Below are 110346 nucleotides of genomic sequence, written 5' to 3' on the forward strand. Positions count from 1 at the left end.
CGCGTCGGCCACCTTCTGCAGCTCGCTCTCCGGCAGAAGCCGGAGACGATCCGGCGTCTCAAGACCCTCGAGGATCGTCGTGTCCGCTAGTGCCACCGGACCAGCCTCATGCCCGAATTGAGAAAAGGCGCGCAAATCCTTGCGCACGATGAGTTTTTTGGAATCGCCCCCGCACCCGACCGCCTATTCGACGTCGAGCGCTGCGGTGCCCGCGGCCCGGCCGTCCGGCCCGATCGCGATCTTCTGGATGCGCGCCTCGGCCCGCTTCAGCAGCGTCTCGCAGTGGCGTTTGAGCGCCTCGCCGCGCTCGTAGATCGCCACCGACTCGTCGAGGGGTACGTCGCCGCGCTCCAGCCGGCGCACGATCTCCTCAAGCTGCTCCATCGCCCGCTCGAAGGGTAGATCGTCCAGCGCCGCCGCCGACGCGTCGGGTGTATGATCGTTCATCCGGATTCCCTTTGGCGCGCGTTATGACGGGCGACGTGCGGTCGCACAAGCCCGAGTCGATTGCGTGCTACCGATCCCCCCGGCCGGCGCCGAGCCGGTCACGACAGGGTGATGTGGAACGGCGTTCCCTCGAAAGCCTCCGCGCCGCGCCCGATTCCGGCGATGGCCGCGCTCATCCGCCCTCCGCGTCCGAGCAGGCGGTCGGCGATCTCCACGAACAGGCGATTCGGCGTGGCGCTGGGCGCGAGCCGCCGCAGTTCCTGCGCGAGATCCGCCTCGTCGACGGACGGCCGCAGGGCACAGGCGACGGCGTAGGCCGCCGCGGTGGAGCGGCTGATCCCGGCGTAGCAGTGGATCACCATCGGCCTCTCGCGCGGCCATGCCGACACGAAGTCGAGCACGCTGCGCACATGCGCCTCACCCGGTGGCAGGTGACCCTCCAGCGGTGCGACGATGTCGCTGAAGCCGACCCGCAGGTGGTGCTCTGGGCGGATCGCGGCCGGGCGCTCCACCGTGCTGCCGAGGGTCGCCAGCGTCACCAGATGGCTCGCGCCGCAGGCGGCGACGGTCTCGGGCAGGCGCGAGAGGGGGCAGACGTAGAGGCTCGGCATGGTGGTCTCAGGCTCACGCCCTGCACTGGAGCGCCTCGAAGCGGGCGCGATAGCACGCTTCGGCCTCGGCCGTCGGCCATCCGGCGACCAGCCGCTCGATGTCGGAGCGAAGGAGGTCCGGCAGGGCGGGGGGGCGTCCGAAGATCTGATCGGCCTCGCTTTGCGAGAATCCGGCGAGCCGGGTCGCCTCGATCGCCGCGGCGATGCGGTCGGCGCGCTTGACCAGGCGCGACAGGGCCGGGGAGGGCGGCTCGAGCCCGAAGCGCTGGCGGATCGCCGCGAGCAGCCGCCGCTCGACGCTGCGATAGGCGTCGCCGATCGCGTTCTTCAGCGGCGAGATGATGTCGCCGATGACGTATTCTGGCGCGTCGTGCAGCAGCAATTCGAGCCGCTCCGGGCCCCCGAGCCGCGGATCGAGGGCGCCGCCGATCGCCTCGACCAGCAGCGAGTGCTGCGCCACGGAGAAGACGTGCGGCCCCGCCGTCTGCCCGTTCCAGCGGGCGACGCGGGCGAGACCGTGGGCGATGTCGCCGATCTCGATATCGAGGGGCGAGGGGTCGAGCAGGTCGAGCCGCCGCCCGGACAGCATCCGCTGCCAGGCCCGCACCGGCTTCTTGGAGGCGCCCACGGCCGCGCTCACGGATGGCGGCCCTCGCCCAGAGCGGCGCAGGCGGCGTGGCGATGGCAGCCGGTGAGGTGGTCGTTGACCATGCCGACCGCCTGCATGAAGGCGTGGACGATGGTCGGCCCGCAGAAGGTGAAGCCCTTCGCCTTCAGGGCCTTGCCCATTTTCCGCGAGACGTCGGTTTCGGTCGCGATCTCGGCGCGGGTGGCCGCATTGGTCTGGATCGGCCGGCCCTCGCAGAAGTCCCACAGGAAGGGCGCGAAGCCGGGGCCCGCCTCCTCGATGGCGAGCCACGCCCGCGCTCCGGCGATCGCACCGCGGATCTTGGCGCGGTTGCGGATGATGCCGGTGTCGCCCATCAGCCGCTCGACATCGGCCTCGGTGAAGCGGGCGATGCGCTCCGGCTCGAAGCCCTCGAAGGCACGACGAAACCCGTCGCGGCGGCGCAGGATGGTGATCCACGACAGGCCCGCCTGGAACCCGTCGAGGATCAGCTTCTCGTAGAGCGCGCGGGAATCGAATTCGGGCACGCCCCACTCGGTGTCGTGATAGGCGACGTAGAGCGGGTCGAGCCCCGGCCACCAGCAGCGCGGGCAGCCGTCGGGATGGGTGGCGATCAGTCCGCCGGACTCCGTGCTCATCCGGCGGCGGCCGTGTCGGAGGGGAAGGCGAAGCTGGCGAAGTCGGGCTTGCCCAGGCCCGCGACCGTGCCGCCCGCCCGCACCGGCTCACCCGCGGCGAGCGCGTCGCCGAGGCGGTCGAGGCGGATCGTGGCAAGCCCCCGCTCGCCCGCGGCGCTTCCCGTGACCCCGAGACTGCGGGCCCCGGCCGTCACCTCGGTGCCGGGCGCCGGCGCCGGGCCGTCGCGGTAGACGACGGGCAGGATGCGGGTGCGGGCGGTGCCGCGGTGCTGCATCCGCGAAACCACCTCCTGGCCGACATAACAGCCCTTCTTGAAGTCCACCCCGCCGAGCTGGTCCATCAGTGCCTCGTGCGGGAAGGCATCACTGAAGGCGAAGTCGCGTCCCCCCTCCGGCACGCCGAGGCCGATGCGGTGGGCGTGATACGCCTCCTCCGTTGCATCCGCCGAGAAGGCGCCCTCGGCGAAGTACAGCCGCTCGCCGAGGGCGGGCAGTCGCCCGTCGCGCACCCACACCGTTTCGGCGGCCGTCTCAGCCATGGTCCCGTCCTTCGCCCAGGCGGCAGCCACGCCGAGTGTCGGATCGGCGGCGACCGTCACCTTGGCCCGCAGGCGGTAGAGCCCGAGCCGCTTGACGAGATCGGCCGCGCGCTCGGCGGCGACGTCGAGGCGGAAGCCGTCCTGCGCGCGGGACACCAGAAAATCGAACTGGATCTTGCCCTGGGGCGTCAGCAGCGCGCCGAGCCGCGCCTCGCCCTCCGGCAGGGTCTCGACGTTGCAGGTGAGGATGCCCTGCAGGAAGGGGAGCGCGTCCGGCCCCGACACGGCGACCACGGCACGGTCCGGCAGCAGGGCGATCGGCATGGCGTCTCCTCGAAAGGGCGGAAGGGGCGGCGGCGTTGCGCGTGTGGGACGCCTGACATAAGCCGCGCCTATCCTCGTCTCAATCGCATGATGCGAACCGGGAGAGCCCGATGGAAGCGCCTTTCGACCTCGTCCTGTCCGGCGGCACGCTGGTGAACCACGACGGCGAGCATCGTGCCGACCTCGGCATCCGCGGCGGACGGGTGGCGGCGATCGGCGACCTCGCGGGGGCCGCGACGGCGGAGCGGCGCGACTGTCGCGGCCTGCACCTCCTGCCCGGCGTGATCGACAGCCAGGTGCATTTCCGCGAGCCCGGCCTCGACCACAAGGAGGATCTGGAGACCGGCTCGCGCGCCGCGGTGATGGGCGGCGTCACGGCGGTGTTCGAGATGCCCAACACCAACCCGCAGACGACGAGCGCCGCGGCCCTCGCCGACAAGGTCGCCCGCGCCCGTCACCGGATGCATTGCGACTTCGCCTTCTGGGTCGGCGGCACCCACGAGAATGCGGCCGAGGTGGCCGAACTGGAGCGGCTGCCCGGCGCGGCCGGGATCAAGGTGTTCATCGGATCCTCCACCGGCTCGCTCCTGGTCGAGGACGATGCCGGCGTGCGCGAGATCCTGAAACGCATCCGCCGCCGCGCCGCCTTCCACTCCGAGGACGAGCCGATGCTGCGCGCCCGGAAAGACCTGCGCGTGCCGGGCGATCCCGCCTCGCACCCGGTCTGGCGCTCGCCGGAGGCCGCGGTGAAGGCCACGCAGCGCCTGATCGCGATCGCGCGGGAGACCGGGGCCCGCATCCACATCCTGCACATCTCGACCAGGGAGGAGATGCCCCTCCTCGCGGAAGCGAAGGACGTGGCGAGCGTCGAGGTGACGCCGCACCACCTGACGCTCGACGGCGGGGAAGCCTATGCCCGGCTCGGGACGCTGGTGCAGATGAACCCGCCGGTGCGCGACGCCGGGCATCGCGACGGGATCTGGCGCGGGCTGTCCCAGGGCATCGTCGACGTGCTCGGCTCCGACCACGCGCCGCACACGCTGGAGGAAAAGGCCAAGCCCTATCCGGATTCCCCCTCGGGGATGACCGGCGTGCAGACCCTGGTGCCGATCATGCTCGACCACGTGAATGCCGGCCGGCTCTCGCTCGCCCGCTTCGTCGATCTGACCAGCGCCGGGCCGAAGCGGCTGTTCGGCATCGCCCGCAAGGGGCGGCTCGCCTTGGGCTACGACGCCGACGTAACGGTGGTGGACCTCAAGCGCCGCGAGACCATCCGCAACGAGTGGATCGCCTCGAAATGCGGCTGGACCCCCTATGACGGCGTCACCGTCACCGGCTGGCCGGTGGGCACCGTGGTGCGGGGCACGCCGGTGATGTGGCAGGGCGAGCTGGCCAACCCGTCGCGGGGCGAGGCGGTCCTGTTCGAGGAGGCGCTGCCGGCGGCGGGCTGAGCCCGCGCCGGGTTCGGGACGCGGCTCTCGCGTTCTTAACCCTCGCCTCGCCAGAGCGGCCGGATCTTGCCCCCGCTCGTCGCGAGCGGATCCCGCGCGCCCGTCTTCGTCAGTGCTGCAGCGTCGTGGTGAAGCCGCCGCCGCGGATGCGCTCGGGCAGGGTCTCGGCGTAGCGGGCGGTGGCGTCCTCGCCGTAGGTGGCGACCAGTTCCTGGAAGGCCGCGAACAGGGCGGCCTGGGCCATGCAGTCGCCGTCGATCCCGTCGAGGCAGCCTTCGGCGAAGGCCTCCGTCACGAGTCCGAGCGCGAGGCGCTTGCTCTCCGCATCGACGTCGAAGGCTGCGGTGTCGGAATCGTGAATCATGGCGAACGGCTTCGTTTCTCGGCCGGAACAGTGCCGGCAAGACATCGCCACGATACGGCAGCCTTAGCGGGCCGGGAAGCAGGGAATTGCGAAGAGGTTAATGCGAAGGCGCAATTGCGAAGGATTTTCGCAACGGCCCCGCAATGTGGCGATCCCGCCACAGGCGCTGTTCTACCCTCCGAACCGTCCGGCAATGGCGTGCGAGAGCCGCTCGCCCTCGGCGATGTAGCGGCGGGCAGCCTCGCCCGCGGCGGGGGTGCAGACCCGATAGGTCAGGCTGTAGCCGCGAAAGCCGCGGTTATAGGCGCCGGCGAGCCGGTCGCGGCGGGTCGGCGTCACCCCCTCGCTGTCGAGGATCGCCTTCATCCGCGCCGGCCATTCGACTGCGTCTGGCTCTGAGCAGAGGCTGCGCAGGAAGGCGAGCGCCCCGACGATCTCCGAGAGCCGCATCAGGTCGCGATCGTAGGGCGCGGGCGGCGGCTCGGCCGGGGGTGGCGGCTCCTTCTCCTTCTCGGGCGGCTTCGGGGCAGACTTGGTCGAGCCGGAGCGCTGCTGCGCGAACGCCTCCGCCGCAGGCGTGAGGGCGAGCAGGGCGGCGAGGATCAGGCGGACGAATCCCGTACTCATACCGAACCTTCTGCCGAACCTTCTGCCGAACCTTCCGGCACCGAGCCCACACGGGAAAACGCTTCGCGCAGGGTGTCGATCAGCCCCGGCGTGGTGGACAGGCCCGCGACCTCGTCGAGCGTGGCCCAGCGCACGTCGAGCGCCTCTGGGCCCGGCACCGGCTCGACCGCGCGCCAGAGCGCGGCGTGGGGATGGATCACGTAGTGGTGGCGGATGCGGCCGGCCTCGTCGCGCAGGATGATCTCGGTCGGGGTCAGGCTCGGACCGACGATCTCGGCGAGCGCGCCGACCTCCTCCTGCAACTCGCGCAGGGCGCCGGCGGCGAGGGACTCGCCGGCCTCGACGAGTCCGCCGGGCAAGGTCCAGACGCCGCGCATCGGCTCGTTGGCCCGGGCGGCCAGCAGGACGCGGCCGCCGCGGATCACCGCGATCGACACGCCGATCAGCGGGCGGGCCGGAAACAGCCGCCCGTCCTCCTGCTCCCGGCCACTCACGGAGCCGGTACCGCGACGAGGCGGCCATCGGCGAGGCCGACGAGGATCTTTCGGGCGACTCCGCCCGCATCGAGCACGGCGACGCCGTGGGCGGCCGGAGCGGGCAGCGGGATGCGGAGGCGCTCCTCCGGGCTGCCGCCCTTGAACGCGACCACGGCGAGGGCGCCGCGGCCCGCCACGGGCAGGGCGAGGTCCGGCGGACGACCGCTGCGGGGAACGGGGGCGGCGAGATCCGCCTCCTCGCCCGCGGCCGGGCCGGCGTAGCCGGGTCCCTCGCCCACGAGGCTCAAGGCACCGTCGGCGAAGCGCCAGAGCTGCAGCACGCCCTCGCCGTCGGGAGCGCGGATCGTGGCGATCTGCGGCTGGCCGGCTCCGATGAAATCGGCCAGGCCGGCGAGCGACAGCGGGGCGCCCTCCGGCGCCTTGCCAGCCTGCGGCGGCGTCTGCGCGGCGAGCGTCCAGGCCCCGTCCTTGCCCTTCGCCGCGAGCGCCAGGCCGGAGCCCGCCGCGCCCTGCGCGGTCACGGCGGCCACCGCCGGGCGGCCGTCGAGGCGGGTGATGCGCGGGGTGCGGCCGGCGAAGACCCGGTCGTCCCCCGGCGCGAGGGTGTGCGTCGTCACCGGCACCGCCTTCGGCTCGGCGGTGACGCCGAGCGGCTGGCGCTCGCGCAGGGTCAGCACCGCGCCCTGGCCCGGGGCGCCGCCGAGGGCGCGGGTCGGCCCGGTGAGATAGGCGCTCAAGGGTCCGTCGAGGGCGCGGCGCGAACCCGGCACGGCGCCGCGCGGCGTCTCGGCGGCGGAAAATCCCTCGATCGCCTCGGCACCGATCAGCGTGGTGCGCAGGCGGTCGCCGTCGAGGCTGAGCACGGCGCCGCCGCCCTCGCCCCAGACCACGACGACGGGCGGCGGCGCGATGTCGGTGCTCGCCTTCGGGTCGGCGCTCGCGGGCGCGCGCGCGATCGGCAGGAGGCCGGACGTCGCGACCGAGAGCGCGACGTCGCTGCCGGGGCCGCGCATCGCCTTGACGGCAAACGGCAACGTGACCGGCTCGACGCGCGGCCCGTCCTCGGCCGCGAGGACGGGAAGGGCGTGCAGCGCGACCAGGGCGGCGAGCACCGCCCGGCGGTCAAACATGCTGGCCGCCGTTGATGTGGAGCTCGGCGCCGTTCACGTAGGAGGAGGCTTCGGTGCAGAGGAAGTAGATCGCCTTGGCGACCTCGTCCGGCGTGCCGAGCCGGCGCTGCGGGATCTGCTGCACCAGCTTGTCGGTGCCGGGCGAGAGGATCGAGGTGTCGATCTCGCCCGGCGAGATCGCGTTGACCCGCACGCCGAGCGGCCCGAAATCCGCGGCCATCTCCCGGGTGAGGCCGGCGAGCGCGGCCTTCGAGGTGCCGTAGGCCGCGCCCGCGAAGGGGTGGACCCGCGAGCCGGCGATCGAGGTGACGTTGACGATCGATCCGCGCGCACGGGTCAGCTCGTCGCACAGACCCCGCGCCAACAGGATCGGCGCGAAGAAGTTGACCTGGAAGACGCGGGCCCAATCCTCGTATTCCGTGCTCAGCGCGCCGAGGCGCTCGCCCTCCGGCCCTTTCGGCGAGATCCCGGCATTGTTGACGAGCGCGTGCAGCAGGCCACCCTCGGCGGCCAGCCGCTCGGCCACCTCGCGCACGCCGCGCACGGTGTCGGCCGCGTCCGCCAGATCGACCTGGAGGTGGTCTTCGGGGCCCATCTCCCAGGGGCAATTTTCGGGGAAGGCGTGGCGCGAGCAGGTGATGACGCGCCACCCCGCGGCGGAGAAGCGCTTGACGGTGGCGTGCCCGATGCCGCGGCTCGCGCCGGTGAGCAGCATCACCCGTCGACGGTCGTTGGATGAGGCCAAGGCCGGGGTCCCTCGCTGCCCGCGATGCGCACCGCGGTGAGCGGGCCTGAGCGGGTCTTCGCCTCAAGGGATAAGACGCGCTCCGCCGGAAATCCAGGGCGGCGCTGCATTGCGAAATGCGCCGGAGGAGCGGCAATCCGCCTGAGCCCGGGAAAGGGTCGCGAAACCGCGCACGCCGCGCGCCCGCCAGTGGTCCCCGACCGGCGGCCCCGCCCGCTTTCCGCGCTTGTTCTGTCTCGACCTTCGTGCAACCCCGGGGCAGGGGTCCCGTGTTCAAGAGAGCGAACAGGAAGCCGGACCGAGGGATGCGACGCGCGTGAGCGAGGCGGAAGCGAGATCGACCATCCTCGTCGTGGAGGACGACGCCGTGACCCGGCACGCCGCGGTCGAACTGATCGCCGAAGCGGGATACGCCGTGCGCGAAGCCCGCAACGGCAACGAGGCGATCCGCATGCTCGACGCGAGTGAGGAGGCGGGCGAGACGGTCTGCGTGGTCGTGACCGACATCGACATGCCGCTCGGCATCGACGGCATCAAGCTCGCGGCCTGCATCGACCGGCGCTGGCCGGGGATCGGCATCGTCATCACCTCCGGCAAGGTGCGGCCTGCGCCCGGCGACGTGCCGGCCGACGCCCTGTTCATCCGCAAGCCCTACACCGAGGAAGGCCTTGTCTCGGCGATCCGTTCGGTGATGCCGTGAAGGGCCCCGGCCGGCTCCGGTCGGGGCGCCGATATCGGGGAGACCGATATCAGGGGTAGAGCCGCGCCCGGTCCCAGCCGTCGCCCGCGCGGGTGAAGCGGACGCGGTCGTGCAGGCGGTAGGCGCCGTTCTGCCAGAATTCCAGCTGCACCGGGGCGATGCGGAAGCCGAGCCAGTGCTCGGGGCGCGGCACTGGGCCGTTCTCGTATTTCTCCGACAGGGCGGCGACCTCCGCCATCAGGGTCGGACGATCGATGAGGGGGCGCGATTGTTGGCTGGCGATGGCGCCGATGCGGCTGTCGCGATGGCGGCTCTCGAAATAGGCATCGGCCTCCTCGCGGGTCACGCGGGAGACGGGACCGCGGGCGCGGATCTGCCGGCCGAGGGACTTCCAGTACAGCACCGTCGCCGCCTGCGGGTTGGCCAGCAACTGCTCGCCCTTGGCCGATTCGGCGTTGGTGTAGAAGACGAGCCCGCGCGGATCGAAACCCTTCAGCAGCACCACCCGCACGTCGGGCAGGCCGTCCGGGCCGGCGGTGGCGAGGGCCATGGCGTTGGCGTCGCAAGGCTCGGAGGCCTCCGCCTCCGCCATCCAGTCGGCGAACAGCGCCCAGGGGTCTGACGACAACGTGAAATCCTGCGGGTGGACCGCGGGCCCGCTGGCATCACCCTCTCTTAACCGATCGATGGCCATTTTCATCCCTGTGGCAGCCGGGTCGGGGGGCACCGACGTCGGGCAGCACACCCGTCGGAACCCCGTTCTGTCTCGAGTTCAGGTGTAATGCGTCTGCGTCCGTGTAAAGACCTCGGTGAAGCCCTCGCCCGAGCGCTCCCCGCCGTCGGGGCGCCCGGTCCGACGCGCGGGCCCGCGATCCGGCACGGCCTCGCGGGGCGGATCGCGGGCCTTCTGACGCTCGGCCTCGCCGCCTTCTCCTGCGGTGCCTGCAGCGGTCCGATCCTGTCCTTCAAGGCGGAGGAGGCGCCGGCCGCGCCCGAACCGCTCGTCACCGGCAGCATCCCGAAGCGGCCCGCGAGCTTCGGACGCGACCTCGACGGCGAGGATTGGCGCCGGGCCCACGCTGCCCTCTCCGTCGCCCTCGATCCCCAGGGCAACGGGCGCCCGGTGAAGTGGGAGAACCCGGAGACCGCCATGCGCGGCGCGATCAATCCGACCGGACTGCCCTACGTGGCCGGCGACGAGATCTGCCGCGACTTCCTCGCCACCGTGGTGGGCGGCGCCAGCAGCCGCTTCGTGCGCGGCACCGGCTGCAAACTCTCCGGCGGCGAGTGGGAGCTGAAGCGGCTGCGCGGCTCCGGCGAGGCCAAATCCTGACGCGGCCGGATCCCGGCAAGGCCGAACAGGCTTGCGCGAAACGGCCGGTCGCGGATCGGTGAAGCGGGCTTTCGAGGGTGTTGCAGAACCGCAACGCCCTTCCCACGTTGAAGCCACGCGGCAGAGGCCGTATCCCTGCACGGTTGCGATCCCCACAAAAGAACCCCGATGCGAAACCCCTACGACGTTCTGGGTGTGCCCAAGGGCGCGGGCGAGGCCGAGATCAAGAAGGCCTTCCGCAAGCTCGCCAAGGCCTATCACCCCGACAGCAACAAGGATCCGAAGGCCGCCGAGCGCTTCGCGGAGGCGAACACCGCCTACGAGATCCTCGGCGACAAGGAGAAGCGCGCGCAGTTCGACCGCGGCGAGATCGACGCCGAGGGCAAGCCGCGGGCGACCGGCTTCGAGGGCTTTTCTGGCTTCGGCGGCGGCCGCGGCGGCGGCTTCGACTTCGAGGGCTTCACCCAGCGCCGCGGCGCGGGCGGAGGCGGCGGAGCGGGGCCCGGCGGCATCGGCGAGGACTTCATCAGCCACATCTTCGGCGAGGCGTTCCGCGCCGGCGGCGCCGGGCCCGGCGGGTTCTCCCGCGGCGGACCGGCCCGCGGCGAGGATGTCGCGGCCGAGCTCAGCGTCACGCTCGAGCAGGTCGCAGGCGAGGAGAAGATGCGAATCGGCCTGCCGGGCGGGCGCGACGTCGACGTGATGATCCCCAAGGGCGTCGTCGACGGGCAGACGATCCGCCTGCGCGGCCTCGGCGGCTCGGGCGGCCCCCGCGGCGAGCCGGGCGACGCGCTCCTGACCATCCGCGTCCTGCCCCACCCGCTGTTCAAGGTGGACGGAGCGGACCTGCGCGCCACCGTCGACCTGCCGCTGGAGGATGCGGTGCTCGGCGGCTCGTTGCGCGTGCCGACGCTCACCGGCGCGGTCGAGATGAAGGTGCCGGCGATGACGAGTTCCGGCCGCACCTTCCGCCTGCGCGGAAAGGGGCTGCCGAAGAAGGATGGCAGCCGCGGCGATCTCTTCGCCACCACCGCCATCACCCTGCCGGCCGGCGACGATGCGGCGCTCACCGAATATGCCCGCCGTCGCCGCGAGGCGAAGGCCGGGACCGCCTAAGGCAAGCTCCGCCGGTCGGGCGCGGCGCGCGCCCATGGAAGGGGCCGTATCCGAGGCATCGGATGGCGCCTCAGCCCGGGGCTCCGCGTGCCGCCACCGGTACTCGGGGCCGAAACCGGACGAGCGAGCTCGCCGGGAGGCGATCCCGGTTGGCGGGAGGCTTCCCCCTCCGGCCACCCTCCGCTAAGGAAGCCCCCGGCGCAGGGCCGTCCCTCGAGAGGCGCCCGCGCGGCCGAAGCGAAGGTGACGCATGTCGGAACAGAAGCCGGGCGGGCTGCTCGCGGGCAAGCGCGGGCTGGTGCTGGGAGTGGCCAACAACCGCTCGATCGCCTGGGGCATCGCCCGCAGCGCCGCCGCCCACGGGGCGGAGCTGGCCTTCACCTATCAGGGCGAGGCGCTCAAGAAGCGCGTCGAGCCCCTGGCGCGCGAATTGAACGCGCGCGTGGTCGGCCATTGCGATGTCACCGACCCGGCCTCGATCGATTCCGCCTTCGCGGCCACCGCCGAGGTCTTTCCCGAGGGAATCGACTTCGTCGTCCACTGCATCGCCTTCTCCGACAAGGACGAGCTGACGGGCCGCTACCTCGAGACCTCGGAGGCGAACTTCACGAAGTCGCTGCTGATCTCCTGCTACTCGTTCACGGCCGTGGCGCAGCGGGCGGAGAAGATCATGCGCGAGGGCGGCTCGATGCTGACCCTGACGTATTACGGCGCCGAGAAGTGGATGCCCCACTACAACGTGATGGGCGTCGCCAAGGCCGCGCTGGAGGCCTCCGTGCGCTACCTCGCCGCCGATCTCGGCCCGAAGCAGATCCGCGTCAACGCGATCTCGGCCGGCCCGATCAAGACCCTGGCGGCCTCCGGCATCGGCGACTTCCGCTACATCCTCAAGTGGAACGAGTACAACGCGCCGATGCGGCGGACCGTGACCATCGAGGAGGTCGGCGAGACCGCCGCCTACCTGTTCTCGGACATGTCCCGCGGCATGACCGGCGAGATCCTCCACGTCGATGCCGGCTACCACGTCGTCGGCATGAAGAACCCCGACGCGCCGGACATCACCCGCGAGCGGGACTAGAGCGCGTTCCGACGAAGCGGTCACCGGTTCGTCGAACGAAGGCGCGTTGCGCCGCGGATCTAGAGACGCCGACCTGATGCAATCAGGTCGGATCCGGCTCTCGGGGTCAGCCCTCCTCCCCGAGCCGGCGGCGCCAATCCTCCACGGCGCCGCTCGCGAGCCGGCGGGCGGCGAGCATGCGCCAGGATTGGGTGAGAGACGCGAGTCCGGCGATCTCCCGCAGCGCCACCGCGTCGAGGCGGTCGACGTAGAGGTGGTGCAGGAGCCGCGACAGCGGCCAGTCCGGATGCGGCCGCCCGACCAGCTCCAGCGCGTCGCCGGCCGAGACGATCCCTTCCTCGATCACCCGGTAGTACCATCCGGTGCGCCCGCTCGCCTGCACCCGGCGCGCCATGTCGGGCACGGCAAAGTGCAGGTTCAGCTTGAAGCAGGGCTGGCGCGCCTGCGAGACCTGGAGCAGGGCGCTGCCCGCCCGCCACAGGTCGCCGACGCAGACGTCGCGCTCCGTCAGGCCCACCGTCGAGAAGTTCTCGCCGAAGGCCCCGGGCCGCTCCAGCAGGTCGGGCAAGCCGGGCAGGTCGGCGCGCCACGCGGCGGCATGGTCGAGGGCGTAGTGGTGGACGGCTTTTTCCGGACCGCCATGGACGCGGCGGTCGGCCTGCGCGTCGCCCGCGAGACCGAGCGGGCCCACCGCGACCGGTCCCCGCACGGCGGTCTTGGCGATGGCGCTCGCCGCGGTCCCGAGCGGCGCGACGCGCCCGGTCAGAACGGCCCCGATCACGATTCGCATCGCTCAATCGTCCCCATCGGAAAAATCGCCGGCGAGCCGAAGACCTTCGATCCAGGTCGCCCCCTCGCGCTTCAGCACGACCCGCGGACGCACCCCTCCGTGCTCGGACACCGCTGCGGCGAGGTTCTGGGAATGCGTCACGAGCCAGACCTGCGTGCGTCTGGACGCCCGCACGATCATCCGCGCCAGCGGCTCCGTCAGGTCGGGGTGGAGGCTGGCCTCGGGCTCGTTGAGCGCGAGGAAGGGCGACAACCGGTAGGCGAGCAGCGCGCCCGCGAGGGCGAGGTAGCGCAGCGTCCCGTCGGAGAGTTCGGACGGGTCGAAGGTCCGCTTCGGATATTCGGGAAAGATGACGCCGAAGCGCGCCTCGCGGTCCGGCGGCGGCACCACGAGGCGGGCGCCGGAAAAGGCGTCGGCGAAGGCCGCGTCGAGCTCGGCGGTGTCTTCGCGGATATGCGCCAGCGTCGCGAACACGGCGGCGAGGTCGGACCCGTCGGAGGCCAGCGTCGGCGTCGTCACCGCCAGGCAGGGGCGGCGCAGGGGCGAGCCCGCATCGGTGCGCACGTCGTGGTAGAAGCGCCACGCGCCGAGCGCCTGCCGCACGATCTGCAACTCGGGAAAGCGCACGGCGTCCTGCAGCGCGGCGAGCGCCGTCTCGGTCGGCAGCAGGTCGGCGCCGAAAGGTCGCCGGCGGCCCTCCTCGTCGCGCACGAAGCCCGCCGGCCCGTCGCGGTCGAGCACGGTCACCGGCCGCGCGCCGGTCTGCACGGTGAGCCGCTCGGTCTTCACCTGCGGCTCCAGGGCGAAGGCCGCGGCCGTCATCAGCGGCGGGATGCCGACTTCGACGGCGTAGGTGTAGACGTGGCCCGTGACGTCGTCGGACAGCTCGGCGGACAGCCGCACCCGCGCGGGCTCGCCTTTGCGGCGGAGCCCGGCCCAGAGCACCGATTCCATTCCGCCCTCGGCGGCGAGCGCCCGCGTCAACTGGCCGGAGGCGGCCGCCTGGAGCAGGGAGAGGGCGCGGTAGAGGTTGGTCTTGCCGGTGCCGTTGCCGCCGACGAAGACCGAGAGCGGCCCGACCGGAAAGCGGATGCTCCTCAGCGACCGGTACCCGGCCGCCTCGATCTCGCGAACCGTCGGCATCGGCGACCTCACGCGTTGAAGGGGAACAATCTAGACCGTTGGCATGATTCGGGAACGAACGTGCGGCCCTGATCGCTCTCGTCCATCTTTTTCCCATGACGAGAAGAGGTTAGCATTCGAGAAGAGCCGTTGCCGATCGCCGGGGATGCCACATGACGGAAGGAGAGCGCTTTGTCGGATCACTTCCGCGCAAGGCCGACTTCCACGACGGGAACAAGCGTCGGTCCTACGAGCTGACGCGACGGATCGCGGCGCGCCTGATCGACGATCCCGAACTCGTCGCCAGCGGCAGGTCCTACCTGGACCGCTTCGTCCGCCCTGATCCGGCCCAGGCCCACGCCTACTCCCTATGGAACGCGCTTCTGGATCAGGACATCAGCCAGATCGTGCGCCAGATGCTGGAGGATTCGCCGAAGGGCGAACTGCTCCGGGATACGCAGCCCGTCTTCACGGTCATCTCCTCGCAAGGAGGCAAAATGGCCGAGGTCGTCGGACTTCAGAACCGACCCACTGCCAGTCCGGAACGCCGTGAATGATGCGGCGGGACAGGCTCGACCACATCCTGCGTGCTGCGGCAGGCGTCACGGGCCACGATACCTTCGTTCTTGTCGGCTCATCGGTGGTCGTCGTTCGATGCCGGAATATCCCCGGCGACATGTTGATGACGCGCGAGGCGGACGTTTACGTCCCCGACACGAGCGAGACCGAAGCGCTATCGGATATGATCGACGCCAATATCGGCCAGGGATCCGCCTTCCATCGCCAGTACGGATACTACGCAGACGGGGTTTCGCCCGGCACATCGGTGATGCCGAGCGACTGGATGGATCGCGTTCAGCACTATCGAGGCACCGGATGCCCCGGCGTGACCGCGATCGTGCCCGACATCGAGGATGTGGCCTTGGCTAAGGTCGTAGCCTGGAGAGAGAAGGATCAGAACTGGATCCTATCCGGCGTCAGGTCCCGGCTGTTCTCCCTCGAACGGATGGCATCTCGCATCGATCGAATGCCCAGCGCTGCCCCCGAACCGGCCGAGATGATGCGGCGGCTCCGCTCGGTCGCGGCGACGTGCGGGATGGCTTCGACCCTTCCCGGCCCCCTGGCCTCGGATGTCGAGTCGGAGAAAGGAATCAATCCGGCACCTTGATCCCCTCGAGCGCCATGCGCGGCTCCGGGAAGCGCGGATCCATCGCCTCCAGGGTGTCGGCGATGGTGCGGGCGACCATGACGTTGCGGGCCCATTTGCGGTTGGCCGGCACCACGTGCCAGGGGGCGTAGGGTGTCGAGCAACGGGCGAGCGCGTCGTTGAACACGGTCTGGTAGGCGTCCCAGCTCTTGCGCTCCACCAAGTCGGCCGGATCGAACTTCCAGTGTTTCGCCGGGTCGGCGAGGCGCGCTTCGAGGCGCTCCTTCTGCTCGTCCTTCGAGATGTGGAGGAAGAACTTGAGGATCACCGTGCCCGAGAGCGTCAGCAGCCGCTCGAAATCGTTGATGAGCCCGTAGCGCTCGCGCCACGTCTCCTCCGGCACGAGCCCCTTCACCCGCACCACCAGCACATCCTCGTAATGGCTGCGGTTGAACACGCCGATCAGGCCGCGGCCGGGCGTGCGCAGGTGGTAGCGCCAGAGGAAGTCCTGATCGAGTTCCTGCGCGCTCGGCACCTTGAACGACCAGACCCGGCACCCCTGTGGGTTCACCCCCTCCAGCACGTTGCGGATGGTGCCGTCCTTGCCGCCGGTGTCGATGGCCTGGAACACCACGAGCAGAGCGTGACGGTGCTCGGCGTAGAGCTTTTCCTGCAGGGCCTTGATGCGCGCGCGCTCGGCCTCGAGGGCGGCTTTGGCCTCGGCCTTGTCGAGGCCGCCCGTGGCGTCGGGATCGATCGCCGCCAGATCGACGCTCTGGCCGGGTTCGACGGTGACGATGCCGGGCGCGGCCGGCGGCAGGACCGGGTGGAGGTGCGGCGACAGGCTCGGTGCCGTGCCGCTGCCCGCGATCGCGGCCCGGGCCCAGCCGGCGAAGGAGGGCGGATGGTCGCGCCAGCCCGCCTGCGACTTCGTTTCCGCGGCTTTGTCGGCCGCTTTGTCACTTGCGGAGCCGCTGCCGTCCTTGCCGTTCTTGCGCGCCATGCCGAAGATTACCCGCTCACGAGCCGTTCGCGAGGCCGCCGGTGCGGGCCCGCAGGAAGGGAAAAGCTTGGAGCCCCAACAGATGCGCCGCCTTCGCCGTTCCCGATCCGGCGCGTCGGGGTTTGCGACGAGTTGCGCCGGCCGCGGTGGAGCGGCGGCATGAGCGATGGCATGAGCGGAGTGCCGACGATCTGGTTCGTGCGCCACGGCCAGACCGACTGGAACGCGGAAGGGCGCCTCCAGGGCCACCGCGACACCGATCTCAACTCCAGCGGGCTCGCCCACGCGGCGGAGGCGGCCGAGCGGCTGCGCCGCGTCGCCGGAGCGGAACTGCCGACGGCCGACTACGTGGCGAGCCCGCTCACCCGCGCCCGGAAGACGATGGAGATCCTGCGCGCCGGCATCGGTCTGCCGTCGGCCGGCTACCGGGCCGATGCGCGGCTGAAGGAGATCGGGTTCGGCGCCTGGGAGGGTCAGACCTGGGCCGAGATCCGGCGGCGCGATCCATCCGGGGCGGCGGCGCGCGACCGCGACCGCTGGGGCTATCAGCCGCGCGGCGACGGCGCGGAAAGCTACGCCATGGTCGAGGCGCGTGTGGAGGAGGTGGTGGCCGAGCTACGCCGGCCGACCGTGATGGTCGCCCATGGCGGGGTCGCCCGGGTGCTGCTGGTCATCCTCGGCCATCTCGACATCTACGCCGCCCCGCGGATCGGCATCCGCCAGGGCAGCATCCTCGTCATCGAGCCCAAGGGCTGGCGCTGGGCGTGAGCGCCCTTCGGGACGGGCGCACGCCGTGAAAGCCGCCCCACGCGGGCGGCGTCCGCTCCGTCGCGCCGGACGTGCTCGCGTTGGGCCGGTCAGGCCCGCGCGGCACGCCCGCGGGTCAGCAGGCGCACGGCCGTGACCGGGAGGAGCAGCGTCTTGACCGTCGCGGTCACGGCAAGGACGGCGACGACGGGCAGGATTGCGAGACAGATTCCGCTCACGCGCATCGGACACTCCCTGAAGCTTCTGACTCGGCGGCGCCGGGCCACCCGGTTGAGGACAGTCCGCCACCCAATCGCGGCAAGACCAAGGTAAACGGCGCACATTCACGCATTTCTGCGCTCCGCGCCGGGCTTTCGTCTCGGCTCTCCCAGGGCGGCCTGCCGGACAGCATAGCCGGCATGGACGCCCGAACCTTGCTCCGCGTCAACGGTTTCGCCGGGCGCCCGGCCCGCTTCGGCGTGCGGCGGCCGCCGCCGGGCGCGGGGATGAGCGTCCTCGAAGGCGCTCATCAGGCGGGCGGCATCGACCTTGGTGTAGATCTGCGTGGTCGAGAGCGAGGCATGGCCGAGCAGTTCCTGGATCGCCCGCAACTCCCCCTGGCGGGCCAGAAGATGCGTCGCGAAGGAATGGCGCAGGGCGTGCGGAGTCGCGCTCTCGGGCAGGCCGAGGGCGCCGCGCAGGGCGGCCACCGCGTATTGCACCACCCGCGGCGAGAGCGGCCCGCCCTTCACGCCGACGAAGAGCGGCCCCTGCGGATCGAGGGGGTGGGGGCAGAGCGACAGGTAGGCCGCCACCGCCTCGGCCACCGCCGGCAGCACCGGCACGGCGCGGACCTTGCCGCCCTTGCCGGTGACGCGGACCTCGTCGATGCCGGGAACCGGCGCGTCGCGGGCGGCGAGCCCCAGCGCCTCGGAGATGCGCAGGCCCGAACCGTAGAGAAGCGCGATCACCGCCGCGTCGCGGGCGAGCACCCAAGGGTCGCGGGCATCGTCGGGGCGGGTCTCGGGCGCGGTCATCGCCCGGGCGGCGGTCACCGGCAGCGGGCGCGGCAGGCGCCGCTCGACCTTGGGCGAGCGCACCGCGCCGAGCGCCGCCACGCTGCCATGCCCCTCCCGTTCGAGGAAGCGGGCGAAGGAGCGCAGACCCGCCAGCATCCGCATCAGGGAGCGCCCGCCGACGCCCTCCGCCCGGCGCGCAGCCATGAAAGCGCGCAGGTCGCGGGGCTTGAGGGCGATCAGACCGGGAATGGTCGGCGTGCCGGCACGGGCGGCACGGTAGATCAGGAATTGGCGCAGATCCCGCTCGTAGGCCTCGACGGTATTGGCGGCCAAGCGCCGCTCCTGTGCCAGCGCCTCGCGCCAGCCTCGCATCGCCGCACGCAGGGCGGCGTCGCCCGGCGGCAGCAGAGCGTCGGCATCGACGGCATCGGGGGACGCGGCTGGCATCATCGCGGCCAGCAAAGATCCCTTAAGGTTGACGAAGGGTTAAGCCGAGGGGCTCTTTCCACCCGGCCGCCCTCGCGCCAGATGAGCGCCCGTTCGCTCAAGTTCGCTCAAGGGCAACTTCGTTCAAGGGAGAGAGGGCCGATGGCCAAGCCCGTCCACACCATGATCCGCGTCCGCGACGAGGCGCGCTCACGCGACTACTACGCCCGCGCCTTCGGCCTGGAACCGGCCGACCGCTTCGACTTCCCGGACTTCACGCTGCTCTACCTGCGCGACCCGTCCTCGCCGTTCGAGCTCGAACTGACGGTCAACAAGGACCGCACAGCGCCCTACGATCTCGGCGACGGCTACGGTCACCTCGCCTTCGTGGTGGAGGATGCGGCGGCCGAGCACGCCCGCTTCGAGCGCGAGGGGCTTCCGGTCACCCCCGTCAAGACGCTCAAGCACGGCGACACGGCGCTCGCGACCTTCTTCTTCGCCACCGATCCGGACGGCTACAAGATCGAGGTGATCCAGAAGGGCGGCCGCTTCGCCTGATCCTCTGGAGTCCTACGGGGCCTTCTCCAGCCGTTCGAAGGCCGACAGCGCCTTCTCGCACGCGCCCGGAGAGGGTGCCGGCAGGCTCGTCTCCAGACGCATCGCGTCGTCCAGGGCGAGCGCGTAACGCTCCTCGGTGAGCGCCCGGCCGACCGCCGCCAGCATACGCTCGCGGCCGGCCCGCAGCACACGCTCGATCCGGTCGCGCGCCGCACCGCAGGCTAGCGCCCGGCCGAGAACCTTGCCCTGGCGCTCACCCTCGGCCTGAGGGATGACCAGCGGCCGGGCGGGACCTGCGTCGGGCGTCGTCTGCGCGCGGGCCGCACCGGCGACGAGGCCTGCGAGCATGAGCGCCGGGATCAGGGCCGGGATCGGTACGCCGGTGCGGCCGGTCGCTGAACCCATGGAATCGTATCCTTCCCGTCTCGCGTGGGCGCGGCGTGCCGCGTGCGTTCCCTCACGCTCAGGCGAGCGAATCTCGGCCACGGTCAAGCCGGAAACGACAGGGGGCGGCAATGAGTCCTTCCGGCAATGCGGCGACGGCGGATGAGCCCGTGATCGGGCAGGACGGCGTCAGAGACGGCGTCAGGGGCGTCCGCACGCGCAGCCCCGCGCGCATCCCCCTGAGCCTCAAGCTCGCCTACTCGGCCTTCATGGCGGTGCTGCTCCCGGTCTATCTCACCCAGTACGGGCCCACGAACTTCCTGTATTTCTGCGACATCGCCCTGATCCTGACCCTCGTCGGCATCTGGGCCGAGAGCGCGCTGCTCGTCTCGGTCTGCGCCGTCGGTCTCCTCGCACCGCAGACGCTCTGGGTCGTCGATTTCGCGGCCGAGGCGGCGGGTACCCCGCTGACCGGCATGACCGCCTACATGTTCAACCGCGAGACCTCGCCGTTCCTTCGGGGGCTGTCGCTGTTCCACGGCTGGCTGCCGTTCCTGCTCGTCTTCCTCGTCTGGCGGCTCGGCTACGACCGCCGCGCCTGGACCGCGTGGTCGGCGCTGGCCGTGGTCGTCCTGTTCGTCTGCTTCTTCCTGATGCCGCCGCCGCGGCCCGATCCCGGGCTGACGCCGGTCAACATCAACTACGTCTGGGGCATGAGCGACCACGCCGCCCAGACGATGATGCCGGCCTGGGCATGGTTCGCGGGCCTCGTCGCCGGCATCCCGCTGCTGATCTGCTGGCCGACCCACCGGCTCCTGATCCGGCTGATGCCCAAAGTCCCCGTCACGTCCCCCGCGGCTTCGCACGGCGGGTCGGCGCCTCGCTGAGCGGATCCTCCGGCCAGGGATGGCGCGGGTACCGCCCCCGCATCTCCGAGCGCACGGCACTCCACGAGCCGCGCCAAAAACCCGGCAGGTCGCGGGTGATCTGGATCGGGCGGTGGGCCGGCGAGAGCAGGTGGAGCACCAGCGGCACGCGTCCGCCGCCGAGGGTGGGGTGACGGTCGAGCCCGAACAGCTCCTGCACCCGCACCGCGAGCACGGGTTCGGGGCCTGATTCGTAGTCGATCGGGATGCGCGAGCCCGTCGGCACCTCGATATGGCTCGGCGCTTCCGCCTCCAGGCGGGCGCGCAGGGTCCAGGGCAGCAGGCCCTGCAGCGCCTGGCCGAGATCGTCAGCGGTGATCGCGCCGAGCGAGGCGCGCCCGAGGATGGCTGGGGCGAGCCACTCCTCGACACCGGCGGCCAGAGCCTCGTCGGACAGGTCCGGCCATTCCCCGCCCTCGGCCTCGTGGAGGAAGCGGATGCGGGCCCGCCACTGCGCCAATGCGGGTGTCCAGGGCAGGCGGTCGAGGCCGAGCCCGGCCACGCCGCGGGCCAGCACCCGCGCCGCCTCCGCGTCGGCGGGGACGGGCATCGTGCGCTCGTCCAGGGTGACGGCCCCGAGCCGGCGCCCCTCGCGGGCGCGCAGCGCGCGGGCTTGCCCGTCGAAGCCGACGCTGCGCACGGTTTCGATCCGGTCGCGGAACAGGGCGTCGATGGACTCGGAGGAAATCGCGGCGGCCGAGAGGATGCGGGCGGAAGCCGCGGCGCCGGTGAGGTCGGCGACGACGAGGAAGGCCTCGCGGGCGAGCGGGCTCGCGGGATCGACGAGGCCGGCGCGGCCATTGGCCATCAGGAAGGCGCCCTCCCGGCCGCGTGCCCGCGCCACGCGGTCGGGATAGGCCAGCGCCAGTAGGGCACCGGGCTCGGCCAGACCCGGATCGGGCTCGGCCGCATCACCCGCGGCCCGGGCCGCCTGCCGCGCCCAGCCTTCGGCGAGGCGGCGCATATCGGTGGCCCGTCCGCCCCGGTCGCGGCGGAAGCGGTCGAGGCGCTCGGCGAGATCCACCGCATCGCCGCCGAGGCCGCGCTCGACCAGCACGGCGGCGAGATCGGCCGCAGCCCGCGCCTGCCCGGATTCCGCGGCGCGGGCGACCATCCGGGCGAGCCGGGGCGGCAGCGGCAGGCTGCGCAGGGTGTTGCCGGTCGCCGTGAGGCGCCCGTCCGGGTCGAGGGCGCCGAGATCCGTCAGCATCGCCCGCGCCTCGGCCAGCGCCGGAGCCGGCGGCGGATCGAGGAAGGGCAGGGCGGTCGGATCGGTGACGCCCCAGGCGGCGCAGTCGAGGGTGAGGCCGGCCAGGTCGGCGGAGAGGATCTCGGGGCGGGCGAAGGGTTCGAGCGCAGCGGTCGCCGCCTCGGGCCAGAGCCGCCAGCACACGCCCGGTTCGGTGCGGCCGGCGCGGCCGCGGCGCTGATCGACCGAGGCGCGCGAGGCCCGCGCCGTGACGAGGCGGGTCATGCCGTTGCCGGGCTCGTAGAGCGGTACGCGGGCGAGCCCGGAATCGACGACGATGCGCACGCCCTGGATCGTCAGCGAGGTCTCGGCGATGGAGGTGGCGAGCACCACCTTGCGCCGTCCCGGCAGTGCGGGCGCCACTGCCCGGTCCTGCTCGCCCTGGGTCAGCGCGCCGTAGAGGGGGGCGAGGTCGGCGTCGTCCGGCAGGCGGCCCTCCAGCCGCTCGGCGGTGCGGCGGATCTCCGCCTGACCGGGCAGGAAGGCGAGCACCGAACCGGGGTCCGCTCGCAGCGCCCGCAGGATCCCGGCGGCCATGGCGTCCTCGATCCGCTCGCTTCCGTCGCGGTCGAGATGGCGCGTCTCGACCGGGTAGGCGCGCCCTTCGGATTCCACGACCGGCGCAGTCCCGAGGAGCCCCGCGACGCGGGCGCCGTCGAGGGTCGCCGACATGGCCAGGATCCGCAGGTCCTCCCGCAGCGCCCCCTGCGCGTCGAGGGCGAAGGCCAGTCCGAGATCCGCGTCGAGCGAGCGCTCGTGGAACTCGTCGAACAGCACCGCACCGATGCCGGCGAGTTCCGGATCATCGAGGATCATGCGGGTGAACACGCCCTCGGTGACGACCTCGATCCGGGTGCGGGCCGAGATCTTGGAACCGAGCCGCACCCGCAAACCGACCGTGTCGCCGACCCGCTCGCCGAGGGTGGCCGCCATGCGCTCGGCCGCGCCGCGGGCCGCGAGGCGGCGGGGTTCGAGGAGGATGATTCTCCTCCCGCCGAGCCAGGGCTCGTCGAGGAGCGCGAGCGGCACGCGCGTGGTCTTGCCGGCGCCGGGTGGCGCCACGAGCACAGCGGAGCTGCGCTCGGACAGGGCCCCGCGCAGGGCGGGGAGGGCGGTTTCGATCGGAAGCGCGGAGGCGGGCGGCGACATGGCCCGGGAGGTGCCGCGGTTCGCGCGCGGGCGCAACCGTCCCGCTACGGCCGATTGATCAAAGTAATCCAACACGAAAATTTGTTAACATAGCTTGATCTCTACTCGGAACGGAGGGGTGAACGACGAATTGTGCGCTCGGCGTGCGTTCCATGCACGCGACGGAGAAAGACGACGATGCGTATTGCCCTGACACTCGCAGCCGGTGTGCTGCTCGGCAGCTTCGGCCTGGGAATCGGGGCCGCGTCGGCCGCCCCCGCGATGCCGGCTCCCGGCGTGATCGCCGGCGACACGGTCGAGACCGTGCGCGACCATGGCCGGCACCACCGGCGCTGGCACCGCTCCCATCGCAGTGTCCTCGGCCACCACCACTCGACCAAGGCGCAGCGCCACCGCCGCCGCATGAACACCTATCGCCACGGCAACCCGAACGCCCGCAACCCGGAGCGGCCCGGCTACCAGCAGCAGCTCGGCAACACCACGGGCGGCCCGCGCTACTGAGGCCCTCGCCCTCCGGAGGCGACGTCTGTTGGAAGAGGCCCGTCCGGCGCGACGCCGGGCGGGCCTCGGCCGTTCTCGCGGCGCCGTCGCCGCCGCCGCTTGCGAGGGCTGGGGAGAGCGCCCACTTGTCCACGGACTTCACGGGCGGCCGACGATGCCCGTCCGGCGCGGGACTGCTAGCCTCCGCTCCATGCCCAGACCCCAGCGTCCCCAACCCCTCGAACGGCGTGCCCAGGCGGCGGATACGGTGACCTCCTCGCCCCTCGACATCCCCGGCGCCACGCCGATGATGGCGCAGTACATCGAGATCAAGGCCGCCAATCCGGACTGCCTGCTCTTCTACCGGATGGGGGACTTCTACGAGCTGTTCTTCGAGGATGCGGAGATCGCCTCCCGGGCGCTGGGCATCGTCCTGACCAAGCGGGGCAAGCACGGCGGCGCCGACATCCCGATGTGCGGCGTGCCCCTGGAGCGGGCCGACGATTACCTCCACCGGCTGATCGCGCTCGGCCACCGCGTCGCTGTCTGCCAGCAGACCGAGGACGCGGCCGAGGCCAAGAAGCGGGGCCCGAAATCGGTGGTGCGGCGCGAGGTGATTCGCCTCGTCACGCCGGGGACGCTGACCGAGGACCGCCTGCTCGACCCGACCCGGGCCAACCTGCTGCTCGCCATCGGGCGGCGGAGGGTCTCCGACACCCGCGAAGCCTACGGGCTCGCCGCCCTCGACATCTCGACCGGGCGCTTCTCCCTGAGCGAGGTGGACGGCCCGGAACTCGCCGCGGCCATCGCCCGGCACGAGCCGCGGGAAATCGTGCTCTCGGAGGTGATCCACGCCGACCCGGCGCTGGCCAAGCTGTGGCGCGAGACCAGCGCGGCGGTGGTGCCGCTGGCCCAGGGCGAGCTGGAGCCGGCCTCGGCCGAGCGGCGCCTGCGCGAGCAGTTCGGCGTCAAGACCCTCGACGGGTTCGGCCATTTCTCCCGGGCGGAGATCGCCGCGGCCGGGGCGGCTTTGCTCTATCTCGAACGCACCCAGCTCGGCACCCGCGTGCCGCTCTCCGCCCCGAGCCGGGAGGCCACGGGGGCGACGCTCGCCATCGACGCGGCCACCCGCGCCAATCTCGAACTCACCCGCACTCTCTCGGGCGAGCGCAAGGGGAGCCTGCTCGACGCGATCGACCGCACGGTCTCGGCGGGCGGCGCCCGGCTGCTGGCCGAGCACCTCGCCGGCCCGCTCACCGACCTGGGAAAGATCGCGAGGCGGCACGATGCCGTCGCGTTCCTGGCCGAGGACGGGGCGCTGCGCGCGCATCTGCGCGACGCCCTGCGCGCCGCCCCCGACATCGCCCGCGCGCTCTCCCGCGTCGGCCTGAACCGCGCCGGCCCGCGCGATCTCGCCGCCCTGCGCGACGGGCTCGACGCCGCCGCGACCCTCAGCGCGCGCCTGGCGCGGGAGGATCTGCCGGACGGCCTCACGCGTCTCGCCCGCCGCCTCGACCGGGCCGACCGGGCTCTCGCGGACGAACTGGCCCGGGCGCTCGCCGACGACCTGCCGCTCAACCGCCGCGACGGCAATTTCGTGCGCGCGGGCTACCACGCCGAGATCGACGAGGCCCGGCTGCTCGGCCAGGACTCGCGAAAGGTCATCGCCGCGCTCCAGGCGCGCTACGCCGAGGCCACCGGCTGCCGGACGCTCCGGATCAAGCACAACAACGTGCTCGGCTACTACATCGAGGTGCCGCAGGCGGTGGGCGAGGCCTGCCTCAAGGGCCTGATGCAGGACTTCGTGCATCGCCAGACCATGGTCGACGCGATGCGCTTCACCAGCGTCGAACTCGGCGAACTCGAATCGAAGATCGCGGGGGCCTCCGACCGGGTTCTGGCGCTCGAATCCGAGGTGTTCGACCGCCTCGCGGCCCTGGTGGGTGAACGGGCCGACACGATCGCCGACATCGCCGAGGCGCTGTCCGGCCTCGACGTGGCGGCGAGCCACGCCGAATTGGCGGTCGAGCAAGCCTGGACCCGGCCGGTCATCGACGACAGCCTCGCCTTCGAGATCGCGGGCGGGCGCCATCCCGTGGTGGAGGCGGCGCTGACCCGAGCGGGCGAAGCCTTCATCGCCAACGATTGCGATCTCTCAGGGGGTGAGGCCGGGCGCATCCGCCTCGTCACCGGCCCGAACATGGGCGGCAAGTCGACCTTCCTGCGCCAGAACGCGCTGATCGCCGTGCTGGCGCAGATGGGCGCCTTCGTGCCGGCCGCCTCCGCCCGGCTCGGCGTGGTCGATCGCCTGTTCTCCCGCGTCGGCGCGGCCGACGACCTCGCCCGGGGGCACTCGACCTTCATGGTCGAGATGGTCGAGACGGCCGCGATTTTGAATCAGGCGACGCGCCGCTCGCTGGTGGTGCTCGACGAGATCGGCCGCGGCACCGCGACCTTCGACGGGCTCTCCATCGCCTGGGCCTGCCTGGAGCACCTGCACGAGAAGAACGGCTGCCGGGCGCTGTTCGCGACCCACTTCCACGAATTGACGGCGCTGAGCCAGCGCCTGCCGCGCCTCGACAACGCGACGCTGAAGGTCGCCGAGGACCGCGGCGAGGTGGTGTTCCTGCACGAGGTGGTGCCGGGGGTGGCCGAGCGCTCCTACGGCCTTCAGGTCGCCCGCCTCGCCGGCCTGCCGCCGAGCGTGGTGGCGCGCGCCGGCGCGATCCTCAAAGGTCTCGAAAACTCCGAGCGTGAGCGCCCTGCCCGCCGCAAGATCGAGGACCTGCCGCTCTTCGCGAGCCTCTCCTCGGCACCGCCGCCCCCGACGGAGCCGGTGAAGCCCGAGCCGGACGACCGGCTCGGGCGGCTGATCGACAGCCTCGATCCCGACGCGCTGACCCCGCGCGAGGCGCTCGACGCGCTCTACCGGCTGAAGAAGGAGCGGGCGGCGGGGTGACGCCGGGTCGGACCGGCGGCGCGGTTCGAGGCCGCGGGATGGGGCGGATCACGGGGCGGGGACGATCTGCTATAGAGCGTCGCTGATGACAGCCGGCCCGCTCCGGCCCGACAGGTGGCTGCCCCGCGGATCCGGATGGTCTCGCGGGGCAAGGACACCGGGCCGTTCAGAAACAGATCGATGCTCCGTCTCCTCCTCGCCCTCCTCCTGACATTGGCCGCCCCCGGCCTGGCCGCCGCGCAGGGAGCCATGACGACGGCCAAGGCCAAGGATCTCGTGCGGGCGAGCCTCGTCGCCGAGAGCGAGGCGCTGGTGCCCGGCGGCACGGTGACGCTCGGCCTGCGCATGGCGATGAAGCCGGGCTGGCACGTCTACTGGCGCAATCCCGGCGATTCCGGCCTGCCGCCCGAGATGGCATGGCGTCTCCCCGCCGGATTCTCGGTCGGCCCGGTGCAGTGGCCGGCCCCGGAGCGGATCCCGGTCCAGACCCTGATGAATTTCGGCTACGAGGGCACCGTCACGCTGCTGGTGCCGCTCACGGTGCCCGAGAGCGCCAGGGTCGGCGAGACCGTGCGGCTCGCGGGCACGCTGTCCTACCTCGTCTGCGAGGAGATCTGCATTCCGGGCTCGGCGGAGCTGAGCCTCGACCTGCCGGTAGCGGGATCGGCGGAGCCGGCCTCGGGGCAGGCCGCCCTGTTCGCCCGCGCCCGCGCTGCCCTGCCCGAGACCGCCCCCGGCCCGGTCCGCACCACCCGCGAGGGCGACCGCCTTGTGCTGCGTCTCGACCGTCCGGACCTGGCGGAGGTGAGCGGAGCCGCCTTCTTCCCCTACGCGGAGGGGGCTCTCGACAACGCCGCGCCGCAGGATCTTACCGTCGATGCCGCCGGACTGCGCCTCACCCTCACGCCGGGCGATGCGGGGCAGCCGGCCGAGGCGCTCGCCGGCGTGCTCACCCTCACCGAGGCCGGCGCGCGCAGGGCCTATGCGCTGGGGCCGGAGCCCACGCCCGCGCCGTCGGCGGCCGCTGTCGTCGCCACCGCGCCCGAGGCGGCTCCCGCCCCGTCGGGCGAGGAGACCCTGACGCTGTGGAGCGCGGCCGGGCTGGCGCTGCTGGGCGGCCTCATCCTCAACCTGATGCCCTGCGTGTTTCCCGTTCTCTCGATCAAGGTGTTGAGCCTCGTGCGGCAGGCCGGTGAATCCGCCACCCGTGTGAGGCTGCACGGGCTGGCCTACACCGCGGGCGTGCTCGCGAGCTTCCTCGGGCTCGCGGGTCTCCTGATCGCGCTCAAGGCGGGGGGCGCCGGCATCGGCTGGGGCTTCCAGCTCCAGTCCCCCGTCGTCGTGGCGCTGCTGGCCTACGGGTTGTTCGCCATGGGTCTCAGCCTGTCGGGCGTGGTGCATCTCGGCGGCGGGATCGTCGGGCTCGGCGACGGGCTGACCCGGCGGGCAGGCTATCAGGGCTCGTTCTTCACCGGCGTGCTGGCGACCCTGGTCGCCACCCCCTGCACGGCGCCGTTCATGGGCGCGGCGGTGGGCTTCGCCCTGACGCAGTCGACACCCGCCGCGCTCGCCGTCTTCGCCAGCCTCGGCCTCGGGCTCGCGCTGCCGTTCCTGGGACTCACCCTGTTCCCGCGGGCGCTGCGGCTGCTGCCGCGGCCGGGTGCCTGGATGGACGTGCTGAAGGGCGCGCTCGCCTTCCCCGTCTACGCCACGGTGGCGTGGCTCGTCTGGGTGCTGGCCCAGCAGGTCGGGCCGGACGGGCTGCTCGCGGGGCTGACCGGCCTCGTGCTGGTGGCGCTCGCCGCCTGGGCCTGGGAGCGCGCCCGCCATGCGGGGCGGCTCGGCACGAGCCTCAGCCGGGCCGCGGCCGTGGTCGCGCTCGCCGCCTCCCTCGGTCTCGTCGTCGTCCTCGACGGCGACCGCGCCGCCGCCCGCGGCACGGCCCTGGCGCAGGGCGAGGAGGCATTCACGCAGGCCCGCCTCGACGCCCTGAGGGCGGAGGGTCGCACGGTGTTCGTGGACATGACGGCGGCGTGGTGCATCACCTGCCAGGTCAACGAGCGCACGGTGCTCGCCCGCGACGGCGTGCAGGCGGCGTTCCGGGCGGGACAGGTGGCCTATCTCAAGGGTGACTGGACCAACCAGAACCCGGAGATCACCCGCCTGTTGGAGCATCACGGCCGCAGCGGCGTGCCGCTCTACCTCGTCTATCGCGGGACGCGCGAGGCGCAGGTGCTGCCGCAGATCCTGACGGAAGGGATCGTGCTCGCGGCGATCGGTCAGAAGGACGTCGCGGCGGCCCGATAGGGCTCGATCCGGTTCAGCGCATTCCCTCTCCCCGCATGCGGGGAGAGGGCTTCGGTGATCTTGTGGCGGCCGAAGCAAGCCGGCCGGCGAGGGTGAGGGGGCCTGAGCCGCAAGGGTCCCCTTAAGAGACCCCTTCGAATGCGCCCCTCACCACCACCGAGGACTGCCTCAGCCGGCGAGCTTGGCCGCGATGCCGGCCACGTGGCGGCCCTGGAAGCGAGCGCCGTCGAGCTCGACCTGGGAGGGCTGGCGCGAGCCGTCGCCGTCGGCGATCGTGGTGGCGCCGTAGGGCGAATTGCCCTTCACCTGCTCGACGCCGTTCTGGCCCGCGAAGCTGTAGGGCAGGCCCACCACCACCATGCCGTGGTGGAACATCACCGTGTGGAAGCTCGTCAGCGTGGTCTCCTGGCCGCCGTGCTGCGAGGCGGTCGAGGTGAAGGCCGAGCCGACCTTGCCGACGAGCGCGCCCTTCGCCCACAGGCCGCCAGTCTGGTCGATGAACTGCTTCATCTGCGAGGCCATGTTGCCGTAGCGGGTGGGCGTGCCGAAGATGATGGCGTCGTACTCGGCCAGTTCCTCGACGGTGGCGATCGGCGCCTCCTGATCGAGCTTGTAGTGGAACTGCCGGGCCACCTCCTCCGGCACCAGCTCCGGCACGCGCTTGACCGCGACCTCGGCCCCGGCCTCGCGGGCGCCCTCGGCCACGGCCCGGGCCATCTGCTCCACATGGCCCCAGGACGAGTAGTAGAGCACCAGAACCTTCGCCATCGTCATCTCTCCTGTTCGCGGGCCCGGCGCCTCGTCCGGGATGGGCTCTCGGCCCTGGACGGAAGCGAGGCGTTCGGTTCGAGCCCGAGCGTCGAATGCGCCACCCATATGAAGGTTCGCCCTGTTTGCAGAAATGCCCCGTCGTGCAAGACCATCCTTGCAAGTCTGCAAGGAGGAGGGTGGAGTGCCGGTGGCGTGGGACGAATTCCGCCTCGTGCGGGCCATCGCCGAGCGGGGAGCGCTGGCACCGGCCGCGGCCCATCTCGGCATCAATCCCTCCACGGCCTTCCGCCGCCTCGCCGCCATCGAGGCGGAGCTCGGCGCACGCCTGTTCGAGCGCCACCGCTCCGGCTACGTGGCGACGCCGGCAGGCGAGGCGATGGCGGCCTCCGCCGCGCGGATGGAGGAGGAGGTCGCCCGCTTCGACCGGGAGGTCGCCGATCGGGCGCAGACGCCCTCGGGCCTTCTGCGCGTCACCGCCGCCGGGACCCTGGTGACCGACCTCCTGATGCCGATGCTCGGTCGCTTCCGGGCACGCTACCGACAAGTCCAGATCGAGCTCATCACCTCCGAGGAGGCGCTGAACCTGTCCCGCCGCGACGCGGACGTGGCCCTGCGCGCCACCCGGGACCCGCCGCCCAACCTCGTCGGGCGCCGGCTCGCCACCATCGCCTGGGCGGTCTACGGCCCGGCCCAGGCGATGGTGGACGGCGCCGAGGCCGACTGGGTCAGCCCCAGCGAGGCGGTAGCCGGCGGCCTCTTCGCCCGCTTCGTCGCCGCCCGCGCCGGGCCGGAACGGGTGGCCCTGCGCCTCAACACCGTGCAGGGCCTGTGCGAGGCGATCTGCGAGGGCATCGGCATCGGGCCGCTGCCCTGCTATCGCGGCGACCGGCTCGCGCAGCTGCGCCGCCTCTCGGGGCCGGAGCCGGCGTTGGCCGGCACGCTCTGGCTCCTGACCCATCCGGACCTGCGCCACGCGGCGCGGGTGCGCGCCTTCATGGATCATGTCGCCGCCGAGGTCGCGCCCCTGCGCCCTGCCCTGGAGGGGCGTCCGAGCCACGGATCCGTACCGTGAACCAGATTGCGCAACGGCCGGTCCCGCCTGTATAAGAGGCAATCCCCTCATTCATCGCGACATGGGATCCTTCGGGCCTGACCGGGCCGGAGGCCGCGGGAGAGCCTTTCCGGACTCCTGCGCCTTTCCCCGCCGCGAACCACGAAAAACCGCCTGGAGCTTTGTCCGATGTCCCAAGGTCCGCTGATGCCGAAGGCGACCGCCGTGTGGCTCGTCGAGAACACCTCGCTCGCCTTCGAGCAGATCGCCGACTTCTGCAAGCTGCACCCGCTCGAGGTGAAGGGCATCGCCGACGGCGAGGTCGCGGCGGGCATCAAGGGCCTCGATCCGATCACCACCGGCCAGCTCACCCGCGACGAGATCGAGAAGGCGCAGAAGTCGCCGCATTACCGGCTCAAGGTCGCGGTCTCGAAGGTGAAGCTGCCCGAGGTCAAGCGCACCACCAAGGGCCCGCGCTACACGCCCCTGTCGCGCCGCCAGGACCGGCCGAACGCGATCCTCTGGCTGATCCGCAACCATCCCGAGCTGAAGGACGCACAGATCATCCGCCTCGTCGGCACCACCAAGGCGACGATCCAGCAGATCCGCGAGCGGACCCACTGGAACTCCGCCTCGCTCCAGCCGATGGACCCGGTGACGCTCGGCCTGTGCTCGCAGATCGACCTCGACTTCGAGGTGCAGCGCGCCGCCAAGGACCGCCCCGCCGTGCTGCCGACGGATGGTGGCGCCAAGCTCCTGCCGACCGAGATCTCGACCGCCCCGGCCGCCGAGGAGCGGGAGGAGGAGCGCGACGAGGAGGATCTCAACGCCGACGCGGTCTTCGCCAAGCTCAAGGGTATGAGCCGCATCGACGAGGACGACGACGAGGAGTGATCTCCTCGGCGCCGCGGCCCCGCCCGCGGGCGGCCGACCCAAAGAAAGAAACTGCTCGCCCGCACGCACCAAATGAGAAATAATGCTGGTCGGCCGCTCCCGCGGAGCGGCGGCAGCGCGAGGACGTGGTATGATCCACGGTGGCGTGACCGAGAGCGGCTCTCCCCCGAGCGGCTCGAGTCCCGGCGGCCTGGCGGAGGGCGGCATGACCGGTCCCGCCTTGTCCGACGAACCTGCGGCCGCGCTCGCGGAGCGGACGCCCCCCCAGCTGTCCGGCGAGCCGGTGACGCTCGCCGAATCCCTGATCAGCGAAGCCGGCTGGGGGCCGGAGAATTTCTGCACCGACGGTCCGAACCCGCCCTACCTGCGCATCGGCGGCAAGCTGCGGGTGACGCTCACGGAGTTCGAGCCCTGCTTCGCCTCGTTCCGCCGCGACCGCGGCCCGTTCCGCTCCAAGGTCGCGATCGTCGATCACCTCGCCAAGTACGACGCGATCATGGTCGATCCCCTGGCATTCGAGGAATGCTTCGGCCCCGGTGAGGGAACCGAGACGGTGTTCCCGTTCGGCGCGTGGCTGGAGATCCGCCGCGTCGGCTTCGGCGGCCTCGACCTGTGGGGCAAGCGCCAGGGCGCCGTGACGCTCCCGCTCGACGCCCTGGCGGTGGCCTCGGCGATCTGGTTGCGGCGGAAGGATCGATCCGGAGAGCCGTCGACGGCCTCAACCATGAGCGGCTGATCCAATCCGCGCGTTTTCTGCTATCCTCGACAGGGTGAGGAGAGCGGCATGAACGTTTCCGTGGGCGATCGCTGGGAAGGATTCATCGAGCAGGTCGTGCGCGAGGGGCGTTATGCGTCCGCGGGTGACGTCGTGCGCGAGGGGCTGCGGCTGGTCGAGGAACGGGAAGCGCGCCTCGGCGCTCTTCGGGAAACGCTTGCTGCGTCCCTTGCAGCGGGAGGAGAGGTCAGCGAGAGCGAGATCGATGCCGCGCTCGCGGCTCGGAGCGCGCAGCTCGAAGCCGAGGGCTTCTGATCTCGACTGTCCGAGCGTGAGACGACCCGTCTTCCTGGCCGCCGCCAGAGCCGACCTCCTGCAGATTCTCGAGGATGTGACCCGCGCCAGCGGAAGCCTTGCGACGGGGCAGAGCTTCGTTCGCCAATTGCGGGCGCAGTGCCACCGTCTCGCAGGTCTTCCCGGTACCTTGGGCCGAGCCCGGCCGGACCTGCAGCCCGACATTCGCAGCAGCCCGTACCGGGGTTACATCATCTTCTTCCGCTATCTCGGCGATCGGTTCGAGATCGTGAACATCCTTCATTCCCGGCGGGACATCGACGATGTTTTCGCGGCCGACGAGACGCCGTAGCGTCCTGGCTCACGCCGAGGCCAGCGGCTTCGACACGTCCTCCAGCGACTTGCCCTCGGCCGCAGTCCCCCAGACCGCGCCGACGACGGCCGCCACCGCCATCAGCGCCGCGCCGATGAGGTAGCCGACCAGCACGAGGTCGCGCGAGCCGGTCTCGACCAGGGTGCCGAACAGGAGCGGGCCGGAGACGCCGCCGATGCCGGTGCCGATGGCGTAGAAGGCGGCGATGGCCAGCGCCCGGATCTCGAGCGGGAAGGTCTCGGCCACGGTGAGGTAGGCGGAGCTCGCGGCCGCCGAGGCGAAGAAGAACACGCCCATCCACGCCGCGGTCTGGCCCACGGGGCCGAGCAGGTCGGCGCGGAAGACGAGGCCGACGACGGCGAGCAGCACCGCCGAGATGCCGTAGGTGGCCCCGATCATCGGGCGCCGTCCCACCGTGTCGAACAGCCGCCCCAGCACCAGCGGGCCGAGGAAGGAGCCGAGCGCGAAGGGCAGCAGGTACCAGCCGACATCGCCGCCGGGCACGTCGTAGAAGCGCTCCAGCACCAGCGCGTAGGTGAAGAACAGCGCGTTGTAGAAGAAGGCCTGGGCGATCATCAGCGCCAGCCCGACCATGGTCTGGCGGCGGCTCGTGACGAACATCGCCTGCGCCACCTCGGACAGGGGCGTGTGGCTGCGGACCTTGAGCCTGAGGTGCCGCGACTCGTCCGGCGGGGGCAGGGTGATGCCCTCGTCCGTGAAGCGCTTCTCGATGCCCGACACCACCCGGTCGGCCTCCGCCGCGTAGCCGTGGGTGACGAGCCAGCGCGGGCTTTCGGGGATCCAGGTGCGCAGCAGCAGGATCACGAGGCCGATGCCGCCGCCGACGAAGAAGGCGATGCGCCAGCCCCAGGCCGGGTCGATCCATTCCGGGCGCAGGAGCGCGATCGACAGGAAGGAGCCGAGCGCCGCCCCGATCCAGAACGAGCCGTTGATGACGAGGTCGGTCCAGCCGCGCACGCGCGCCGGGATCAGCTCCTGAATGGTCGAGTTGATCGCGGTGTACTCGCCGCCGATGCCCGCCCCCGTGAGGAAGCGAAACAGGCAGAAGCTGTAGATGTCCCACGACAGGCCGGTGGCCGCGGTCGCCATGAGGTAGAGGGCCAGCGTGATGAAGAACAGCTTCTTGCGGCCGATGCGGTCGGTGAGCCAGCCGAAGCCGACGGCACCGACGACGGCGCCGATCAGGTAGGAACTCGCGGCGAGGCCGACATCGAACTCGGTGAAGGACATCGGCTCCTTGCGCAGCGCCCCGACGAGAGCGCCCGCCAGCGTCACTTCGAGTCCGTCGAGCACCCAGGTGATGCCGAGCGCGACGATGACGAGGGTGTGGAAGCGGCCGAAGGGCAGACGGTCGAGGCGGGCGGAGATGTCGGTGTCGATGACGGTGCCGGCCGCGACGCGCTCGGGCGCCGTGGCCCCGGCCTGACCTTCCGCTCGGCTCGTCATGGACCCTCCGTTTACCCTGACTCGGCAAAAGTGTTCGCAACCCGGCCCGCCAGGGGCACGCGACGGCGTTCGGAAACGCTTCAGGTTGTGGAATGGCCCCATTCGCCGGGCTGCCCGCCATGACTTTTTTCGCGCATCGTTCCGCCAGAACCCTGCTTCCTCCGATCGCCGCCGGACTGGCCTCCATGGGGGCCGTCATCGCACTCTCGACGCTGGCCAGCGCCGGCGGGGCCGAGCGCTGGGCCCTGCGCCCCAAGGCGCCGCCTGCTCCGGCCATGTCCGAGCCCGGCCCGATCGTGGCCGCGCCCGCCCTGCGCGGCTCGAGGGCCATTCCGGTCTCGGATCTGCCCGGCGAGCGGCGCACGGTGCGCATCGTCTATCAGGGCTACCTGCCGGCCGAGTCCCGCTAGCCCCTGTCGTCCGGACCGTGCTCTTCTCGAAGGCCGGCGGGCACCGTTCGGAACGAGGCTCTACAGCCTCGGGTCGAGCGCCTCGCCGAGGCCGTCGCCGAGCCGGTTCAAGGCCACCAGGGTGACGACGAGGAAGCCCGCCGGTGCGGCGAGCATCCAGGGCGCGGATTCGATCGCCCGCGACCCTTCCGCGATCAGCACGCCCCAGGAGGTCGCCGGCTCCTGCACGCCGAGGCCGAGGAAGGACAGGAAGCTCTCCAGCAGGATCACCCGCGGCACCAGCAGCGTCGCCGCCGCGATGATCGGCCCGAGCGTGTTGGGCACGATGTGGCGGGCGATGACCGACTCCGTCGAGAGCCCCAGGGCGTAGGCGGCACGGACGAAGTCGCGGCTTTTCAGGGAGAGCGTCTGGGTGCGGACGATGCGGGCCATGTCGAGCCACTCAACCGCCGCCACCGCCACCAGCACCAGCCACAGGCCGGCGCGGAAGAACACCAGCAGCATGATGACGAAGAACACGAAGGGCAGGGCGTAGAGGATGTCGAGGAGGCGCATCATCAGCGCATCGACCCGGCCCCCGGCCATGCCGGAGACCGCGCCGTAGGCGACGCCGATGAGGAGCGCGGCGAGCGCCGCGGTCAGCCCGATCAGCAGGGAGACCTGCCCCGCCGCGAGGCAGCGGGAGAGGAGGTCGCGCCCGAGCGCGTCGGTGCCGAGGAGGAAGACCCGTTTCCGGATCGGCACTTCGGCGACGAGCCGGCGGCCGTCCGCGGAGCGTTCCCGCACGGCCGCCTCGCCGAACAGGCCGGAGCGGGGCAGCAGGCGGAAGGCGCGCAGGTCGATGGGTTTCTGCGCCGTCAGCGTCAGGCGCACCCGGTCGCCGTACTGAACCACCTCCTCCAGCGAGACCCGCATCCGGAAGGCGAGGCGCTGCAGCGCCGGCCGCACCTCGTCGGGCCGCGGATGGGCGGCGAGGCCCGGGGCGACCCGGACGACGTCCGGGTAGATCCGCTCCGGCGGATGGCCGGTGAGCGACGGGCCGATCAGGCAGGCCAGCGCGATCAGCACGAGGCTCGCGAGGGCCGCGAGCGCCGGCCGGTCGCGGGCGAGGCGGCGGCGGGCGAGACCGGCCAGCGCCGCGCTCATGCCGACGGCCTCAGGCGCGGATCGAGGGCGGCGGCGATCACGTCGGCGATCAGGTTGAAGACGATCACCATCACGGCCACCAGCACCACCGTGCCCATCACCAGGGTGTAGTCGCGGTTGAGCGCCCCCTCGACGAAGTAGCGGCCGATGCCGGGCAGGCCGAAGATGGTCTCGACCACCACCGAACCGGTCATCAGCCCCGCCGCCAGCGGCCCCAGCGTCGCGACCACGGGGAGCAGCCCCCCGCGCAGCGCATGCCGGGCGATGCGCGCCCGCGACAGCCCCATGGCGCGCTGGGTGCGGATATGCGGCTGGATCAGCACCTCGCCGAGCGAGGCGCGGGTGAGCCGGGCGATGCCCGCCGCGTGGGGCAGGGCCAGCGTGAGGACCGGCAGGACGAGGTTCCTGGGATTCCCGTCGGCCCAACCGCCGACGGGGAGCCATGCGAGCCCGAGGCCGAAGACGATCTGGAACAGGGGGGCGGTGACGAAGTTCGGCACCGCCAGCCCGAGGGAGGCGGCGAGCCCCACCAGCCGGTCGGCGATGCCGCCGCGATCGCTCGCGGCGAGGCTGCCGAAAAGAAGGCCGAGGGCCAGCGCGAGCACGAGGGCGAGGCTGCCGAGCGTCGCCGAGACCGGCAGACCGCGGGCGAACAGGTCGGTGACGGTCAGGTCGCGGAATGTGAAGGAGGGACCGAGATCGCCCCGCAGCAGGCTCAGGAGGTAATGCCCGAACTGCACGATCAACGGCTGATCGAGCCCGTAGACCCGGCGCAGGTTCTCCATCGCCGCCGGCGGCAGCGGCCGCTCGAGATCGAACGGGCCGCCCGGCGCCAGCCGGATCAGGAAGAAGCTGCCGGCGACGACGAGGAACAGCGTCGGCAGGCTCTGGGCGATCCGGCGGGCGATGAGGGCGATCACGGATCGAGCCGGAGATAGCGGGTGGGGGCGACGTTGCGGATGTTCGGGTGCATCCCATGCAGCCGCGGCGCGATCAGCGCCTTCGAGCGGTAGTGCAGCAGCGGCAGCCAGGGCAGTTCGTCGAGCACGATGGTTTCCGCGTCGAACAGCATCCGCGCGCGGGCCTGCACGTCGCGCGCCTGCGCCGCCGCGGCGAGCAGGCCGTCGAAGCGCGGGTTCGACCAGCGCCCGGCATTGAAGCCGTCATTGCCGGTGCGCAGCAGAAACAGGAAATTCTGCGGATCGGAATAGTCGGCGACCCAGGACATCCGGGCGAGGTCGAACGGGCCGCCGTCGCGCAGGTAGGCGAAGTGGGTCTTGGCGTCGGTGGAGACGAAGCGGGTCTCGACACCGATGCCGCGCCAGGCATCAGCCAGCGCGATCGCGGTGTTGCGGTTGTTGTCGGTGACGTTGAAGCGGTACTCGATCCGCAGCGGGTTGCCCGGCCCGTAGCCGGCCTGCGCCAGCAGCCGCAGCGCCTCCTCCTCGCGGTCGATCGGCCCGTCCTCGCGGCCCGGCAGCAGCGGCGGCGGCAGCGCGTTGTCGAGGCCCGGAGGGCAGAAGGAATAGGCCGAGGCCATGGTCTGCCCCCACACGATCTCGGCCAGGAACTCCCGGTCGACCGCGAGCGAGAGGGCCCGGCGCACCCGCGGGTCGTCGAAGGGCTTCTTGCGCAGGTTGAACGCGATGGCGAGCAGGCCGAGCCCCGGCCCGAGCTGCACCTGCGCGCCGAAGCGGTTCTTCAGCGAGGCGATCTGGTCGGCGGGCAGATCGGAGAGGGAGTCGATCTCGCCGGCCGCGTAGCGCCGCACCGCCGCGGCGAGATCCGGGGTCGGGATCACGTCGACCCGCTCGATCGGGATCGCGGCGGCGTCGCGATGATGCGGATTCTTCGTCAGGGTGATGCGGTCGTTCGGCACCCAGTCGACCAGGGCGTAGGGACCGTTCGAGACGAGGTTGCCGGGCCGTGCGAAGGCGTCGCCCCAGCGCTCCAGCGAGGGGCGATGAACCGGCAGCGAGGTCTGGTGGGTGAGGAGTTCGAGGAGGTAGGGCACCGGCTCGGCGAGCCCGATCTCCAGCGTGCGGGGGTCGGGGGCCGCCACCGCCAGCGTCTCCGGCGGCTGCCCGCCCGCGTTGACCGCCGCCGCGCCGCGGATCGGGAACAGCACCTCGGCGTATTTCGCCGCCGTCCTGGGATCGAGGATGCGGCGCAGGGAGAACAGAAAGTCGTCGGCGGTCACCGCATCGCCGTTCGACCAGCGCCCGTCCGGGCGGAGATGGAAGCGGTAGGTGAGGCGGTCGTCGGAGACGGTCCAGCGCTCGGCCATGCCGGGGATGATGGCGCCGCGGTTGTCGTAGGTCAGCAGGCCCTCGAACAGGTCGCGCAGGAGATGCGCCTCGGCGACCGTCGAGGTCTTGTGCGGATCGAGCGTCTCGGGATCGGCGTCGTTGCCGCGGCGGTAGACGGGGGCGGCCGCCCGCGCGGGACCGGGCAAGGCGAGCCCGGCGGCCAGAGCCGCGCCGCCGTGCAGGACGCTGCGCCTGAGGAGGCTCATCGCTTAACCGACGCTCCAGCGGTGGCGGGGCGCCGGGAGGGTCGCGGACGGGCCTTCAGCCTCCCGATGCATCCCCGTCTCTCTCAGGCCCCGGTATCCCCCTTCAGCCCCGCCGCCTCGATGCCGGCCAGCGCGCAGATCTCGTCGTTGTCGGACGTGTCGCCGGAGACGCCGACCGCGCCGAGCAGGCGGCCGGCGGAATCGCGGATCAGCACGCCGCCGGGCACCGGCACGAGCGCATCCGGACCGACGAGGTGGCTCACGGCGGCCACGAAATGCGGCTGCTCCTCGGCGCGCTTGGCGATGGCCCGCGAGCCGAGGCCGAGCGCCAGCGCGCCGTTGGCCTTGCCACGGGCCACTTCGGCACGGCGCAGGGAGGTGCCGTCCTCGGCGGCCAGGCATTTGAGGGCGCCGCGGGCGTCGTAGACCACCACCGCCAGGGGCTTCAGGTTGCGTTCGCGGGCGGTCTTGAGGGCGGTCGCCACGAGGGTCTGGGCGGCGGCGAGCGTCAGGTCGGTCATCCGGATGTCCTCGAAGGATCGTGTCCGCGAGGACATGCACCGGCGGAGGCGGTTTCGCCAAGCGGGGTATCAGGCGACCGTCACCTCGGTCCGCACCGAATTGGCGATGAAGCAGGTCTCGTGCGCCTCCTCATGCAGGGCGGCGAGCCGTTCCGCGTCGGGGGCCGCACCGGTCCACTCGACGCGCGGATGCAGCACCACCCGCGTCACCGCGTGCCGGCCGGGGGCGATTTCCTCCATGCTGCCCTCGGCGTGGTCGCGGTAGGCCCGCGCGACGAAGCCGGCGAGCCTGGCGACGTGGAGGAAGCTCAGCATGTGGCAGGAGGAGAGCGCCGCCACCAGCATCTCCTCGGGATCGACCGCCGCCGCCACCGCCCACTTGCCGACGACGTGGGGCGAGGCTGAGCCCGCGAGTTCGACGCCGCCGTCGAAGCGCAACGTGTGGCCGCGGCTGTAGCGTCCGGCGGCGAAATCCTCGCCCGCCGCGAGCGCCCAGCGGATATCGGCGGTGTAGCTCGCCATCGCCCCTCTCCCCCTCGTCGAGGCGGAGAGCCTAACCGCACGGCGGCACCCGGCAAGGGCAGCCGGCCCTGGCCGGCGGGCGAGGGCGGTCTAGTTCCGGCCTCCGATCCACAACAGCAGGATGACCCGCCGCCATGGCCGACAGCTCGGAGCGCCCTTACGTCCTGTGCCACATGACCACCTCGGTCGATGGGCGCATCAAGGTCCGGCGCTGGACCACCATCGACGCGGATTCGCACTACGAGGACGTCCACAGGCGGCTCAAGGGCGACGCCTGGATGTGCGGGCGCATCACCATGCAGGGCTACGCCGACAGCGCGAAGCCCCTGGCCAGCGCGCCGCCCGAGGAGCCGGTGTCGCGCGAGGATCACGTCGCCCGCACCGACGCGCCCGGTTTCGCGGTGGCGCTCGATGCCCGCGGCGCCCTGGATTGGGGCGCGCGCAACGAGATCGAGGGCGATCACGTCATCGTGCTCACCACCGGACAGGTGTCCGACGACCGCCTGCGCCGCCTGAAGGCGGGCGGCCAGTCCTACATCCTGGCCGGCGAGCGGGAGGTCGATTTCGCCCAGGCGCTGGCCAAGCTCAAGCGCCTGTTCGGGATCGAGCGGCTGCTGGTCGAGGGCGGCGGGCGCATCAACGGCTCGATGCTCAAGGCCGGGCTCGTGGACGAACTCAGCCTGCTGCTCGCCCCCGCCGTCGACGGCGTGATCGGCACGCCGGCCCTGTTCGACATCGAGGGCGGAGAGGAAGAGTCCATGGGCTCGCGCCGCCGCCTCACCCGCACCGCCTGCGAGCCGTTCGACGACGGCACCGTCTGGCTGCACTACCGGATCGAAGCGGCCGGCTGATCCCGCTGCGGGCGGTGGGCGGCGAGAAAGACGTCGTAGGCGCCTGTCACCGCCGCCCGGTCCTCGAAATGCGGGAAGGCGCCGGTGGGCAGCCGCAGGATCGTCCAGTTCGGGCGGCCCGCCACCTCGCCGACGTAGCGGTAATCGACGAAGTCGCCCCGCGCCCCGTGGACCATGAAGACGGGCAGGCGCAACGCCTCGTAGACCCGCGTGGTGTCGTCGGGGAACAGGTAGCCGGAGAGGAACGAGAACGGCGCGTGCTCGGCCCCCGGCTGATGCGCCGAGAGCTGGTCGTAGGCGAACAGGCCCTCGTCGATGTCGCGGCTGCCCCAGGTCTTCTCCAGGAAGAAGCGCATGCTCGGGCCGCTCACCAGCGCGTCGAAGAGCGGGCGGCCCCAGAGCGGGAAGGCGGCGAGCCCGCGCGCCAGCGGGTTGCCGCGGTTGGCGTCTTTCGGTCCGCGGCCCGACAGCCGGGCGTCGAAGCCGGTCGGGCTGATGAGGCCGAGGCTGGCGAACAGGTCCGGCCGCTCCAGCGCGGCGCCGGCGAGATAGGCGCAAGGCAGCGAGAGCGCGATGGCGTCGAGGCCTGCGCCGCCGTGGCGGCCGGCGATCTCGGCCGCCGCGTCGAGGATGGCGTCGGTCATCAGCCGGGGCGTGTAGATCCGGTCCGCCCGCTCGGAGAAGCCGAAGCCCGGCAGCTCCAGCGCGTAGACCGGGCGGCTGTTCCGGTAGTGCTCGTAGAGCGGCTTGACCTCGTAGGCGTTGGCCGCCGCGTTGATCGAGTGGATCAGCAGCAAGGGCCGTCCGCCCTGGGCATCCGAGGCGTAGAGGTTCACCCGTCCGGCGCGCGTGCGCAGGCTGCTCCGCCGGCCCGGCAGGGCCGGGGGCAGGGGGCCGGCCCGGTTCAGCCCGAGATGGCTCCAGGCGATCCAGGCGCCAGCCGCGGCCAGCGGCAGCAGCGCGAGGGCCTTGCCGCTCCGACGGGTTCCGGGATGGCTCGTGCCGCGCATGGTTCCTCCGTTCTGGCCTCGCGTCGGACAACGCGGAGCGGAGGCCGGCGTTGCCGGTGCCCTTCCGCCTGCCACCCACGGTTCACGCCGCTCCGGCTTCCCGTTAAGCCTGTGGCGCCGCGGAAGGGGAAAGGAAGCGGATGCAGGATCGGAAACCGGAGCGCCGCGTCCTCGCGGTCGCCGCCCTCCTGACGGGCCTCGGGATGGCGGCGCTGCCGACCACGGGGATGGCGATCCTGATGCCGTGGCTGATGCAGCAGGGCGCGATCCCGGCCAGCACGGCCGCGCTGATCCAGGCGGGCCACACCTACGGCCTCGTCCTGGGGGCGCTGCCGATGGCGGCGCTCGCCGCGCGCCTCGGGCCGCGCCGGGGCTTCCTCGCCGCCCTCCTCGCCCTTGCCGGGCTCGTTCCCGCCGCTTCCCTGCCGCTCGACCTCACTCGTGCAGCTCCCGGCCCTGTTCCTTGCGGAGGGCGCGAACTCCGCGGGAATCCGGTTCGGCCTCGCGGCGGGAGCGGCGCTGGTCGCGGCCCTGCTCTGCCGGTCCGGCGCGGCGACCGGGCGGCGCAGCGGACGCCTTTCCCAGGAGCCGGCCTGAACCCAGTGAATCAGGCACGCTGCGGCCTCAGGCCGCCGCCTCGATCTCGCCGCTCACCTCCAGCCACTCCTCCTCGGCCTTGGCCAAAGCCTCGGCCGCCTCGGCGCGCATGCGGGCGAGGTCGCCGGCCTTGGCCGCGTCCTTGAGGAAGGCGGTGCCGTCGGCGAGCGCCGCATCGATCTTCTCGATCGCGCCCGAGAGCTTGGCCATGCGCGCCTCGATGGCGTCGAGGCGCTTCTTGAGGGGGGCGAGCGCCGCGCGGCGCTCCACCGCCGATCGGCGGGCCTCGGCCTTCTGGCCGCCGGTGCCCTCGCTTGAAGTGTCCGCCCGCTCCGGACCGGCGAGCACGAGGCGGCGGTAATCGTCCATGTCGCCGTCGAAGGTCTTCACCGAGCCGTTGCCGACGATCCAGAGCCGGTCGGCGCAGGCCTCGATCAGGAAGCGGTCGTGGCTGACGAGGATCACCGCCCCCTCGTAGTCGTTGATCGCCTCGACCAGTGCCTGCCGGCTCTCAATGTCGAGGTGGTTGGTCGGCTCGTCGAGGATCAGCAGATGCGGGCCGTCGAAGGCGGCGAGCCCCATCAGCAGCCGCGCCTTCTCGCCGCCCGAGAGCTTTTCCACCGGCGTGTCCGCCTTCGAGGCGGGAAAGCCGAGGCGGGCGGCGGCCGAGCGCACCTTCGCCTCCGGCGCGTCGGGCATGCGGTCACGCACATGCGCCACCGCGCTCTCGGCGGGGCGCAGTTCGTCGAGCTGGTGCTGGGCGAAATAGGCGACCTCCATCTTGGAGGAGCGCTTCAGCTCGCCCGCCAAGGGGGGGAGCCGTCCGCCGATCAGCTTGCAGAAGGTCGACTTGCCGTTGCCATTGGCGCCGAGCAGCGCCACCCGGTCGTCGGGGGCGAGCGAGAGATTGAGCCCCGAGAGCACGATCCGCTCGCCGTAGCCGGCGCTCACCCGCTCCATGGCGACGATCGGCGGCGAGAGCGGCTTTTCCGGGCTCGGCAGGTGGATCACCGGCGCCTCGTCCTCGAGGAGGGCGGCGATCGGCTCCATCTTGGCGAGCCGCTTCATCCGCGACTGCGCCTGGCGCGCCTTGGTCGCCTTGGCCTTGAAGCGGTCGATGAAGCTCTGGAGATGGGCCCGCTCAACGTCCTGCTTGGCTTTCGCCTTGGCCTGGAGCACCCGCTTCTCGGAGAGCTGGCGCGAGAAGCTGGTGAAGCCGCCGCGGTAGATCGTCAGCTTGCCGCGGTCGAGGTGGAGGATGTGGTCCACGCTCGTGTCGAGCAGTTCCCGGTCGTGGCTGATGATGATCGCCGTGCGCGGGTACTTCTCGAGGTAGTCGTAGAGCCAGAGCGTGCCCTCGATGTCGAGGTAGTTGGTGGGCTCGTCGAGGAGCAGCAGGTCCGGCTCGGAGAACAGCACCGCGGCGAGCGCCACCCGCATGCGCCAGCCGCCGGAGAACGCGGAGCAGGGCCGCGCCTGCGCCGCCGCGTCGAAGCCCAGCCCGTGCAGGATCGCCGCCGCGCGGGCCGGGGCCGAGTGCGCCCCGATATCGACGAGCCGCGTCTCGATCTCGGCGCGGCGCAGGCCGTCGGCGTCCTCCGCCTCCCGCATCAGGCGGGTGCGCTCGAGGTCGGCGGCGAGCACGACCTCGTGCAGGGTCTCGGGGCCGGCGGGCGCTTCCTGGGCCACCGCGCCGATGCGCATGCCCTTCGGCAGCGAGACCGCGCCGGCATCGGTCGGCAATTCGCCGAGGATCGCCCGGAACAGGGTGGTCTTGCCCGCCCCGTTGCGGCCGACCAGACCGACGCGGGCCCGGTCGGGGATCGCGAAGGTCGCGGAATCGAGGATGACCCGCTCGCCGATGCGGTAGGTGAGATCGTTGACGCGCAGCATGAGCGGCGTTCTGGGGGCGGGCGCCGACAAGCGCAAGGGAGACAAGCGCAGGGGAGTCGATCGCAAGGGAGTCGATCGCGAGGGAGTCGATGCGCCAGCGCTCGGCGCGAACGTTTTGCCAGCTTGAGCGTTCGGCTCGCAGAACAACGATAGGATCCGCGGAGGAACCATGGCCAAACCGGACGCCCCGCAGCCGGACTTCAAGGCGCCGCGCCCGCCGGAGCTGCTCTCCCCCTGGCGGACGGACGCCCGCGCCGCGCTCCAGGAGGAAGCCCGCGCCTTTGCCCGCGACGTGATCCTTCCCCTCGCCGACGAGCTCGACCCGCGCAAAGGCGAGATGCCCCGCTCGCTGATCGACCAGATGGCCGCGAAGGGCTGGTTCGGCATCACCATTCCCGCCGAGTATGGCGGGATGGGGCTGGGCGTGTTCGAGTACTGCCTCGTCTCCGAGGAACTCGCCCGCGCCTGGCTCTCCACCGGCTCGATCCTCGCCCGCGGCCAGGGCCTCGGCACGCAGACGCTCGACGACGAACGCCGCCGGGCACTGCTCGCCAAGTCGGCCAAGGGCCAGTGGATCGGCTCGATCGCGCTGTCCGAGCCGACCGCCGGCTCGGATCTGGCCGGGGTGCAGACGCGGGCCGTGCGCGAGGGCGACGAATGGGTGCTGACCGGCACCAAGCGCTGGGCCGGCTTCGCGAAAGGCGCCGACTTCGTCGAAGTCCTGGCCCGCGTGCGCGATCCCGAGCCCGGCGAGCCGCGCTCGGCGGGGCTCGAGCCCTTTCTCGTCGTCAAGGAGCCCGGCACCTTTCCCCAGGGCATGACCGGCACGGTCATCGACAAGATCGGGTATCACGGCTTCCTCACCTTCGAGCTGACCCTCGACGGCGTGCGGGTGCCCGAGCGCGACCGGCTCACCGGCCTCTACGGCGACGAGGGGGCGGACGCGGATTCCGGCGGTTTCGCCGCGGTCCAGCGCGGCCTCAACATCGCCCGCGTCCACACCGCCGCCCGCGCGGTCGGCGTGGCGCGGGCGGCGGTGGAGGATTGCACCGCCTACCTCCAGGAGCGCGAGCAGTTCGGTCAGCCGATCGGCCAGTTCCAGGCCCTGCGCTTCGCGCTCGCCGACATGGCGGCGGAGGTGGCGCAGGCCCGCGCCTACTGGCAGCAGGTCGCCCACCTGCTCGACGAGGGCCTGCCCGCCGAGAGCGAATCGGCGGCGGTGAAGCTTCTGGCCACCGAGATGGCAGTGCGGGTGACGAACCAGGCGATGCAGCTCCACGGCGGCAACGGCTACACCACCGAGCGGCGGATCGAGCGCTACTGGCGCGACGCCCGCCTCACCACGATCTTCGAGGGCACCAGCGAGATCCAGCGCCGCATCATCAGCGACCGGATGCTGCCGCGAGGCTGAGTCCGCAAGGCTGAGACCGCGCGGGTGAGACGAGAAGCGAGACGAGGTGTGAGGATAGCGGGGGCCGCTTGCTATGAGGCGGTCCCCGGACCTCCTATATTTCGCGGACCATGTCCGCTGCCCCCGATGTCCGCGATCCACCGCGTGCCGCCGTCCGCCGCCTCGACCCGATCCTGGTCGATCGCATCGCCGCAGGCGAGGTGGTCGAGCGGCCGGCCTCCGCGGTCAAGGAGTTGGTGGAGAACGCCGTCGATGCCGGCGCCCGCAGCATCGAGGTGGCGATCGAGGGTGGCGGGCGGCGCCTGATCCGCGTCGTCGACGACGGGATCGGCATGGGGGCGGAGGATCTGGCGCTCGCCGTCGAGCGCCACGCCACCTCGAAGCTCCCCGACGGCGACCTCACCCGGATCGGCTCGCTCGGCTTTCGCGGCGAGGCCCTGCCCTCGATCGGCGCGGTCTCGCGGCTCGTCATCACCTCGCGCACCGCCGATGGCGAGGGGGTGAGCCTGACGATCGATTCCGGCCTCAAGGGCCCGGTGCGGCCGGCGCCCGCGACGCGGGGCACCCGGATCGAGGTGACCGAGCTCTTCGCCGCGACCCCGGCCCGGCTGAAATTCCTGAAATCCGACCGGGCCGAGACGGCGGCGGTCTCCGAGATCCTGCGTCGGCTCGCGGTGGCGCAGCCGCAGATCCGCTTCACGCTCCGCACCGAGAGCGGCAGCCCGATCGTGTTTCCCGCCGAGAGCGAGCCGGGCCCGGCCGCGCTGCTGCGCCGGCTCGGCGCGGTGCTGGGGCCGGACTTTCCCGGGAATTCCGTGCCCGTCGACATGGCCCGCGAGGGTTTCGCGCTCGCCGGCCATGTCGGCCTGCCGACCTTCCACCGCGGGGCGGCGAACCATATCCACTTCGTCGTCAACGGGCGCCCGGTGCGCGACCGGCTGCTGCTCGGCGCCGTCCGGGGCGCCTACGCCGATACGATGAGCTCCGACCGCCATCCGGTCCTGGCGCTCGCGCTCACCTGCGATCCCGCCCTCGTCGACGTGAACGTGCATCCGGCCAAGACCGAGCTGCGCTTCCGCGAGCCGGGGCTGGTGCGGGCGCTGATCGTCAGCGCGATCCACGAGGCCCTGCGCCGGGCCGGCGCGCGCTCCGCCAGCACGGGCACCCAGGCCGCCCTCGATGCCCTGCGCGCCGGCGGCGGGGGTTTCCAGCCGACGGGATCCGGCGGCGGGTTCGCCGTGCATACCGGCCTCTCCGCCGCGAGCCCGCTCATGCCCCGCCCGGCGAGCCGCCTGTTCTCCGGGCCCTCGGTGGCGGCGCCCGCGGGCTACCGCCCGGCCCCGCGCCCGGCGTCTCAAGCCGGACATCCGGGCTTCGCCGAGACGCCGCAGGCGCTGTTCTCCGCCGATCTCGCCCCGCCGGGCGCCGACCTTCGGCCCGAGCCGGAGACGCTCCCGGAGGCCGAGACCGCGCCCGAGACCTATCCGCTCGGTGCCGCCCGGGCGCAGATCCACGAGACCTACATCGTCGCCCAGACCCGCGACGGGATCGTGCTGGTCGATCAGCACGCCGCCCACGAGCGGCTGGTCTACGAGCGGCTGAAGCGGGAGCGGGCCGGCGGCGGCGTGCTCGCCCAGGGCCTGCTCATCCCCGATGTGATCGAGATGGCGCCCGAGGAGGCCGACCGCCTCGTCGAGGCCGCGCCCGATCTGGAGCGGCTGGGCCTCAGCCTGGAAGCGTTCGGCCCCGGCGCGGTGCTGGTGCGGTCCGTGCCGTCGGCGCTCGCGGGCGGCTCGGTGAAGGGTCTCGTGCTCGACGTGCTCGACGCGCTCGAAGCCAGCGGCGTCGAGGAGGGCGGCCCGGCCGGGGCGGGTGATCCCGACCCGGTGAGCCGCCGCCTCGACGCGATCCTCTCGCGGATGAGCTGCCACGGCTCGATCCGCGCCGGCCGGCGCCTCAAGCCCGAGGAAATGAACGCGCTCCTGCGCGAGATGGAGGCGACGCCGCTCTCCGGCTCGTGCAATCACGGCCGCCCGACCTTCGTGACCCTGGGTCTCGCCGATATCGAGCGGCTGTTCGGACGGCGGTGACGCCCGCCCGAGGCGGGTGCCACCGGACGATCAGGCCGGGATAGGAATCGTCACGGCGGCGGCGCTCGGCGGCGTCCTCGGACGCGGCATCACCGCCGCCGGGCAGGGCGGCGGATCGTCGTCGTCGTTGCGGCGCCCGGGGCGGGGGAACCGATACAGACTCGCGAGCCGGCGCGGCCGCCGGGCCGAGGCGCGACGGATCGGAGGGGGAGCGGGCGCCGGGGACGGCCCCCGGTCGAGCGTGCCGAGCGCGGCGAGGACCGCGTCGACCGGCACCGGTTCGGCCCTGCAGCCGGTCAGGCACCGCATCGCGGGCGCGTTCTCGAGGGCGCAGGCATCGGACGCCCAGGAGGCTAGGATCGCGCGCTTGTCCGCGCGCGAGAGGAGTGGGTGAGCCAGCACCTCGCGCGGGTGGCGGAACACGTCGCCGGGGGCGACGAGCGCCTGCCACGCCTCGAACGAGGCGGCGGGCGCGTCGGCCGGGTTCATCGGGCCGGAATCGGGACGGGATGGGGTGGAACGAGGGTCGATCATCGTCACGGGTCATCTCCCTGAAAGCACGGGACTTGCGTGCGAAAAGGAAGCTGTCCCCGAAGGCGCGGGGCCTCCGGGGATGTCGGCTCGTGTGCGGTCACGCGCGAAGGGTCAGGCGGCCTCGGACCGGTCCTCGACCTGCGTTGGCGCGTTCTGAGACGGCGCGTTGTCCTGCCCCGCGGTGGCCTGCGTGCCGCCGATGGCGATCCGGCGCGGCTTGAGCGCTTCCGGCATCTCGCGCTTCAGCTCCACCGTGAGCAGTCCGTTGTTCAGGCTGGCGCCCGTGACCCGCACGTGCTGGGCGAGGTTGAACGTCTGGCGGAACGTGCGCCCGGCGATGCCCCGGTGCAGGAACTGCCGCTCGCGCTCCTCGCCCTTTCTCTGCCCCGAGACGAGGAGCGTGGTGTCGTGCTGGGTCAGCTCGATCTCGTCCTGCGCGAACCCGGCGACCGCCATGGTGATGCGGTAGGCGTCCTCGGACACCTTCTCGATGTCGTAGGGCGGCCAGGCGGCCGAGGTCTCGGGTTGGTCGAGCAGGGAAAACAGCCGGTCGAAACCGACGGTGGAACGGTACAGGGGAGCGAAGTCGAAGGTTCTCATAACCACATCCTCCTCGGAGCAACGTGATGACAAGGGCCGCCGGACACCCTTGGTCCGGCGCCCAACCCGCGAGCCCGAAAGGGCCTCGCACGCGCGTAACGCGTTCGACCGGACCGAGTTCCGACCCATTGTCAATTTTCTTGGAATTTTTCCGAAGGGGCGCAATCCGCCGCGATGCTTTCGACTCGAGGCGACGCGACGCCGCCCTGCCGGGAGGGGCCCTTCGCGCGTCACGCACCGTCGGCCCTCCCCAGGCCCCGCAGCAGCGGCACGAAGGAGACCGGGCCGAGATCGGTGCTGTCGAACCGGTCGGCCCCGCGCCGGGTCAGCCGCACCAGCGTCTGCCCGCCCGGCGGACCGACCGGGATGACGAGGCGGCCTCCGTCCGCGAGCTGACCTTTCAGCGCCTCCGGAATGGCGCGACCAGCCGCGGAAACGAGGATCGCGTCGAAGGGCGCGGCCTCCGGCCAGCCCGCCTGTCCGTCGCCGACGCGCAGATCCACCGCGAGACCGAGCGCGGCGAGCCTGTCCCGGGCGGGCTCGGCCAGGGCGCGGTGGCGCTCGATCGCGAAGACCTGAGCCCCCATCTGCGCCAGCACCGCCGCTGCGTAGCCGCAGCCGGCCCCGACCTCCAGGACCCGGTCACCGGGCCGCAGGGCGAGCGCCTCGATCATCAGGGCGGCGACGAAGGGCTGCGAGATCGTCTGCCCGGCACCGATTGGCAACGGCCCGTCGCCGTAGGCGTCCGCCGCCAAGTGGGCCGGCACGAAGGTCTCCCGCGGGACGCGCCCCATCGCGTCGAGGACGGCGGGATCGGCGATGCCGCGGGCGATCAGTTGCCTTGCGACCATCCGGGCTCGGGCCTCGGCACGATCCGGCACCGCCTCACTCCGTGTCGGCGTCGCCCGTGCTGTCGCCGGCGGACGGCCCGTCGGCAGGGGGCGGGGCAGGGGGCGGAGCAGGGGGCAGGTTCGGCGGCGGCAGGCGGCCGGGGCTCGGCGGCGTCGGCAGGCCGGCCTCCTCGTCGGCCGGCGGGAGCGGCGCGGGTTTGGTCTCTGGCATCGATCCGTCGCAAGCTGCGGCGGCGCGGGTCGCGCCGCCTTCCCTGACTCAACGCCGGGATGACCGCTCGGTGGCACGGCGCGCCACGAGGAGAACCGTGCCGGAGAATCGTGCGCATGACCGCTTGCCCGAACCTGTTTGCCGTCCTGCCGGCGCGAGGGGATGAGGAAGTCTTCGAGACCCTGCTCGCCCGCCCCGGCCTGCGGGTCGAGCGCATCGTCTCGACGGGGCAGGCGAGCCCGCCGGGCTTCTGGTACGACCAGGACGAGGACGAGTGGGTCGCGGTCCTCCAGGGCGGCGCCGAACTCCGTTTCGACGACGAACCCGCGCCGCGTCGCCTGGCGGCGGGCGATCACCTGCTGATCCCGGCGCACCGCCGGCATCGCGTCGAGGGCACGCAGAATCCGACGATCTGGCTCGCGGTTCACCTCGCGCCGCGCTAGAGCCGGATCCGACCTGACTGGGTCGGGCCGGATCCGGCTCTAGACCCTTGTTTTGACGCGCATTCTCTCGACGGTCCGGCTTCCACTTCGTCGGAATGCGCTCTAACGCCTGTCCTCATGATCGCGTGCCGCATCGAACCGAAGGGACAGGTCGAGCCGGAGGGGGAGGGCGTCTGGCGCTCCACCGGATCCGATCCGCAATTCCGACTGACCCATCCCCGCGGCGGGCGGTTGTTCCGGCTCCGGCTCGCGGGGGGGTGGGTGCGCATCCGCGCCGATCTCGAGGGGCTCGGCGCAACGAAGCCGGTGCCGCTGCTCTACGTCGATGACGGCGCGGGCTTTCGCGAGGAGGAGGCGGTCCGGCTGGAAATGCGGGAAGGGGGAGGGATCGACGACCTCGTGCGCCTGCCGCGACGGGTGCGCGGCCTGCGCCTCGATCCGCTCGCGGCGAGCGGACGGTTCCGCCTCGCGCGGGCGACGCTGGAGCCCCTCGCCGGCCCGGCCGCCGCGCTCGCCGTCGCCCGCCGGCTCCTGTCGCGGCTGCCGGAGGAGGAGCGGGGGGGCGCAGCCCTGCTCGGGCGCCTCGCGCGCCTCGCCCTGAGCCGGTCGCCCGCCGCCCTCTGGCGCGACTTCTGGGAGAGCGCCCGGCCGCGCCCGGCCGCGGCCTCCTACGCCGCCTGGATCGAGCAGGTCGAGCGCCCGGCCCGGCCCACGCCGGAGGCGATGCGGGCGGCGATCGCGGGCTTCCGGCTCCGGCCCCGCATCTCCATCGTCATGCCGGTCTACAACACGCCCAAACCCTATCTCGCGGCGGCGCTCGCCAGTATTCGCGCCCAGGCCTATCCCGACTGGGAGCTGTGCCTCACCGACGACGCCTCGACCGCCCCCCACATCGCGCCGATGCTCGACGCGCTGGCGGCGGAGGAGCCGCGCGTGCGCCTGCACCGGCGGACGCAGAACGGCCGCATCGTCGGGGCGAGCAACGACGCCCTGGCGCTCGCGACCGGCGACTGGATCACCCTGATCGACCACGACGACGTGATTCCGCCCCACGCGCTGTTCGCCTTCGTCGCCGCCCTGAACGAGGATCCGCAGATCGATTTCCTCTACTCGGACGAGGACAAGATCACGGTCCAGGGCGAGCGCTACGAGCCGTTCTTCAAGCCGGACTGGTCGCCCGAGACGCTGGAGGCCTGCATGTACACGGCCCATCTGGCGCTCTACCGGCGGGACATCGTCGCCCGGATCGGCGGGTTCCGGCCGGAATGCGAGGGCGCGCAGGATTACGACTTCGTGCTGCGCTACACCGAGCACGTCTCACGCGTGCGCCACGTGCCCCAGGTGCTCTACCACTGGCGGGCGATCCCCGGCTCGACCGCCCAGGCGATGGACAACAAGGGCTACGTGGTCGCCGCCGCCGTGCGGGCGCTGGAGGACCGGGCGCGGCGCACGGGCGGGCTGGACTTCGTGCGCCCCACCGCCTTCGCCGGCAGCTTCCACCTGCGCCGGCCGCTCAAGGAGCGGCCCGTGGTCTCGATCGTGATCCCGACCGCCGGCCGCGACAGCGAGGTGAGGGGCCGCACCGTCGATCTGCTCGCCGCCTGCCTCGCCAGCATCCGCGAGCGGAGCAGCTACGAGACCATCGAGATCGTGGCGGTCGACAACGGCGACCTGCGGCCCGCGACCGAGGAAGCGCTGCAGCGCTTCGGCGCCCGCTCCGTGACCTGGGACCAGCCCGTCTTCAACGTCGCCGCCAAGATGAATCTCGGCGCCCGCGCGGCGACCGGCGCGGTACTCGTCTTCCTCAACGACGATATCGAGATCATCAGCCCCGACTGGATCGAGGCGATGCTGGCGCTCCTGCAGATCCCCGGCGTCGGCGCGGTCGGCCCCAAGCTCCTGTTCGAGACCGGCGAGTTGCAGCATGTCGGCGTCACCGTCATCGACGCGACCCCCGACCATCCCCGCCGCTCCTATCCGCGGGAGGATCCCGGCCACTTCTTCTCGACCGCGGGCAACCGCAACTACCTCGCGGTGACGGGCGCCTGCGTGATGGTGCGCCGGACGGATTTCGAGGCGGTCGGCGGCTTCGACGAGGGCTTCGCCGTCAACTACAACGACGTCGATCTCTGCCTGCGTCTGCGCGAGCGGGGCCTGCGCAGCGTCTACTGCGCCGAAATCGAGCTGTACCATTACGAGAGCCGCAACCGGGCCCGCACCGTCGCCGCCGACGAGCAGGCCCGCTTCCGCGCTCGATGGGCGAAGGCGATTCCGAAGGATCCCTATTACAGCGAATGGTTCGAGGCGCTGCCGCCGACCTTCGAGCTCGATCCGGCGCGGTTCTGAAGCCCCGCCCGTCCTCGCGAGGCGAAGCCGAAGCGCTCCAAGGCGCGACCCTTCCGGAAAGGTCGCGCCGAAGGGACCGCGACCAGGTTCTCACCGCGCGTTGATCATCTCCTTGATGCGCGCGGCCAGCACCTCCATGACGAAGGGCTTGGTGATGACCTGCATGCCGGGCTCGAGGTGGCCGTTGCCCACCGCCGCGTTCTCGGCGTAGCCGGTGATGAACAGCACCTTGAGATCCGGGCGCAGCGCGCGGCCCGCATCGGCGACCTGCCGCCCGTTCATGCCGCCCGGAAGCCCGACATCGGTCACGAGGAGATCGATGCGCACGTCCGATTGCAGAACCTTGAGGCCGGACGGGCCGTCGGCGGCCTCGATCGCGGTGTAGCCGAGATCCTCCAGCACCTCCGTCACCAGCATCCGCACCGTCGGCTCGTCGTCGACGATCAGCACCGTCTCGCCCTGCTCGGCGCGCGGCGCGGCGGCGAGGTCGGGAGCCGGATCCGGCTCCTCCGCCGCACCGTAATGGCGCGGCAGGTAGAGGCACATCGTCGTCCCCTGGCCGACCTCCGAGTAGATCCGCACCTGCCCGCCCGACTGGCGCACGAAGCCGTAGATCATCGACAGCCCGAGCCCCGTGCCCTGGCCGATCGGCTTCGTGGTGAAGAACGGGTCGAAGGCCTTGGCGATCACGTCCGGGCTCATGCCGGTGCCGGTATCGGTCACGCAGAGCGAGAGGTACTGGCCGGGATCGAGGTCGCGCTCCCGGGCGCCGCGGTCGTCGAGCCACTTGTTGGCGGTCTCGATGGTGATGCGCCCCCCATCCGGCATGGCGTCGCGGGCGTTGATGCAGAGGTTCAGCAGCGCGTTCTCGAGCTGGCTCGGATCGACCAGCACCGACCACAGCCCACCGGCGGCCACCACTTCGAGGGTGATGGCGGGGCCGATGGTGCGGCGGAGCAACTCCTCCATGCCCATCACCAGCCGGTTCACGTCGGTGGGCTTGGGGTCGAGGGTCTGGCGGCGGGAGAAGGCGAGCAGGCGGTGGGTGAGCGCCGCCGCCCGCTTGGCCGCCCCCTGCGCGGCGTTGACGTAGCGGTCGATCTCGGTGAGCCGCCCCTGCGCGAGGCGGGTCTGGAGCAGTTCGAGCGAGCCGGTGATGCCGGTGAGCAGGTTGTTGAAGTCGTGGGCGAGGCCGCCGGTGAGCTGGCCCACCGCCTCCATCTTCTGCGACTGGCGCAGGGCTTCCTCGGTGCGCATCAGCTCGGCGGTGCGCGTCGCGACCTGCTGCTCCAGGCTGGCGTTGAAGGCCTCCAGCTGCGCCTTGGCGCGCAGCTCGTCCTCGATGTTGCGCGCCTCGATCACCGTACCGATCGGCGCGCCGCGCTCGTCGCGGATCGGGCTCGCGGTGAAGGAGACGGGGTAGAACGAGCCGTCGCGGTGGACGAAGATCTCCTGGCCCTGCTCCTGGTTGTTCTCGGGGAACGCCTGATCGATCGGGCATTCGTGGAGCGGGTAGGGGCTGCCGTCGGGCCGGGTGTGGTGGACGACGTCGTGGAGCGCGCGGCCCTGCGTCTCCTCCAGGGTGTAGCCGGTCAGCCGCTCGGCGGCGCGGTTCATGTAGGCGCAGTGCTGGCGCTCATCCATCATGAAGATGGCCTGCGTGGCGTTGTCGAGCACCGCGTCGAGGCGTCGGGTGGTCTCGACGAGACGTTCCTCGGTCGCCTTTCGCGCGGTGATGTCGATGGCGCTGCCGACGCCGCGCACGCAGCGCCCCTCCGCATCGAACACGCCGCGCCCCTTGGCCGCGATCCAGCGGACCGTGCCGTCGGCGCGGCCGATCGCGCGGAACTCCTCGTCGTAGAGGGCGCGGGTTCCGGGATCGAGCGCCGCGGCGAAGGCGGCGGTCACCCGCGCCCTGTCGTCCGGATGGATGCCGTCGGCGAAGTCGTCGAGCGTCACGTCCGCCTCGGGCGGCAGCCCGAACATCGCCTTGATCCGCGGCGGCCAGAACAGGGTGCCGGCCTGCGGATCGAAGTCCCACAGCCCGATCTCGCCGCTCTCGACGGCGAGGCGCAGGCGCTCCTCGCTCTCGGCGAGCGCCAGCTCGGCGGAGCGGCGCTCCTCGATATCGACCACCGAGCCGATATAGCCGAGGAAGCTCCCGTCGGCGGCAAAGCGCGGGCTCGCGGTATCGATCGCCCAGCGATAGGCGCCGTCGCGGCGACGCAGACGGTATTCGAGGCTGAAGCCCTCGTGCCGGGCATTCGCCCTCAGGAAGGTCTCGCCCGACCCCCCGCGGTCGTCCGGATGCACGGCCTCGAGCCAGCCGAGGCCGAGCGCTTGCGGCTCGGTCTGGCCGGTGAACTCGTACCAGCGCCGGTTGAGGTACTGGCAGGCGCCGTCCGGATCGGTGACCCACATCATCACCGGCGCGTCGTCCGCCATGGTGCGGAAGCGCGCCTCGCTCTCGGCGAGCGCCGCGTTGCCGGTGATCCGCTCGGTGACGTCCGAACCGTCGACGAACACGCCGGTGATCGTGCCGCCGGCGTCGCGCATCGGCTGGTAGACGAAATCGAGGAAGCGCCGCTCGGGCACGCCGCCGGGCACCCGCAGCAGCGTCACCGGCGCCCCGTGCGCGGTGTGGGTGCGACCGGTGGTGAACACCTCGTCGAGCAACTCGAAGAAGCCCTGACCCGCGATCTCCGGCAGGGCCGCGCGCACCGGCTTGCCGAGAATGTCGCGGTGGGCGACGAGCCCGCGATAGGCGGCGTTGGCGAAGGCGAAGACGTGGTCGGGCCCGTCGAGCACCGCGACGAAGCTCGGCGTCTGTTCGAACAGCCGGGCGAAGCGCTCGCGCTCGGCCTGCATCTGCCGGCCGGAGCGCACCGCGGCGGTGGTCTCCGAGCAGGCGCAGAACATGCCCGCCACCGTACCGTCCTCGACCCGCACCGGCGTGTAGCCGAAGGCGAAGTGGGTCTCCTCCGGGTAGCCGTTGCGGTGCATCGTGAAGGAGATGTCGTCCATATGCGTGGCCTCGCCCGCATAGGCCCGCGACAGGATCGGCTCCACCTGGTCCCAGATGTCGTGCCAGACCTCGTCGAAGGGGCGGCCGAGCGCGTGCGGGTGCCGGGCGCCGCACATCGGCGCGTAGCCGTCGTTGTAGAGCGTGATGTGCGCCTCGCCCCAGACGATCAGCATCGGTTGCTGCGAGCCCAGCATCACGCCGACGAGGGTCTTGAGCGCGGCCGGCCACGCCTCCGCAGGCCCGAGCGGCGTCGCCGCCCAATCGATCCCGCGCATCAGCGCGCCGGACTCGCCGCCGCCGGCGAGGAAGGAGGGCGTCGTGGCCGCGCGGCCCGCCTGCGGAACGGCGGACGCCGTACGGACCGGGGGGAGGGCAGAGGGGAAGGACTGGGACAAGTGGGTCAGCGCGGAGGCAGGAGTGAGGGGAGCGAGCGCAAAGCGGAGCCGTGTGTTCGAAAGCGTTCAACGCGGTGACGGGCCAGCCGTGCCATTGCCGGCCGCGCTCTTGCTGCGCTCTTGCAGGATGCGATGCAGAAGAGTGGGGAGCAGGAGTCGGGGGACCGCGCCGGGATCGTCACGGATACGTGCCATGGCGCGAACCCGCGGGCTTGCCAAGACGTTCGCTCACGACGCTCGATCCGGGCCTCCGGTCGCGCGTCGCGCTCGGACCGGTTCGAGCCGGCGGATGCCTTGCGCAGGCGCGCCGGCCGCGCCAGCATCCCGCGTCCCGCGCGGCGGGCGTGTCCCGCGACCGGACGGGCTCCCCGCCCCCCGGTCCGATCCATGCAGGAGCCCTGTCCGTGGACGCGCTGCCCTCCTTCTACGACGACCTCGACGGTTTTCGCGCGGAGGGGTGGCGCTGCCTTGCCGAGGGCGTGGAGAACCGGCGCAGCCCCTTCCACACGCCGACGCTGGCGACCGTCGACGCGGTGGGCCGCCCGCGGCTGCGCACCGTGGTGCTGCGCGCCGCCGAGACCGAGGCGGGCGCCCTACGCTTCCACTGCGACCGGCGCTCGGACAAGGCGCGGGAGATCGCGCAGAGCGGACTGGCCGCCCTCCACGTCTACGACGGCAGGGCCAAGCTTCAGCTCCGCAGCGAGGGGCGGGCGCGCCTGCACGGCGACGACGCGGTGGCCGACGCCGCCTGGGCCGGCGCGCTGGCGATGAGCCGGGTCTGCTACGGCATCAAACCCGCCCCCGGCACCGCCCTCGCGGCCGGCGACGCCTACGCCCTGCCCGGCGAGGATCCGGAGGCCCGCCTCGGCCGCGAGAACTTTTGTGCGGTGGTACTGACGGTGGAGCGGATGGACCTGCTCTATCTCGACCGGCGCGGGCACCGGCGGGCCGTCTTTTTCCGCGAGGGAGAGAGCTGGCGGGGGACATGGGTGGCACCCTGAGGGTCGGACCGACGCCGCTTCGGATGCGCGAAAGGCTGCGCACGACTCTCATCTGTCTTCACCCCCGCGTCGGCGGTCTGACCGATCAAGCGATCCCGTGGCGGACGCTTATGGCGCCGATCGTCACTCCGCCGGGATGAAGCGCAAGGTGCCGGCCCGACGCGCGGGTTTGCCGGTGTCGTTGGGATGATTGACGCCGTCCGTGACGGGCACCTCGAGGAAGTCGAACGGGCTGATTCCGTCGAGGCAAGCCACATTCACGGCATAGAGACGGGTGTCGGATCGCCGCTGGTGATGGGTGTAGATTCCGCAATGCGCGCAGAAGAAGTGCTCCGCTGACGCGGTGTTGAAGCGGTAGCGGGTCAAGGCGTCCTCGCCTTGCAGGATCCTGATCCCGCCCATCTCGACCATGGCGACGACGGCGCCTCGCATGCGGCAGTACGAGCAGGTGCAGCGGCGGACGGTGTCGAAGCCGTCACTGAGCGACGCCTCGAAACGCACTGCGCCACAGTGACATTGGCCGGTCCGAACCTTCACGTCGCCCACGATTCCTGCCGCCACTGCGTTCGAGCCCGTGACGCCTGTCGGCATCGTCCGGGCGTCCGGTGCTGCACGAAGCCCCGTAAAGAAGCCCTTCGCCGAGCGTTACACCGGTGAGCGTTCGGTGATGAGCGACGTCGGCCTCACGGCATCCGTGCGTTGAGCTCACGGATGCGAGAACGCCCGTGGTCCGGGCCGTCGGAGCAGGCGCCCTTCGCCCCCTCGGTGTCCCTCACGGGGGTCCAAGCCGGCCGGGTTCGCGCCTCACCCCACCGCCTTCATCCGCGCGAAGCCGGCCTCCAGATCCGCCTTCAGATCCTCCGGATCCTCCAGCCCGATATGGAAGCGCAGCGCCGGGCCGCCCGGCTGCCAGCGGGTGGCGGTGCGGTAGACGGTCGGGTCGAAGGGGATGACGAGGCTCTCGAAGCCGCCCCAGGAAAAGCCCATCCCGAACAGTTCGAGCCCGTCGAGGAAGGCGGCCAGAGCCTCCTCGGAGACGGGTTTGAGGATCACGCCGAACAGGCCCGAGGCGCCCGAAAAATCACGCTTCCAGATCGCGTGGCCGGGATCGTCCGGCAGCCCCGGATGCAGCACCCGCAGCACCTCGGGGCGGGCCTGGAACCACTCGGCCATGGCCAGCCCGCGGGCGCCGTGCTCGCGCAGGCGCAGGCCCATGGTGCGCAGACCCCTCAGCCCTAAAAAAATGTCCTCGGGGCCGGCGCAGGGAGCGAAATGCTCGTAGGTGCGCTTGAGCGCCGGATAGTGCTTCGCATTGGCCGAGACGAGGCCGAGGAGCAGGTCGGAGCCGCCGCTGAGATACTTGGTGCCGGCCTCCACCGCGAGATCGACGCCGCGCTCGTGCGGCGGGAACAGCAGCGGCGTCGCCCAGGTGTTGTCCATCACCACCGTGCCGCCGCGGGCATGCATCGCCTCGGCGATCGCCGGCACGTCCTGCATCTCGAAGGTCTGCGACCCCGGCGCCTCCACGAGAACCGCCCGGGTATTCGGGCGCATCAGGGCGGCGATGCCGGCGCCGATGACGGGATCGTAGTACTCGACCTCGACGCCGTAGCGCGACAGCACGCCGTCGCAGAAGATGCGGGTCGGCCGATAGGCGGAATCGGTGACCAGCAGGTGGTCGCCCGCGCTGACGCAGGCCATCAGCGCCAGCGTCAGCGCCGAGAGACCGGAGGGCGTCAGCACCGTGCCGGCGGCGCCCGCGATCTCGCTCCACGCCTCGCACAGCGCGTCCATCGTCGGCGTGCCCGACGTGCCGTAATTGTAGCGCCCGCGCCGATGCTTGATGTCGTCGTAGGTCGGGTAGAGGACCGTCGAGCCGCGATAGATCGGCGTGTTGACGAATCCGTGCTGGGCGCCCGGGTCGCGCCCGGCGAGCACGAGGCGGGTGTCGGCGCCGAAGCGGCCGCGGTCGCGGGGAGGGGTCTTGGACATCGGCCTCGGAGGGAAGAGAGCGGGCGTTGCGGCCCTTTCAGCCCTCCGAAGCCGGAAGCGTCAAGGCGGTCTCCGGCCGCCTCACTCCGCCGGGTCGTCGGCCGCCGCCTCCTCGTAGGCCTGGATCCAGGCCGCGCGGTCCTGGGAGCCCTCCGGATAGGGGCACGCCTCGATGCCCTTTCCGTAGAGGCGGGCGTTGCGGCCCTGGATGAAGGGACTGTCGCTCGCCGTCGCCTGCTCGTTCATGGTGGGATCCTTTGCAAGGTCTCTAGGCCAGTTCTCTCGGCAAGGTCTCTCGACGAGGTCTCTCGACGAGGTCTCTTGGCGAGGTTTCTTGCCGTTGTCCTGAATAGGGCCGGTCCGTGGCGGGCCCGCCCGTCCGGTTCGTTAACGACAACGGGCGCATCCTGTTTCCGGGGCCAGTGTTCACGGTCCCGCGTCGCCCGCGTATCCGAGTTCCCCATCGTGAGCATCCTGCGCGTCATTGCCTTCGGCACGGTCATCGCCTTCGGCACGCTGTCGGTGGTCCTCGTGAGTGCGGACCGCATCGCGCATCAGGCGGTCGCCGCCGCGCCGGCGCCGACGATCGCGCGGGCCGCCCCGGTCCTGCCCGATCCCGTCACGACCGGCACGGTGACGCAGGGGCCGGCGGCGCCGGAATCCGGCAGGGAGCGGATGCTGACCGGCTTCGACACCGAACGCCTGAATGCGCTCATGCGCGGCGAGACGTTTCCGGCCCCCTCCCGCAAGCGCTGACCCCGCGTCCCGTCCGGGCTACAAGCGGCGCCCCGCCACGCCGCCGACCGAGACATCGTGGGCCTGATCTACGCGCTCGCCGCCTATCTGAGCTGGGGACTCGTCGTCCCCGTGCATTTCCGGCTCCTCGACGGCATCCCGCCGGGAACGATCCTGGCCCAGCGCATCGTCTGGTCGGCGCTGCTCGTCACGGGGCTGATCGCACTGCTGCGCAAGCGGCTCGCCAATCCGTTTCCCTTGAGGCCGCGCCATGCCGGGCTGCTCGTCTCGGCCGGGCTGATCGCGATCAACTGGATGCTCTACCTCGTGGCGGTGTCGAGCGGGCACATGCTCGACGCCAGCCTGGGCTATTTCATCAACCCCCTGGTCTCGGTGGCGCTCGGCGCCCTCGTCCTCGGCGAGCGCCTGCGCCCGGTTCAGATGATCGCGGTCGCCATCGTCGTGCTCGGCGTGGTGGTCGCGGTGGCGATGGCCGGGCGCCTGCCGCTGCTCTCGCTCGGCCTCGCGGTCACCTTCGCGCTCTACGGGCTCGTGCGCAAACTCGTCGCGGTCGACGGCACCGTCGGCTTCTGCGCCGAGACCTTCCTGCTGCTCCCCGCGGCGCTGGCCTATCTCGTCTTCGCCGCCCCGCCGGTGCCCGACGACGCCCGCACCTGGGGATTGCTGGCCTTGACCGGCGTGACCACGGCGCTGCCGCTGATCTGGTTCGCCGCCGCGGCGACGCGCCTGACGCTCGCGACCCTCGGGCTGATGCAGTACATCGCGCCCTCCTGCCTGATGGGGCTCAGCACCCTGGTCTACGGCGAGACCCTGACACCGGACCGGATCGTGCTGTTCGGGCTGATCTGGCTCGCGCTTGTTCTCTACGCTTACGATGCGATCCACCATGAGCGCAGGCGGCGCGCCGCACTCGCAGGGGAGAGGCGATGATCCGGGTCAACCGCATCACCGACATTTCCGGGATTCGCGTCGGCCACGCGGAAGACGAGCGGGTCGCGAGCGGCGTCACCGCCCTCGTCTTCGACACGCCCTGCACCTGCGCGGTGGACGTGCGCGGCGGCGGCCCCGGCACCCGCGAGACCGACCTGCTCGATCCGGCCGCCACCGTGCAGGCGGTCGACGCCCTCGTCCTGTCGGGCGGCTCGGCCTTCGGGCTCGACGCGGCGGCGGGCGTGGTTGCCTACCTCAGGGAGGCCGGGCGCGGCTTCGCGGTCGGCAACGTGAGGGTGCCAATCGTGCCCGGCGCCATCCTGTTCGACCTGCTCAACGGCGGCGACAAGGCATGGGGCCGCTACCCGCCCTACCGCGACCTCGGCTACGCGGCGGCGGAGAACGCCTGCGGCGGAGCCATTCCGCTTGGCTCCGTCGGAGCCGGGTTCGGAGCGCGCACCGCCAACCTCAAGGGCGGTCTCGGCTCGGCCTCGAGCACGGTGCCGGGGCTGTCGGCGCAGGTCGGCGCGCTGGTGGCGGTCAACGCCTTCGGCCGGGTGACGATGGGGCAGGGGCCGCATTTCTGGGCCGCCCCGTTCGAGCGCGACGGCGAGTTCGGCGGCCTCGGCCTGCCGGCGCCGTTGCCCAACGACGCCCTGTCGTGGCCGCGCGCGCCTCTGCCCGGCGCCAACACCACGCTGGCCGTCGTCGCCACCGACGCGGCGCTCACCAAGGCGCAGGCCAAGCGCCTCGCCATCGCCGCCCAGGACGGCCTCGCCCGGGCGATCCACCCGGCCCACACCCCGCTCGACGGCGACGTGGTGTTCGCCGTCGCCACCGGCGCGGTGCCGCTCGGGGATGAAGTGGCCGACCTCGCCCGCCTCGGCGCGGCCGCCGCCGAGACGCTGGCGCGGGCGGTCGCCATCGGCGTCCACGCCGCGACCCGGCTGCCCTGCCTCGACCTTCCGGCGTGGCAGGACCTGTACGGCAAAGAATGAACCTGTCGGTCATCGCGGGGCGGTGCCGAAGCGGTCCAGGGCGCGACATCTCCGGATCGGTCGCCCCGCTGGGTCGCTTCGCCTTCGCTCGCGAGGATCGGGGGCGTCCTACAGGTTGGTGTAGTTCGGCCCGCCCGGCCCCTCCGGGGTGACCCAGTTGATGTTCTGATTCGGGTCCTTGATGTCGCACGTCTTGCAGTGGACGCAGTTCTGCGCGTTGATCTGGAAGCGCACGCCGTCGCTGGCCGAGGCATCCTCGACCCACTCGTAGACGCCGGCCGGGCAGTAGCGGCTGGACGGACCGCCGTAGACGTCGTGCTCGGACGCCTTCTGCAGCCCCATATCCTTCACCTTGAGGTGGGGCGGCTGGTCCTCCTCGTGGTTGGTGTTCGAGAGGTAGACCGAGGAGAGTCGGTCGAAGGTGAGCTTGCCGTCCGGCTTCGGGTAGACGATCGGCGTCACCTCGGAGAGAGGCTTCAGGCAGGCGTAATCGGGCTTGCCGTGGCCCAGCGTCCCGAACAGCGAGGCGTTGGCGATCGCATTCATCCACATGTCGAGGCCGCCCAGACCGACGCCGACCAGCGTGCCGTATTTCGACCAGAGCGGCTTGACGTTGCGCACCGGCTTGAGGTCGCGCCCGATCGGGCTGTCGCGCCAGCCCTGCTCGTAAGCCGTGAGTTCATCGCCCTGACGGCCGGCGACGAGGGCGTCGAAGATCGCGTCCGCCGCCTGGATGCCTGACAGGATCGCGTTGTGCGAGCCCTTGATCCGCGGCACGTTCACGAAGCCGGCGGAATCGCCGACGAGGCAACCGCCGGGAAAGACGAGCTTGGGCACCGACTGCCAGCCGCCCTCCATGATGGCACGCGCGCCGTAGCCGATGCGCTTGGCGCCCTCGAACACGTCACGGATCATCGGGTGGGTCTTGAAGCGCTGGAACTCCTCGAACGGCGACAGGGTCGGGTTCTCGTAGTTCAGGTGCGTGACGAAGCCGACCGAGAGCAGGTTGTCGTCGAAGTGGTAGAGCCACGAGCCGCCGCCGGCCTTGTTCGGCAGCGGCCAGCCCATCGTGTGCTGCACCAGGCCCGGCTCGAATTTATTGGGGGCGAGCTGCCAGAGCTCCTTCACCCCGAGGCCGTACTTCTGGTGATCGCTGTTGCGGTTCAGCCCGAACCTCTCGATCAGCGTCTTGGTGAGCGAGCCGCGCGCGCCCTCGCCGAACACCGTGTACTTGGCCTTGAGCTCCATGCCGCGGGTGAAGTCGTCGCGCGGCTCGCCGGTGCGGGAGATGCCGAGATCGCCCGTCGCGATGCCGGTGACCGTGCCGCGCTCGTCGTAGAGCACTTCCGAGGCCGGGAAGCCGGGATAGATCTCGACGCCGAGCCCTTCCGCCCTGGCGCCGAGCCACTTGACGGTGTTCGAGAGCGAGCCGACGAAATTACCGTGGTTCGACAGTAGTTTGGGGAAGAACAGGTTCGGCATGCTGACGCCGCTGTTCTTGGTGAGGAACAGGAACTCGTCGCGCTCCACCGCCGTCTTGAGCGGGCGCTCGGGGTCGTCGCGCCAGTCCGGCAGCAGGGTGTCGAGGCCGATCGGATCGACCACGGCGCCGGAGAGGATGTGCGCGCCGACCTCGCCGCCCTTCTCCACCACGACGACCGAGATCTCCTCGCCCTTCTCCGCGGAGAGCTGCTTGAGGCGGATCGCGGCGGCGAGGCCGGCGGGTCCCGCGCCGACGATCACCACGTCGAAATCCATGCCTTCGCGTTCGGGCAACGCCATCCTCATTCCTCCTGCAACCGCTCGTTGGGCGCCGTCTTACGCCGATGCGGCCCTACCCATTGTCAAGATGTCTCTCAAGCCATTCCAAGGTAGGAAGGCAAGTCTGTTAGGGTAGCCGCGGGCCGGCGAAGGGTGCGCCGGTGCGACGATCCGCGAGGCGCCCTCCGACGTTGTCCACAGGGCGCTCCCACGCCACATGGAACCCATGACTGCCAACCGCGCGGATCCCGACGCCCGAGCCGACCTCGTCTCCTACCTCGACTTCCACGTCGAGGCGGGCGTCGACGCGGCCCTCGACGAGCACCCGCACGACCGCTTCGCCGAGGCCGAGGCGGCGCCGCGGGCGCCCGCGGCCCGCGTCGATCCGGCACCGGACCGCGAGCCCCCGCCGCGACGCGACACGCCCTCCGGCCAAGCCTCGCCCCTGGACTTCCGGCGCGAGTTGCCGAGCCGCGACCCGCCCCCGCGCGAGCCGGCCCGCACCTACGGCAACGCCGCCGGCGCCAAGCCCGGCGAGGCGGCGGACGACGCCCGGGCGCGGGCCGCGCAGGTGACGACGCTCGAGGAGCTGGAGGCGCTGCTGCGCGGCTTCGAGGGCTGCGGCCTGCGCTTCACCGCGAAAAACCTCGTCTTCGCCGACGGCAACCCGCAGGCACGGGTGATGTTCGTGGGCGAGGCGCCCGGCGCCGACGAGGACCGGATCGGCAAGCCGTTCATGGGCCGCTCCGGCCAGCTCCTCGACCGGATGATGGCGGCGATCGGACTCGATCGGTCGAGCGCCTACATCTCCAACGTCGTGCCCTGGCGCCCTCCGGGCAACCGCAACCCGACGCCGCAGGAGATCTCGATCTGCCGGCCGTTCGTCGAGCGCCAGATCGAACTCGCCAACCCGGACATCCTCGTCTGCCTCGGCGCACCCGCGACGCAGACGCTCACCGGCACGAAGGACGGCATCCTGAAAGCGCGCGGCCGCTTCTATCCCTACCGACTCGGGGACGGGCGCGAGATCAGGGCGCTCGCCACCCTCCACCCGGCCTACCTGCTGCGCCAGCCGGTGCAGAAGCGGCTCGCCTGGCGCGACTTCCGCATGCTGAAGAGCGCCCTCGACGGGAGCGCTCCGGGCCAGTAGGGCGGGACGAGGCAGAAGCGGAACCGTATCATCCGCCTCGCCATTCTAGAATCCAAGCCCGGCATCCCGATCAGGCCGGGCGAGTCGCGGGCGGCGGGAGAGTGTATGCGCTGGGACGATTTTCGCGCCTCTGAGAACGTCGAGGATCGGCGCGGCGAGGGTGGCGGCGGCGGCTTCCCCGGCGGCGGCATGGGCGGCCTGGGCATCGGCACCATCGTCGTCGTGCTGCTGATTTCCTGGGTCACCGGCATCAACCCGGCGATCCTGCTCGGCGGCGCCCAGCAGATGGCCGGCGGCGGCCAGCAGCGCGAGCAGCGGGTCGATCCCGAGACGCAGGCGCGCCGCCGCGAGGCGCCGACCGACCGTGCCGGCCAGTTCGCCTCGAAGATCCTCGGCAACACCGAGGACGTCTGGAAGGAGATCCTGCCGAACCAGACCGGGCGGCAATACACGCCGACCACGATGGTGCTCTACCAGGGCGGCACACGCTCGGGCTGCGGCATGGCGCAGGCGGCGATGGGGCCGTTCTACTGCCCGCTCGACAAGAAGGTCTATATCGACCTCGGCTTCTTCAAGGAGATGCAGACCAAGTTCGGCGTGAAGGGCGATTTCGCCTATGCCTACGTCATCGCCCACGAGGTCGGCCACCACGTGCAGGACGTGCTCGGCATCCTCGGCAAGGTGCAGAACCGTCAGCAGAACGCGAGCAGCAAGACGGAGGCGAACCAGCTCTCTGTGCGGGTCGAGCTGATGGCCGACTGCCTCGCCGGCGTCTGGGCCAAGAATTCCAACGACCGCTGGAATTCCCTCGACCAGAGCGACATCCAGGAGGCGCTCAACGCCGCCAGCGCCATCGGCGACGACAAGCTGCAGGAAAAGTCGCAAGGCTACGCCGTGCCGGATTCCTTCACCCACGGCTCCTCCGAGCAGCGGATGCGCTGGTTCATGACCGGCTACAAGAGCGGGCAGACCAAGTCCTGCGACACCTTCCGCGCCAGCCGCGGCTGATCCTTTCGGGATGTTTAGGGGAGGCTGACATGGCCGGGACCGCGCGCGAACTGATGCTCGCCGGACAGCTCTATCGCGGCGACGATCCGGAACTGGTCGAGCTGCGCAACGCCGCCAAGCGCCGGCTCCTGCGGCTCAACGCCATGGAGCCTGAGGATGCGGCCGGCCGAGAGGCGGTGATCCGCGAGCTTCTGGGCGCGGCCGGGCGCAACCCGACGATCTGTCCCGGCTTCGCCTGCGACTACGGCAGCAACATCTCGGTCGGCGACGACTTCTTCTGCAACTTCAACTGCGTCTTCCTCGACTGCGCCCCGATCACCATCGGCCACCGGGCGCAGATCGCCCCGGCCGTGCAGATCTACACCGCCGAGCACCCCCTCGACCGCGCCGCGCGGGCCGCCTTCTGGGAATCGGCCCGGCCGGTCGCCATCGGCGACGACGTGTGGATCGGCGGGGGCGCGATTCTCCTGCCGGGGATCACAGTCGGGGACGGGGCGGTGATCGGCGCGGGCGCCGTGGTGACCCGCGACGTGCCGCCGAACGCGGTGGTGGCGGGCAACCCGGCGCGGGTCGTGAAATGGACGAAGGAGTGAGCGGGCCGGCCGGGACGGCGGCGCGGGCTAATCCACCCGCACCCAGCCCTGCGGCATCAGCCGCTCCTGGGGCAGGAACTTGGCCTTGTAGTCCATCTTGCGGGAGCCATCGACCCAGTAGCCGAGATAGAGATACGGCAGGCCAAGCGCGCGGGCGCGCTGGATATGGTCGAGGATCATGTAGGTGCCGAGCGAGCGGTTGGCCTGCTCGGGGTCGTAGAACGAGTAGACCATCGACAGACCGTCGGCGAGCACGTCGGTGAGGCAGACGGCGACGGGCGCGCCGACGCCGCGGCCGTGGATCGCGCTGTCGGGGCCGCGCTCGCGGTAGACCACGAGATGGGTGTCGACGTGGCTGTCCTCGATCATCATCGCGTAGTCGAGCACGGTCATGTCGACCATGCCGCCGTCGCCGTGGCGGGCATCGAGGTAGCGGCGGAACAGGGCATATTGCTCGGAGGCCGGGCGGTTGGGCTCCGGCGTGCCGATCAGCCCGGCATTGCGCTGCAGGATGCGCCGCTGGCTGCCGGTGATGGCGAAATCCTCGACCACGACCCGCACCGAGACGCAGGCGCGGCAGGATTCGCAGGCCGGGCGGTAGGCGATGGTCTGCGAGCGACGGAAACCGCCCTGGGTCAGGATCTCGTTGAGGTCGCGGGCGCGGCGTCCGACGAGGTGGGTGAACACCTTCCGCTCCTCCTGGCCCGGCAGGTAGGGGCACGGGGAGGGGGCCGTGAGGTAGAATTGCGGAGTGTCGCGCGGATGACTCGTCACGCTGGGAAGGCTCGCCCTCGGGGCCGGCGGCATCGGACGCCGAGGCCACCGTCAATGTAGCGGGATCACGGCGGCGCTCAACCGGATTGATGAGCTGCGGCGGCGTCTTTCCGCCGCCATCCCCTCACCCGAAGGAGGGATCAGTCACGCACGACCGCGAGGCCGAGCAGCAGGTCGTGGCCGAGGCGCCGGTCGGAGCGGACGAGGCCGAACAGCACGTCGAGGCACCAGAGCAGGAAGGTCGAGATCGCCACGTAGAACAGCAGCGCATGAACCGCCGCCGTCAGGAAATCCACCGGGCGGCCGCTCTCGGGCGCCACCACCCGCAGGCCGAGCATGCGCATGCCGAGGGTGCTCTGCTTGGGGCCGCCGACGGTGATCGCGCTGTAGAGGATGCCGCTGATGCCGAGGATCGGGAACAGCATCCAGGCGAAGCCGAAGGTGAGGACGCCGAGGATCGCGATCGCGGTGGCGAGCACGGCCGTGAATACGAAGATGAAGGCGAGGTCGAGCAGATAGGCGACCGTTCGCCCGCCGAGACTGGCCCGCACATACGGCACAGGAAAGCCGCCGGGCCCCTGCATTCCCGCCGGGTTGGTGTAGCCGGGGTGATAACCGGGCTGGAAATCCGTCATGGCCGCCGCTTCCTCGACCGTTGCGTGCACGTTCGATCAAGTGGGGAGGCGGCGCGGCGATGCCAAGGAGGCGGGGCAAAAGGGGCCCTGGCAGGGTTGGCAAGGTTGGCAGGTGAGGGGAGGGGCGGGAGCGCGCCGCCCGCTCTCATCGGGCCCCGGGATCGGCGGCCTCGGCCTCCGGCGTCGCCAGATAGTAGCGCCTGAGCAGGTAGAGCGAGGCGCCGTTCACCGGTCCCTGCTCCGTCGTGAGCACCGTGAGATCGTCGCCCGCGCCGAATTGGCAGACGAGATAGCGGGGCCGGGTCGCCTCGGTCTTCGGCAGCGATCCGGTCCCGCCCACGAGGCGGTAATCGACGCGGACGCTGCCGCGGCTCGCGCCCGGGCCGACCCGCAGCAGACCGATCTCGGCTCCGGGCGGGGCCAGAGCCGGTACCGCCCGGCGGCAGAGCGTGGCCCGGCGCGCGTCGAGCGCGGTGTCGCAGCCGGATCCGGCGGCGAGCCAGAGGGCGAGGGCGCCCACCAACGCCGCGACACGGCCGCCGTCCGGAACCCGGGACACGGGCTCTCCAATTGCCGGCCGCTTCCGCTCAGGCCCCCGCGCGCAGGCGCTCGGCGACGCGGGGAGCATAGTAGGTCAGCACCCCGTCGGCGCCCGCGCGCTTGAAGGCGAGCAGGCTTTCGGTCATCGCGCGCTCGCCGTCGAGCCAGCCGTTGCGGGCCGCGGCCTCGATCATCGCGTACTCGCCCGAGACCTGGTAGGCGAAGGTCGGCACGCCGAACTCCGTCTTCACCCGGGTGATGATGTCGAGATAGGGGAGCCCCGGCTTGACCATCACGGAATCGGCGCCCTCGGCGAGGTCGAGGGCCACCTCGCGCAGGGCCTCGGAGGCGTTGCCGGGATCCATCTGGTAGGTGCGCTTGTCGCCCACCAGCGCCGCCTTGGTGCCGATGGCGTCGCGGAAGGGGCCGTAGAAGGCGCTGGCATACTTGGCGGCGTAGGCCATGATCTGGCAATCGCGGAATCCCGCCCGGTCGAGGCCGGTGCGGATCGCGCCGACGCGCCCGTCCATCATGTCGGAGGGAGCGATGATGTCGGTGCCGGCCTCGGCCTGGATCAGGCTCTGCTCGACCAGCACCGCCACGGTCTCGTCGTTGAGGATCGCGCCGTCCTCGATCAGGCCGTCATGGCCGTGGCTGGTATAGGGATCGAGCGCGACATCCGTCATCACGCCGATCTCGGGGACCGCCCGCTTCACCGCCCGCACCGCCCGGCAGACGAGGTTTTCGCGGTTGAGCGCCTCGGAGCCGGTCGGATCGCGCAGAGAAGGCTCGGTATAGGGGAAGAACGAGACCAGCGGGATACCGAGCTTCGCCGCGCGCTCGGCCTCGCGCACGACCTCGTCCACGCTCAGGCGCTCGACGCCGGGCATGGAGGCGATCGGCTCGCGCCGCCGCTCCCCCTCGATCACGAAGAGCGGCCAGATCAGGTCGTCGACGGTGAGGGTATGCTCGCGCACGAGGCGGCGCGACCACTCCGCCTTGCGGTTGCGGCGCGGACGCTGGGTGAGGCTCAGCGGCCCCGAGCCCGGCGCGGCTTCACGCGCGGTTTCGATGGCGAGCGGGCGCGGGGTGGCGTCTGACATGGCCCTCAGGACTCCGGTGCTCCAGCGCGCTCTCGAGCCGAAGGGTGCGCCGGCTCGGGTGGGGAAAGAGCGCATCACGACAAAGACGTCAGAGCCATGGTCGACGGCAAGTCGATCGGCGATGGCCCGAGGCGGAGCATTCCGGGCTCGCATCCCCGAAAAACCGGCCGGCGGCCGGAGGTTTCCCCGCAAGGAGGATGGGTGGGGAGAGCGCCGCGGAACGCGCGGCCATGGCGGATGCGCCTAGCACATCCGGATTCGGACCCGAAAGGCGCCGTTGCCGCAGGGCAGGTTCCCGCTTCGCCGCAGCTCTCCACGCCGTGCCGCCGAAGCGTCGCGCGAATCGGCGGCGCAAGTCGCCCCGGCGCTTCGGTCCGTCCGGCGGATCCCGGATCCTTGGCGTCTCACCGGGCCGCCCTCACGCGGCTTCCCCCTCGACGCGCGGCTCCGCCCGCCTCCGGATCGCGCCCGCCACGAGGTCTTCGATCACCTCCACGTCGCGCGGACGCGGTGCCGGACGGCCGAGCAGGTAGCCCTGAACCTCGCTGCAGCCCTCCGCGGTGACGAGGGCCAGATGGGCCTCGGTCTCGACGCCCTCGGCCACGGTGGTCACGCCGAGGCGCCGGCCGAGATCGGCGACGACTCCGACGATCGCCGCACAATCGGGACGGCTGGTCGCGTCGCGCACGAAGGAGCCGTCGATCTTGATCTTGTCGAACGGAAAGGCGCGCAGATGCGCCAGCGACGAGAAGCCGGTGCCGAAATCGTCGAGCGCGATGCGCACGCCCAGATCGCGGACCCGGCGCAGTTCGCCGAGGCAGTCGACATGGTCGTTGAGAAGCGCGCTCTCGGTCACCTCGAGTTCGAGGCGCTGCGGCGGCAGTCCGCTGGCGACCAGGGCGGCGAGCACGGCCTGGTGCAGGCGCCCGGTGCCGAGCTGACGCGGAGAGACGTTCACGGCGACCCGCGCCCCGTCCTCCCAGGTCATCGCATCCGTGCAGGCGCGGTGCAGCACCCAGGTGCCGAGTCCGTCGATCAGCCCGCTCTCCTCGGCGATCGGGATGAAGTCGCCGGGCGAGATCCACCCGCGCGCCGGGTGGTGCCAGCGGATCAGTCCCTCGCGCGCCGTCACCCGTCCGGTCGCGATATCGGTGATCGGCTGGTAGAACAGGAACAGGCCCTCCTTCTCCTCGAGCGCCTGCCGCAGCTTCGCCTCCAGACGCACGCGCTGCGTCATCCGCTGCTCCATCTCCGTCTGGAACACGCGGGAGGTATTCTTGCCGGCGGCTTTCGCGGCGTAGAGCGCGATGTCGGCGCGCGACAGCAGCGTCTCCGAATCGGTCCCGTGCAGGGGCGCCACGGCGATGCCGATGCTCGCACCGATCTGCAGGCGCCGCCCGTCCTCGATCTGGAAGGGCGTGACCAGAGCCTCCACCAGGGCCTCGGCCAGGGCCGTCGCGGTCCCCGTGTCGCCGCCCTGGATCAGGATCGGGAACTCGTCGCCGCCGAGGCGCGCGACGGTCACGTCCGGGCCGCGGCAATGCCCGAGCAGCCGCTCGGCGACCCGCTTCAGCAGAGCGTCGCCGACGAGATGGCCATTCGCGTCGTTGACGAGCTTGAAGCCGTCGAGGTCGATGAACAGCAGGCCAAGGCAGGATTGCGGCCGGTGGAGGACGGCCTCCAGATGCTCGCGGAAGGTCGTGCGGTTGGCGAGTGCCGTGAGCGTGTCGTAGTGGGCGAGTTGCTGGATCCGCGCCTCGGCGGCGACCTGCTGGGTGATCACCGACCACGTCAGCATCGGTCCGATATAGTCGCCGCTCGTGCCCGTCACCGCCGAAACCTGCAGGTCGAGCACTTCGGGTCCGAGCTTGATCCGGGCACGATGGGGCAGATTCCTCGGATCGGCGAGGAGCCGGCGCTGGTGCTCGGGATGGCGGTGGAAGATGTCGATCGACTGGCCGAGCAGGGCATCCGGCCTGACCGGCAGCAGGTTCTCGATCTGCGAGAGCGTGCGCTTCGAGGTCTCGTTCATGTAGGTGATCGCGAAGCTCGCCGGATCGACGGTCATCACCGCCACCGGCATGTCGTCGATCATGCGCAGGAGCTTGTACTCCTCGTTCTCCTTGGCCACCTCGGCGGTCGCGATCGCCCAGACCAGCAGGGCGCGCACGACCCGGCCCTGCGAGTCCGGCAGCGGGTGGATGTGCAGGTCGAGCCACTCGTCGCCGAAGCGGATGCGCGCCTTGTGGGGTAGGGCATCGGGGTTCGCGAGCAGCCCGCGCTGGTAGCCGGGCTGGCGGTGAAAGACATCGATGCAGGTTCCGACGATCTGTTCCGGGTCGAAATCCAGGGAATCGCGGATGGTGTGCAGGAGCTGGATCGAGCAGGCGTTCGCGTAGTCGATCGTGAAGGTCCTCAGGTCGCAGGTCATCGCGCCGATGGGGAGGGTCTCGATCATTCTCGCAAACGACAGCGGCTCGATGACGCCAAGATCGGCCGTCACCGGATCGAGATGGGGGCAGCTCATCGACGTTGCTCGGCCAGGAGATCGACGTTCATCAGGGGACGTTAGGCAAACAAATGTGAAAATTCGCCGAAGGCGGTCGGGCGGTGGGCGCCGCTGCTGCGCTCGCATGGGAGACCGCGGTGGGGCTGCCACGGGGCCGGACGCCGCGCGCCGCGTTGACGCTGCGGCCGGGAGTTCGTCTAAGAGGCCCGCGCCGCCGGGCAGCGGACGTCCGCGCGGGTGCGGCTATGGCGGAGAGGAGCGCGGCGGTGGAGCGCGGAATGTCGGGTGGGCCGGGAATCGTGCGTGAAGACGTGCGAGCGGAATTGGCCGCGCCCGAGATCGTTTTCGAGATCCGCGGCGAGGCCGGGCTGATCACCCTGACGCGGCCGCGGGCGCTCAATGCCCTGACCCTGCCGATGGTGGAGGCGATGCACCGCCAGCTCCGGGCCTGGGCCGCGGATGCGCGGATCAGCCGGGTCGTCGTGCGCGGCTCGGGCGGGCGCGCCTTCTGCGCGGGCGGCGACATCCGCCGGATCCACGCCCTGGGCCGGGCCGGGCGGCACGCCGACGTGATGGCGTTCTGGCGCGGGGAATACTGGCTCGACGCCACCGTGAAGACCTATCCGAAGCCCTACATCGCCCTGATCGAGGGCATCGTCATGGGCGGGGGGGTCGGCATCTCGCTGCACGGCGACGTGCGGGTGGCGGCCGAGAGCTACAGCTTCGCCATGCCCGAGACCGGCATCGGCTTCTTCCCCGATGTCGGCGCGACCTACGCCCTGCCGCGCCTGCCCGGCTGCACCGGGCGCTACCTCGCGCTGACGGGCGCCCGGATCGGCGCGGGCGACGCCCTCGCCGTGGGATTGGCGACCCACGCCGCGCGGGCGGCCGATTTCGAGACGATCATCGACCGGCTGGCGGCGGGCGGCGCGATCGCCGACGCCTTCGACGGCCTCGCAGCGCCGGGGACACAAACTGGGCCCCTCGTCGCGGAGCGGGCTCTGATCGATGCCTGCTTCTCCGCCGACACCGTCGCGGAGGTGCTCGCCCGCCTCGATGCCGCGGCCCGGGAGGGATCCGCCTTCGCGGGGACGAGCGCGGCGACGATCCGCTCCCGCTCGCCCACCAGCCTGACCATCGCCCAGGCGCTGATGCGCCGGGGCGGCGACCTCGGCTTTGCCGAGGCCATGCTCGCCGAGTACCGGCTGGCCGAGCGGGTGATGCGCGGGCAGGACTTCTACGAGGGCGTGCGGGCGGTGATCATCGACAAGGACAACCGGCCGGCCTGGCACCCCGTCTCCCTGGACGAGGTCGACGGTGCGGAGATTGAATCCGCCTTCGCTCCCCCCGACGATGCTGACCCCCGCTTCGACGGCAGTCAGGGTCCGTGCGGCGCAATGCCGGTTGCGGAAGCGAGCCCGGGAGACCGGTCGTGAGGGCGCTCACCAAGGTGGGCAGCACCCTCGACGGGCGCGGGCGCCCGAGCGCCGGGAACGGCGACCGGATCGAGGGCACGGCGCCGCGGGTGCAGACCCGCTGGGATGTGGTGCTGGTCTGGTTCATGCGCATCACCGCCCTGGTCTGGCTCGCCAAGGGCCTCGCCACCTGGGGCGAGATCCTCGACCTGATTCCGGGACGGACGCCGTTCGCCGACCTGCCGATGGGGCGGCAATCGGCGATCGTCTATTTCTCGGTGATCGACTTCGTGGCGGCGGTCGGCCTGTGGCTGACGAGCGCCTGGGGCGGGGTGGTCTGGCTGCTCGCCGCGACCTCGGCGCTCACCCTGGCGCTGCTGACGCCGCAGCTCCTGCCGATGTCGGTGCCGCTGATCGCAGTGCAGGCAAGCATTGTCGCCGTTTACTTCGTGTTATCCTGGCTGGCGGCGCGCGATGTAGGCTGAACAAGAGGTCAACATCATCGTTTCATTTTGCATTTACCGACAGAAGTAAATCGCGAGTTCATCCTGTCGCTTAAATCGGCTTTCATCGGTGCGGCCTAGGTTCACCTCATAAGCCAGGCCGGCCAGCAAGAGCCGGCACGAACCGACAGGAAGGCACCACGATGAGCATGAAGGCCGCCAACACCGCCCTCAAGACCACCGAGACGACCCCCGAGACCCAGGGTGCCGCCGGCTCCTATCTCGAAGCGCTGCACCTCGTGGAGCGGCTGCACCGCCGCCTCCTCGACGTCATCAAGGACGAGTTCGACCGGCGCGGCCGGGAGGACGTCAACAGCGTCCAGGCGCTCCTGCTCTACAACATCGGCGACAAGGAGCTGACGGCGAGCGAGCTGCGCTCCAAGGGCTACTATCTCGGCTCGAACGTGTCCTACAACGTCAAGAAGCTGGTCGAGGCCGGCTTCCTGCACCACGCCCGCTCCAAGACCGACCGCCGCTCGGTGCGCATCAGCCTGACGCCGAAGGGCCGCGAGATCCACGACCTGATCCAGGGTCTCTACGACAAGCACGCCCGCACGATCCAGCCGATCGGCGGCATCTCGGAAGACGATTTCGGACGCCTGAACCAGGCGCTCACCCGGCTGGAGCGCTTCTGGACCGACCAGATCCGCTACCGCCTCTGATCAGCGAATCAGACATCACAAAGCCGGAAAGCCGGAGGGTTCTATCGTGAACCCTCCGGCTTTCCGGTTTTCGTCGTGACGCGCAAAAGAAAAGGGCGCCGCCCTCGCAGGCAGCGCCCTGGATCTCACCGGATCGAGTCCGGCGACGCCTTCTTAGTTGAAGGTGTCGATCTCGGCGGACTCGTAGGAGGTGACTTCCATGCCGACGCAGATCTCGGCAACGACGGGAGCGGACCACTTCATGACGTTTCTCCTGTTGGACGAATGGATCAAAACCGAACCGGTCTAGGACCGGCGACGCCTTCTTAGTTGAAGGTGTCAATCTCGGCGGACTCATAGGAGGTGACTTCCATGCCGACGCAGATCTCGGCAACGACGGGGGCAGACCACTTCATGGCGTGTCTCCTGGTAGCAGTTTGAATACGAAGGTCGGCTTCAGGGCCGCCTCACCTCGAACTGAGGTGGTGGCCGTTCGTTTGCCGGGCCCCTCGTGTTCGACGCCCTTGATATAGACAATCCGTTGGGCGCAATTCAAGCGGACCCTACACTTATATTTCTCATAGACTGCGCTCAGAAACGGCCACGCTGGGGCTCGCAGGCAGCCGTGTTTCGCCGAAACCGCGAGAAAGTGCTGATTCTCCAACGAAATGGTGCCGCCGCCGCGATCCGCAAGCGCGAGTGGCGCGATCCTGCGCACAGCTCCCTGCCGCTTCCTCCCGCCGGCTTTTGCCGGAACTCCGACGCTTCGGGTCCCAACCGGGGCGTCCAGGCGTAGCCCGGGCCCGTTGCGGGCCGGCGCGGCCGCTCTTGTGGTGCGGGGGGCGATGCGGCAAAGCGGGGCCCTCGCGCGCACAAGACTCCGAGAGCCCCGAAATGCACGATATCCGCGCCATCCGCGAGAACCCGGAGGCCTTCGACCGCGACCTCGAGCGCCGCGGCCTCTCGCCCCTGAGCGCGGAGCTGGTCGCTCTCGACGATGCCCGGAAGGCGGCCGTGTCGGCGGCGCAGGCCGCCCAGGAGCGGCGCAACGCCCTGTCTAAGGAGATCGGCGCCGCCAAGAAGGCGAAGGACGAGGCCCGCGCCACCGAGCTGATGGCCGAGGTCGCCCGTCTCAAGGAAGAGGCGCCAGAGCTTGAGGCGGCGCAGGCGCAAGCGGCCAAGATCCTCGACGAGCGCCTCGCCGCGATCCCGAACCGGCCGAAGGCGGAGGTCCCCCCCGGCGCCGACGAGCACGGCAATGTCGAGTACCGGCGGTTCGACGCCTCCCGCGAGCGCCTCGCCCAGGGCCGCCAGCATTTCGAACTCGGCGAGGCCACCGGCATGATGGATTTCGAGGCGGCCGCGAAGCTCTCCGGCTCGCGCTTCGTGGTGCTCAAGGGCCAGCTCGCGCGGCTGGAGCGGGCGCTCGGCCAGTTCATGCTCGACCTGCACACGACCGAGCACGGTTATTTGGAAGTCGCGCCGCCGATCCTTGTTCGGGACGAGGCAATGTTCGGCACGGCGCAATTGCCGAAGTTCGAAAACGATCAGTTTTCCGTGTTCAACGGCTTGGATTACATCAAGTCGCTGAAGCGGCTCGCCGAGACGCAGCGGCAGGATCCTGACATCGATCCCGCCGCGGGGACCGACAAAAACTTCTGGCTCGTCCCCACGGCGGAGGTCCCCCTCACCAACCTCGTGCGCGAAAACATCCTGGCCGAGGACGAGCTGCCCCTGCGCTTCACCGCGCTCACCCCCTGCTTCCGCGCCGAGGCCGGGGCGGCGGGGCGCGACACCCGCGGCATGCTGCGCCAGCACCAGTTCAACAAGGTCGAGCTCGTCTCGATCACCGCGCCGGACAAGTCAGCCGAGGAGCACGAGCGGATGCTCGCCTGCGCCGAGGCCGTGCTGCAAAAGCTCGACCTGACCTATCGCGTCATGACGCTCTGCACCGGCGACATGGGCTTTGCCTCCCAGAAGACCTACGACATCGAGGTCTGGGTGCCGGGCCAGCAGACGTATCGCGAGATCTCGTCCTGCTCGGTCTGCGGCGACTTCCAGGCGCGGCGCATGAACGCGCGCTACCGGGCCAAGGAGGGCAGGGCGGTCAATTTCGTCCATACGCTCAACGGCTCGGGCGTCGCGGTCGGCCGCGCGCTGATCGCCGTGATGGAGAACTACCAGAACCCCGACGGCAGCGTCACGATCCCGTCGGCGCTGCAGCCCTACATGGGCGGCCTCACCCGGATCGAGGGACCGAACCACTGATGCGCATCCTGGTGACCAACGACGACGGCATCCACGCGCCGGGCCTGGAGACGCTGGAGGGCATCGCCCGCGAGCTCAGCGACGACGTCTGGGTGGTCGCGCCCGAATACGACCAGTCGGGCGTCTCGCACTCGCTGTCGCTCAACGATCCCCTGCGCCTGCGGCAGGTCTCGGACAAGCGCTTCGCGGTGAAGGGCACGCCCTCGGACTGCGTGATCATGGGGGTGGCCCACATCCTCAAGGACCGGAAGCCGGACCTCGTGCTGTCGGGAGTCAACCGCGGCCAGAACGTCGCCGAGGACGTGACCTATTCCGGCACCATCGCCGGCGCCATGGAGGGCACCATCCTCGGCATCCGCGCGATCGCGCTCAGCCAGGCCTACGGCGCGGGCGGGCGGGCCAACCTGAAATGGTCCTGCGCCGCCGCGCACGGGCCGCAGGTGATCCGCAAGATCCTGGAGATCGGGATCGAGCCCGGCATCCTCGTCAACGTCAACTTTCCGGACTGCGAGCCGGATCAGGTGCAGGGCGTGTCCGTCTCCGCGCAGGGACAGCGCAACCAGGCGCTCCTGCAGATCGACGCCCGCCACGACGGGCGCGGCAATCCCTATTTCTGGCTCGCCTTCGCCAAGGCGCGGTTCGAGCCGGGCAACGGCACGGATCTCAAGGCGATCGCCGAGAACCGCATCTCGGTGACGCCGCTGCGGCTCGACCTCACCGACGAGCCGGAACTGACCCGTTTCGCCGCGGCGTTCCGGACATGAGCGGAGGCGGTCGATCCGGCGGCCATGCCGTCTGAGACCGTGGATCGGGACGCGCGCGGGCTGGCGGAGGCGACGGGCAACGCCGCCTTCGTGCTGGCCCTGCGCGAGCGGGGCGTGCGCGACACCGCCGTGCTGCGGGCGATGGAGCGGGTGCCGCGGGAGCGCTTCGCGCCGCCGGCCCTGCACGTCCATGCCCGGCGCGACATCGCCCTGCCGCTCGCCTGCGGCCAGACCATGACCGCGCCGAGCGTCGTCGCCGCTCTGCTCGGCGCCCTCGACATCGCCCCCGGCGCCCGGGTGCTGGAGGTCGGCACGGGCACGGGCTACGTCACCGCCCTGCTGGTGCGGTTGGGCGCGGCCCATGTGCGCAGCCTGGAGCGCTACGACGGGCTCGCCCGCGCCGCGAGGGCGCATCTCGGGCACGATTTCGACGACGCCACCGTCGAGACCGCCGACGGGCTCGCGCCGGAGGTCGTACGGGGCGGCAGCTACGACCGCATCCTGCTCAACGGCAGCCTCGCCGCGCTGCCCCCGCACCTTCCCGCCGCGCTCAAGTCCGGCGGGCGGCTGGTCGCCGGGTTCTGGACCGGGCGGGGAAGCCGGCTGGTGACCCTGACGCGCGACGGCGCGGCAGCCTTCGCGCGGACGGAAGGGCCGGCCCTGCGCCTCGGCCCGCTCACCCCGGGGCGGTCGCTCGCGCCGTAGCGGATCGCACGCGCCGATCGCGCGTCGGCGGGGCGGCTGTGCGCATCGAGGACGGAACCGGCGCGTCGCCAGGATTCCTCAACCTTTACGGATCTGGCGCGAAATCGATCCGCGCAAGCATCTCGGGAACGGTTGCTTAACCTGAATCCCGTTTGAATAGCGCATCACGTTGCGTCAGTGTTCAAACGGGTGCGTCGATGCGGGTTCGGGGGAAAGTTCTGGGCTTGAGGACGCTGTCGCGCTTCGCCCTCATCGGAATGATCGGCGGCGGCACCGCCGCCTGCTCGTCGGACGCCTCGCGCCTCGGCGATCCCTTCACCAACCCGTTCGCCTCGCTGACGGGCGAGCCCTCGGCCACCGGCAGCCTGCCGGAGGACGGGGCCGGCGGTGAGATGGCACCGGCCCCGGCCATCCGCACCCCGCGCATCCAGTCCCAGGCGCTGCCCGCTCCCGGCCCGGCCCTGTCGCCGCGCCCCGGCCCGATCAGCGCCGCCCCGGCCCGGACCGCGACCCGGGTGGCGACCGCCGAGCCGATCTCGGGCGGCATGGCGAGCAGCGTCTCCGGCCTCAACCCGGATGCGGGCCGCGCGATGACGCCGCGCGCCTCCGCCCCGGCGCCGCAGCCCAAGCTCCAGTTCGGCAAGCCCACCGACAAGGCCGCCGAGAAGGCAGCGGAGAAGCGCGCCGCCGAGGCCGCCGCGGCGAAGGCGGCCGAGGCCCGCCGCGAGGCCGAGCGCCAGGCTGCCGCCGCCAAGATCGCCGAAGCGAAGGCGGCCGAGGCCAAGGCTGCGGAGAAGGCCGCGCAATCGAAGAAGCTCGCCGAGGCGAAGAAAGTGGCCGACGCCAAGGCGCATCCGCGTCCGGGCCAGAAGGGCACCGAGAAGATCGCCAAGGCCGAGACCAAGCTCGATCCGAAGGAGGCCGCCAAGGACGCTGCGAAGGACGCGGCGAAGGCGGAGGCCGCCCGCAAGGCCGAGGCCGAGGCCAAGCAGGCCAAGGCGGACGCCGCCAAGAAGCTCGCCGAGGCCCGCGCCGCGGAAGCGGCCGCCAAGGCCGCCGCCAAGGAGAGCAAGGAAGCCGCCAAGGCCCCCGCGAAGGAGACGGCGCCTGCCGCCCCCGTGAAGGTCGCCAGCGCCGACGCCTCGGCCCCGATCCCGGCCGCGGCGGCCCCGCAGGCGCCGGCCGAGTCGTTCCGCTGGCCGGCCAAGGGCCGGATCATCAACGGCTACGGCTCCGGCGGCAACGAGGGCATCAACATCGCCGTGCCCGAGGGCACCCCGGTCAAGGCGGCCGAGGACGGCACTGTCGCCTATGCCGGCTCCGACGTGAAGGGCTACGGCAAGCTGGTTCTGGTGCGGCACAACAACGGCTACGTCTCGGCCTACGCCCATAACGGCGAGCTCGACGTGCGCCCCGGCGAGAAGGTGAAGCGCGGCCAGACCATCGCCAAGTCCGGTGCCACCGGCAACGTCACCTCGCCCCAGCTCCACTTCGAGCTGCGCAAGGGCGCGACCCCGGTCGATCCGATGCCCCATCTCGGCGGCTGAGTTCTTCTCACCGCGTGAAACGAAAACGGCGGCCCCGCGCGGGGCCGCCGTTTTCGTTTGATCATCCGCCTCCGTCATGGCGAGGCAAGGCCGAAGCGATCCAGGGCGCCGCCCTATCGGGGCAGGCCGCGCGGCGGGATCGCTTCGCTGACGCTGGCGATGACGGAGCATGGGTGGAAAGGAAGACGACCTTTATCCCTCCAACGTTTGCCCGAGCCGCCCCGCCAGATCCTGGATGAACTGGAACGCCGTGCGGCCCGAGCGCGAGCCGCGGGTGGTGGCCCATTCCAGCGCCTCGGCCCGCACCCGGTCCGGCTCCACCTTGAGACCGTGGCGCTCCACGTAGGCGCGGATCATCGCCAGATACTCGTCCTGGCTGCACTTGTGGAACCCGAGCCAGAGGCCGAACCGGTCGGAGAGCGAGACCTTCTCCTCCACCGCCTCGCCGGGATTGATCGCGGTGGAGCGCTCGTTCTCGACCATCTCGCGGGCGAGCAGGTGGCGCCGGTTCGAGGTGGCGTAGAACAGCACGTTGCCGGGGCGTCCCTCGATGCCGCCGTCGAGCGCGGTCTTGAGCGACTTGTACGAGGTGTCGTCGGCGTCGAACGAGAGGTCGTCGCAGAAGACCAGCCAGCGGTGCGGGTCGTTGCGGAGCAGGCTCATCAGTTCGGGCAGGGCCTCGATGTCCTCGCGATGGATCTCCACGAGCTTCATCGGCAGGCTGCCCGCCGGGCGCCGGGCGTTGATCTCGGCATGCGCCGCCTTGACCAGCGAGGACTTACCCATGCCGCGCGCGCCCCAGAGCAGCGCGTTGTTGGCCGGCAAACCGCGGGCGAAGCGCTCGGTGTTCTCGACCAAGGTGTCGCGGGCCCGGTCGATGCCGGTGAGGATGCCGATCTCGACCCGGTTGACCCGCGGCACCGGGATCAGCCGGCGCTCGGGCCCCCAAAGGAAGGCGTCGGCGGCGCTCGTGTCGACCTTCGGGACGACGGGCGGGGCGGCGCGCTCCAGGGCTGCGGCGATCCGCTCCAAGAGCGGGAGAAGGTCGGCGGGCGTCGGCTCTGCGGCCATGATGGGCGGGTCCGGTTGCGAGGGAGGGCGGCGGCCCTCGTTGAGGTGGCGCCTTTTAGGCCGAGGCGGGACGGCAGGGGAACCACGGCGGTGCGGCCCCGGATGCATCACCCCGGCGTTGCTTTCGAATCACCCGTCGCTATAGTCCGCGCGCTTTTCGGCAGGCTCGTCGTCGCAAGGCTCCGGCGTCGCCGGGCCACACGGGCCGCATGCCCTCGATCAGGAGTGTTCGGCGTTGATCACCCCCGCCTTCGCGCAAGGAGCCGGTGCCGGAAGCGGCGCGGATGTCGCGTTGCAATTCGTGCCCTTCGTTCTGATCTTCGTGATCATGTACTTCCTGATCCTGCGCCCGCAGCAGCGCCGGCTCAAGGATCACCAGAACATGGTGAAGAACGTCCGCCGCGAGGACACCATCGTGACGACCGGCGGTCTCGTCGGCCGGGTCACCAAGGTCGCGGACGACGCCTCCGAGATCGAGGTCGAGATCGCTCCCAACGTGCGCGTGAAGGTGGTGCGCACGATGATCTCCGAGGTCCGCGTCAAGGGCGCCCCGGTCAAGGCCTCCTGAGCGCCACACGCGCGTGCCGGTCCTCAAACGCCCGGCACCCATGACAGAAAAGTCGGAACCGGGCGGATGCTGCGCTTCTCGAGAACCAAGATCTTCGCGACCCTGGCCGTCATCCTGATCGGTCTGAGCCTCGCGGTACCGAGCTTTTTCTCGAAGGAGCAGCGCGACGCCTTCGTCAACGCGTTGCCGAAACCGATCCAGTGGATGGTGCCGACCCGGGCGATCGTGCTCGGCCTCGACCTCCAGGGCGGCTCGCAGATCCTCCTGGAAATCGATCAGCCCGACCTCGTCCGCTCGATGGTCACGGGCCTGCGCGACGACGTGCGCCGCATCCTGCGCGAGGCGTCGGTCTCGCCCGAGGGCGGCATCCGCGTGATCAACCGCGGCGTGGAGCTGCGCATTCCCGATGCGGCGGCCCGCGCCCGGGTGATGCCGAAGCTGCGCGAGCTCGCCCAGCCGATCAACAATCCGCTCGCCGCCGGCGGCCAGACGCTGACGGTCAACGAGGCCGAGAACGGCACGATCCAGCTCGTCCTGACGGATGCCGGCGTCAACGACCGCACCCGCCGCGCCGTCACCCAGGCGATCGAAGTGGTGCGCAAGCGCATCGATTTCGGCGGCACCAAGGAGCCGTCGATCCAGCAGCAGGGCGCCGACCGCATCCTCGTCCAAGTGCCCGGCCTGCAGAACCCGCAGGAGCTGGAGGACCAGCTCGGCAAGACCGCCAAGCTCGAATTCCGCATGCTGGCCGATTCGCCCTCCGGCGACGTCGATCTGCTGCCCTCGAAGGACGAGGGCGGCGCCAAGGTGCCGGTCGAGCGCCGCGTCATGGCCGATGGCAGCGATCTCACCGACGCCCAGCCCGCCTTCGACCCGCAGACTCACGAGCCGATGGTCAGCTTCAAGTTCAACCTGCGCGGCGCCCAGCGCTTCGGTCAGGCGACCTCGGAGAATGTCGGCCGCCGGATGGCGATCGTGCTCGACGGGGTGATCCAGTCGGCCCCCGTGATCCGCTCGGCGATCACCGGCGGCTCGGGCCAGATCACCGGCAACTTCACCGTCAAGGACGCCAACGACCTCTCGGTGCTGCTGCGGGCGGGCGCGCTGCCGGCCAAGCTCACCGTGGTCGAGCGCCGCGTCGTCGGCCCTGGCCTCGGCCGCGACTCGATCGAGGCCGGCAAGATGGCGACGCTGGTCGCCGCCGGGCTCGTCATCGCCTTCATGTTCGCGACCTACGGCACCTTCGGCTTCATCGCCAACATCGCGCTCATCGTCCATGTGGGCCTGATCCTCGGCCTGATGTCGGTGCTGGAGGCGACGATGACGCTGCCCGGCATCGCCGGCATCGTGCTCACCATCGGCACCGCGGTCGATTCCAACGTGCTGATCTACGAGCGCATGCGCGAGGAATCCCGCGCCGGACGGTCCCTGGTCTCGGCGCTCCAGGCGGGCTTCGACCGGGCGTTTGCCACCATCATCGATTCGAACTCGACCATGGCGATCGCCGCCCTGCTCCTGTTCTTCATGGGCTCCGGCCCGGTGAAGGGCTTCGCCGTGGTGTTCATCCTCGGCATCCTCACCACCGTCATCACCGCCGTGACCCTGACCCGCATGATGATCGCGGTGTGGTACAACTGGTTCCGGCCCAAGGCCCTGCCGTTCTGATCGACCCCCGCCCGGGGATTTGAGGCGGTCCGCATGAAGCGGGCCGCGGACACCGCTTCGAAGGCTCAGGCGCGGCGCGCCGGCCTTCATGATCCGAGACCGACCATGCGCCTGCTCCGCCTCTGGCCCGACGAATCGCATTTCGACTTCATGCGGTTCCGGCGCGTCACCTTCCCGCTCTCGGCGGTGATGTCGGTGGTGACCGTGCTGCTGTTCGTCACGGTCGGGCTCAATTTCGGCATCGATTTCAAGGGCGGCACCCTGGTCGAGCTGCAGGCCAAACCCGGGCAGACGGCGGACGTCGCCGAGATCCGCCACACCGCCAACGGCTTCGGCTTCGGCGAGACCGAGGTGCAGGAACTCGGCGGCCAGGGGCAGGTGCTGGTGCGCTTTCCGCTCCAGCCGGGCGAGCAGGGCCAGACCGCGGTGATGCAGAAGGCGCATGCCGCCTTCGACGCGCAGTACGATTTCCGCCGCACCGAGACGGTGGGTCCGCGCGTCTCGGGCGAGCTGGTGCAGTCCGGCACGATCGGCGTGGTCCTCTCGGTGCTGGCGGTGCTGCTCTACCTGTGGTTCCGCTTCGAGCGGGAGCTGGCGCTCGGCGCCATCGTCGGCACCCTGCACGACATCGTGCTCACGGTGGGCATCTTCATCATCACCCGCATCGAGTTCAACATGACCTCGATCGCCGCGATCCTGACCATCGTCGGCTACTCGCTCAACGAGACGGTGGTGGTGTTCGACCGTACCCGCGAGCTGATGCGCCGCTACAAGACCATTCCCGTGGTGGAGCTCCTCAACCTCTCGATCAACTCCACCATGTCGCGCACGGTGATGACCTCGCTCTCGACCACCCTGTCGCTCGTCGCGCTGGTGCTGTTCGGCGGCGAAGCGATCAAGGGGTTTGCCGTGGTGATGCTCTGCGGCGTGATGATCTGCACCTACTCGGCGATCTTCGTTTCGACGCCGGCGCTGATCTATATCGGCCTGCGTCTCTCGGGCGCGAAGGCGTCGCAGCGCGAATCCGGCCTGCCGCAGGCGGCCGAGTAGGGCGTGGCGTGCGGCGCGGCGCGCGACACCGGTCCGGCCCGTTCTCCGCAGCCGCGGCGGTCGAGAGCGGCGCCTGCGCGCCCGATGTCTTCAGGGACCGGATGAGGGGAGTCGCGGCGTGAGCGAGGGACGGGTTCCGGGGCAGATCCACGACGGCTTCCTGCCCGGCCGCCACGGCATCGACGCCTACGGCAACGGCGGCTTCCGTTTCGGGCAGATGTCGCATCGCGGCTCGATCCTGCTCCTGCCCTCCGGCGTGCGTGCCTGGGAAGTGAGCGAACCGGCCTCCATCGACGGGCCGAGCCTGTCCCCCGTCCTCGCCGAGGCCGAGGGCATCGAACTGCTCCTCATCGGCACGGGCGCCGACATCGTCTTCCTGCCCGAGGCCCTGCGCCAGCGCCTCAAGGCCGCGGGCATCGGCCTCGACACCATGCAGACGGGAGCGGCGGCGCGCACCTACAACATCCTGATGGCCGAGAACCGCAAGGTCGCGGCCGCGCTGATCGCCGTTCCCTGAGCCTTGAACGCCGCATGAGCCCCGCTCCATGACGCGCCCCGAGACCCGAACCGAGACGAGCCCGGAGGCCGGCAACGGCGGGCTCGCCTTCGCCTTCCGGCACTGCGAGGAACTGGTGCGCGAAGGCGATCCCGACCGCTACTTCGCGGCCCTGTTCGCTCCCGCCGCGTTCCGCCCGCACCTGTTCGCGCTGGCCGCCTTCAGCCTGACCGTCGCCCGCGTCCGCGAAGCCGCCTCGAACCCGATGGCCGGCGAGATCCGCCTGCAATGGTGGCGCGACGCGCTCCAGGGCGAGGCGCGGGGCGACGTCCGGGCCAATCCTGTCGCCGCGGCCCTGGAGGACGCGATCGTCACGCGCCGCCTCGGACGCCAGCCCTTCGTCGATCTGATCGATGCCCGGGTGTTCGACCTCTACGACGATCCCATGCCGCGGGTGAACGATCTGGAGGGCTATTGCGGCGAGACCGCCTCCGCGCTGATCCGCCTGTCCAGCCTCGTGCTCGCCGACGGGGCCGAGCCCGGCGGCGCGGCGGCGGCCGGCCATGCGGGCGTCGCCTACGGCATCACCGGGCTTCTGCGGGCTTTGCCCTGGCACGCGCGCCAGGGGCAGGTCTACTTGCCGGGCGACCTGCTGCGGCAGAACGGGGTCACCCGCGAGGACGTCGTCTCGGGCCGCGGCGGGCCCGGCCTCGTGCGCAGCTGCGCCGAGCTGCGGGCGCTGGCGCGCCGCCATCTTGCCGCCTGCGAGGCGGCCCGCGCCACCATCGCCCCGGCGGCACGGCCCGCCTTCCTGCCGACGGCCCTGGTCGAGCCCTACCTCGCGGTGATGGAGCGCCCCGGCTACGACCCGCTCAACAGCGTGATCGAGATCCCCCGCTGGCGCCGCCTGTGGCGGCTGTGGCGGGCGGCGCGCACTGGGCGGTGAGCGTGCGGGAGAGAGCCGGCGATCATCCGAATTGCGCCCGCATTCGATAGCGAATTGCTATCCTATAGCATTTTGCTATGCATGTCGCATGGCCGAGGTCCTCTACAGCAAAGCTGCCTTGAAGACCCTGCTTCGGCTTCCGCCCGACATCTCTCGAAAGATTCGCCTTAAAATCGAGCAGTATGCGGCCGCACCCGAGTCACTCGCCAACAACGTGAAAGCGCTTCGAGGCGAGCAAGGTGTCCTGCGTCTGCGCGTCGGGGATTGGCGCGTGCTCTTCACAGAGAACGGTATCGTGGTTGCGGTCATCAGGATCGCACCACGGGGTGACGCTTATGACTGACGGGTGAAGGATACGACGATCATGACCAGGCAGATCATCACGACGCCCGGCGGCGAACGACTTGTGCTGATGCCCGAGGCGGATTTCGAGGCGCTGGTCGCAGCCGCTGAAGACAATGCGGACCGGACCGCCGTCGCGGAGTTTCGGCGCAAGCTCGCTGCCGGCGATGAAGAGCTGCTTCCGGCTGCCCTCGTCGAGCGTCTCGTTTCCGGTGAGAACCGTGTCCGCATCTGGCGCGAGCACCGCGGCCTGAGCGGGGCCGCACTCGCCAAACAGGCCGGTCTGGCACAGGCGTACCTGTCACAGATCGAGACGGGAGCACGGGAGGGTACCGTCGAAACCTACGGCAAGCTCGCCGCGGCTCTCGGGGTTTCCCTGGATGATCTCGTGGGCTGACGCCCCGCCGGATTGGCGGCCGGCGTCCCGGCCGGCCGCCGATGGTCGCCTCAGCGCGCTTTCTTCGTCAGCTTCTGCGCGATCTCGAACATCTCCTCCGGCGCGTAATCCGGCGCGAAGGCCGAGGGGATGCCGGTGAGCTGGTGGATCTTGCCGCCGTCGGGCATGCCCTCCACCACCTCCAGCTCACCCGGCGGGTCGCCGGGCAGCGCGTGCTCGCCGCTGTTCCAGATCCCGGCGATTTCCCGGTAGTCGTTCGGGCTCCAGGTGTAGAGCCGGCGGTGCGAGCCCTCCTGCAGGTACTTCTGACACTCCGGGATCTTATCGAGGTTGATGTTCGGCGTCGGCAGGAACTTGTCGAGATCGACGCCGGTGATCTGCTTGAGCGCCAGCGCGTAGGCGTGGGCGTGCACCGATCCGCGTACCAGCAGGTAGCCGCAGACCTCGCGACCGGTCGGGTCGGACAGGGTCTCGTACACCCTCAGCTTGTGCAGCCGGGCGCCGCATTCGAGGTGGAAATTGTGCAGCAGGTCGACGACGACGTTGCCCGTCGAGGTGATGAAGTCGTTGTTCCAGGGCGCGCCGTTGCTGTTGATCGGCGCCGAGCCGCCGCCGTTCGAGAGGAAGGCCGCGGCGAGGCGGATGTCCTTCATGTCCTCGAAGGGCGCACCCGAGATGTCGCCGCCGTCCGTCGCGTCGCCGTCGTTGTCGGGGCCGTTGTTGAGCATGGCCACGCCGTTGCTCACGAGCTCGACATGGCCGAGTTCCTCCGCCGTGATGCTGGCGACCAGGCTGTAGAACGGCTTGAGCTTGTCCTTGCTGCGGAAGTTGAAGCTCTGGAACATGTAGTTCCCGAGCGTGGACATCTCCCCGTACTTGCCGCCGAGCAATTCCTGCAGCGCGGCGGCCGCGTTCGGATCCCTGCGTTTCGGGGCGGGAAGCTCGGCCTGTAGCTTGTCGACGCGCATGAACATGGGAGGAGTTTCCTCTCGCTGCGTTCGGGAATTACCCGAGGGCGTCAAGCGGGAACCGGCGTTTTTCGATCCTGTTCCTGGTTGTGCCGCGCGATCGGCTCACGCTGGCGTGATATCGTCTGCCCCGCCCCATGACTTCGGCCGCCCCATGTCGTCACGGTGCGAAAAAGCGTCACCCGACGAACATCGGTTGGGATGCGGATTGAATACATGATGTCGCGCGTTGAGCGGGCTTGACGGCTCTGCTAGCACCCTCTGCCAGAAGGCTCCGGCAGAAGATCGGAGCATGGGAGGAGGCCGACACCCGTGACACCCTGGAATCAGGTCTACGATCCATTCGGGAACCAGTGGCTCTCGACCTTCGTCGCGTCGCTGCCGGTCATCGCCCTGCTCGGGATGATCGCGAGCGGCAAGATCAAGGTCCACATCGCCGCCGTTCTCGCCCTGCTCGTCGCCTTTCTCGTGGCGGTGGTCGCCTTCGGCATGCCGACGGATCTCGCCGTCCGCGCCACGATCCTCGGCATGGTCACGGGCATGTTCCCGATCGGCTGGATCATCCTCAACGTCATCTTCCTCTACCGCCTGACGGTGGAAAAGGGCTGGTTCGCCATCCTCCAGCAATCGGTGGCCGGCATCACCGAGGACCGGCGCATCCAGCTGCTGCTGGTGGCTTTCGCCTTCGGCGCCTTCTTCGAGGGAGCGGGCGGCTTCGGCACCCCGGTGGCCGTCACCGGCGCCATCCTGATCGGCCTCGGCTTCTCGCCTCTGGCCGCCTCCGGCCTCTCGCTGATCGCCAACACGGCCCCCGTGGCCTACGGCGCGCTCGGCGCTCCGGTGCAGGGTCTCGCCTCCGTGACGGGCTACGATCCCTACGTGCTCGGCGCGATGATCGGCCGTCAGCTGCCGTTCTTCTCGGTGATCGTGCCGTTCTGGCTGATCTGGGTGTTCGCGGGCTTCCGCGGCATGATGGCGATCTGGCCGCCGATCGCGGTGTGCGGCATCTCGTTCGCCGCGGCGCAGTTCCTGATCTCGAACTACATCAACCCCTGGATCGTCGATATCGGCGCCTCGCTGGTCTCGATGGCCGCCCTCGTCCTGTTCCTGAAGGTCTGGCGCCCGGCCCAGGTCTGGTCGTCGCCGGCGCTTCGCGGCCACGACCCGTCGATCGGCTACGGCGAGCCCAAGCCCGCCTCCCTCGGCGCGGGCGTCCCCGGCGACCTGCCCAAGGTGCATGTCGGCGGCCGCACCGCCTCGTCGCAGGAGATCCTCATGGCCTGGGTGCCGTGGATCATCCTCTCGATCATCGTCGCGATCTGGGGCACCGGCTGGTTCAAGGGCATCGTGAACCCGATCTTCTCGTGGAAGTACGAGGTGCCGGGTCTGCACAACATGATCATGAAGGTGCCGCCCGTGGAGGCCGCGCCGAAGGCCGAAGCCGCGATCTTCAACTTCACCTACATGTCCTACACCGGCACGGGCGTGCTGTTCGCCGCGATCATCTCCGGCCTGATCATGCGCTTCTCGCCGGTGCGTCTCGTCACCGCCTATTTCGAGACGATCTGGGTGCTGCGCTACTCGCTCATCACCATCGCGGCGATGCTCGCGCTCGGCGTGCTCACCCGCTACGCCGGCGTCGACGCCACGCTGGGTCTGGCCTTTGCCGGCACGGGCATCCTCTACCCGTTCTTCGGCACGCTGCTGGGCTGGCTCGGCGTCGCGCTCACGGGGTCGGACACCGCCTCGAACGTGCTGTTCGGCGGCCTGCAGCGGATCACCTCCGAGCAGCTCGGCCTGTCGGGCATCCTGATGGCCTCGGCGAACTCGTCGGGCGGCGTGATGGGCAAGATGATCGACGCCCAGTCGATCGTCGTGGCCTCGACCGCCACCGGCTATTTCGGCCAGGAGAGCAAGATCCTGCGCTTCGTGTTCTGGCACTCGATCGTGCTGGCCTGCCTCGTCGGCGGCCTCGTCATGCTCCAGGCCTACGTCTACCCGTTCTCCGAGATGGTGATCCACCCGCCGGCGAACCTCGCGCCCGCCGCGCACTGACCAGGTCGACGACAGCACGACACGGCACGCAGAAGCCCGCCCCGATCGCTCGGGGCGGGCTTTTCGATTCCCGTCGATCCCGTCGGGATCATGCGGCGTCCGCTTGATCGAAGCGGGCGCACCTGCGCTCGCCCCGGGCGAGGGGCGGACTACGCGTTGCGGGGCGAACGACGGGAGCGCGCGTCAGCTTTGGCCGGGCGCGTCCGTCCTCGCCGTCGGCGCAGGGGCCGGGGCCGGGCGCGCGAGCCGTCCCTCCTCGGCCCGATGGACGTACTGGCTCGCGACCAGCCAGCCCTTGAAGAAGCGCAAGGGGAGGGTGCAGGCGATCAGCACCACCGGAAGCGTCAGGACGAAGTGAAGCCAGAGCGGCGGGTCGTAGGTCAGTTCCAGCCACAGACCGAAGGCGACCGCCGGAATCGCCGTCGTCATCATCACGAAGAAGGCCGGACCGTCGGCGGGATCGGCGAAGGAGAAGTCGAGCCCGCACGCGTCGCAGCGCGGAGCGAGGGTCAGGAACCCCTTGAACAGGTGGCCCCGGCCGCAGCGCGGGCAGGCGCTGCGCGCCGCCACCGAGAGCGGCGCCTGGGGCTCGTACCGGATGTCGTCACGGGTGTCGTTCATCGCGCTCTCCTGGCGGGGCAACCGGCACCCGCCGCGATGGTTCGCCGACGCCCCGCATGCCACTCTTGCGGGACCAGGGTCATTGTTTCGAGACAAGATTTTTTCGGACGGCCGGGATTAACCGGCCCCGTCGGCGCGTTCCCCCATTCACGCGCGCCACATCGTCTGCCGAGCATGTTCTTCCGCCGCGTCCGCCGTGACAGCCTGAACGACCTGCCCGGTCTCGAGACCGCACGCCTGAGGATCGCGCCGCTCGGCGCGGGCGACGCGCCGGCCCTGCGGCTGCTCACCGACGATCCGGCGATCACCGGCGCGGTCGATTTCCTCGCCACCCCCTTCACCCTAGCGGATGCCGAGGCGCTGATCGCCTCCGGCCGGCACGGACGCGACCGCTTCCTCGGGGCCTGGAGCCGCGAGGCCGCCGCCCCGCTCGTCGGCGTCGTCGGCACGCACCTGCGGGGGAAGGGCGCGGTCGAGATCGGCTACTGGATCGGCGGTGCCGCCCGCGGGCGCGGCTTCGGGACGGAGGCGGTCTCCGCCATCGTCGGCCTGCTGCGCCACCGCTTTCCGCGCCGGGCGATCGTGGCCGAGTGCCGGCCCGGCAACGTCGCTTCCTGGGGCCTGCTGCACAAGCTCGGCTTTCGCGAGACCGGCTCGGAGGGACACCGACCCGGCCGCCGCCAGCTCGTCCTCGAAGGGGCGTGACGGCCGAGACTGCGCCCGTCGAGGGTTTTTCCGAAAGGCCGCGGCCTTTCGCGGCTCCAGGCAGAGCCCTGATCGCGCGGAGGCCGGGACAAGCCGGCCTTCCCGTCCTCGTCTCCCCGCACGGGCCGGCTCGGATTGGACGAAAGGTCGGGAGGCGGCCGCGCCTGAAATGCCTTAAGACGGCAGGGCAGGGACCGAAGGCCGGCCCCGCCGGAAGGCATGACCCGCGATGACGGCCACCGCAGCATCGGACTTCGTACCGGACTCGAAGGATAACGGGGGCCCGCCCGCGCTCGCGGTCGAGAGCGCCTTGCGCCTCCTCCTCGTCGACGATCACCCGCTCTTCCGCGAGGCACTGGCGAGCGCCATCGCGCTGGCCTTTCCCAAGGCGGAGCTGCACGAGGCCGACGGCATCCGCGCGGCCTGCGAGATCCTGGAGCAGAACCCCGCCATCGACCTGACCCTGCTCGACCTCTCGATGCAGGGCGTGACCGGGTTCGAGGGTCTCACCACGATCCGCGCGCGCTTCCCCCGCGTGCCGATCCTCATCGTCTCCGGCGTCACCGAACCGCGCGTGATGCAGGAGGCCCTGCGCCACGGCGCGGCGGGTTTCGTGCCGAAGGCCGTCGACAAGGCGACCCTGACCCGGGCGATTTCCGAGGTGCTCGGCGGCGCCCTGTTCATGCCGCCCGACCTCGCCGCGACGCCGGCCACGGTGCGAGGCGGCGACAAGGCGCCGATCGCCGAGCGGGTCGCCCGCCTGACCCCGCAGCAGATGCGGGTGCTCGGCATGATCCGCCAGGGCAAGCTCAACAAGCAGATCGCCTACGAGTTGCAGGTCGGCGACTCGACCGTGAAGGCGCACGTCTCCGAGATCCTGCGCAAGCTCGAAGTCATCAGCCGCACGCAGATCGTGATCGAAACGGCCTTTCTCGACTTCGATCAGACGTCGGGCTTCTGAACCGATCGCCTCAGGCGAAGCGCTTGGCCGCGACGACGCACAGCACCACCCCGGCGGCGACCGCGATCATCCCGCCCTCGACCGGCTCGTGCAGCAGGAGGCCGGCCAGCGCGAGGGCGAGGAAGGGCTGGAGCAGTTGCAGCTGCCCGACCCCGGCGATGCCGCCGAGCGCCAGCCCGCGATACCAGAACACGAAGCCGACCAGCATGCTGAAGACGGAGACGTAGCCGAGCCCGGCCCAGGCCGGCAGGCCGATCCCGTGCCAAGTCTCGGGCAAGGTCGCGAGCGCCAGCACGGCCATGGCCGGGGCCGCCAGCAGGAGTGCCCAGGAGATGACCTGCCAGCCGCCGAGCCGGCGCGACAGGTGCGCGCCCTCGGCATAGCCCAGGCCGCAGAGCAGGATCGCGCCGAGCATCAGCCCGTCGCCGACGAGGTCGCCGCCGCTCCCCTGCGCCAGGGCGAAGCCCGCGACCAGCAGGCTGCCCGCGCCCGAGAACAGCCAGAAGGCGGGTTTCGGTCGGTCGTCGGCGCGCAGCAGACCGAAGCCGGCGGTGGCGAGCGGCAGCAGGCCGATGAAGACGATGGATCGGGCCGATGTGATGTGCCGCAGCGCCAGCGCCGTGAGCAGGGGAAAGCCGACCACGACGCCGAGCGCCACCACGGCGAGAGGGCCGAGATCGTCCCGCGCCGGCCGCCTCTGCCGCAGCAGGGCGAGGAGCGCGGCGCCGAGTCCGGCGGCGATCACGGCGCGGGCGGCCGTGAGGAAGAGCGGCGTGAAGCCGCTCACCGCCGCCCGGGTCGCCGGGAGCGACCCGCTGAAGATGACCACGCCGAGGAGGCCGTGACCCCAGCCTTCCCAGGATTTTTCGCGCATTCGCTGCATCGTCGTCCTCGAAGCCGGCACCAGAATAGGGTCGTGAGCTCTGGCGGCGACAGGCACGGTCCCGTACGATCCCGGTCGAACTGTATAGCTCCGAGTGCCCACACGGCCGGCGATGCGTGACATGACGGAGGAGGCGGGCGGTCGCACCGGGGCGGTGATGGCGGCGATCCGCCAGAGGCTCGCGGCCGGGCGCTTGGCTCCGGGGGAAAGGCTGCCCTCGATCCGCGGCTTCGCCGCGACCATGGGCGTCTCGCCCTCGACCGTGGTCGAGGCCTACGATCGGCTGGCGGCGGAAGGTCTGATCCGGGCCCGGCCGGGCTCCGGCTTCTACGTCTCGGGCGCGGTCTCGCCGCTGGCGCTCACCGAGGCGGAGCCGCGCCGGGAACGGGCGATCGATCCGCTCTGGGTCTCGCGCCAGTCGCTCGATGCCGGGCCGGACATGCTGAAGCCGGGCTGCGGCTGGCTTCCGGCCGAGTGGATGCCGAAGACGGCGATCCGCCGGGCCGTGCGCGGCCTTGCGCAGGCCGGGGAGGCGGTGCTGACCGATTACGGCGCGACGCGCGGCGCCCTGTCCCTGCGCCGCCACCTCGTGCGCCGGCTGGCGGGGGAGGGGATCGAGGCCGGGGCGGACCAGTTGCTGCTCACGGCCTCGGGGACGCAGGCCATCGACCTGATCGGCCGCCTCCTCCTGCGGCCCGGCGACACGGTGATCGTGGACGATCCCTGCTACTTCAATTTCCAGGCCCTGCTGGGCGTGCATGCGGTCCGGATCGTCGGCGTGCCCTACACGCCGACGGGACCCGACCTACAGGCCTTCGCCGCGGCGCTCGCCGAGCATCGCCCGCGCCTCTACGTTACCAATTCCGCGCTCCACAACCCGACCGGCGCGACGCTCGCGCCGCAGATCGCCCACCGGCTCCTGACGCTCGCGACGGCGCACGACCTTACGATCGTCGAGGACGACATCTTCGCCGATCTGGAGCCCGAACCCTCGCCCCGGCTCGCCGCCCTCGACGGCCTCACCCGCGTGATCCGCATCGGCAGTTTTTCCAAGACGCTCTCGGCCTCGATCCGCTGCGGTTACATCGCGGCCCGGCCGGACTGGATCGAGGCCCTGGTCGACCTTCAGGTGGCGACGAGCTTCGGCGGCCCGAGCCCGGTCGCCGCCGAGCTGATCGCCGGCACCCTCGCCGACGGCAGCTACCGCAAGCATCTGGAGGCCCTGCGCCGCCGCCTGTCGCGGGCGCGCCGGGAGGCCACCGCCCGGCTCGGGTCACTCGGCATCGCGCCCTGGATCGTGCCGCGCGGCGGGTTCACCCTCTGGTGCCGCCTGCCCGAGGAGCTCGACGCGGCGGCCCTGGCCCGCGCCGGCCTGCAGGAAGGCTTGGTGCTGGCGCCCGGCAACGTCTTCAGCCACTCGCAGACGGCCGGCGGCTTCATGCGCTTCAACGCCGCGCAGATGACCGACCCGGGGGTCTACGAGAGGCTGGCGCGGGCGATGGCATGCGCGCGAATAGGCGCCGATCGCCCGTCCACACCCTGAGGCAGGCGGCCGGAAAAAGGCCGGCCGATGCTACGGCGGCAGCTTGTCGATCAACCGCTGGATCTTGCCCGGCAGCGGGGTGCCGTCCTGTCGGGCGTAGAGGTCGCGCAGTTGCCGGCCGATCTCGGACAGGCTCATCGAGCCCTTCATGATCAGCCGGTCGGCCTGGGCGCCCAGGCTCTCCCTCTCCGAGGGGGTGATCTCCTTGGCGGTGAGCACCACCACGGGGATCGTGTCGCCGTCCGGGCGCCCGCGCAGCGCCCGCAGGAAGGCGAAGCCGTCCATCACCGGCATCATCAGGTCGAGCAGGATCAGGCTCGGGCGCTCCGTGTCGAGGCTCTCGAGGGCGGCGGCGCCGTTCTCGGCCTCGCGCACCTGCCAGCCGTCGCGCGCGAGCGTGCGGCGTACCCGCTCGCGGGCATCCGCATCGTCGTCGACCACGAGCACGCTGCCCTCGCGGTCCACGGGTCGGTAGCGCTCCATCGCCTCCTTGAGCGCGCTCCAGTCGATGGGCTTGACCATGTAGTCGGTGGCGCCGAGCACGTGGGCGAGGCTGAACTCGTTGACCACGCTGGTGATGATCACCGGGGTCTCGGCGATCTCGGGATCGGTGCGGATCGCGTGCAGCACCGCCCAGCCGTCCATGCGCGGCATCTCGATGTCGAGCAGGATCGCCCTGGGCTTCAACGCCCGGGCCAAAGTCAGCCCGGCCCGCCCGTCATTGGCGGTGCGCACGCGAAATCCCTCGCGTTCGAGGAAGCGCTGGAGCAGGTCGCGGGCGGCGGGGTCGTCGTCGACGAGCAGCACCACGTCGTGCAGATGCGCCTCGCCATCGGTGATCTCGTGGACGCGGGCGGCGACGCTCTCAGCCTCGACCTCCTCCTCGTGGGCGTCGATCTCGGCCGGCAGGCGGATCGTGAAGGTCGCGCCCGCGCCGAAGGTGCTCTCGACGCCGATCGTGCCGCCCATGCGCTCGACGAAGGCGCGGGTGATGGCAAGGCCGAGGCCGGTGCCGCCGAACTGGCGCGTGGTCGATTCGTCGGCCTGGGAGAAGCGCTCGAACAGCCGGCCGATCTGCTCCTCGGTCAGGCCGATGCCGGTGTCGGAAACGGCGAAGCTCATCCAGTCGGCCCCGTTCTCCCGGAAGCGCCGCACGGAGAGGACGATCTCCCCGTCCTCCGAGAACTTGGCGGCGTTGCCGATCAGGTTGATCAGCGACTGGCGCAGCTTCAGCTGGTCCTGATGCATCGCACCCAGGCCGGTCGTCGGATCGCCTTCGAGGTCGAGGCGGAAGTGGTTGCGCTTCTTCGTGATGAGCGACTGCGTCGCGGCGGTGACGTCCTCGATCAGCGTCGCCACGTCGAAGCTCTCCGCCGCCAGCGTCAGCCGCCCGGCCTCGATCTTGGAGATGTCGAGCACGTCGTTGATGAGGCCGAGCAGGTGGCGGGCGGAGGCCTCGATCTTGCGCAGGTCCGGCAGCAATTCGGCCTGGCCGAGATCCTCCAGCTCCTCGCCGAGCATCTCGGAATAGCCGATCACCGCCGAGAGCGGCGTGCGCAGCTCGTGGCTCATATTGGCCAGGAACTGGCTCTTCGCGAGGTTGGCGGCTTCCGCCGCCGCGCGGGCGTGTTCGATCGCCGCCTCGGCTTCCTTCCGCGCGGTGATGTCGATGTTGAGCCCGACCCATTCGCGGATCGTGCCGTCCGCCGCGAGCACCGGCACGCCGCGCACCTCCATGTCGCGCCAGACCCCGTCGTGGCGGCGCAGGCGGTACTCGACCTCGTAGGTCTTCACCGCCTCGACGCATTCCGCCCAGACCTCGGCGGCCCGCGCACGGTCTTCGGGATGGACCGCATCGACCCAGCCCCAGCCCTGGTAGGCCTCGTCGCTCTGGCCGGTATAGGCCGCCCAGCGCGGCTGGGGCGGCATCAGTTCGCCCGCGGCCGTGGTGTTCCAGATCACGGCGGCGGAGGCATCGACCAGCGCCCGGAAGCGCTGCTCGGAATGGCCCAGCGCGTCCTGGGCGAGGCGCGTCTCGGTGACGTCGGTGTTGGTGCCGTACCAGCGCACGATGACGCCGTCGGCATTGCGCACCGGCTCGGCCAGCGACAGGAACCAGCGGTACCGGCCGTCCTTTCCGCGCAGGGGAAAGGTGTCCTGCCACGATTCTCCCGCCGCGATGCAGGCGGCGAAGCGCGCCGCGGCGCGCTCGAGGTGATCGGGATGGTGCAGCTTGCGCCAGCCGTGATCGGCCATCTCGGCCGGCGTGGTGCCGGTGTAGTCGTACCAGCGCCGATTGTACCAGACGATGGTGCCGTCGGCCTCGGCGATCCAGGCGAGTTGCGGCAGCGCGTCGGCGAGATTGCGGAAATCCGCCATGGTCGGCCCGGTGGCCGGCACCTTCCCGTCCTGTACGGTCACGGTGATGTCTCCCGTCATGACGCTGCCGTCCCGGCATCGCGTTGAAAGCTGTGGCCGGCTTTCGGGACGATGCGAAATCAAAAAGTCGGAGCCGCCGCTCAGCGCCGCAGCCGGTTGCCGAGGACGAAGCCGAACAGGCCCATCAGCACGATCCCCGCCGCGCCCTGCAGCCCGACCAGCAGGTTGGTGACGCGCCCCAGCGGCTTCACGCCGATCTCCGGGGGATTGGCGGTCATCATGTTGAGCGCGCTGTAGCTGACGAGGTCGAGGGGGTTGTAGGTCGGGGTGTTCGCACCCTCGTGGAACAGCCCGCCCGTCGCCCCGTAGGCCGCGGCGAAGAGCAGGATGCCGACGAGGAAGGCGCGGGCGATCCGAGACAGGCTCTCGCCGTAATCGCACAGCCACTCGACGAAGCGATCGGCGATCCAGCGATAGCCGTGGCTCACGGTGCCCCGCAGATCGCGGGCGAGAAAGGCTTCGCGGGCGCGCACGCCGGCGTGGCGGCGTCCCATCCGGCGCCCACGCTTATAGGCCCAGCTCGCGCCCTCGGGGCTGCCGATGCTCTGGAGGTTGCGCTCCAGCGCGAGATAGCTCGCCTGCGCCGCCTCGTACTCCCCCGCGACCTCCTCGCCGACCGCCCCACCGAGCTGATCGACGGTGAGGCGCACCCCCTCCAGCCACGCCCCGGCGAAGCGCGCGTGGCGCAGTTTGCACGCGGTGAGATCGAGCCGCACGAGGCTGGTGCGGGAAAAGTCGGCCTCCGACAGGTCGGCGCCGTCGAGCCGGGCGCCGGAGAAGTTGGCCCCCCGCAGCCGCGAGCCGACGAGCCGGGCCTTCTTCAGGCTCGCCCCCTCGAAATCCGCGCCGGTCAGGTTGCAGTCGGAGAGGTTGGCTTCATCGAGCCGGGCCTTCCGGAACACGGAATCGTCGGCATCCGCCCCGGTGAAATCGGTGCCCCACAGGTCGGCGTCCTCGAAGCGGGCACCGTCGAGCAGCGCCTTGTCGAGCCGGGCGAAGCGCATGGTCGCGCCGGAGAAATCGGCATCCTCCAGCATCGCCTCGCGGAAGGAGGCCTGTCCGCCGGCGATCCCGGTGAAGCGCGCGCCGCTGAGGTCGGCGCCGGCAAAATCCGCCTCTTCCAGGCAGGCGCCCGCGAAGCCGGCGGAGCGCGCGAGCGCACCCGCCAGCGAGGCGCGCCGCAGGTTGGCCCCCGACAGGTCCGTCTCCTCCAGCCGGGCATCGGCGAGATCGGCCTGCGCCAGATCGAGCCCGCCCGTATCCCGCGCCCACCAGCGCGGCGGCGCCTGCGGGTCGACGCGTGACGTCAGGGCGGCGGACCCGAGGGCGAGGCCGGCGAGGTCGTCGCGCCCGCTGATCGCGAACGGAGGCTCCCGCTCCGAGAGATGCGCGAGCAGCGCCGCGACGCGCGGGTCGCCGTCCTCCGCCCCGCCATCCCGCACTGCGTCCGCCCCGCATGATCCGCCCGTGATGTCCCCTTTGCCGTGCGAAGCCGGGCGAGACAAGGCGACGAAGATGACAAGGGATACGGATTGCGCGCAGCCCCATGACACCGCAACGGGTTTTTGCGCGTTAGAGCATCGTCCCGAAAGGTGGCCTCCGGCTTTCGGAAAAAGACGGTGCAGAAACGAAAGCCTGGACCCTCGCTCCGGAACGAGGCTCCAAGTCGCGGAATGCCGTGTGCGGCGCGGGAAGGGGTTGTGCGCGTGTCGGGAAAAATCCTGCTGGTGGAAGACCACGAGGAGATCTGGGATTTCCTCTCCCGCCGGCTCAAGCGCCGCGGCTACGAGGTGGTGCTCGCCCATGACGGCGAGGCCGGCGTGCAGCAGGCCCGCGCGGCCCAGCCCGACGTGATCCTGCTCGACATGAACCTGCCGATCCTCGACGGCTGGTCGACCGCCCGCGCCCTCAAGGCCGCCGCCGACACCCGCACGATCCCGATCATCGCACTCACCGCCCACGCCATGTCGGGCGACCGCGACAAGGCGATCCAGGCCGGCTGCGACGACTACCACCCGAAGCCGATCGACTTCCCCAAACTGCTCACCCAGATCGGCACGGCGATCGGAACGGGGGAGTGAGGGCGGCCCGCCTGCCATCTCTCATCCAGCCTCCCCCTGTCCCGAGAGGCCGCGAGCCGGCCCCGAGACGAAGGGTCCTGGGATCCCCCGGCGGGCCGGCGGATCCTTCGAGGCTTCGCGGCGGGCCTTCAGGATGCGGGAAGCGGGCGGGATCCCGCCCGCCGCGCTTTCCCCGGGCTCCGGCCCCTCGCACCTCCCCGATGCCCGTGAGCCCGCCTTCATGAGGACGCCATGACCAACGACCCGGTCACGACGCGGCTGCTGCGCCAGGCGCTGCCGGTGGTGACGACGCTCGCCTCGCTGCTCCTCGTCGTAACCCTCGCCGGCGCGCTCTATCTCGGCCGCGACATCCTCGTGCCGGTGGCGCTGGCGATCCTGCTCAGCTTCGTCCTCGTCCCCGCCGTGCGCTGGCTGCGACGCTTGCGGGTGCCGCGGGCGGCGGCGGTGCTGCTCGTGGTGCTGCTCGCCTTCGGGATGCTGGGGGCGGTGGGCAGCCTGATCGCCCGCGAGGCGGCGCAGCTCGCCGCCGACCTGCCGCGCTACTCGCTCACCCTGCGCGACAAGATCACGGCCCTGCGCGCCGCCACCGCCGAGCGCGGCGGCCTGTCCGACACCTTCTCCGGCTTCTTCGACATGGCGGAGGAGATCGGCAAGGAGCTGCAGCCGCCCACCAAGACCGAGTCCGAGACGAGCGCGGCTTTGGGCACGGCGGAGCGGCCGATGCAGGTCGAGATCCACGCCCCGCGCTCCGGCCTGCTGACGACGCTGGGCAGCGTGGCGGGCGGGGTGCTGCACCCGCTGGCGACGTTCGGCCTGATCCTGCTGTTCACGATCTTCATCCTGCTCCAGCGCGAGGATCTGCGGAACCGCGCGATCCGGCTCGCGGGGTCGAGCGACCTGCGCCGGACGACCGCGGCGATCGACGACGCCACCGCCCGGCTCAGCCGGTTCTTCATCGCGCAGCTCATCCTCAACTTCGCCTTCGGCGTCGTGATCGGGTTCGGCCTCTGGTTCATCGGCGTGCCGAGCCCGATCCTGTTCGGCGTCATCGCCGGCATCGCCCGGTTCGTGCCCTATATCGGCGCGGTGATCTCGGCGGTGCTGCCGCTCGCCATCGCCGTCGCGGTCGATCCCGGCTGGTCGATGGCGATCCAGGTCGCGATCCTGTTCGTGATCGTCGAGCCGATCGCCGGCCACGTGGTCGAGCCGCTGCTCTACGGCCACTCGACCGGCATTTCTCCGGTGGCGGTGATCCTGGCGGCGACGATCTGGACCTTCCTGTGGGGGCCGATCGGCCTGTTGCTCGCCACCCCGCTCACCGTCTGCCTCGTGGTGCTCGGGCGCCATGTCGAGCGGCTGTGGTTCCTCGACGTGATCCTCGGCGACCGCCCGGCGCTCGGGCCGCAGGAGATCTTCTACCAGCGCATGCTCGCAGGCGATCCGGCCGAGGCGATCGAGCAGGGGCAGCTGTTCCTCAAGGAGCGGGCGCTCGTCACCTACTACGACGAGGTCGTCCTGGCCGGCCTGCGCATGGCCCAGGAGGACGCGGCCCGCGGCATGCTCGACCGCGAGCGGCAGGGCGAGGTGGGTGCGGGCTTCCGCACGGTGGTCGAGGCGCTGGGCCAGGCGCGCCGTCGGGTGATGCCGCGGCGCTCGCGCAAGCCCAGGGGCGCCGAGGCCGAGGCCGCCTTCGCCGCGGTGGGGCCGGACCGGCGCGCGGCCGGCATCGTGCTCGCCCCCGAGGATCTGGCCCCGGCTTGGCGCGGCCCGGCACCGGTCCTGTGCGTGGCGAGCGGGGGCGCCTTCGACGAGGCGGCCAACCTTATGCTCGCCCAGACCCTGTCCCGCCACGGCCTGGGTGCACGGACGGCGGCGGCCGACGCGATGCGCAACGGCCTGCCGGAGGGCGAGCGCCCGGCGATGATCTGCTTCTCCTATCTCGACCCGATCAGCCTCTCGCAGATCCGCCTGACCATTCGCCGCGCCCGCAAGGCCGCCCCGGGGGCGACGATCCTCGTCGGCTTCTGGCGCGAGCGCGACCCAGCCTCGCTCGCGCGTCTGCGGCGGGCCGTCTCGGCCGACCTGCTCGTGACCTCGCTGAGCGATGCCCTCGACGCGGCGCTGGAGCGGGCACGGGCCGGAACCGCGCCCGCGGCCCTGCCCCGGATGGCGGCGGAATAGGGCGGCCCGTCGCGGTCCCGCTCCGATCCGCGCCAGGATCCCTTCGGGACAACGGATGCGGGCCGCGCTCGAACGCCGCGCGGCCTGGGCGGCCCCGTCGTCGGCTTCGATCGAGCGGCGACCGGCTCAGAACAGCGCCACCAGGGCGACGCCCACGATCATCAGCCCTCCGCCGACGAGGCGCGCGAGGCTGGCGGGATGGGTCGCGAAGCCCTCGAGCCCGAAATGGTCGAGGGTGATCGAGGTGACGACGCCCGCCGTGACGAGGAGGCCGAGGAAGGTCGCCGCCCCGATCCGCTGCGCGACGAAGAGCTGGGAGAGGATCACGCCGGCTCCGAGCACGCCGCCGCCCCAGGCCCACCAGGGCGTGCCGGCCACCTGCTGAAGCCCCGGCAGATGCAGCCGCCCGGTGGCGAGGCCGACGGCGAGCATAGTGACGGTGCCGACCAGCATCGAGACCAGCCCGGCCGCGAAGGGCTCGCCGCCGAAGGACCGCGCGAGCTGCGTGCTCTGGCCGGGCTGCACCGCCGTGGCGATGCCCGCGAGCAGGGCGATGCCGTAGAGGAAGATCATCGTTTTTCCAGATCCCTGCGGTGCATCGGTTAGGATTCGAGAACGCGTACACGCTTTCCGCTTGATCGCTTCGGTGCCGCCGGCGCCCGTCATCCCGGAGCCGCGCAGCGGAACCCGGGATCCACCCGGGATGCCGGGAAACACGACTCCGTCGAGGCCCGCCATGGAGTCCGGGGTCGCTGATCAGCGCCCCGGAATGGCGGTTGTAGGAATTGAGCCGAGTCGATGGGCCGTGAACGATCTCAGTTCTTCGGCACCTTGTCCTTGCCCTTGCCGGGATTGGAGGTGTTCACGAGCTCCGGCGCGGATTGCGCCGACAGCGTCTGCTTCTGCGCCGACAGCGTCTGCTTCTGCGCCGCGGTGTCGATACGGCGCCCGCGCGTGAACGGCTCAAGCGTCACCGATCCGCCGGTCTCCAGCGCCTTCAGGATGCCCTCGATCACCCGCAGGTCGGCGTAGCCCTCCTCGGCGTCGGGCTCGGGATCGGTTCCGTTGAGGATGCAATCCGAAAAATACTTCAGCTCGCCGCCGAAATGATCGGTGTTCTTGAAGCTCTCGTGGGTCTTCTTCTCGCCGAGCGTCACCGTGCGCTCCAGCGGCTTGCCGTACATGTAGGCCGGATTCACCTCGACGCTGCCCTCGGTGCCGACCACGGCGTAGGTGTCGAGCACGTTTCCGTAATAGGACAGCACGAACTGCGCGAGGCGGTTCTTCGGGAAGCGCAGGGTGACGGCGACCGTGTCGTCGAAATCACCGAGCCCGGCCTCGGGATGACGCACGCCGACGGCCGAGACCACCTCGGTCGGCTCGTCGCCGAACAGGTAGCGCACGGCGTTGATCGGGTAGGGCCCCATGTCGAAGATCGGACCGGCCTCGACGCCGCTCTTCGCCCGGTGGTTCTCGGGCGAGACCATCTGCGTGAAGGTCGAGGAGAAGGTCAGGATCTCGCCGAGCTGGCCTGAGCGGATCAGGTCGATGGTGGCGAGCGTCGCCGGCTCGAAATGCAGCCGGTAGGCGACCATCAGTTTGGCCGAGGATTCCGCCTGAGCCGCCATGATCGCCCGGCATTTCTCGCCCGAGATCTCCAGCGGCTTCTCCACCAGCACGTGGATGCCGGCTCCCAGCGCCGGGATCGCGAACTCGGCGTGGCGCCAGTTCGGCGTGGCAAGATAGATCGCGTCGATGGTGCCCGAGGCCAGCAACTCGCCGAACTGCGCGTAGCCGTAGGTGTCGGTGACGCCGTATCGCTCGCCGACCCGGCGCGCTTTCTCGGGATCGCCGGTGACGAAAGCCGTGACCTCGGAATTGCCGGTATGCGCCACGCCCGGAAGCATCGCCTCCTGCGAGATGTCGCCGAGCGCCACGACGGCGTAGCGGACCTTCTTGCCCGAGGTCAGGCCGAGGGCGGACAGGACGCTCATGGAGGATCTCCTGGGAAACGGCTCGAAAACAGCTCGGGGGAGAGCAGCTCGGAAAACGACGCGCGATCGGCCCGGATCGCTGTCTCGACCCGGGCCGCCGGCGGGAGGGGTGAGCGGGCGTAAGGAGAGGGGGCGACGCGGTCAGGCCGCGGCGCGCTCGACGCTTTCGGCGAGGCGGCTGGCGACTTCGTCGCTCTTGTAGATCTCGGAGACGGCGCTCTTGAGCCGGTTCTCCTGATCGGACTTGCCCAGGGCCTTGGCGTAGGCGGCGGCCGAGCCGAAGCCGGCGAGCCCGTAATGCGACATCCGCTGATACTGGGCGATGATCTGCACGTCGCGCAGGCGGCCGTCGCTCGGCGCCTCCTTGAGGCCGTGCTTGAGCGCCTCGGCGACGAGACCCTCCATGCCCTTGCAGTGCTCCGGTGAGGTCTGGCCGCCATGCTCCTCGATGAGGGACTTCAGGGTCTCGGTGTGCTTGGTGATGCCGCCGACGGAATCCTGAAGCATCTGCTTCAGCTTCGGGTCGCTCGCGCCCTCGCTCAATTGCCGCACGGCGCGGGCCATCTGGTCGTTGGCCGACCAGAGGTCCTTCATCTCGTCGAGGTAGACGTCCTTGAGGCTGTCGGGTGCCGACATGGGGATTCCTCGGGAAGATCGGGTGGGTTGCGGGTTGCCCGGGAAACCGGGGCCGGCGGGCCCTGTTCCGCCGCACGGGACCATCAGCCGCGGTTCATCAAGCGTGGCGCAGGGAGACGCGCGGCGCTGGCCGGAACCGCATCCGGTCCGTCCGGCGCCCCTCTTCGGCCTTCCCGGAGCCCGTCCGTGCCGCCCGTTTCCCCGACCCAGCCTGTTCTTGACACCGTCATCGCCATCCCCGTGCGCAACGAGGCCGAGCGGATCGCCCGCTGCCTGAAGGCGATCGATGGACAGGCCGGCCTCCCGCCGGGCCGCCTCGGGCTCGTGCTGTTCCTCAACAACTGCACCGATGGCACCGAGCGGATCGTGGCCGATCTGGTGCCGCAGATGTCGGTCCCGGTCCGGGTGATCGAGCGTGTCCATGCCGGAGCCCATGCGGGCTGGGCCCGCCGCGCGGCGATGGACGCGGCGGTCGCGTGGCTCGAGGAGGAGGGAACGGCCGAGGCGGCGACCCTCCTGACGACGGATGCCGACAGCATCGTGCCGCCGGACTGGGTCGCGGCCAACCTCGCCGCGCTGGGGGCGGGGGCCGATGCGGTCGCCGGGCGGGTCGAGCTGATCCCGGAGGAGGCGGCCCTGCTGCCGCCCTCGCTGCCGGCCCGCGGCCGCCTGGAGGACGCCTACGACGCCCTCATCACCGAGCTGGAGGCGCGCATCGACCCCGATCCGCACGATCCCTGGCCCTGCCATCGCACCACTATCGGCGCCTCGCTCGCCGTGCGGTTGCCGGCCTATCGCGACGTCGGCGGCATGCCGGAGATCCCGCTCGGCGAGGACGGTGCCTTCGTCGGCGCCCTGCTGGAGCGGGGCTTTCGCGTGCGCCACGACCGGGCGGTTATAGTGCTGATCTCGGCCCGCCTCACCGGCCGCGCGGCCGGCGGCGTCGCCGACACGATCCGCTCCCGCTGCGAGGAGCCGGACGCCCTCTGCGACGCGCGGATGGAGGCGGTGCCCCGCGCGCTCCACCGCTACGCCTGGCGGGCGCGACTGCGCCGGCTCTACAACGAGGGCCGGCTCGCCCACGATCTCGGCTGGGCGCGCCGGCTCGGCATCCCCGAGACGGAAGCCCGCCGCATCGCCGCCCTGCCGCGGGTCGGCGAGATCGTCGCGGCGGTCGATCGCGCCAGCCCGCGCCTCGTCTACCGCCCGCTGATGCCGAAGCAATTGCCGGGGCAGATCCGGCTCGCCCGCCTCGTCCTGCCGCTGCTGCGCGCGGCCTTGCGCCTGCGCCGGCCGGCACCTGCGACCTCTCTGCCGGTGGCGCCGACGGCCACCGCCGACGCGTGAAGTCCCGGGTATCCAAAGGGGTCAGCCCTTTGGCGGGGTCTCGGGGCAGCGCCCTGATGTCGTCCCAGGGCTCCGCCCTGGACCTGCGAAAGGGCCCACCTCTCGAAACCCCTGATTTCAGGCCTCGTCGCGCGTCGGCCCGAAGATTGGTTCGAAGGCGGCGCGCAGCGCCATGTCCACCTCGGGCAGGCTGACGATGCGGCCGAGATCGGCCAGGCTCGTGACCCCGTGCTCGCGCACGCCGCAGGGCACGATGCCGGAGAAGTGCGAGAGATCCGGCTCGACGTTGAGGCTGATGCCGTGCAGGCTCACCCAGCGCCGCACGCGGATGCCGATCGCCGCGATCTTGTCCTCGACGCAGACACCGTTCACCTCGCCCTTCTCCGGCCGGCGCACCCAGACCCCGACCCGATCCTCGCGGCGCTCGGCCCGGACGTTGTAGGCGTCGAGCGTCGCGATCAGCCACGCCTCCAGGCTCGCCACGTAGGCCCGCAGATCGGGCTTCCGCCGGTTGAGGTCGAGCATCACGTAGGCGATGCGCTGGCCCGGCCCGTGATAGGTGTACTGCCCACCCCGCCCCGTGCGGTGGACGGGGAAGCGCTCGGGCTCGACGAGGTCGGCGCTCTTGGCCGAGGTGCCCGCCGTGTAGAGCGGCGGATGCTCCAGGAGCCAGACCAGTTCGTCGGCCTCGCCCCGGGCGATGGCGGCCGCGCGGGCCTCCATCTCGGCCTCCGCCGCCTCGTAGCCGACGAGGGCGTCGCTCACGCGCCAGGCCACCGGCGGCATGCCTTCGCGCGGCAGGAATGTCGCGGGTGCGATCGAAAGCCGGGAAGCGGGTGTCGTGAAGGAATTGTTTACCAAGACTTCACCCTTGCATGCGGAAGGTTTTCCGAGCGTTGAGACAGGGAGCATCCGCGCGTGGCGGTCCTGGACGAATTGCAGGTCGATCTCAAGGTCGTGCTGGGGCGCAGCCACATGCCGCTGCACATGCTGCTGCGCATGGGCCGCGGCGCGGTGATCGAGCTGGAAGCCACCGAGACCGACATGGTCGAAATCCTCGCCAACGACCACCCGATCGCCCGCGGGCAGATCGTGGTGACCGGCAACCGCATCTCCGTGGAGGTGACCGAGCTGATCCGCAAGGCCGAGGTGGTGCGCACCCCCGGCGTGACGATCGGCGAGGGCGCCGTGCCGATCCTCGACGACACGGATGCGGGGCTCTGACGCGTTTTCCGAGGCGGCAAAATGCAGAGAAGCGAATCCGGCGCTTGTGCCCGCCCCGGGCTTCTGTTATCCGCTGCGCCGCCCACACAAGACACCGACCGCTGACGAAGCGGCACGGCGGCAAGGGCGGCCATGGCGGAATTGGTAGACGCGCTAGCTTGAGGTGCTAGTCCCGCGAGGGGTGGAGGTTCGAGTCCTCTTGGCCGCACCAAACTCTTTCCTAACGATTGGAAGGGGTTAGGGCGAAAATCAGAGTAAGGATGACCGCACTCTCACACAGCGGTCTCACACATTGCCTCTCAGAGTAGCCCGACCGTGGAAGGACCCTAAGACAGGGGTTTTTCATCTACGGCAACGAACTCCCCGTGACATTCTCCCGAGCTTAAGGGGACAGTCCGTGACGCTGCCGGTGGGTGGCTTGCGGATATCGGTCACCGTTGGCCCCATCGTTCAGGTGTCACTGCGGACGAAAGAGCCGAGCCAAGCGCGTATCTGGCATTCGGTGGCTGATGGGGCGTTGAAGCTTATCTGGCAGGCTCGCAGAAATGGTTCGGACCTCAGCATCCCGGCCGACACTCCGGCGAAGGTTGAGGAAGCGATCATTCAGCTTCCTCCGGCCGCAGAGACACGTCTCGAACATCACCCCCCGGAACTGGCTCCCGCAGGGAATGAGTCGAATGCAGGGACTGTGACTGCCGGCGCCATGTTCGAACGATGGGCCGCCTTCAGCGAGGACAAGAAGGCCCCGAACACCATCAAGCGGTATCGGGGGAGCTTCCGCTCATTCGAAGCCTTCACAAAGGGTCGTGACGTGCGAACGCTGACCGCCGACGACCTGTATGCGTGGGCTGAACATCGGCGTGACGTAGAGGGAGTGACGGCCCGCGCAATCAACAAGAACGATATGGTCGCAGTTGGGTCCGTCATGGGTTGGGCCGCCAGCCGGCAGGGCAAGAAACTCCTGTCGGACAACCCGGTCCGTGGCGTCCGCTTGGATGAACCTAGGCGGGTCGTGGAGCGAGAGAGGACGTTTCGAGAGCAGGAAGTCGCTGCGATCCTTTCGGCAGCCTCAGCGGTCAAGCCTGACGAAGAGAACCCTACCTTCGCTGCGGCCCGGCGATGGTGCCCTTGGCTGGCAGCATACTCAGGTGCTCGAATTGCGGAACTGACGCATCTGGAGAAGCGCGACATACGAACCGAAGCCGGCATTGTCGTCATGGACCTACGGGTCACTAAGACCGGGGAGCCGCGAACGGTGCCGCTTCACGCCCACCTGATCGAACTCGGCCTTTTGGCGTTCGTAGAAGCCTCTGCGCCCGGCCCCTTATTCTATGACCCCAAGCGACACGGCAAGGCGTCCTCAACTTCTCCTGCGGAACTGAGAGGGCACAAGGTTGGTAAGTGGGTTCGGGAAACTGTGAATCTCGATCCTGGCGTCGATCCCAATCACGGCTGGCGTCATACATTCAAGACAAGGGCACTTGGCGCGGGGATAGAAGAACGGTTGCGCGACGCTATCACCGGTCATCGTGTTGCATCAGTTGGACGACGATACGAAACACCATCCTTACTAATGCTGAGCCGTGCGATGGAGCGGTTTCCTCACTACAATGTCTAGCATAGTGTTCAGCCAAAGCTCGATTCTAACCTCTCCGAGGTGCGGCAACTCTAGGTCAATACAACTCTAGAATCGCATACGTCGAGCGGGGCCAGATCAATGATTTTCCGATCCAGGGCCTTCAAAATAGTATAGTCACGGCGCGTTCCGGCCCAATCGGCTGATGTGTCCGCATCAGTTTGTCTATGATAGTTAGCAATCGGAACGAGATGGCTGGAAATTTCTCCGAAGATGTGGCCGTGGATTAGCATAACACGTTGAGTGCTACATCTCTAGCGACATCGACGAAGATAAATCTCAATGCATAGACTTCATTAACATAGACAATTCGCGGCAGCTTGATCATTATAAGGTGGTCGCCGCAGAAATCACTGTCGAGACACTCTTACACGATCACCTATCAAGGTATTTCAACTCCGGCCGAGGAAAGGCGGCGGGCAGATTGATTGCGCTTGTGACGACGTGATCAATGATTATCAGGAGATATGATTGAATACGATTACACCTATGACCTACATTGAGAGCGGCTATGATATTACCGTACTCAGGTCGATGACGAAGAAGCCGTTGCTGAGTAACTGGACAGGCATCAGGCTAACGATCGAAGAAATCGAAACCTATGGAACATTCCCTGAGCACTACAACATCGGAATTAAACTCGGTTCAGCATCGCGCGGGATTGTTGATATTGATCTCGACTGTGATGCTGCGGTGTCTCTTGGAAGAAGGTTGCTGAACACTGAAACTCGTGTGTTCGGGCGCGATGATAATCCGGCGAGTCACTACCTGTATAGGGTTCCTGATTCTCGTAACACGCTGCGATTCAAGCACCCTGTTTCTAACGAGGTGATTGTCGAACTCCGAGGCAATAACTGTCAGACGGTCCTGCCTGGATCGATCTACGAAGATGGTTCGCGCGTTCGTTTCGAAGATTATTCTCTACCGGAACCCTTCGAAACCGATTGGGAAACCCTGGAGCGCCAGTGCGGGCTTATCGCTGCCGGAGCCGTAATGAGCGAGTTCTGGAATGAAGGGAGTAGGCACGCTCTGGCACTCGCTCTAGGCGGATGGGCTGCTCATAAGCGCATCGATCAGGGAACTTTCACGCGTCTAATCGAGGCGGTCGCAGAATACGCGAACGATGATGATGTTGCGGATAGAGTTGAATGCGTCCGAGACAGTTACATCGATCTCGCATCTGGTAATAAGGTGGCGTGGAAGGATGATCTCGAGCGGTTTGTTGATTATAAGATCATGACCGCTATCTCTAAGTGGCTGATGGTAAGCGCGGAGCCTAAAAGTAAATCTGCAACCCAACAGCCGAAGAAGCTCCCGAGCATTTCGAGCGACCTAAAGAGTGGGCAAGACTTCTGCGACTACATCGGAGATGATCTTATCTTCTGCGACGACGAAGAACGTTTTTATCAGCGGCAGAATGATGTTTATGAACCCGCGACCCTGGCATCCGTCAAGGGAAGTGTCATGGATTACGTGAAGTCATTCGATGTCGATGTGACCAACTTCGAAGAGGCCAGAAAACTTAAGGCGGCACAGTCTATTTCTCGGATCAACGCTATTGTTGAGGTATCGAGATCGAGCCTTCGAATCGCATCGTCTGAGTTCAACACCGATCCCTTCCTCGTCGGGTGTGGGAATGGCGTGCTCGATCTGCGGGCTGGTAAGCTGGTGAAGCCTTCCTGCATTGTAACTCGGAGACTCGGAACTAACTATAATAGTCAGGCCCAATGCCCTTCGTTCATCGAATTCCTGAAACAGGTATTTGATGGGGATAAAGAGAAGGTCGATTTTATCAGAAGGGGAGTTGGGTATACGTTGACTGGAAGTGTCGCCGCTCAATGCCTGTTCGTAGCCATCGGATCAGGGGCGAATGGCAAGTCAACGTTCCTTAAGATCATTCAGGAACTGATGGGTGACTATGGCACTTCTCTCCCATCCAACTCCTTGATGGCATCGAAGTTCGGCAACGATAAGACAGACGATATCGCCTCTCTTGCTGGACGGCGTTTCGTTTCTGCGAGTGAAGGAGAGATCGGTCAGAAGTTGGCTGTTTCCAAGGTCAAGTTGATGACAGGTGGCGATACGATCCCTTGTCGTCCGCTCTATGGTCAGTATTTCAACCTGAAACCAGAGTTCAAAATCTGGTTTGCAACGAATGACCTGCCCGTGATTCAGGGTGGCGACGAAGCAATCTGGCGTCGCATCCACGTAATTGACTTTCCTGTTAGCTTCAATGAAGGGCAGAGAGACAGTGGATTATTCGACAGGTTGAAGCTTGAACTGCCTGGAATCCTCAATTGGGCTTTGCAGGGTGTTCAAGAGCTTGGCGAGATGAAGAATGGCTTTTTGAATCCGCCTGCGTCTGTTCGCAATGGAACTACTCGATACCGATCCGACAGCGACACCGTAGCTTCTTTCGTCGAGGTTAGCTGCGATAGAGTCGAAGATGCTATCGAGAGGATGAATGTATTGCACTCGGCTTATAGTCGTTGGTGTGAAGCCAGTGGTCTTGAACCTCTGTCATCCAACATGTTCGGCAAGGAACTGATACGTCTCGGTTTTCCTGTTATTAGAAGAAAGGACGGAAATGGACGACTAGGCATCAGATTGAAGTAATAAGGTCGGGCCTAACAGCCCGACTCTCCCTTCGGTCGAATAACAGGAAGGTGGAAGGTGGAAGTTGATTCGCCAACTATCGCTGCTATTAATACTTCTCATTCTATAAACTTAGGGGTTCAACTTCCACCTTCCACCCTCAATAACAACAACACACCGAGAAAGAGAGGATGGTGCGCCCTGTGGTGATGTCATCATCAAGTTCTGACATCACTCACTTGCTCAATCCTAGCCCCGCTGTTCCTCGATCCGTCGTCATAGATGCTGATCCTATGGTCATCGTCCAGTCCAGCTTATCTAGAATAGTGCCATCGAGATCGATCCGAATTCCCCTGTTCGGTTCGAGGTTGATGACAATCGAAACCGGACGGCCGAATGATGGCAGTTCCTTCCCTCCGTATCGATCAAGCTTGGCCTGTAATCCTGCTAACGCTTGATCGATGAACGTATCTTCCGGCTGTGACAGGTCGAAGTCGATGCGTTTCAGCTTTGCCGCTCCTATCGCCCAGATCGTCAACATCGAAGTAGGCGGCCAATTCGCAGTCTCGATCACGGCATAGGGGATGAAGGGATCGTCGCTCATTGAACGCTCTCCGTGAACAGACGATCCGCTAAGCCCTCGATCCGATCATTCCAGGCCAGACGCTTCCGCCATCGTTCGGGGATGCCTGAAACACCGTAGAAAGCACCGGCAAGCTGACCTGCGATGGCGCCGGTCGTGTCAGCATCATCACCGAGGTTTACCGCCTTGAGGACAGCCTCGGAGAAGCTCCCTGACGATCCTACGCACCATAAGGCTGCCTCTGTCAATCGGCGTCCAATAGGGACCCAGGATCGGCGTCCAAAAGGGACCCACCCGCCGCGCATGAGCGCCGACGCAGAGGCCGATGCCGCGCAG

111 protein-coding genes and 1 tRNA gene are annotated in these 110346 nt (G+C 70.3%); 57 read left to right on the top strand and 55 right to left on the bottom strand.

What is annotated here, in order from left to right; genetic code table 11:
- Positions 1–183: 183 nt before the first annotated feature.
- From HNR01_RS23090 to ygfZ, 5 genes are all read right to left on the bottom strand, one after another.
- On the bottom strand, positions 184–447 hold the full coding sequence (locus HNR01_RS23090) for an exodeoxyribonuclease VII small subunit (protein WP_017483801.1): 264 nt from the start codon (positions 445–447) through the stop codon (positions 184–186).
- A 98-nt stretch (positions 448–545) separates the two neighbouring features.
- A complete protein-coding gene (locus HNR01_RS23095) occupies positions 546–1058 on the bottom strand; it encodes a tyrosine phosphatase family protein (protein WP_183670114.1) in 513 nt (170 codons plus the stop codon).
- A 13-nt stretch (positions 1059–1071) separates the two neighbouring features.
- Complete coding sequence (locus tag HNR01_RS23100) at positions 1072–1647, bottom strand: HD domain-containing protein (protein ID WP_183670229.1); 576 nt, start codon at positions 1645–1647, stop codon at positions 1072–1074.
- Between the two features lie 47 nt (positions 1648–1694).
- Positions 1695–2324, bottom strand: coding sequence for a DNA-3-methyladenine glycosylase I (locus tag HNR01_RS23105; protein WP_183670116.1), 630 nt, complete (start codon positions 2322–2324; stop codon positions 1695–1697).
- A complete protein-coding gene (gene ygfZ / locus HNR01_RS23110) occupies positions 2321–3187 on the bottom strand; it encodes a CAF17-like 4Fe-4S cluster assembly/insertion protein YgfZ (RefSeq protein ID WP_183670118.1) in 867 nt (288 codons plus the stop codon). The genes HNR01_RS23105 and ygfZ overlap by 4 nt, the downstream gene beginning before the upstream one ends.
- A 110-nt stretch (positions 3188–3297) precedes the next feature.
- Here ygfZ and HNR01_RS23115 point away from each other — a divergent pair, with 110 nt between their 5' ends.
- Positions 3298–4638, top strand: coding sequence for a dihydroorotase (locus HNR01_RS23115; RefSeq protein WP_183670120.1), 1341 nt, complete (start codon positions 3298–3300; stop codon positions 4636–4638).
- A gap of 109 nt (positions 4639–4747) precedes the next feature.
- On the opposite strand, the gene HNR01_RS23120 is transcribed toward HNR01_RS23115, so the two are convergent.
- The 5 genes from HNR01_RS23120 to HNR01_RS23140 all read right to left on the bottom strand — a co-directional run bounded on the left by HNR01_RS23120 (position 4748) and on the right by HNR01_RS23140 (position 7971).
- A complete protein-coding gene (locus HNR01_RS23120; RefSeq protein WP_096487037.1) occupies positions 4748–5002 on the bottom strand; it encodes a hypothetical protein in 255 nt (84 codons plus the stop codon).
- 171 nt (positions 5003–5173) lie between these two features.
- Positions 5174–5629, bottom strand: a complete 456-nt coding sequence (locus HNR01_RS23125; protein WP_183670122.1) for a TIGR02301 family protein — start codon at positions 5627–5629, stop codon at positions 5174–5176.
- A complete protein-coding gene (locus HNR01_RS23130; RefSeq protein WP_096487035.1) occupies positions 5626–6123 on the bottom strand; it encodes an NUDIX hydrolase in 498 nt (165 codons plus the stop codon). Before HNR01_RS23130 ends, HNR01_RS23125 begins: the two co-directional genes overlap by 4 nt.
- Positions 6120–7256, bottom strand: coding sequence for a hypothetical protein (locus HNR01_RS23135; protein WP_183670124.1), 1137 nt, complete (start codon positions 7254–7256; stop codon positions 6120–6122). Before HNR01_RS23135 ends, HNR01_RS23130 begins: the two co-directional genes overlap by 4 nt.
- Positions 7249–7971 (bottom strand): SDR family NAD(P)-dependent oxidoreductase, encoded by a 723-nt coding sequence (locus tag HNR01_RS23140; RefSeq protein ID WP_017483811.1) that lies wholly within the window; start codon positions 7969–7971, stop codon positions 7249–7251. Before HNR01_RS23140 ends, HNR01_RS23135 begins: the two co-directional genes overlap by 8 nt.
- 346 nt (positions 7972–8317) lie before the next feature.
- Between HNR01_RS23140 and HNR01_RS23145 the strand changes: the two genes are divergently transcribed.
- On the top strand, positions 8318–8701 hold the full coding sequence (locus tag HNR01_RS23145; RefSeq protein ID WP_183670125.1) for a response regulator: 384 nt from the start codon (positions 8318–8320) through the stop codon (positions 8699–8701).
- Positions 8702–8750: 49 nt separating this feature from the next.
- Here the strand turns inward: HNR01_RS23145 and pdxH are convergent, their stop codons facing one another.
- Complete coding sequence (gene pdxH, locus HNR01_RS23150) at positions 8751–9395, bottom strand: pyridoxamine 5'-phosphate oxidase (RefSeq protein WP_183670128.1); 645 nt, start codon at positions 9393–9395, stop codon at positions 8751–8753.
- Positions 9396–9482: 87 nt separating this feature from the next.
- On the opposite strand from pdxH, the gene HNR01_RS23155 reads away from it, so the two are divergent.
- The 3 genes from HNR01_RS23155 (at position 9483) to fabI (ending at position 12228) form a co-directional block, all read left to right on the top strand.
- On the top strand, positions 9483–10034 hold the full coding sequence (locus tag HNR01_RS23155) for an RT0821/Lpp0805 family surface protein (protein WP_183670130.1): 552 nt from the start codon (positions 9483–9485) through the stop codon (positions 10032–10034).
- A gap of 168 nt (positions 10035–10202) precedes the next feature.
- Positions 10203–11150, top strand: coding sequence for a DnaJ C-terminal domain-containing protein (locus tag HNR01_RS23160; protein ID WP_017483815.1), 948 nt, complete (start codon positions 10203–10205; stop codon positions 11148–11150).
- A gap of 250 nt (positions 11151–11400) precedes the next feature.
- Entirely contained in the window at positions 11401–12228 is an 828-nt protein-coding gene (fabI, locus tag HNR01_RS23165; RefSeq protein ID WP_017483816.1) for an enoyl-ACP reductase FabI, read from the top strand.
- 106 nt (positions 12229–12334) lie between these two features.
- On the opposite strand, the gene HNR01_RS23170 is transcribed toward fabI, so the two are convergent.
- Together HNR01_RS23170 and HNR01_RS23175 are read right to left on the bottom strand one after the other, a co-directional pair.
- Complete coding sequence (locus HNR01_RS23170; RefSeq protein ID WP_183670131.1) at positions 12335–13018, bottom strand: MOSC domain-containing protein; 684 nt, start codon at positions 13016–13018, stop codon at positions 12335–12337.
- Between the two features lie 3 nt (positions 13019–13021).
- Entirely contained in the window at positions 13022–14161 is a 1140-nt protein-coding gene (locus HNR01_RS23175) for an AAA family ATPase (protein WP_183670133.1), read from the bottom strand.
- 152 nt (positions 14162–14313) lie between these two features.
- Here HNR01_RS23175 and HNR01_RS23180 point away from each other — a divergent pair, with 152 nt between their 5' ends.
- Together HNR01_RS23180 and HNR01_RS23185 are read left to right on the top strand one after the other, a co-directional pair.
- The gene (locus HNR01_RS23180) at positions 14314–14697 is read left to right on the top strand and encodes a hypothetical protein (protein ID WP_017483819.1); all 384 of its coding nucleotides are present in this window, start codon (positions 14314–14316) and stop codon (positions 14695–14697) included.
- Positions 14694–15308, top strand: a complete 615-nt coding sequence (locus HNR01_RS23185; protein ID WP_183670135.1) for a DUF6036 family nucleotidyltransferase — start codon at positions 14694–14696, stop codon at positions 15306–15308. Before HNR01_RS23180 ends, HNR01_RS23185 begins: the two co-directional genes overlap by 4 nt.
- Here HNR01_RS23185 and HNR01_RS23190 read toward each other — a convergent pair.
- Complete coding sequence (locus HNR01_RS23190; RefSeq protein WP_183670138.1) at positions 15292–16290, bottom strand: polyphosphate kinase 2 family protein; 999 nt, start codon at positions 16288–16290, stop codon at positions 15292–15294. The two genes, HNR01_RS23185 and HNR01_RS23190, sit on opposite strands and share 17 nt — an antisense overlap.
- A 171-nt stretch (positions 16291–16461) precedes the next feature.
- On the opposite strand from HNR01_RS23190, the gene HNR01_RS23195 reads away from it, so the two are divergent.
- Positions 16462–17058, top strand: coding sequence for a histidine phosphatase family protein (locus tag HNR01_RS23195; RefSeq protein WP_153875404.1), 597 nt, complete (start codon positions 16462–16464; stop codon positions 17056–17058).
- 89 nt (positions 17059–17147) lie between these two features.
- On the opposite strand, the gene HNR01_RS27965 is transcribed toward HNR01_RS23195, so the two are convergent.
- Both HNR01_RS27965 and HNR01_RS23200 read right to left on the bottom strand, forming a co-directional pair.
- Entirely contained in the window at positions 17148–17282 is a 135-nt protein-coding gene (locus HNR01_RS27965; RefSeq protein WP_017483823.1) for a hypothetical protein, read from the bottom strand.
- Positions 17283–17381: 99 nt separating this feature from the next.
- Positions 17382–18506 (bottom strand): tyrosine recombinase XerC, encoded by a 1125-nt coding sequence (locus HNR01_RS23200; RefSeq protein WP_183670140.1) that lies wholly within the window; start codon positions 18504–18506, stop codon positions 17382–17384.
- Between the two features lie 138 nt (positions 18507–18644).
- On the opposite strand from HNR01_RS23200, the gene HNR01_RS23205 reads away from it, so the two are divergent.
- Positions 18645–19040 carry a VOC family protein gene (locus HNR01_RS23205; RefSeq protein WP_183670142.1) on the top strand — a complete coding sequence of 132 codons (396 nt, stop codon included), beginning with the start codon at positions 18645–18647 and terminating at the stop codon, positions 19038–19040.
- 12 nt (positions 19041–19052) lie between these two features.
- On the opposite strand, the gene HNR01_RS23210 is transcribed toward HNR01_RS23205, so the two are convergent.
- Positions 19053–19388 carry a hypothetical protein gene (locus HNR01_RS23210; RefSeq protein WP_051061620.1) on the bottom strand — a complete coding sequence of 112 codons (336 nt, stop codon included), beginning with the start codon at positions 19386–19388 and terminating at the stop codon, positions 19053–19055.
- A gap of 305 nt (positions 19389–19693) precedes the next feature.
- Here HNR01_RS23210 and HNR01_RS23215 point away from each other — a divergent pair, with 305 nt between their 5' ends.
- Entirely contained in the window at positions 19694–20311 is a 618-nt protein-coding gene (locus HNR01_RS23215; protein ID WP_246417624.1) for a hypothetical protein, read from the top strand.
- Here HNR01_RS23215 and hrpB read toward each other — a convergent pair.
- Complete coding sequence (gene hrpB, locus HNR01_RS23220; RefSeq protein WP_183670146.1) at positions 20268–22748, bottom strand: ATP-dependent helicase HrpB; 2481 nt, start codon at positions 22746–22748, stop codon at positions 20268–20270. The genes HNR01_RS23215 and hrpB overlap by 44 nt on opposite strands.
- A 177-nt stretch (positions 22749–22925) precedes the next feature.
- On the opposite strand from hrpB, the gene HNR01_RS23225 reads away from it, so the two are divergent.
- The 3 genes from HNR01_RS23225 to HNR01_RS23235 all read left to right on the top strand — a co-directional run bounded on the left by HNR01_RS23225 (position 22926) and on the right by HNR01_RS23235 (position 28494).
- On the top strand, positions 22926–23249 hold the full coding sequence (locus tag HNR01_RS23225; RefSeq protein ID WP_153875408.1) for a hypothetical protein: 324 nt from the start codon (positions 22926–22928) through the stop codon (positions 23247–23249).
- Positions 23250–23439: 190 nt separating this feature from the next.
- The gene (gene mutS / locus HNR01_RS23230) at positions 23440–26187 is read left to right on the top strand and encodes a DNA mismatch repair protein MutS (protein WP_183670147.1); all 2748 of its coding nucleotides are present in this window, start codon (positions 23440–23442) and stop codon (positions 26185–26187) included.
- Between the two features lie 180 nt (positions 26188–26367).
- On the top strand, positions 26368–28494 hold the full coding sequence (locus tag HNR01_RS23235; RefSeq protein ID WP_183670149.1) for a protein-disulfide reductase DsbD family protein: 2127 nt from the start codon (positions 26368–26370) through the stop codon (positions 28492–28494).
- A 168-nt stretch (positions 28495–28662) separates the two neighbouring features.
- Here the strand turns inward: HNR01_RS23235 and wrbA are convergent, their stop codons facing one another.
- On the bottom strand, positions 28663–29262 hold the full coding sequence (gene wrbA, locus HNR01_RS23240) for an NAD(P)H:quinone oxidoreductase (protein WP_017483836.1): 600 nt from the start codon (positions 29260–29262) through the stop codon (positions 28663–28665).
- A gap of 184 nt (positions 29263–29446) precedes the next feature.
- Here wrbA and HNR01_RS23245 point away from each other — a divergent pair, with 184 nt between their 5' ends.
- The 5 genes from HNR01_RS23245 to HNR01_RS23265 all read left to right on the top strand — a co-directional run bounded on the left by HNR01_RS23245 (position 29447) and on the right by HNR01_RS23265 (position 32571).
- The gene (locus HNR01_RS23245; protein WP_246750797.1) at positions 29447–30337 is read left to right on the top strand and encodes a LysR family transcriptional regulator; all 891 of its coding nucleotides are present in this window, start codon (positions 29447–29449) and stop codon (positions 30335–30337) included.
- A gap of 168 nt (positions 30338–30505) precedes the next feature.
- Entirely contained in the window at positions 30506–31210 is a 705-nt protein-coding gene (locus HNR01_RS23250; protein WP_017483838.1) for a DUF1013 domain-containing protein, read from the top strand.
- Positions 31211–31340: 130 nt separating this feature from the next.
- Positions 31341–31946, top strand: a complete 606-nt coding sequence (locus HNR01_RS23255; RefSeq protein ID WP_153875413.1) for a hypothetical protein — start codon at positions 31341–31343, stop codon at positions 31944–31946.
- Positions 31947–31994: 48 nt separating this feature from the next.
- The gene (locus HNR01_RS23260; protein ID WP_017483840.1) at positions 31995–32240 is read left to right on the top strand and encodes a type II toxin-antitoxin system ParD family antitoxin; all 246 of its coding nucleotides are present in this window, start codon (positions 31995–31997) and stop codon (positions 32238–32240) included.
- A 16-nt stretch (positions 32241–32256) separates the two neighbouring features.
- A complete protein-coding gene (locus HNR01_RS23265) occupies positions 32257–32571 on the top strand; it encodes a type II toxin-antitoxin system RelE/ParE family toxin (RefSeq protein WP_096487014.1) in 315 nt (104 codons plus the stop codon).
- A gap of 9 nt (positions 32572–32580) precedes the next feature.
- Here HNR01_RS23265 and HNR01_RS23270 read toward each other — a convergent pair whose 3' ends face one another.
- Positions 32581–34059, bottom strand: a complete 1479-nt coding sequence (locus tag HNR01_RS23270; RefSeq protein WP_153875414.1) for an MFS transporter — start codon at positions 34057–34059, stop codon at positions 32581–32583.
- 185 nt (positions 34060–34244) lie between these two features.
- On the opposite strand from HNR01_RS23270, the gene HNR01_RS23275 reads away from it, so the two are divergent.
- Positions 34245–34469, top strand: a complete 225-nt coding sequence (locus tag HNR01_RS23275) for a hypothetical protein (RefSeq protein ID WP_246417620.1) — start codon at positions 34245–34247, stop codon at positions 34467–34469.
- A 60-nt stretch (positions 34470–34529) separates the two neighbouring features.
- Here the strand turns inward: HNR01_RS23275 and HNR01_RS23280 are convergent, their stop codons facing one another.
- The 5 genes from HNR01_RS23280 to HNR01_RS23300 all read right to left on the bottom strand — a co-directional run bounded on the left by HNR01_RS23280 (position 34530) and on the right by HNR01_RS23300 (position 39173).
- Positions 34530–35615 (bottom strand): ABC transporter permease, encoded by a 1086-nt coding sequence (locus tag HNR01_RS23280; protein ID WP_183670153.1) that lies wholly within the window; start codon positions 35613–35615, stop codon positions 34530–34532.
- Complete coding sequence (locus HNR01_RS23285) at positions 35612–36535, bottom strand: ABC transporter permease (RefSeq protein WP_183670155.1); 924 nt, start codon at positions 36533–36535, stop codon at positions 35612–35614. Before HNR01_RS23285 ends, HNR01_RS23280 begins: the two co-directional genes overlap by 4 nt.
- On the bottom strand, positions 36532–38130 hold the full coding sequence (locus tag HNR01_RS23290; RefSeq protein WP_183670157.1) for a peptide ABC transporter substrate-binding protein: 1599 nt from the start codon (positions 38128–38130) through the stop codon (positions 36532–36534). The genes HNR01_RS23285 and HNR01_RS23290 overlap by 4 nt, the downstream gene beginning before the upstream one ends.
- 83 nt (positions 38131–38213) lie before the next feature.
- On the bottom strand, positions 38214–38651 hold the full coding sequence (locus HNR01_RS23295) for a GlcG/HbpS family heme-binding protein (RefSeq protein WP_026105424.1): 438 nt from the start codon (positions 38649–38651) through the stop codon (positions 38214–38216).
- Positions 38652–38720: 69 nt separating this feature from the next.
- Positions 38721–39173: an OsmC family protein gene (locus HNR01_RS23300; protein WP_017483848.1), complete on the bottom strand. Its 453-nt coding sequence runs from the start codon at positions 39171–39173 to the stop codon at positions 38721–38723.
- Between the two features lie 134 nt (positions 39174–39307).
- Here HNR01_RS23300 and HNR01_RS23305 point away from each other — a divergent pair, with 134 nt between their 5' ends.
- Positions 39308–40024 (top strand): dihydrofolate reductase family protein, encoded by a 717-nt coding sequence (locus HNR01_RS23305; protein WP_183670159.1) that lies wholly within the window; start codon positions 39308–39310, stop codon positions 40022–40024.
- On the opposite strand, the gene HNR01_RS23310 is transcribed toward HNR01_RS23305, so the two are convergent.
- Positions 40000–41034 carry an alpha/beta hydrolase gene (locus HNR01_RS23310; RefSeq protein WP_183670161.1) on the bottom strand — a complete coding sequence of 345 codons (1035 nt, stop codon included), beginning with the start codon at positions 41032–41034 and terminating at the stop codon, positions 40000–40002. The genes HNR01_RS23305 and HNR01_RS23310 overlap by 25 nt on opposite strands.
- A gap of 441 nt (positions 41035–41475) precedes the next feature.
- On the opposite strand from HNR01_RS23310, the gene HNR01_RS23315 reads away from it, so the two are divergent.
- A complete protein-coding gene (locus HNR01_RS23315; protein ID WP_183670163.1) occupies positions 41476–41631 on the top strand; it encodes a hypothetical protein in 156 nt (51 codons plus the stop codon).
- A 27-nt stretch (positions 41632–41658) separates the two neighbouring features.
- Here HNR01_RS23315 and HNR01_RS23320 read toward each other — a convergent pair whose 3' ends face one another.
- Complete coding sequence (locus HNR01_RS23320) at positions 41659–43524, bottom strand: ABC-F family ATP-binding cassette domain-containing protein (RefSeq protein WP_017483852.1); 1866 nt, start codon at positions 43522–43524, stop codon at positions 41659–41661.
- A gap of 169 nt (positions 43525–43693) precedes the next feature.
- On the opposite strand from HNR01_RS23320, the gene HNR01_RS23325 reads away from it, so the two are divergent.
- Positions 43694–44935, top strand: a complete 1242-nt coding sequence (locus HNR01_RS23325) for an acyl-CoA dehydrogenase family protein (RefSeq protein ID WP_017483853.1) — start codon at positions 43694–43696, stop codon at positions 44933–44935.
- A gap of 110 nt (positions 44936–45045) precedes the next feature.
- A complete protein-coding gene (gene mutL, locus HNR01_RS23330) occupies positions 45046–47025 on the top strand; it encodes a DNA mismatch repair endonuclease MutL (protein ID WP_183670165.1) in 1980 nt (659 codons plus the stop codon).
- Positions 47026–47055: 30 nt separating this feature from the next.
- Here mutL and HNR01_RS23335 read toward each other — a convergent pair whose 3' ends face one another.
- From HNR01_RS23335 to HNR01_RS23350, 4 genes are all read right to left on the bottom strand, one after another.
- Positions 47056–47559 (bottom strand): hypothetical protein, encoded by a 504-nt coding sequence (locus HNR01_RS23335; RefSeq protein ID WP_051061576.1) that lies wholly within the window; start codon positions 47557–47559, stop codon positions 47056–47058.
- 111 nt (positions 47560–47670) lie between these two features.
- Positions 47671–48159 carry an Hsp20 family protein gene (locus tag HNR01_RS23340; protein WP_183670167.1) on the bottom strand — a complete coding sequence of 163 codons (489 nt, stop codon included), beginning with the start codon at positions 48157–48159 and terminating at the stop codon, positions 47671–47673.
- A gap of 230 nt (positions 48160–48389) precedes the next feature.
- A complete protein-coding gene (locus HNR01_RS23345) occupies positions 48390–49040 on the bottom strand; it encodes a protein-L-isoaspartate(D-aspartate) O-methyltransferase (protein ID WP_309236161.1) in 651 nt (216 codons plus the stop codon).
- 4 nt (positions 49041–49044) lie between these two features.
- Positions 49045–49221 carry a hypothetical protein gene (locus tag HNR01_RS23350; protein ID WP_183670171.1) on the bottom strand — a complete coding sequence of 59 codons (177 nt, stop codon included), beginning with the start codon at positions 49219–49221 and terminating at the stop codon, positions 49045–49047.
- Between the two features lie 116 nt (positions 49222–49337).
- Between HNR01_RS23350 and HNR01_RS23355 the strand changes: the two genes are divergently transcribed.
- Positions 49338–49664, top strand: a complete 327-nt coding sequence (locus HNR01_RS23355) for a cupin domain-containing protein (protein WP_017483859.1) — start codon at positions 49338–49340, stop codon at positions 49662–49664.
- Between the two features lie 117 nt (positions 49665–49781).
- Positions 49782–52010 carry a glycosyltransferase family 2 protein gene (locus HNR01_RS23360; RefSeq protein WP_183670173.1) on the top strand — a complete coding sequence of 743 codons (2229 nt, stop codon included), beginning with the start codon at positions 49782–49784 and terminating at the stop codon, positions 52008–52010.
- A gap of 90 nt (positions 52011–52100) precedes the next feature.
- Here HNR01_RS23360 and HNR01_RS23365 read toward each other — a convergent pair whose 3' ends face one another.
- A complete protein-coding gene (locus HNR01_RS23365) occupies positions 52101–55310 on the bottom strand; it encodes a PAS domain S-box protein (RefSeq protein WP_183670232.1) in 3210 nt (1069 codons plus the stop codon).
- Positions 55311–55834: 524 nt separating this feature from the next.
- On the opposite strand from HNR01_RS23365, the gene HNR01_RS23370 reads away from it, so the two are divergent.
- A complete protein-coding gene (locus HNR01_RS23370; RefSeq protein WP_183670175.1) occupies positions 55835–56431 on the top strand; it encodes a pyridoxamine 5'-phosphate oxidase family protein in 597 nt (198 codons plus the stop codon).
- 123 nt (positions 56432–56554) lie between these two features.
- On the opposite strand, the gene HNR01_RS23375 is transcribed toward HNR01_RS23370, so the two are convergent.
- From HNR01_RS23375 to HNR01_RS23385, 3 genes are all read right to left on the bottom strand, one after another.
- Complete coding sequence (locus tag HNR01_RS23375; protein ID WP_183670177.1) at positions 56555–57022, bottom strand: GFA family protein; 468 nt, start codon at positions 57020–57022, stop codon at positions 56555–56557.
- A gap of 213 nt (positions 57023–57235) precedes the next feature.
- Positions 57236–58423, bottom strand: a complete 1188-nt coding sequence (gene metC, locus HNR01_RS23380) for a cystathionine beta-lyase (RefSeq protein WP_183670179.1) — start codon at positions 58421–58423, stop codon at positions 57236–57238.
- Positions 58424–58504: 81 nt separating this feature from the next.
- Positions 58505–58669 (bottom strand): ribosome modulation factor, encoded by a 165-nt coding sequence (locus tag HNR01_RS23385; RefSeq protein ID WP_017483866.1) that lies wholly within the window; start codon positions 58667–58669, stop codon positions 58505–58507.
- 219 nt (positions 58670–58888) lie between these two features.
- Between HNR01_RS23385 and HNR01_RS23390 the strand changes: the two genes are divergently transcribed.
- From HNR01_RS23390 to HNR01_RS23400, 3 genes are read left to right on the top strand one after another with little or no spacing between them, the layout of a single operon-like run.
- Positions 58889–59179, top strand: coding sequence for a hypothetical protein (locus tag HNR01_RS23390; protein WP_017483867.1), 291 nt, complete (start codon positions 58889–58891; stop codon positions 59177–59179).
- Positions 59180–59236: 57 nt separating this feature from the next.
- Positions 59237–60109: an EamA family transporter RarD gene (rarD, locus tag HNR01_RS23395; protein WP_183670180.1), complete on the top strand. Its 873-nt coding sequence runs from the start codon at positions 59237–59239 to the stop codon at positions 60107–60109.
- Positions 60106–61107: a P1 family peptidase gene (locus HNR01_RS23400; RefSeq protein WP_183670182.1), complete on the top strand. Its 1002-nt coding sequence runs from the start codon at positions 60106–60108 to the stop codon at positions 61105–61107. The genes rarD and HNR01_RS23400 overlap by 4 nt, the downstream gene beginning before the upstream one ends.
- A 108-nt stretch (positions 61108–61215) precedes the next feature.
- Here the strand turns inward: HNR01_RS23400 and HNR01_RS23405 are convergent, their stop codons facing one another.
- Entirely contained in the window at positions 61216–62889 is a 1674-nt protein-coding gene (locus HNR01_RS23405; RefSeq protein ID WP_183670184.1) for an electron transfer flavoprotein-ubiquinone oxidoreductase, read from the bottom strand.
- A gap of 196 nt (positions 62890–63085) precedes the next feature.
- Here HNR01_RS23405 and HNR01_RS23410 point away from each other — a divergent pair, with 196 nt between their 5' ends.
- The 3 genes from HNR01_RS23410 (at position 63086) to HNR01_RS23420 (ending at position 65619) form a co-directional block, all read left to right on the top strand.
- Positions 63086–64018, top strand: a complete 933-nt coding sequence (locus HNR01_RS23410; protein WP_183670186.1) for a uracil-DNA glycosylase — start codon at positions 63086–63088, stop codon at positions 64016–64018.
- A gap of 105 nt (positions 64019–64123) precedes the next feature.
- Entirely contained in the window at positions 64124–65026 is a 903-nt protein-coding gene (ypfJ, locus tag HNR01_RS23415; RefSeq protein WP_017483873.1) for a KPN_02809 family neutral zinc metallopeptidase, read from the top strand.
- 29 nt (positions 65027–65055) lie between these two features.
- Positions 65056–65619, top strand: coding sequence for a sugar O-acetyltransferase (locus tag HNR01_RS23420; RefSeq protein ID WP_017483874.1), 564 nt, complete (start codon positions 65056–65058; stop codon positions 65617–65619).
- 27 nt (positions 65620–65646) lie between these two features.
- Here HNR01_RS23420 and HNR01_RS23425 read toward each other — a convergent pair whose 3' ends face one another.
- From HNR01_RS23425 to HNR01_RS23445, 5 genes are all read right to left on the bottom strand, one after another.
- Positions 65647–66393, bottom strand: a complete 747-nt coding sequence (locus HNR01_RS23425) for an arginyltransferase (RefSeq protein WP_017483875.1) — start codon at positions 66391–66393, stop codon at positions 65647–65649.
- 140 nt (positions 66394–66533) lie between these two features.
- Entirely contained in the window at positions 66534–67028 is a 495-nt protein-coding gene (locus HNR01_RS23430) for an RDD family protein (RefSeq protein WP_017483876.1), read from the bottom strand.
- A 145-nt stretch (positions 67029–67173) separates the two neighbouring features.
- The gene (locus HNR01_RS23435; protein ID WP_183670188.1) at positions 67174–67587 is read right to left on the bottom strand and encodes a hypothetical protein; all 414 of its coding nucleotides are present in this window, start codon (positions 67585–67587) and stop codon (positions 67174–67176) included.
- Positions 67588–67615: 28 nt separating this feature from the next.
- Positions 67616–68671, bottom strand: coding sequence for a porphobilinogen synthase (hemB, locus tag HNR01_RS23440; RefSeq protein WP_153875432.1), 1056 nt, complete (start codon positions 68669–68671; stop codon positions 67616–67618).
- 418 nt (positions 68672–69089) lie between these two features.
- The gene (locus tag HNR01_RS23445; RefSeq protein ID WP_183670190.1) at positions 69090–71198 is read right to left on the bottom strand and encodes a putative bifunctional diguanylate cyclase/phosphodiesterase; all 2109 of its coding nucleotides are present in this window, start codon (positions 71196–71198) and stop codon (positions 69090–69092) included.
- A gap of 260 nt (positions 71199–71458) precedes the next feature.
- Between HNR01_RS23445 and HNR01_RS23450 the strand changes: the two genes are divergently transcribed.
- The 3 genes from HNR01_RS23450 to ldtR all read left to right on the top strand — a co-directional run bounded on the left by HNR01_RS23450 (position 71459) and on the right by ldtR (position 73760).
- A complete protein-coding gene (locus HNR01_RS23450; protein WP_183670191.1) occupies positions 71459–72616 on the top strand; it encodes an enoyl-CoA hydratase/isomerase family protein in 1158 nt (385 codons plus the stop codon).
- Positions 72613–73080: a DUF6163 family protein gene (locus tag HNR01_RS23455; RefSeq protein ID WP_017483881.1), complete on the top strand. Its 468-nt coding sequence runs from the start codon at positions 72613–72615 to the stop codon at positions 73078–73080. The genes HNR01_RS23450 and HNR01_RS23455 overlap by 4 nt, the downstream gene beginning before the upstream one ends.
- 161 nt (positions 73081–73241) lie before the next feature.
- Positions 73242–73760, top strand: coding sequence for a transcriptional regulator LdtR (ldtR, locus tag HNR01_RS23460; RefSeq protein WP_017483882.1), 519 nt, complete (start codon positions 73242–73244; stop codon positions 73758–73760).
- Between the two features lie 153 nt (positions 73761–73913).
- Here the strand turns inward: ldtR and pqqA (HNR01_RS23465) are convergent, their stop codons facing one another.
- Together pqqA (HNR01_RS23465) and pqqA (HNR01_RS23470) are read right to left on the bottom strand one after the other, a co-directional pair.
- Complete coding sequence (pqqA, locus tag HNR01_RS23465; RefSeq protein ID WP_015857429.1) at positions 73914–74003, bottom strand: pyrroloquinoline quinone precursor peptide PqqA; 90 nt, start codon at positions 74001–74003, stop codon at positions 73914–73916.
- Positions 74004–74065: 62 nt separating this feature from the next.
- A complete protein-coding gene (gene pqqA, locus HNR01_RS23470; RefSeq protein ID WP_015857429.1) occupies positions 74066–74155 on the bottom strand; it encodes a pyrroloquinoline quinone precursor peptide PqqA in 90 nt (29 codons plus the stop codon).
- 478 nt (positions 74156–74633) lie between these two features.
- Here pqqA (HNR01_RS23470) and serS point away from each other — a divergent pair, with 478 nt between their 5' ends.
- From serS to HNR01_RS23490, 4 genes are all read left to right on the top strand, one after another.
- Entirely contained in the window at positions 74634–76007 is a 1374-nt protein-coding gene (serS, locus tag HNR01_RS23475) for a serine--tRNA ligase (RefSeq protein WP_183670193.1), read from the top strand.
- Positions 76007–76771: a 5'/3'-nucleotidase SurE gene (gene surE / locus HNR01_RS23480; protein ID WP_017483884.1), complete on the top strand. Its 765-nt coding sequence runs from the start codon at positions 76007–76009 to the stop codon at positions 76769–76771. Before serS ends, surE begins: the two co-directional genes overlap by 1 nt.
- A gap of 24 nt (positions 76772–76795) precedes the next feature.
- Positions 76796–77476, top strand: a complete 681-nt coding sequence (locus tag HNR01_RS23485) for a protein-L-isoaspartate O-methyltransferase family protein (RefSeq protein WP_043376961.1) — start codon at positions 76796–76798, stop codon at positions 77474–77476.
- Positions 77477–77673: 197 nt separating this feature from the next.
- Complete coding sequence (locus HNR01_RS23490; protein ID WP_026105429.1) at positions 77674–79023, top strand: murein hydrolase activator EnvC family protein; 1350 nt, start codon at positions 77674–77676, stop codon at positions 79021–79023.
- 192 nt (positions 79024–79215) lie between these two features.
- Here the strand turns inward: HNR01_RS23490 and HNR01_RS23495 are convergent, their stop codons facing one another.
- The gene (locus tag HNR01_RS23495; protein ID WP_017483887.1) at positions 79216–80094 is read right to left on the bottom strand and encodes an ATP-binding protein; all 879 of its coding nucleotides are present in this window, start codon (positions 80092–80094) and stop codon (positions 79216–79218) included.
- Between the two features lie 235 nt (positions 80095–80329).
- Here HNR01_RS23495 and yajC point away from each other — a divergent pair, with 235 nt between their 5' ends.
- The 7 genes from yajC to HNR01_RS23530 all read left to right on the top strand — a co-directional run bounded on the left by yajC (position 80330) and on the right by HNR01_RS23530 (position 85558).
- A complete protein-coding gene (yajC, locus tag HNR01_RS23500; protein ID WP_017483888.1) occupies positions 80330–80662 on the top strand; it encodes a preprotein translocase subunit YajC in 333 nt (110 codons plus the stop codon).
- 66 nt (positions 80663–80728) lie between these two features.
- Positions 80729–82327, top strand: coding sequence for a protein translocase subunit SecD (gene secD, locus HNR01_RS23505; protein ID WP_183670195.1), 1599 nt, complete (start codon positions 80729–80731; stop codon positions 82325–82327).
- Between the two features lie 105 nt (positions 82328–82432).
- Entirely contained in the window at positions 82433–83377 is a 945-nt protein-coding gene (gene secF / locus HNR01_RS23510) for a protein translocase subunit SecF (protein WP_183670197.1), read from the top strand.
- A 118-nt stretch (positions 83378–83495) separates the two neighbouring features.
- The gene (locus tag HNR01_RS23515; RefSeq protein ID WP_017483891.1) at positions 83496–83894 is read left to right on the top strand and encodes an Mth938-like domain-containing protein; all 399 of its coding nucleotides are present in this window, start codon (positions 83496–83498) and stop codon (positions 83892–83894) included.
- Between the two features lie 28 nt (positions 83895–83922).
- Entirely contained in the window at positions 83923–84819 is an 897-nt protein-coding gene (locus HNR01_RS23520) for a phytoene/squalene synthase family protein (RefSeq protein WP_017483892.1), read from the top strand.
- An 88-nt stretch (positions 84820–84907) separates the two neighbouring features.
- Positions 84908–85162 (top strand): type II toxin-antitoxin system RelE family toxin, encoded by a 255-nt coding sequence (locus HNR01_RS23525; protein WP_017483893.1) that lies wholly within the window; start codon positions 84908–84910, stop codon positions 85160–85162.
- Positions 85163–85183: 21 nt separating this feature from the next.
- Complete coding sequence (locus HNR01_RS23530; RefSeq protein WP_026105430.1) at positions 85184–85558, top strand: helix-turn-helix domain-containing protein; 375 nt, start codon at positions 85184–85186, stop codon at positions 85556–85558.
- A 50-nt stretch (positions 85559–85608) separates the two neighbouring features.
- Here the strand turns inward: HNR01_RS23530 and HNR01_RS23535 are convergent, their stop codons facing one another.
- Entirely contained in the window at positions 85609–86532 is a 924-nt protein-coding gene (locus tag HNR01_RS23535; protein ID WP_183670199.1) for a manganese catalase family protein, read from the bottom strand.
- Positions 86533–86838: 306 nt separating this feature from the next.
- Here HNR01_RS23535 and HNR01_RS23540 point away from each other — a divergent pair, with 306 nt between their 5' ends.
- Positions 86839–88581: an L-lactate permease gene (locus tag HNR01_RS23540; protein WP_017483896.1), complete on the top strand. Its 1743-nt coding sequence runs from the start codon at positions 86839–86841 to the stop codon at positions 88579–88581.
- A 183-nt stretch (positions 88582–88764) separates the two neighbouring features.
- Here HNR01_RS23540 and HNR01_RS23545 read toward each other — a convergent pair whose 3' ends face one another.
- Entirely contained in the window at positions 88765–89202 is a 438-nt protein-coding gene (locus tag HNR01_RS23545; protein ID WP_153875438.1) for a DUF983 domain-containing protein, read from the bottom strand.
- Between the two features lie 174 nt (positions 89203–89376).
- On the opposite strand from HNR01_RS23545, the gene HNR01_RS23550 reads away from it, so the two are divergent.
- Together HNR01_RS23550 and HNR01_RS23555 are read left to right on the top strand one after the other, a co-directional pair.
- Positions 89377–89907, top strand: coding sequence for a GNAT family N-acetyltransferase (locus HNR01_RS23550; protein WP_183670201.1), 531 nt, complete (start codon positions 89377–89379; stop codon positions 89905–89907).
- A gap of 229 nt (positions 89908–90136) precedes the next feature.
- Positions 90137–90868, top strand: coding sequence for a response regulator (locus tag HNR01_RS23555; RefSeq protein ID WP_309236159.1), 732 nt, complete (start codon positions 90137–90139; stop codon positions 90866–90868).
- Between the two features lie 10 nt (positions 90869–90878).
- Here HNR01_RS23555 and HNR01_RS23560 read toward each other — a convergent pair whose 3' ends face one another.
- On the bottom strand, positions 90879–91751 hold the full coding sequence (locus HNR01_RS23560; RefSeq protein ID WP_183670203.1) for a DMT family transporter: 873 nt from the start codon (positions 91749–91751) through the stop codon (positions 90879–90881).
- A gap of 121 nt (positions 91752–91872) precedes the next feature.
- On the opposite strand from HNR01_RS23560, the gene HNR01_RS23565 reads away from it, so the two are divergent.
- On the top strand, positions 91873–93294 hold the full coding sequence (locus tag HNR01_RS23565; protein WP_183670205.1) for an aminotransferase-like domain-containing protein: 1422 nt from the start codon (positions 91873–91875) through the stop codon (positions 93292–93294).
- Positions 93295–93324: 30 nt separating this feature from the next.
- Here the strand turns inward: HNR01_RS23565 and HNR01_RS23570 are convergent, their stop codons facing one another.
- Positions 93325–95733 carry a hybrid sensor histidine kinase/response regulator gene (locus HNR01_RS23570; RefSeq protein WP_183670206.1) on the bottom strand — a complete coding sequence of 803 codons (2409 nt, stop codon included), beginning with the start codon at positions 95731–95733 and terminating at the stop codon, positions 93325–93327.
- A gap of 80 nt (positions 95734–95813) precedes the next feature.
- Positions 95814–97175, bottom strand: a complete 1362-nt coding sequence (locus tag HNR01_RS23575; protein WP_183670208.1) for a pentapeptide repeat-containing protein — start codon at positions 97173–97175, stop codon at positions 95814–95816.
- A 231-nt stretch (positions 97176–97406) separates the two neighbouring features.
- On the opposite strand from HNR01_RS23575, the gene HNR01_RS23580 reads away from it, so the two are divergent.
- Positions 97407–97814, top strand: a complete 408-nt coding sequence (locus HNR01_RS23580; RefSeq protein ID WP_051061577.1) for a response regulator — start codon at positions 97407–97409, stop codon at positions 97812–97814.
- A 231-nt stretch (positions 97815–98045) separates the two neighbouring features.
- Entirely contained in the window at positions 98046–99995 is a 1950-nt protein-coding gene (locus tag HNR01_RS23585; protein ID WP_183670210.1) for an AI-2E family transporter, read from the top strand.
- A 126-nt stretch (positions 99996–100121) separates the two neighbouring features.
- Here HNR01_RS23585 and HNR01_RS23590 read toward each other — a convergent pair whose 3' ends face one another.
- The 3 genes from HNR01_RS23590 to HNR01_RS23600 all read right to left on the bottom strand — a co-directional run bounded on the left by HNR01_RS23590 (position 100122) and on the right by HNR01_RS23600 (position 102625).
- On the bottom strand, positions 100122–100568 hold the full coding sequence (locus HNR01_RS23590; RefSeq protein ID WP_183670212.1) for a DMT family transporter: 447 nt from the start codon (positions 100566–100568) through the stop codon (positions 100122–100124).
- 242 nt (positions 100569–100810) lie between these two features.
- Complete coding sequence (locus tag HNR01_RS23595) at positions 100811–101989, bottom strand: Gfo/Idh/MocA family protein (protein WP_183670215.1); 1179 nt, start codon at positions 101987–101989, stop codon at positions 100811–100813.
- Between the two features lie 141 nt (positions 101990–102130).
- Positions 102131–102625 (bottom strand): ferritin-like domain-containing protein, encoded by a 495-nt coding sequence (locus HNR01_RS23600; RefSeq protein ID WP_183670217.1) that lies wholly within the window; start codon positions 102623–102625, stop codon positions 102131–102133.
- 186 nt (positions 102626–102811) lie between these two features.
- Between HNR01_RS23600 and HNR01_RS23605 the strand changes: the two genes are divergently transcribed.
- On the top strand, positions 102812–103972 hold the full coding sequence (locus tag HNR01_RS23605) for a glycosyltransferase family 2 protein (protein WP_183670219.1): 1161 nt from the start codon (positions 102812–102814) through the stop codon (positions 103970–103972).
- Between the two features lie 117 nt (positions 103973–104089).
- On the opposite strand, the gene lipB is transcribed toward HNR01_RS23605, so the two are convergent.
- Positions 104090–104758 (bottom strand): lipoyl(octanoyl) transferase LipB, encoded by a 669-nt coding sequence (lipB, locus tag HNR01_RS23610; protein WP_183670221.1) that lies wholly within the window; start codon positions 104756–104758, stop codon positions 104090–104092.
- A 132-nt stretch (positions 104759–104890) separates the two neighbouring features.
- Between lipB and HNR01_RS23615 the strand changes: the two genes are divergently transcribed.
- The 4 genes from HNR01_RS23615 to HNR01_RS23630 all read left to right on the top strand — a co-directional run bounded on the left by HNR01_RS23615 (position 104891) and on the right by HNR01_RS23630 (position 109448).
- Positions 104891–105196, top strand: coding sequence for a FliM/FliN family flagellar motor switch protein (locus HNR01_RS23615; RefSeq protein WP_017483910.1), 306 nt, complete (start codon positions 104891–104893; stop codon positions 105194–105196).
- 126 nt (positions 105197–105322) lie between these two features.
- Positions 105323–105407: transfer RNA gene (locus HNR01_RS23620), tRNA-Leu, on the top strand.
- Positions 105408–105593: 186 nt separating this feature from the next.
- Positions 105594–106814 carry a tyrosine-type recombinase/integrase gene (locus tag HNR01_RS23625; RefSeq protein WP_183670223.1) on the top strand — a complete coding sequence of 407 codons (1221 nt, stop codon included), beginning with the start codon at positions 105594–105596 and terminating at the stop codon, positions 106812–106814.
- Positions 106815–107321: 507 nt separating this feature from the next.
- The gene (locus HNR01_RS23630) at positions 107322–109448 is read left to right on the top strand and encodes a phage/plasmid primase, P4 family (protein ID WP_246417621.1); all 2127 of its coding nucleotides are present in this window, start codon (positions 107322–107324) and stop codon (positions 109446–109448) included.
- 214 nt (positions 109449–109662) lie between these two features.
- On the opposite strand, the gene HNR01_RS23635 is transcribed toward HNR01_RS23630, so the two are convergent.
- The gene (locus tag HNR01_RS23635) at positions 109663–110031 is read right to left on the bottom strand and encodes a hypothetical protein (protein WP_183670227.1); all 369 of its coding nucleotides are present in this window, start codon (positions 110029–110031) and stop codon (positions 109663–109665) included.
- Positions 110028–110315 carry an ADP-ribosylglycohydrolase family protein gene (locus HNR01_RS23640; protein WP_246417629.1) on the bottom strand — a complete coding sequence of 96 codons (288 nt, stop codon included), beginning with the start codon at positions 110313–110315 and terminating at the stop codon, positions 110028–110030. The genes HNR01_RS23635 and HNR01_RS23640 overlap by 4 nt, the downstream gene beginning before the upstream one ends.
- Between the last annotated feature and the right edge of the window lie 31 nt (positions 110316–110346).

This window comes from Methylorubrum rhodesianum (assembly GCF_014199985.1).
GTDB lineage: Bacteria > Pseudomonadota > Alphaproteobacteria > Rhizobiales > Beijerinckiaceae > Methylobacterium > Methylobacterium rhodesianum.

What these genes read in the sequence shown, in the direction of transcription:
- HNR01_RS23090 (WP_017483801.1), bottom strand. Translation starts at nt 447, where the DNA reads ATGAACGATCATACACCCGACGCGTCGGCGGCGGCGCTGGACGATCTA.
- HNR01_RS23095 (WP_183670114.1), bottom strand. Translation starts at nt 1,058, where the DNA reads ATGCCGAGCCTCTACGTCTGCCCCCTCTCGCGCCTGCCCGAGACCGTC.
- HNR01_RS23100 (WP_183670229.1), bottom strand. Translation starts at nt 1,647, where the DNA reads ATGCTGTCCGGGCGGCGGCTCGACCTGCTCGACCCCTCGCCCCTCGAT.
- HNR01_RS23105 (WP_183670116.1), bottom strand. Translation starts at nt 2,324, where the DNA reads ATGAGCACGGAGTCCGGCGGACTGATCGCCACCCATCCCGACGGCTGC.
- ygfZ (WP_183670118.1), bottom strand. Translation starts at nt 3,187, where the DNA reads ATGCCGATCGCCCTGCTGCCGGACCGTGCCGTGGTCGCCGTGTCGGGG.
- HNR01_RS23115 (WP_183670120.1), top strand. Translation starts at nt 3,298, where the DNA reads ATGGAAGCGCCTTTCGACCTCGTCCTGTCCGGCGGCACGCTGGTGAAC.
- HNR01_RS23120 (WP_096487037.1), bottom strand. Translation starts at nt 5,002, where the DNA reads ATGATTCACGATTCCGACACCGCAGCCTTCGACGTCGATGCGGAGAGC.
- HNR01_RS23125 (WP_183670122.1), bottom strand. Translation starts at nt 5,629, where the DNA reads ATGAGTACGGGATTCGTCCGCCTGATCCTCGCCGCCCTGCTCGCCCTC.
- HNR01_RS23135 (WP_183670124.1), bottom strand. Translation starts at nt 7,256, where the DNA reads ATGTTTGACCGCCGGGCGGTGCTCGCCGCCCTGGTCGCGCTGCACGCC.
- HNR01_RS23140 (WP_017483811.1), bottom strand. Translation starts at nt 7,971, where the DNA reads ATGCTGCTCACCGGCGCGAGCCGCGGCATCGGGCACGCCACCGTCAAG.
- pdxH (WP_183670128.1), bottom strand. Translation starts at nt 9,395, where the DNA reads ATGGCCATCGATCGGTTAAGAGAGGGTGATGCCAGCGGGCCCGCGGTC.
- HNR01_RS23155 (WP_183670130.1), top strand. Translation starts at nt 9,483, where the DNA reads ATGCGTCTGCGTCCGTGTAAAGACCTCGGTGAAGCCCTCGCCCGAGCG.
- HNR01_RS23160 (WP_017483815.1), top strand. Translation starts at nt 10,203, where the DNA reads ATGCGAAACCCCTACGACGTTCTGGGTGTGCCCAAGGGCGCGGGCGAG.
- fabI (WP_017483816.1), top strand. Translation starts at nt 11,401, where the DNA reads ATGTCGGAACAGAAGCCGGGCGGGCTGCTCGCGGGCAAGCGCGGGCTG.
- HNR01_RS23170 (WP_183670131.1), bottom strand. Translation starts at nt 13,018, where the DNA reads ATGCGAATCGTGATCGGGGCCGTTCTGACCGGGCGCGTCGCGCCGCTC.
- HNR01_RS23175 (WP_183670133.1), bottom strand. Translation starts at nt 14,161, where the DNA reads ATGCCGACGGTTCGCGAGATCGAGGCGGCCGGGTACCGGTCGCTGAGG.
- HNR01_RS23180 (WP_017483819.1), top strand. Translation starts at nt 14,314, where the DNA reads ATGACGGAAGGAGAGCGCTTTGTCGGATCACTTCCGCGCAAGGCCGAC.
- HNR01_RS23185 (WP_183670135.1), top strand. Translation starts at nt 14,694, where the DNA reads ATGATGCGGCGGGACAGGCTCGACCACATCCTGCGTGCTGCGGCAGGC.
- HNR01_RS23190 (WP_183670138.1), bottom strand. Translation starts at nt 16,290, where the DNA reads ATGGCGCGCAAGAACGGCAAGGACGGCAGCGGCTCCGCAAGTGACAAA.
- HNR01_RS23195 (WP_153875404.1), top strand. Translation starts at nt 16,462, where the DNA reads ATGAGCGGAGTGCCGACGATCTGGTTCGTGCGCCACGGCCAGACCGAC.
- HNR01_RS27965 (WP_017483823.1), bottom strand. Translation starts at nt 17,282, where the DNA reads ATGCGCGTGAGCGGAATCTGTCTCGCAATCCTGCCCGTCGTCGCCGTC.
- HNR01_RS23200 (WP_183670140.1), bottom strand. Translation starts at nt 18,506, where the DNA reads ATGATGCCAGCCGCGTCCCCCGATGCCGTCGATGCCGACGCTCTGCTG.
- HNR01_RS23205 (WP_183670142.1), top strand. Translation starts at nt 18,645, where the DNA reads ATGGCCAAGCCCGTCCACACCATGATCCGCGTCCGCGACGAGGCGCGC.
- HNR01_RS23210 (WP_051061620.1), bottom strand. Translation starts at nt 19,388, where the DNA reads ATGCTCGCAGGCCTCGTCGCCGGTGCGGCCCGCGCGCAGACGACGCCC.
- HNR01_RS23215 (WP_246417624.1), top strand. Translation starts at nt 19,694, where the DNA reads ATGGCGGTGCTGCTCCCGGTCTATCTCACCCAGTACGGGCCCACGAAC.
- hrpB (WP_183670146.1), bottom strand. Translation starts at nt 22,748, where the DNA reads ATGTCGCCGCCCGCCTCCGCGCTTCCGATCGAAACCGCCCTCCCCGCC.
- HNR01_RS23225 (WP_153875408.1), top strand. Translation starts at nt 22,926, where the DNA reads ATGCGTATTGCCCTGACACTCGCAGCCGGTGTGCTGCTCGGCAGCTTC.
- mutS (WP_183670147.1), top strand. Translation starts at nt 23,440, where the DNA reads ATGCCCAGACCCCAGCGTCCCCAACCCCTCGAACGGCGTGCCCAGGCG.
- HNR01_RS23235 (WP_183670149.1), top strand. Translation starts at nt 26,368, where the DNA reads ATGCTCCGTCTCCTCCTCGCCCTCCTCCTGACATTGGCCGCCCCCGGC.
- wrbA (WP_017483836.1), bottom strand. Translation starts at nt 29,262, where the DNA reads ATGGCGAAGGTTCTGGTGCTCTACTACTCGTCCTGGGGCCATGTGGAG.
- HNR01_RS23250 (WP_017483838.1), top strand. Translation starts at nt 30,506, where the DNA reads ATGTCCCAAGGTCCGCTGATGCCGAAGGCGACCGCCGTGTGGCTCGTC.
- HNR01_RS23255 (WP_153875413.1), top strand. Translation starts at nt 31,341, where the DNA reads ATGATCCACGGTGGCGTGACCGAGAGCGGCTCTCCCCCGAGCGGCTCG.
- HNR01_RS23260 (WP_017483840.1), top strand. Translation starts at nt 31,995, where the DNA reads ATGAACGTTTCCGTGGGCGATCGCTGGGAAGGATTCATCGAGCAGGTC.
- HNR01_RS23270 (WP_153875414.1), bottom strand. Translation starts at nt 34,059, where the DNA reads ATGACGAGCCGAGCGGAAGGTCAGGCCGGGGCCACGGCGCCCGAGCGC.
- HNR01_RS23275 (WP_246417620.1), top strand. Translation starts at nt 34,245, where the DNA reads ATGGGGGCCGTCATCGCACTCTCGACGCTGGCCAGCGCCGGCGGGGCC.
- HNR01_RS23280 (WP_183670153.1), bottom strand. Translation starts at nt 35,615, where the DNA reads ATGAGCGCGGCGCTGGCCGGTCTCGCCCGCCGCCGCCTCGCCCGCGAC.
- HNR01_RS23290 (WP_183670157.1), bottom strand. Translation starts at nt 38,130, where the DNA reads ATGAGCCTCCTCAGGCGCAGCGTCCTGCACGGCGGCGCGGCTCTGGCC.
- HNR01_RS23295 (WP_026105424.1), bottom strand. Translation starts at nt 38,651, where the DNA reads ATGACCGACCTGACGCTCGCCGCCGCCCAGACCCTCGTGGCGACCGCC.
- HNR01_RS23300 (WP_017483848.1), bottom strand. Translation starts at nt 39,173, where the DNA reads ATGGCGAGCTACACCGCCGATATCCGCTGGGCGCTCGCGGCGGGCGAG.
- HNR01_RS23305 (WP_183670159.1), top strand. Translation starts at nt 39,308, where the DNA reads ATGGCCGACAGCTCGGAGCGCCCTTACGTCCTGTGCCACATGACCACC.
- HNR01_RS23310 (WP_183670161.1), bottom strand. Translation starts at nt 41,034, where the DNA reads ATGCGCGGCACGAGCCATCCCGGAACCCGTCGGAGCGGCAAGGCCCTC.
- HNR01_RS23320 (WP_017483852.1), bottom strand. Translation starts at nt 43,524, where the DNA reads ATGCTGCGCGTCAACGATCTCACCTACCGCATCGGCGAGCGGGTCATC.
- HNR01_RS23325 (WP_017483853.1), top strand. Translation starts at nt 43,694, where the DNA reads ATGGCCAAACCGGACGCCCCGCAGCCGGACTTCAAGGCGCCGCGCCCG.
- mutL (WP_183670165.1), top strand. Translation starts at nt 45,046, where the DNA reads ATGTCCGCTGCCCCCGATGTCCGCGATCCACCGCGTGCCGCCGTCCGC.
- HNR01_RS23335 (WP_051061576.1), bottom strand. Translation starts at nt 47,559, where the DNA reads ATGATCGACCCTCGTTCCACCCCATCCCGTCCCGATTCCGGCCCGATG.
- HNR01_RS23340 (WP_183670167.1), bottom strand. Translation starts at nt 48,159, where the DNA reads ATGAGAACCTTCGACTTCGCTCCCCTGTACCGTTCCACCGTCGGTTTC.
- HNR01_RS23350 (WP_183670171.1), bottom strand. Translation starts at nt 49,221, where the DNA reads ATGCCAGAGACCAAACCCGCGCCGCTCCCGCCGGCCGACGAGGAGGCC.
- HNR01_RS23355 (WP_017483859.1), top strand. Translation starts at nt 49,338, where the DNA reads ATGACCGCTTGCCCGAACCTGTTTGCCGTCCTGCCGGCGCGAGGGGAT.
- HNR01_RS23360 (WP_183670173.1), top strand. Translation starts at nt 49,782, where the DNA reads ATGATCGCGTGCCGCATCGAACCGAAGGGACAGGTCGAGCCGGAGGGG.
- HNR01_RS23365 (WP_183670232.1), bottom strand. Translation starts at nt 55,310, where the DNA reads ATGCGCGGGATCGATTGGGCGGCGACGCCGCTCGGGCCTGCGGAGGCG.
- HNR01_RS23375 (WP_183670177.1), bottom strand. Translation starts at nt 57,022, where the DNA reads ATGCCGACAGGCGTCACGGGCTCGAACGCAGTGGCGGCAGGAATCGTG.
- metC (WP_183670179.1), bottom strand. Translation starts at nt 58,423, where the DNA reads ATGTCCAAGACCCCTCCCCGCGACCGCGGCCGCTTCGGCGCCGACACC.
- HNR01_RS23385 (WP_017483866.1), bottom strand. Translation starts at nt 58,669, where the DNA reads ATGAACGAGCAGGCGACGGCGAGCGACAGTCCCTTCATCCAGGGCCGC.
- HNR01_RS23400 (WP_183670182.1), top strand. Translation starts at nt 60,106, where the DNA reads ATGATCCGGGTCAACCGCATCACCGACATTTCCGGGATTCGCGTCGGC.
- HNR01_RS23405 (WP_183670184.1), bottom strand. Translation starts at nt 62,889, where the DNA reads ATGGCGTTGCCCGAACGCGAAGGCATGGATTTCGACGTGGTGATCGTC.
- HNR01_RS23410 (WP_183670186.1), top strand. Translation starts at nt 63,086, where the DNA reads ATGGAACCCATGACTGCCAACCGCGCGGATCCCGACGCCCGAGCCGAC.
- ypfJ (WP_017483873.1), top strand. Translation starts at nt 64,124, where the DNA reads ATGCGCTGGGACGATTTTCGCGCCTCTGAGAACGTCGAGGATCGGCGC.
- HNR01_RS23420 (WP_017483874.1), top strand. Translation starts at nt 65,056, where the DNA reads ATGGCCGGGACCGCGCGCGAACTGATGCTCGCCGGACAGCTCTATCGC.
- HNR01_RS23430 (WP_017483876.1), bottom strand. Translation starts at nt 67,028, where the DNA reads ATGACGGATTTCCAGCCCGGTTATCACCCCGGCTACACCAACCCGGCG.
- hemB (WP_153875432.1), bottom strand. Translation starts at nt 68,671, where the DNA reads ATGTCAGACGCCACCCCGCGCCCGCTCGCCATCGAAACCGCGCGTGAA.
- HNR01_RS23445 (WP_183670190.1), bottom strand. Translation starts at nt 71,198, where the DNA reads ATGAGCTGCCCCCATCTCGATCCGGTGACGGCCGATCTTGGCGTCATC.
- HNR01_RS23450 (WP_183670191.1), top strand. Translation starts at nt 71,459, where the DNA reads ATGTCGGGTGGGCCGGGAATCGTGCGTGAAGACGTGCGAGCGGAATTG.
- ldtR (WP_017483882.1), top strand. Translation starts at nt 73,242, where the DNA reads ATGAGCATGAAGGCCGCCAACACCGCCCTCAAGACCACCGAGACGACC.
- pqqA (WP_015857429.1), bottom strand. Translation starts at nt 74,003, where the DNA reads ATGAAGTGGTCCGCTCCCGTCGTTGCCGAGATCTGCGTCGGCATGGAA.
- pqqA (WP_015857429.1), bottom strand. Translation starts at nt 74,155, where the DNA reads ATGAAGTGGTCTGCCCCCGTCGTTGCCGAGATCTGCGTCGGCATGGAA.
- serS (WP_183670193.1), top strand. Translation starts at nt 74,634, where the DNA reads ATGCACGATATCCGCGCCATCCGCGAGAACCCGGAGGCCTTCGACCGC.
- surE (WP_017483884.1), top strand. Translation starts at nt 76,007, where the DNA reads ATGCGCATCCTGGTGACCAACGACGACGGCATCCACGCGCCGGGCCTG.
- HNR01_RS23485 (WP_043376961.1), top strand. Translation starts at nt 76,796, where the DNA reads ATGCCGTCTGAGACCGTGGATCGGGACGCGCGCGGGCTGGCGGAGGCG.
- HNR01_RS23490 (WP_026105429.1), top strand. Translation starts at nt 77,674, where the DNA reads ATGCGGGTTCGGGGGAAAGTTCTGGGCTTGAGGACGCTGTCGCGCTTC.
- HNR01_RS23495 (WP_017483887.1), bottom strand. Translation starts at nt 80,094, where the DNA reads ATGGCCGCAGAGCCGACGCCCGCCGACCTTCTCCCGCTCTTGGAGCGG.
- secD (WP_183670195.1), top strand. Translation starts at nt 80,729, where the DNA reads ATGCTGCGCTTCTCGAGAACCAAGATCTTCGCGACCCTGGCCGTCATC.
- secF (WP_183670197.1), top strand. Translation starts at nt 82,433, where the DNA reads ATGCGCCTGCTCCGCCTCTGGCCCGACGAATCGCATTTCGACTTCATG.
- HNR01_RS23520 (WP_017483892.1), top strand. Translation starts at nt 83,923, where the DNA reads ATGACGCGCCCCGAGACCCGAACCGAGACGAGCCCGGAGGCCGGCAAC.
- HNR01_RS23525 (WP_017483893.1), top strand. Translation starts at nt 84,908, where the DNA reads ATGGCCGAGGTCCTCTACAGCAAAGCTGCCTTGAAGACCCTGCTTCGG.
- HNR01_RS23530 (WP_026105430.1), top strand. Translation starts at nt 85,184, where the DNA reads ATGACCAGGCAGATCATCACGACGCCCGGCGGCGAACGACTTGTGCTG.
- HNR01_RS23535 (WP_183670199.1), bottom strand. Translation starts at nt 86,532, where the DNA reads ATGTTCATGCGCGTCGACAAGCTACAGGCCGAGCTTCCCGCCCCGAAA.
- HNR01_RS23545 (WP_153875438.1), bottom strand. Translation starts at nt 89,202, where the DNA reads ATGAACGACACCCGTGACGACATCCGGTACGAGCCCCAGGCGCCGCTC.
- HNR01_RS23550 (WP_183670201.1), top strand. Translation starts at nt 89,377, where the DNA reads ATGTTCTTCCGCCGCGTCCGCCGTGACAGCCTGAACGACCTGCCCGGT.
- HNR01_RS23555 (WP_309236159.1), top strand. Translation starts at nt 90,137, where the DNA reads ATGACGGCCACCGCAGCATCGGACTTCGTACCGGACTCGAAGGATAAC.
- HNR01_RS23560 (WP_183670203.1), bottom strand. Translation starts at nt 91,751, where the DNA reads ATGCAGCGAATGCGCGAAAAATCCTGGGAAGGCTGGGGTCACGGCCTC.
- HNR01_RS23565 (WP_183670205.1), top strand. Translation starts at nt 91,873, where the DNA reads ATGACGGAGGAGGCGGGCGGTCGCACCGGGGCGGTGATGGCGGCGATC.
- HNR01_RS23570 (WP_183670206.1), bottom strand. Translation starts at nt 95,733, where the DNA reads ATGACGGGAGACATCACCGTGACCGTACAGGACGGGAAGGTGCCGGCC.
- HNR01_RS23580 (WP_051061577.1), top strand. Translation starts at nt 97,407, where the DNA reads ATGCCGTGTGCGGCGCGGGAAGGGGTTGTGCGCGTGTCGGGAAAAATC.
- HNR01_RS23585 (WP_183670210.1), top strand. Translation starts at nt 98,046, where the DNA reads ATGACCAACGACCCGGTCACGACGCGGCTGCTGCGCCAGGCGCTGCCG.
- HNR01_RS23590 (WP_183670212.1), bottom strand. Translation starts at nt 100,568, where the DNA reads ATGATCTTCCTCTACGGCATCGCCCTGCTCGCGGGCATCGCCACGGCG.
- HNR01_RS23595 (WP_183670215.1), bottom strand. Translation starts at nt 101,989, where the DNA reads ATGAGCGTCCTGTCCGCCCTCGGCCTGACCTCGGGCAAGAAGGTCCGC.
- HNR01_RS23600 (WP_183670217.1), bottom strand. Translation starts at nt 102,625, where the DNA reads ATGTCGGCACCCGACAGCCTCAAGGACGTCTACCTCGACGAGATGAAG.
- lipB (WP_183670221.1), bottom strand. Translation starts at nt 104,758, where the DNA reads ATGCCGCCGGTGGCCTGGCGCGTGAGCGACGCCCTCGTCGGCTACGAG.
- HNR01_RS23630 (WP_246417621.1), top strand. Translation starts at nt 107,322, where the DNA reads ATGACCTACATTGAGAGCGGCTATGATATTACCGTACTCAGGTCGATG.
- HNR01_RS23635 (WP_183670227.1), bottom strand. Translation starts at nt 110,031, where the DNA reads ATGAGCGACGATCCCTTCATCCCCTATGCCGTGATCGAGACTGCGAAT.
- HNR01_RS23640 (WP_246417629.1), bottom strand. Translation starts at nt 110,315, where the DNA reads ATGCGCGGCGGGTGGGTCCCTTTTGGACGCCGATCCTGGGTCCCTATT.